Raw genomic sequence first — 115,343 nt, forward strand, 5'->3', positions numbered from 1 at the left:
ATACGGGCTTCTGGAATGAGTTTTTGTAAGTCTTCTGCCGTTTTTTCGATGGTTTCGACCTGATTGTGCAGGAAGTAAACCTGACCACCACGCATGATTTCACGCAGTACGGCTTCTCGCACCACGGACTCTTCACGTTCACGAACAAATGTCTTAATAGCTAAACGGCGTGCTGGTGGTGTGGCGATGATCGACAAATCACGCATACCACTCATTGCCATGTTCAGCGTACGGGGGATCGGCGTTGCCGTTAGGGTGAGAATGTCCACGTCAGCGCGCATCGCTTTGACTTTCTCTTTTTGACGAACACCGAAGCGATGCTCTTCGTCGACGATCAACAAACCCAAATCTTTGAATTTGATGTCGCTGGAGAGCAATTTGTGCGTACCGACGACGATATCAACTTTGCCATCCGCCACATCTTGCAAAATCACTTTTTGCTCTTTGGCTGATTTAAAGCGAGAAAGCACCTCGACTCGGATTGGCAAGTTCGCGAAGCGGTCACGGAAGTTTTCAAAATGCTGCTGAGCAAGCAGGGTTGTTGGCACGAGTACGGCAACTTGTTTGCTGTTGTCCGTAGCAACAAAGGCCGCACGCATGGCAACTTCTGTTTTACCAAAACCAACGTCACCACACACCAAGCGATCCATGGCTTTTGCTTGGCACATATCGGAAAGTACCGCGTTGATTGCCATGGCTTGATCATCGGTTTCTTCAAACGGGAATGTTGCTTTGAAGGTCGCGTATTGGCCACGATCTAAGGCAAATTTAAAGCCCGGTTTTAGCTCACGCTTCGCGTATACATCAAGTAGCTCTGCTGCAACATCGCGTACTTTCTCAGCTGCTTTTCGACGTGCTTTCGACCACGCTTCACCGCCAAGTTTGTGCAGAGGAGCCGTTTCTTCAGCGCCGCCAGAGTAACGGCTGATCAAGTTTAGCGAGGAAACGGGAACATAAAGTTTGGCGTCGTTTTGATATTCAAGCGTCACATACTCGGTTTTCATTCCCCCCGCTTCAAGGGTTTGCAGACCAATGTAGCGACCGATACCGTGGTCTATATGAACAACAGGTTGACCTGGTTTCAGCTCGGCAAGGTGGCGAATAACAGTGTCACTGTTGACGGCTTTTTTGTCTTTGCGACGGCGTTGAATTACGCGATCGCCAAGCAAGTCACTTTCGCATATCAGCGCGAAATTCAGCTCGTCATGAATAAAGCCGTGTTCTGCTGAACCAAGAATCAACGTGAAACGGTGGTCTGACTCCAAAGCGTGATACAGCGATTCTTGCACCACTGGGCGAACTTTGATGCCTTGCAAAAGTTCAGTCAGGGCTTCGCGTCGACCTTCTGATTCCACGGAAAAGATGATTTTGCCCGTAAATTGTTCGCTGAATTGGCGAAGACGAGACAATGGCTCTTTGTTTTGCTGTTGAACGCCAAGTTCTGCCAGTGTTTGTACCGCTAAGTTTTGGCGGCCAGCACGTTTCACTACTTTCTCTGGGCTGAGCTGTGCCTGAGGAAGTTGTTTGAAGTGTGCAAACAATTCGTCTTTCTTGAGCCACAAATCGTGTGGGGCAAGAAGTGGACGCAGAGGATCAATTTTCTTTTGATCGTAGCGATACTCGACGTCATTTAAGAATGTGTCGACGGCTGCTTCAATGTCGCCGTATGTGATCAGCTGCGAATCTTCAGGTAAGTAGTCGAACAGGGTTTCGGTATGGTCGAAGAACAGCGGTTGCCAGTATTCAATGCCTGCCGGCCACGTTCCTTTGGTGACTTGCATGTAGATGGATTCTGGCTCGCGTCTCGCCTCAAACTGGGTGCGCCAACGAGTACGGAAATCTTCAATCGCTTCTTTCGTCGTTGGGAATTCATGCGCAGGCAGTAATTGGATTTGCTGAATGTCTTCAATAGAACGCTGGTTTTCTGGATCGAAAGTGCGAATGGTGTCGATCTCATCATCGAAAAAGTCAATACGGTAAGGATCAGCACTGCCCATCGGGAATAAGTCGAGAATCGAACCTCGGCTCGCGTATTCACCCGGCCCAAATACTTGGTCTACGTGACGGTAACCCGAGTTCTCTAGTTGCACTCTCAGGTTTTCTAGCGAGAAATTATCGCCTGTTTTGACCATTAGTGTGTGCTGTAACAAAAAATCTCGCGGAGATTGGCGCTGAAGAACAGTGCTGACTGGCACGATAGTGACACCGCCACGTTGATTCGGCAGTTGGTATAGGCGAGCAATACGGTCAGAAATGATCTCTTGGTGTGGAGAAAAATTGTCGTATGGCAACGTTTCCCAATCTGGGAAAAGGCTTACCGGTTGGTCGGTAAACTGTTCGATTTCTGCTTGCAGTTTCAACGCGATCTGCGGATCTGGCACAACCAGTAGTGAGTGACTTGAATGCTGCTTGGCCAGTTCGGCAATGGCGAGTGGCAGCGCTGCACCGGGTAAGTTGCCAAGTTGTTTTTTGTCGCCACGCTCAGTTGGATTGGTGACGGAAAGTATCGTTGCTTTGGTCATAGGAGTTATTTTTTATCTCGCTCCAGTGAGCGCTGACGTAAAAGTTTTTGTTGTTGATATAAAGCGGCTTTAATGAGCAAATCTTGGTCTGCTTCTCTGAGCATTTTATATCTAAGAGTGACGACGAACCCTTGCTCAGAGGCGACACACTCTACGACTTGAGCGTAGCAGTAAATTGCCGCAGCAGGATGGTCAAGAAAGAGTTTTACTCGGACAAATTGGCCCGTTTCTACTGGGCTTGATGAGCGGTAACTCAACTGACTTGCACCAAATTGAGTGGTCTGGAAGCGAACCGAAATATCATCTTGTTGAGATAACATAAAGCTCAGCAGTAAGTTGAGCTTTGAGTTTTGCGTATCGAGCAAACTAATAACGTGTTTAAGCTCTTTATTTTGCAGCTCTAGGCGTGCGTTATCTGCCAATGTATCTAAGTGGCTGAACTCGCTTGCGACAATAAAAGGCGCAGGAATTTCTGACACAAACGTTTCTTCGTCTGGCAAAGCAAAATCGGTCCCCAAGGCTTCCACGTTAATGGTGAGGTTATGGTGAACGGTGAAGTATTCTTGCTCTGTCATAAATCGGTCCTTTGTTGCCAGCGAGCACTCTTATTTCACGAATAATAAGAGGGATAGGGCACTGATTATCGCTAACTGAATGAAGTTATCAAGTTTACCACTACTGCGTTTGAACTTTTTGCCCTAAATGCAGACTTATTGCATGTCGTTGACAAATTTAGCGATTATCTTGTCTTCTTCATGAGAAGAGTAAGGTAAGATAACTCTTATTATTTAGAACTAGGGTCAATCGCCCTTATTAGAAAACCAGTTGGTTTGTCCTGTATGTATCATCCTATCTCTTTGTTTATTGGCTTGAGATATCTTCGGGGACGCTCCGGAGATAGGTTTAGCCGATTTGTTTCTTATATGTCGACGGCGGGCATCACGATCGGTGTGATGGCGTTGGTCACTGTGCTTTCGGTTATGAACGGATTCGAAGCACAACTGAAAGAGCGCATTCTTGGTGTTCTTCCTCACGCGGTGATTTCTCAACATGATGGTCGCACTCCACTGACGGAGTCTGCGCCGCAATTCATTCAAGCGATGTCGGATGTTGCTGAGCCAGAACCTGTTGTTCGCGGAGAGGCGGTAATTCAAAGTTCGGCACAACTGACGGCAGGTTATTTGATTGGGATTGAGCCTAAGAAAGGCGACCCGATTGCCAACCATTTGATTGCGGGTCGTTTGTCTTCTCTTCAAGCGGGAGAGTACAAAGTGTTTCTTGGCCACAGTTTAGCGCGCTCTCTTAAGGTTTCTATTGGCGACAAAGTTCGTTTAATGGTGACAAACGCCACGCAGTTTACCCCTCTTGGTCGAATCCCTAGTCAGCGCAACTTCACAGTGGCTGGTATTTTTAATACCGGTTCGGATGTCGATGGTCAGCTTATGATCGTCAATATGGCGGATGCAGCTAAGTTAATGCGCCTGCCCAAAGATACCGTATCTGGCTGGCGAGTGTTTTTCTCTGACCCATTTATGGTGACGGATTTCGCTGATAAACCGATGCCTGAAGGGTGGCAGTGGAGTGATTGGCGTGTACAACGTGGTGAGCTTTTCCAAGCTGTGAAAATGGAAAAGAACATGATGGGCTTAATGCTGGGGCTCATTGTCGGCGTTGCAGCGTTTAACATCATTTCTGCTTTGATCATGGTGGTGATGGAAAAACAATCTGAAGTCGCGATTTTGAAAACGCAGGGTATGACGCAATCGCAAGTCATGACGATTTTCATGGTGCAAGGCGCAAGTAGTGGTGTGATTGGGGCTATTGTCGGCGGAGCGGTTGGCGTGGCGTTGTCACTCAACCTCAACGCCATTTTGGAATCGGCTGGCGTGGCTCTGTTCAGCTTTGGCGGGCATTTGCCAATTGTGATTGATTCTTTCCAAATTCTATTAGTGGTAGTGCTAGCGATTGCTCTGAGTCTGGCTGCTACTGTTTATCCTTCTTACCGAGCATCTTCTGTTAAACCTGCTGAGGCACTTCGCTATGAATAAGCTATTAGAATGTCGTGATATTCGTAAAGTATACCGAGAAGGTTCCTTGGATACGGAAGTGTTGAAAGGCGTGAGCTTTGATATCGATAAAGGTGAGCTCGTTTCTATTGTTGGCTCATCGGGCTCTGGTAAGAGTACGCTGCTTCATATCCTTGGCGCATTGGACGACGCTACGCAAGGTGAAGTGGATTTTTTAGGGCAGAACCTATCAGCGTTAAGCTCCAATAAACAGGCTGCTCTTCGCAACAAACATCTTGGTTTTGTGTATCAATTTCACCACTTACTTGCTGATTTTACGGCGCTCGAAAATGTCGCAATGCCACTGCTGATTGGCGGTATTAAAGTGACAGAAGCTAAACAGGCGGCAAAAGCGCTGCTTGAGAAAGTGGGCTTGAGCCATCGTATGGATCACCGCCCATCAGAGCTGTCTGGTGGTGAGCGCCAGCGCGTGGCCATTGCTCGTGCTCTTGTGAACAAGCCTGACTTAGTTTTGGCTGACGAACCAACTGGTAATCTGGATCATAATACGGCTTTGGCGATTTACGATTTGATGCGTGAACTAAACAAAGAGTCGAACATCGCCTTTTTGGTGGTGACGCATGACAACGAACTCGCAGCAAAAATGGACCGTCAGATGCACATGCAAGATGGCCTTCTGGTGGATCGTTTGATGACCAAATCTGCATCGGTGGAGGGCTAGTTTTGTTCTCTTCTTTAGCATTGATGATTGGTGGACGCTTTAGCCGTGCGAAAAAGCGCAACAAAATGGTGTCGTTCATTTCTCTTTCTTCAACCATTGGTATTGCAGTAGGCGTGGCGGTGATCATCATTGGCCTTTCGGCGATGAATGGTTTTGAGCGTGAGCTTCAGTCGCGTGTGTTGTCCGTGATTCCTCATGGTGAGTTAGAAGGGGTTAACGGGCCACTGCAGAACTACACCAAGACGATGAACCAAGCGCTGCAACATGAGCATGTCGTTGCTGCCGCACCGTACGTCCGCTTTACAGGTTTAGCCGAAAAAGGCAGTAAACTAAAGGCGATTGAAGTGCGTGGTGTGGATCCTGCGTATGAGCAAGCGGTGTCGAGCATGTCTGACTTTATTGATCCAGAGGCGTGGCAAAACTTTTACTCAGGCCAACAACAAGTGATTTTAGGTCGAGGAGTTGCAAATGAGTTGAAGGTGCAAGTCGGTGACTACGTCACGTTGATGATTCCTCAAACGGGTGGCACAAATAAAGTTCAAGCGCCGAAACGTGTGCGCGTCAAAGTGGCGGGCTTTTTGACGTTGAACGGCCAAATTGATCATTCATTGGCTTTAGTTCCGCTGGCGGATGCGCAGCAATACGCTCGTTTAGGAGACGGCGTAACTGGAATTTCTCTAAAAACCGATGATGTTCTTGATGCGCCTTCGATCGTTCGAGAAGTCGGCAACCTAGTGAATGTGTACGTATATTTGAAGAGTTGGCAGCAGCAGTTTGGCTTTCTCTACCGTGACATTCAGTTGGTACGCACGATCATGTATTTAGTCATGGTATTAGTGATTGGTGTGGCGTGTTTCAATATCGTCTCGACATTGATGATGGCGGTGAAGGACCGCGCAGCAGAGATCGCGATTTTGCGTACGATGGGGGCAAAAGATGGTCTGATTAAACGTATTTTCGTTTGGCAGGGCGTCTTCTCTGGAGTGTTTGGTAGCCTTGTCGGTAGCCTTGTTGGTGTGTTGGTTGCGTTGAATTTAACTCCAATCATTAAGGGGCTTGAAGGCTTAATAGGACACCAGTTTTTATCGGGTGACATCTACTTTGTGGACTTTCTTCCATCGCAGTTGCATTGGCCTGACGTCGCATTGGTGTCGACCACCGCTATAGTATTAAGCCTATTGGCCACTTGGTACCCAGCTTCTCGTGCAGCGAAACTGAACCCTGCCGCAGTTTTGAGTGCTAAGTAGCGAAGGAAGGAAAGCTAGCCTCGTAGACATCGTTGCTAGCGATGACTTATTTTGCTAAGTACTCTAGATACAGAAAAGGACCTTTCATGGTCCTTTTTTGTATTCATTAGCATCTTTTCATTCTTTGCTTACATTTCGTTTCAGCTTTATTGTCGTTTGAACCTCAAGCCATGTCGCAACGAATGATTTTAGCGTCTTATCCGCTTATCTTACTTTTCGTTTTTGCCAACTGCGAACGACAGAGTAGCGCCACAATCCGCGAATACCGAAATAACCAATGATCGCAGAACCCACACCGCAAATTGCGCACCCCAATAGGAATGGAGGCCCAATCGTGCTCATCTGTTGCATGATAAAGTCCCAAGATAGCTCAAAATGGAATGGCTGAGGTGGAACATGCATGACCCATGCACCGAGCTTGTAAGCAAAGTAAAACAAGACTGGCATGGTAATAGGGTTGCTGACCCAAACGAGAGCGACTGACAGAGGTAAATTTACGCCCATTAAAATGGCTAAACCTGCAGACATAATCATCTGGCTCGGAAGCGGGACAAACGCCATAAATAGGCCAACGGCAAAAGCACCTGACGCAGAGCGACGGTTTAAGCACCAAAGGTTCGGGTTGTATAACACATTGCCGAAGACCTTCAATGCTTTTTGGCGTTTGATCACTTCGTGATCAGGCATGAAGCGTTTTATCAGCTTTCTAGGCATAGGACGACATGACTCTCTTAGAAAAAAGTTGGACCTTGGCGTTATTTGTCGCGAGCGTAATTTCGTCTGCATGGTGGCCGACGATGCCGGATTGGCGTTGGTTGCTGCTGGGAATAATTACCACTGGCTCAATAATTAAATTACGTCGAGGCTTAATTAGCATAGGCGTAATTGTGGGCTTTATGGTTGTCATCGTCCACGGCAATATTATGGAGTATCAGAGACAAGCCCTTTTTCAAGCAGGTGAGAATAGTACCATAATTGGTAGAGTTGACAGCTCTTTTACGCAAATAAGTCACGGATATGAAGGTGTCGTAGCGATAAAACAAGTGAATACTCACACTCTGTTACCTTTTCTTAAACCTAAAGTCCGCCTTATAACGCCATTCCCACTAGCTGTTAACAGTGAGTTTACGACTAACGTTTTGATTAAGCCCATTATCGGCCTCAGAAATGAAGCGGGTTTCGACGCAGAAAAGCAGTCAATGGGAAATGGTGTTGTTGCAAGAGCGGTCGTAACTAAAGATTCATACTGGGTCATTCGTACTTCTTCGTCTTGGCGCGAAGCTATTATTCAAACTGTTGAGCGTGATATTTCTCGCCTTGAGCATTTTGCTCTAATTAAAGCACTGGTTTTTGCTGATCGCACTGGGCTTACCAAAGAGGATTGGCAGTCTCTGCGTGACAGCGGATTACTGCATCTTGTATCAATTTCTGGTCTACACATTGGGATGGCATTGACGTTTGGGCTCGCCCTTGGTGGGCTTATTCGGCTTGCTATGCCGCGATATTGGTTTCTGCCATCAGTGAGTGGGTTGGCGTTTGCCATTGTTTACGCTTGGCTTGCTGATTTTTCTTTGCCGACGACCCGAGCCGTTTCTGTTTGTATCATCTATCTTGCTTTGAAGTATTGGCTTGTTCATTGGAGTCCATGGCGCGTACTGTTATTGGCTGTGGCGTTGCAACTTTTCTTCCAACCTTTTGCTTCTTTTAGTTTGAGTTTTTGGCTGTCTTATTTATCCGTTGGTGCCGTTTTGTTTGCGGTTAACACAGTGCAAGACTCGAAGGAAGGTCGTTTGGGAAAGTTGCGGATACTTCTGTTGACTCAACTGATACTGAGCTTATTGATTGTCCCGATCAGTGGCTATTTTTTCTCTGGATTTAGCTGGTCTTCTTTAGTCTACAATTTGGTTTTCATTCCTTGGTTTGGCTTTGTTGTCGTTCCAATCATGTTTGCTGCTTTAATCGCGTCATTGCTCTTTCCTATGTTGGCGACGGTTCTATGGTATTTGCTTGACGTATTCCTTGTGCCACTAAGTTGGTCGGTTCGATATGCCATAGGAACTTGGCAACCCATTAGTGCCGAGTGGACATTTGTTATTGCTGTAGTGAGTGTCGTGCTCGTTTTAAGACATGTTATGCCTCGTTACGTTTGGATGTTTGTCTGTGTAATTGTTGTGATGACCGGGTTGTTTCCTAAGCAATATAACCAAACTTGGCGTATTGATGTACTTGATGTCGGGCATGGGTTGGCGGTACTGGTTGAAAAAGAAGGGAGAGTTTTACTCTATGATACGGGCAAGGCTTGGCAAAACGGCAGTATAGCTGAGCAAGTGATTACGCCAGTACTGCACCGCAGAGGCTACTCAAGTGTCGATACGATGATTTTAAGTCATGCCGATAATGACCATGCTGGCGGCCGAAAAGTGATAGAACAGTACTTTTCACCTAAAAACAAACTAAGTAGCCAGAGCTTTTTACATTATCAGCCTTGTATTGCTGCTGAGAAGTGGAAGTGGCAAGGGTTGAACATTGAGGTACTTTGGCCTCCTAAACCTGTTGTACGTGCATACAACCCCCACTCTTGTGTCATCAGTCTGGAAGACCCTAGTACAGGTTTTAAAATGTTGTTTACTGGTGATATCGAAGCCATCAGCGAATGGATACTGCTTCGAGAGCCAGAAAAGCTGCGCAGTGATGTAATGCTAGTGCCGCATCATGGAAGCAAAACCTCTTCTAACCCTAAGTTTATCAAAGTTGTTGAGCCTAGTTTGGCTATTGCTTCAACGGCAAAACTAAACCAGTGGGGAATGCCCGCACCTGAAGTCGTTCAGGCCTATACCGACAGTGGTGTTAGTTGGTTAGACACTGGAAGTGATGGCCAAATAACAATCTTACTTGATGGCAATAACTGGCGTTTTGAAAGTAAACGTCGTGAGACAATTGAGCCTTGGTATAGGCAGATGCTGCGTAACCGAGTAGAATAAGAGTCTTACTGTAAGAAAATAAAGCACTTCTATGTCGATAAATACTGATGAAACGACTTGGCAGACGTTTAAACGTCTTTGGCAATTTATCCGCCTTTACAAGTCTGGCCTTATCGTTGCCGTCATTGCATTAGTGATTAATGCTATCTCTGATACTTATATGATTTCTCTACTAAAACCGCTTCTCGATGAAGGTTTTGGTAATGCGGATTCTGATTTTCTACGTACACTTCCTTTAATTATATTTGTCATGATGTTCATTCGTGGCACGAGTGGTTTTGTCTCCACGTATTGTTTGAGTTGGGTCTCTGGCAATGTGGTGATGCTAGTACGACGCATGGTGTTTAATCACTTTATGCACATGCCTGTATCGTACTTTGACAAAGAAAAAACGGGTAACTTGCTTTCTCGAATCACTTACGATTCAGAGCAAGTCTCTGCGGCGACGAGCCAAGCGTTAGTGAGCATCGTACGTGAAGGCGCAAGCATTATTGGTTTGCTTGTTCTGATGTTTTACAACAGCTGGCAGTTGTCATTAGTGCTGTTTGCTGTAGCGCCTGTGGTTGCTTGGGGTATTGGTGTCGTTTCTAAGCGATTCAGAAAAATCTCTAAGAACATGCAAACGATGATGGGTAATGTGACCGCATCGGCTGAGCAAATGTTAAAAGGGCACAAAGTCGTATTGAGCTACGGTGGTCAAGACATTGAACGTCAACGTTTTGATAAAGTCAGCAACCAAATGCGTCAACAAAGCATGAAGTTGGTAACGGCTCAGGCTGCGGCAAACCCAATCATTCAAATGATTGCATCATTTGCGATTGTTGCTGTTCTTTATCTGGCAAGCATTGATTCAATCAAAGAGCAGCTGACTCCGGGTACTTTTACCGTGGTCTTTTCTGCGATGTTTGGTTTGATGCGCCCACTTAAAGCACTGACAAACGTAACTTCTCAGTTCCAACGTGGTATGGCAGCAAGCCAAACTTTGTTTGCTCTGATCGATTTAGAACCAGAGAAAAACGAAGGTAAATACACGGTTGAGCGTGCGAAGGGTGATGTATCTGTGAAAGATGTCAGCTTCACGTATGTAGGTTCAGAAAAGCCGGCTCTAGAGCATGTCAGTTTTGATATTCCTCGAGGTAAAACGGTCGCTCTAGTGGGGCGTTCAGGTTCAGGTAAAAGTACCATTGCGAACTTGTTTAACCGTTTTTATGACGTGGACAGTGGTTCGATTACATTAGATGGCCGTGATATTCGTGACTACGAATTGAAGAACTTGCGCGAGCAGTTTGCGTTGGTTTCGCAAAACGTACATCTTTTCAATGACACCATAGCAAATAACATTGCTTACGCGACGGAAGATAAGTACCAGCGCAGTGATATTGAGCATGCAGCGAAGCTGGCTCACGCAATGGAATTCATCAATAAGATGGAAAATGGTTTAGATACCATGATCGGCGAAAACGGCGCGAGCTTATCTGGTGGTCAGCGCCAACGTGTAGCTATTGCTCGGGCGTTGCTGCGTGATGCGCCTGTATTGATTCTTGACGAAGCAACCTCTGCTCTGGATACGGAATCTGAGCGTGCCATCCAAGCTGCATTAGATGAGCTGCAGAAAGATAAAACCGTGTTGGTGATTGCTCACCGCTTGTCAACGATCGAAAAAGCCGATGAGATTCTAGTCGTAGACGACGGTGCCATTATTGAACGAGGTAATCACGCAGACTTGATTGCTAAGAATGGCGCTTACGCTCAACTTCATCGCATCCAGTTTGGCGAATAGTTACTGTGGTTGAAAAAATCTGGTTTGAAAATCATCCACTAAAATATCTGTTGTGGCCATTATTATGGCCACTCAGTGTGTTGTTTGGTGCAATCAGTAGAGCGAAGCGTCAACAGTTCCAAACTGGTCGCAAGCAAGCTTATCAAGCACCCGTGCCCGTAGTAGTGGTCGGTAATATCACCGCTGGTGGCAATGGTAAGACGCCTGTTGTGGTTTGGTTGGTCGAGCAATTACAACATCTGGGGTACAAACCGGGAGTGGTGTCTCGAGGATACGGTGCGAAGGCTCCGCAGTATCCGCTGGTGTTAAATGATGATACTCCTACTCAACATTGTGGTGATGAACCTAAACTCATCCACCGGCGCACCGGAGCTCCTGTCGCAGTAGACCCTGTACGTGCAAACGCCGTGAAAGCGCTAGTAGAGTTAGACGTGGATATCATCATTACCGATGATGGTTTGCAGCATTATGCTCTAGAGCGTGATGTTGAACTTGTGATTGTTGATGGAAATCGTCGTTTTGGTAATGAGTGTTTGATTCCGCTTGGTCCATTGCGCGAAGGTGTTGAGCGACTTCAGGAAGTCGACTTTATCATCACCAATGGCGGTTTGGCCCATCAGGGGGAGATCTCGATGTCTCTAGCGCCATCAAAAGCGATCAACCTAAAGACCAAGCAGCAAGTTGATGTGAGTGAGTTAAAGGCGCTGGTGGCATTTGCCGGTATCGGGCATCCACCTCGGTTTTTTAATACACTAGAATCAATGAATGCGGATGTTAAAGTCACGAAAGGTTTTGCTGACCATCAAGACTTTGACCAAAAAGAACTTGAAGCATTGGCTCTGCAAGGGGCGAATGTGATTATGACAGAGAAAGATGCTGTCAAATGTAGCGACTACGCACAAGACAATTGGTGGTATCTGCCTGTATCTGCTCAATTTGAGCCTAAAGATGCAGAGCGAATTTTAAATCGAATAAAAGAGGTTAAAGCGACTTATGGATCACCGTCTGCTTGAGATTGTGGCTTGCCCAGTGTGTAAAGGTAAGCTGACTTACGATAAAGATAATCAAGAGTTGATCTGCAAATTGGATCGCCTTGCTTACCCTATCAAAGAGGGTATTCCTGTTCTGCTTGAGCCAGAAGCTCGCACCATGAGTATGGATGAGGGACGTTAATGTCTTTTACGGTTGTGATACCGGCTCGTTACTCTTCGAGCCGTTTACCAGGTAAACCACTGGCTGATATCGGTGGTAAACCAATGGTGCAATGGGTTTACGAACAAGCAATGCAAGCTGGCGCTGATGACGTGATCATTGCTACTGACGATGAGCGAGTTTCTGCGGCGGTTGAGCAATTCGGTGGCAAAGTTTGTATGACTTCGCCAAACCACGAATCTGGTACAGAGCGTTTAGCGGAAGTGGTAGAGAAAATGGCCATTCCTGCTGACCACATTATTGTGAACGTTCAAGGTGATGAGCCTTTGGTACCACCAGTTATCATCCGCCAAGTTGCAGATAACTTAGCCGCTAGTGATGCACCTATGGCTACGTTGGCGGTTGAAATCGAATCTGAAGATGAAGTCTTTAACCCAAATGCCGTAAAAGTCGTTGCTGATGAGCGTGGTTATGCCATGTACTTTAGCCGAGCAACAATTCCTTGGGATCGTGATAACTTCGCAAAGCAAGACAAAGCTATCGTGAATCCATTGATGCGTCACATCGGTATCTATGCATACCGCGCAGGTTTCATTAATACTTACGTAAACTGGGCGCCAAGTGCCCTAGAGCAAATTGAATGCCTAGAGCAGTTACGAGTGCTTTGGTACGGCGAGAAAATCCACGTTGCAGTCGCTAAAGAAGCGCCAGCAGCAGGCGTTGATACGCCAGAAGATCTTGAAGCCGTTAGAGCTATTGTGGCGAAAAAAGCGTAACGATTCTACTTCTTGCAATTAATAAAAAGGCTCCTTTCATGGAGCCTTTGGCTTTAAGGGGATGAGTATATTTTTTACTAAATGTTTGAATCGTACTGATTGCGTTTTGGACAAGTAGCTAATGTTTCTCTGTGTCCCGTGTCTTTAACTTCTTCTAAGATTACGTCAAAGCCCCATAGGCGATAGACGTGTTTCAATACCTCATCATAACTTTCATCGAGTGGAATGCGGTTATGAGGAACGTACTGCAACGTGAGTGAACGGTCACCACGAACATCCACGTTAAACACCTGAATGTTAGGCTCTAAGTTTGATAGGTTGTACTGCGCCGCCAGAGTTTCTCGAATGCGCTTGTAGCCCATTTCATCATGTATGGCGGAAACTTCAATAAAGTTCTTCCTGTCATCATCGTTGATGGCGAACAGTTTGAAATCACGCATCAATTTCGGAGACAAATATTGGCTGATAAAGCTTTCATCTTTGAAATTATGCATAGCAAAATGCAAGGCATCTAACCAATCTGTTCCTGCTAGGTCCGGGAACCACTCTTTATCCTCGTCAGTTGGCTCTTCACAAATACGCTTTATATCGCGGAACATCGCAAAGCCGAGAGCATAAGGGTTGATACCGCTAAAGTAAGGACTGTTGTAAGGTGGTTGAGCAACCACACTTGTATGGCTATGTAAAAATTCAAGAATGAATTTTTCGGACACAATACCTTCATCATACAAGTGGTTTAAAATCGTATAGTGCCAGAACGTTGCCCATCCCTCATTCATAACCTGAGTTTGCTTTTGTGGATAAAAGTACTGGCTGATTTTTCGGACGATTCGAACAACCTCGCGTTGCCATGGTTCCAAGAGCGGCGCATGTTTCTCAAAGAAGTAGAGTAGGTTTTCTTGAGGTTCACTAGGGAAGCGCTCTTTAATGTCTTCTTCTTTAGTTTTGGCTCTTGGTACGGTTCGCCACAGTTCATTGACTTGAGATTGCAGATAAGCCTCGCGCTCCTCTTGGCGGGCCTTCTCTTCGGTAATCGAGATTTTCTCTGGTCGTTTGTAGCGGTCGACACCAAAGTTCATTAACGCATGGCAGGAGTCGAGAAGCTTTTCAACCTCTTGAACGCCATAGCGCTCCTCACATTCGGTAAGGTACTTTTTAGCGAAGAGTAAGTAGTCGATGATAGAACTGGCGTCCGTCCACGTTTGGAACAGATAATTCCCCTTGAAGAAAGAGTTGTGGCCGTAGCACGCGTGTGCAATGACAAGCGCTTGCATGGTGACTGTGTTTTCTTCCATCAAATACGCAATACAAGGGTCGGAGTTAATCACAATCTCGTACGCTAGGCCCATCTGACCATGTTTGTAGTTCTGTTCTGTTTGAATGAACTTCTTACCAAATGACCAATGGTTGTAGTTGATAGGCATACCGATACTTGAGTACGCATCCATCATCTGCTCAGACGTGATCACTTCGATCTGATTTGGATAGGTGTCCAAACGATAGTGCTCCGCGACACGTTTTATTTCCTTGTGATAGCGTTCAAGTAGTTCGAATGTCCAATCTGGTCCATCAGGTAGCAACTTGCTGTTGCGCTTTTTAGGCGCCTCTCCAGAGAGGTTTTTTGTTGCGGTAGTCATCGCTAGCCTCCTTACGCCGTTTCTTTTTGGAATAGTTCTCGGAAGACTGGGAAGATATCCTCCACAGAGCGAATATTCTTCATAGCGAAGTTTGGAAACTCGTCGGTGAGCTTCTCATACTCGTGCCATAAGGTTTGATGTGAGCGACGCGTGATTTCTATATAAGAATAGTACTGACAATTTGGCAGCAACTTATTAACGAGTAAATCTCGGCATCGTGGTGAGTCATCCGCCCAGTTATCCCCATCGGACGCTTGGGCTGCGTAGATGTTCCACTGACCAACCGGGTAACGCTCTTTGACGATTTCATCCATTAATTTCAAAGCGCTAGATACGATGGTGCCACCGGTTTCTTGCGAGTAGAAAAATTCGTGTTCATCGACTTCTTTGGCTTGCGTGTGGTGGCGAATAAACACAACGTCTACGTTTTCATAGGTGCGAGTTAAGAACAGATACAACAGCACATAGAAGCGTTTCGCGATGTCTTTGGTCGCTTGATCCATAGAACCAGATACGTCCATCAAACAAAACATCACGGCTTGGCTAGAAGGGACTGGTCGTTTTTCGTAGTTTTTAAAACGTAAATCGAAAGTATCGATGAACGGCACATTTTCAATTTTCTTGCGCAGTTCTTCGATTTCTTTTTTCAGACGATTTTCTTCAAGTTGTTGTGCTGGCTCAATATTTTTGATGCGAGTCAACTCGTCTTCGAGTTCTTTAAGAAGTCGCTTTTTGCCTGCAGTCATGGCGGTTCGACGAGCTAATGACTGCTGCAATGAACGAATAACGGAAATGTTGGAAGGGATCCCCGCGGTTTGGAAACCTGCTCGGTGAGTTTTCCATTCCGTAATTTTAGCGATTTGATTTTTTTCTAGATTCGGTAGCTCTAAGTCTTCAAACAGAATATCCAGGTATTCGTCTTTTGAAATTTGGAACACAAATTCATCTTGGCCTTCGCCATCTGGACTCGCATTACCTTCACCAGAGCCACTGCCTTGACCTCCACCTTTTGGACGCTCGATTTTATCACCCGTAATAAACTGATCGTTACCAGGGTGCACGCGTTCACGCACGCCACCTTTCCCTTGATGGAAAATTGGCTCGTTAATGTCTTTGTGCGGTATTGAGACGTCTTCGCCAGTTTCTGTATTCGTGATCGAGCGTCGATTCACTGCGTCAGCTACCGACTCTTTGATCTGCTCTTTATGGCGCTTCAAGAAGCGCTGTCTGTTAACAGCGCTCTTGTTCTTGCCATTGAGCCTGCGGTCTATAAATTGCGCCATGAAATAGCCCTCTTCATGTTTCACAAGCGACCTAACTCAACACTGGGTTAGGATGACTTACGTACTCGTAGGTACCACTCAGAAAGTAGGCGAACCTGTTTCTCGGTATAGCCTTTTTCCATCATGCGAGCGACAAAGTCGTCGTGTTTCTTCTGATCTTCAGAAGAGGTTTTCGCATTGAACGAGATAACCGGAAGAAGCTCTTCGGTATTGGAGAACATTTTCTTCTCGATTACCGTGCGCAGTTTTTCGTAGCTGGTCCAAACTGGGTTTTGACCATTGTTATTGGCTTTCGCACGAAGCACAAAGTTGACGATTTCGTTTCGGAAATCTTTCGGGTTGGAGATACCAGCGGTTTTCTCAATTTTCTCTAGTTCCGCATTGAGAGATGCGCGGTCAAATAGCTGTCCCGTTTCTGGATCTCGGTATTCTTGGTCCTGAATCCAGAAGTCAGCGTAGGTAACATAACGGTCGAAGATGTTTTGGCCGTACTCAGAGTAAGATTCTAGGTATGCGGTTTGAATCTCTTTACCGATAAACTCAACGTAACGAGGAACGAGGTACCCTTTCAAAAACTCAAGATATTTTTCTGCGGTTTCTGATGGGAATTGTTCGCGTTCTACTTGTTGTTCAATCACATAGAACAAGTGAACTGGGTTTGCTGCCACTTCGGTTTGGTCAAAGTTGAACACGCGAGACAAAATCTTAAACGCAAAACGTGTAGATAGGCCGTTCATACCTTCATCGACGCCTGCGTAATCTCGATATTCTTGGTAGCTTTTCGCTTTAGGATCGGTGTCTTTTAGCGTCTCGCCGTCGTACACGCGCATTTTCGAGAAGATAGACGAGTTTTCAGGCTCTTTCAGACGAGAAAGAATGCTGAACTGCGCCAATGTTTCTAATGTGCTTGGTGAGCAAGGGGCTTGAGACAATTCACTGTTTTCAAGCAGTTTTTGATAGATTTTAACTTCTTCCGATACGCGTAAACAGTAGGGTACTTTAACGATGTATACACGGTCTAGGAAGGCTTCGTTGTTTTTGTTGTTGCGGAAGGTTTGCCACTCAGATTCGTTGGAGTGAGCCAAAATCATGCCGTCGAATGGAATTGCAGAAAGGCCTTCCGTCCCGTTAAAGTTGCCTTCCTGTGTTGCGGTTAGTAATGGGTGCAATACTTTAATTGGCGCTTTGAACATCTCGACGAATTCCATCAAGCCTTGGTTTGCTTTACACAGCGCGCCAGAGTAGCTGTACGCATCTGGGTCGTCTTGAGAGTAGTGTTCGAGTTTACGGATATCCACTTTACCGACGAGTGATGAAATATCTTGGTTGTTCTCATCACCAGGTTCGGTTTTCGCAATACCGATTTGGTCAAGGATAGATGGACGAACTTTCATCACTTTAAACTTGGTGATGTCGCCGCCAAATTCGTGAAGGCGTTTTGCTGCCCAAGGCGACATGATTGAGCGAAGATAGCGCTGCTCAATACCGTAGTCCGTTTTCAGAATCTCGCCATCTTCGGTCGCTTTGAATAAACAGAATGGGTGGTCGTTCACTGGGCTGCGTTCGCCATTAGCGCTCAATACGTAAATAGGCATCGCTTCCATAAGCGATTTTAATTTTTCAGCAAGTGAGGACTTACCGCCACCAACAGGGCCTAATAGATAGAGGATCTGTTTGCGTTCTTCTAATCCTTGTGCCGCATGTTTGAGGTAAGAAACAATTTGTTCAATCGCATCTTCCATACCATAAAAGTCTTTGAAAGTTTCATAGCGAGAGATAACGCGGTTGGAGAAGATGCGGCTCAAACGTGGGTCTTTAGCTGTATCTATTATCTCTGGCTCGCCGATTGCCATCAGTAGGCGTTCTGCTGCATTAGCATAAGCACTTTTGTCATCTTTACACAGGGCTAGAAACTCCTGTAACGACATCTCTTCATCTTTTGCAGCTTCATATCTGGATTGATAGTGGTCGAAAATACTCATGTCGCTTTCCCCTTTAATAGTCAGTCTACCGACGAACGTTGGTGCAGGCTGTTCCACGTTTTGCTGTGCTCTTAGTTGCCTGAATGTCGACGTCCTGTTATCTCATTTGGTTTGTACGAAATGTATGACCAGTAACACCAAAGACTTTGCTTTATGGACAGTTTTTTCATCACAACGGTGAGCAGTGGATGTGTACTTTTCAGTCACAGCCTTTCTCTACTTAAGCCTAGTCGGGGATTTGCAATTTTGCTTAACAATTATGAATTTATTGTAAAAGTGACATTTGAATCACTCTTTAGATGAGTATGAATTTATGTTGCGAATAGGGCGGAGATAAATCAAATATTTGGTGAAAAATGCAGAATTTCAGTGATTCGTTATTCCACATTACACAAGATAAGCAGAAGGATACGGTAGCGAAGAATGGAAGTTGTGACAGGAAAATAAAAAAGGAGAGCGAATGCTCTCCTAATCAAAGACTTGCTATCTTACGCACTAAAAATTTGTGCAAGCTCGTTTTCACACAAGTGATATTGACGAGGGCAGTTACGCCAAGTTTGCAGCATGCGACGGTATTTATCTAGCATTGGCATTTGGCTGTTAAAGTGGTGATCTGCCTTGTCGAATTGTGGGTAAAGACCTTCAGAATCAACAAGGAAGCGGACGTAATGCACTTGCTGCGCTTCTGTTGCGATATCGAAACCTAAGAACTGTAAGCGACGTTGGTCTACTTTGCTACGCTCTTCCGCATCTAACATATTGTTAGATTCTTGCATCGCGTGATACATCTCCATAATGTCGATGATTTCACGGCATTCTGCTTCTGAAAGGCAACCGAAATCTTTGTTCAGTTCGCGCATTTGTAGCTCATAGCCGCGTTCAACGATCGTCTGTAGGCGTTTGTATTTAGCCGCATTATTCGGATCAAGCTGAGACATTAGGTTGTATTGGTTTGATAGGATCAAACGTTGAGCGTTTGACATTTCCATGATGACCTCACTAAATAATCTAATACATTTTTAATGTGCTTAGGTTAACGCTTCAGACAAGGGTGAAACATGATCTCAACACATATTTAATATGAAAAAATGGCAAGAATTGCCGAATTCAGCCACCGCGAGATACACGATATAAGAAGAATATCTACTTTTTGTGATAGTGGTTGTATATGTAATCTCGGTCCGAAAACACTCTTAACCACTCTGGCTTGAAGACGGTTAATACTGCCAGTGACATCCCGTTAAGTAACCCTTCGGGGAACGCAAGCAATGGGACAAAAATAAAGTAGTTGTGTTGAATGGTTTCCCAATCGTAGTGGCCAACCAACAAGTGATAAAACGAGTTAAATACTAAGTGTAAACTGCCTGTGAGTGCGCCATTAAAAAAGCCAGCGACAAAAATAAACACAAAGATGTTGCGGGGTAAATAATGGTAACTAAGCAAAAAGACTAAGTAGCTGATTAATATTGGAACGAGCGCCGATAGCACAAGAGAGCTCGGGAGCAAGATAAACGAAATATCGTGTATCCAGTGGTAGGCGATCATAGCAGGAATGCTGAGCAAAAAAGCCATTCGCCAACCGTACATCATGGTTAGTGTCGTTAACGCGAGAAAGTGTATTTGTAACCCTTCTTTTACTCCTGCTTGAGCAGACCAAAGAACCGTAATGAGGAAGAAAGAGGCAAGCACGATATGTTGAAATGCTTTCTCTTGTTCAAGTTTAGGCCAAACTACTTTTCTCCAATCGGGTATGCAAAAAGCAACGACAACCCAAGTGACGATGATGAGTGAGCCTACGTTAAACCAGTCCATGAACTCTTTTCCTAAAATGCGTTTGTTACTTTTATGTTGATCCTTTTGTTGGGGTGCTATTTTACACGCCTTGGTGATTTATATAAGGAATTTGCCAGTGTTACATACAAAAATGCCAGCTAAATGCTGGCATTTCTAGAACGTTAAGTTTCTTATTTGCTTAGTATTTCACGTTAGAGTGGTACTGAGACAAGATGGATTGAATTTCATCCATTGTCTCTTTTGAAGGAGGATTCACGCCTTCAAGAGGGTACTCTAAACCAAGAGCTTCCCATTTATGTGCACCGAGTTTGTGATATGGGAGCAGTTCAACTTTCTCGATGTTGTCCATATCTTTAATGAATTCACCCAGCATGTGCGCCGCCTCTGGATCATCGGTGTAACCCGGCACAACTACGTAGCGGATCCATGTTTTTTGACCAATTTTGTGCAAGTAACGAGCAAAGTCTAACGTACGTCGATTCGACACACCGATAAAGTCTTGGTGAATTTCATCTTTCATATGTTTGATATCTAGCATCACCAAATCAGTCGCGTCCAATACTTCGTCGATCACTTCTGTGTGTTTACGAATGTAGCCATTGGTATCTAGACATGTGTGGATGCCTTCTGCGTGAGCCGCACGGAAAAAGTCGCGAACAAATTCTGGTTGAAGCATGGCTTCGCCACCAGAACAAGTGATACCACCACCTGATGCATTCATGAAATGACGGTAGCTTTTCGCTTCGGCAATGATTTCTTCAACAGTAACTTCTTTACCATCATGCGTGTCCCAAGTATCGCGGTTATGGCAATACTTACAGCGCATTAAACAACCTTGCAAGAAGACGATAAAACGAATACCAGGTCCGTCTACGGTACCGCATGATTCAAATGAGTGAATACGACCAGTTGTTGACATCTTTTGCTCTCATTACTAATAAATTCTTGCTGTTATTTTATTACAAAAAGCAGGGTTAAAACAGCCTTGTGGGTGGCTAAGGCAGCGTAATGTGACCAAAGAAAACGGCCAATGACGCGTTCATTGGCCGGAGAGATAAATACTATTTAAAAGAAAGCAAAGACTGAGAAAGAACCAGTACCATAAACGTCAGTTTGTGATTCTTCGTAATCAGGTGTTTTCACCGTAAAGGTTAGGCTTGCGCCGTAATTCTGGTTATACCAAGTTGCACCTGCAACGGCACTTGCTTGCCAGTTTTCTAGAGTCACATCATAAGGTTCTGATGAGCCTGGAATACCTGAGCGATCGCCTTCAATGGTGATATCGTTGAAACGGTATCGACCTTCAAATCCTGTAAAGACAAACCAACTGGAGGTATTTTTCGCAAGCATACTGGCAGAGAAAGGGCTTTCTACACTGATGTTTGCCGCGCCAATACTATTGGCTAGATTCGTGCCCCAGCGGAACATGACACCTTGTGATACATCGCTGCGGAAGTTACCTGCGTTAATGTCATTCACATTAGTGATTTCCCATTGCGTCTTCTGGCCCTCACTGCGCATGAGTTTATTGAAAGCTCGGTAACCAACGCTAAAGGCAATTTCATCGTCAATTTGGTAATCCCAGCCTTGAGGATCGGTTGAACCAGTGATGCCGTGAACAATTTCCTGCGCTTTTTCTGATAGAGAACTTTCACCTGTGGCACCAATGGTGAAGTTATAGCGAACGGCTTGATCGGCGGTTAGAGATAGGTAGTTGATTTCAGTGTGTAGGTAACCAGCGTATGGACGGTCATTGGCAAGAGGGTAGTCTGCTTCAATATCACTTGGAGTCCACATTTTGTGGCCAAGTACTACCTCGATTTTATCGACATTGGATTGGTCTGCATTTTCTAAGCTGAACCATTTCCATTCGCTTTCTTTTTTTAGTTTCTCGGTTGCGTAAGAGAAGAATATACCGTTGGTGTAATCTTGGTCGACACCAAAAATGCCATCGTTATCAAGGGTAAAGGATACTGTGGATTTGGTGGATGCCAGAGCAACTGGCGATAAAAGGGTAAGGAAAATTAATTTACTGAGTTTCATATACTGCATTTACTAACTTTTTTTGCATCATACGTAAGAATTCAATCAAAATCTTCCGCAATGTCACAACTTTAGTTCAAGAAACAAAAAAAGGCTGATGCTTTGCAGCATCAGCCTTTGTTGTATCACTAAAACGTTATTTCGATATAGTCTTATAGAGACTCAGTGAATGTACGTGCGATTACGTCAGCTTGTTGCTCTGCAGTTAGAGAGTTGAAGCGAACAGCGTAACCAGATACACGAATTGTTAGCTGAGGGTATTTCTCTGGGTGCTTAACTGCGTCTTCTAGAGTTTCGCGGTTAAGAACGTTCACGTTTAGGTGTTGACCACCTTCGATACCAGCTTCGTGGTGGAAGTAACCATCCATCAGACCAGCAAGGTTAGCGCGTTGTGAACCCTCATCTTTACCTAGTGCGTTAGGTACGATAGAGAATGTGTAAGAGATACCATCTTGTGCGTCAGCAAACGGCAGTTTAGCAACTGAAGTTAGTGATGCTACAGCACCTTTCTCATCGCGACCGTGCATTGGGTTTGCACCTGGAGCAAATGGAGCACCAGCACGACGACCGTCAGGTGTGTTACCAGTTTTCTTACCGTATACCACGTTTGAAGTGATAGTAAGAATTGACTGAGTAGGGATTGCATCACGGTAAGTCTTAAGCTTACGAATTTTGCCCATAAATACAGAAACAAGTTCACATGCGATGTCATCAACGCGTGGGTCGTTGTTACCAAATTTAGGGTAATCGCCTTCGATTTCGAAGTCGATTGCTAGACCGTCTTCATCACGGATAGGTTTAACAGTTGCGTATTTAATTGCAGACAGAGAGTCAGCAGCAACAGATAGACCAGCAATACCACAAGCCATAGTACGTTTAACGTCACGGTCGTGCAGAGCCATTAGTGCAGCTTCGTAGCTGTACTTGTCGTGCATGAAGTGGATTGCGTTTAGTGCAGTCACGTACTGCTTCGCTAGCCAATCCATGAAGTGGTCCATTTTTTCCCACAACTCGTCATAGCTTAGTACGTCGCCTTCGATCTTAGGCATTTTCGGACCAACTTGGATTTTTAGCTTCTCATCCACACCACCGTTGATGGTGTAAAGCATAGTTTTCGCAAGGTTAGCACGAGCGCCGAAGAACTGCATTTGTTTACCAACAACCATTGGAGATACACAACATGCGATTGCGTAGTCGTCAGAGTTCATGTCTGGACGCATTAGGTCGTCGTTTTCGTACTGGATTGAAGAAGTATCGATAGATACTTTCGCACAGAACTTCTTGAAGCCTTCAGGTAGTTGCTCAGACCAAAGTACAGTGATGTTTGGCTCTGGAGAAGGACCCATTGTGTATAGTGAGTTTAGGAAACGGAAGTTAGTACGAGTAACTAGCGTACGACCGTCAAGACCCATACCACCCATAGACTCAGTTGCCCAGATTGGGTCGCCAGAGAATAGATCATCGTACTCAGGAGTACGTAGGAAACGAACCATACGTAGTTTCATTACGAAGTGGTCGATCATTTCCTGAGCTTGTTCTTCAGTAAGCTTACCAGCAGCGATATCACGCTCGATGAACACGTCTAGGAACGTAGAAGTACGACCTAGAGACATTGCAGCACCGTTTTGAGACTTAACAGCCGCTAGGTAGCCGAAGTAAGTCCATTGGATAGCTTCTTGTGCAGTTTCAGCAGGGCGAGAGATATCACAACCGTATTTCGCTGCCATAACTTTCATTTGGCCAAGTGCACGGTGTTGCTCAGCGATCTCTTCGCGAAGCTGCATAGTCATTTGAAGATCTTCACCGTTCTCAAAACGCTCTTGTAGAGATTTGAATTGAGCCAGTTTGTCCTTCATTAGGAAGTCGATACCGTATAGAGCAACACGGCGGTAGTCACCGATGATACGGCCACGACCGTAAGCATCTGGAAGACCAGTTAGAACACCAGATTTACGACAAGCTAGGATTTCTGGAGTGTAGATGTCGAAAACACCAGCGTTGTGAGTTTTACGGTATTCTGTAAAGATTTTTTTAACTTGTGGGTCTAGTTCGCGATCGTATGCTTTGCACGAACCTTCAACCATGCGGATACCACCGTTAGGGATGATAGCGCGTTTTAGAGGAGCGTCAGTTTGAAGACCAACGATAGTCTCAAGATCTTTCTCGATGTAGCCTGCATCGTGAGCAGTGATGGTAGAGATGATAGAAGTATCGAAATCAACAGGAGCGTGAGTTGAGTTCTCTTGCTTGATACCTTCCATTACCTTAGCCCAAAGCTTGTTAGTTGCTTCAGTACCTTCAGAAACTAGGAAAGATTCGTCGCCTTCGTACGGAGTGTAGTTCTTTTGAATGAAATCACGAACGTTTACTTCGTTTTGCCAGTCACCTGCAACAAAACCTTCCCAAGCTTTAGCAAATTGCTCTGCCATGACATACCTACCTTTTTAGTAGAAAAAAATTACGTACTGCTTCGCCGTTGAGCCAGCTATCCCCAAAATCTGAGGGGGAACAGTACACTCTTTTGAATAACAATATTTATAGTCTTAAATTTAAAAAATTGGGTCACAAAACTATAAATATTGTCACTATCTTTAATGACACTCTTTTTAAGAGACAACTAGAGGTTAAACTAAAATTTTTTTGCAAACCTTAAACTAAATCAATAAATCCTCAAAAATCTCGATAAAAATGGGGTAGCGACAAGCGCTACCCACACGTTTTTTGAACAATCAGCCTTACAGCCAAGCTTTGATGCCATACTGGCCTTCTAGCATACCAACTGCAAGCATAGCGACCAAACAGATAACAAGTACACCTACTGGGATCACAATCTTGTCTACGAATGACAGGCGAGCTGCACGCTCTTTGTCACCAATTAGACCGTTGTTATCAAGTAGCATTGTTAATGCCCATGCTAGGACAGGGTTAACGACGGCAGAACCGAAAATACAGATACCCGCTGCTTGAGAGTCTTTAGAGTCTTTCACCATTTGCATACCTGCTTCAAGTAGAGGTAGAGATACACCTACAAGAAGAGCGACACGCATTACTGGTGGCCATACTGCGATGTCCATTGGGAAGCCAAGGATCGCGATGATCATCACTAGAAGACCAAGAAGGATAGCACCGCCAGGAATTGGACGTTTTGCAATCGCTGCTGGGATCATGTAAGTACCCCAAGATGAAGTGATGTTACCACCACCTACCGCTGTACCTACCATCTGACGGATAGAACACATAGTCATTGTGTCATCAACGTCCATTAGTACTTTTTCAGTCTTTTTAGGGTAGTTAAGTTCTTGGAAAATACGATGACCTAAGAAGTCAGGAGACCACATTGCTACTGCTAGGATTGCAAAAGGCAGTGACGCGATGAAGTGTTCCATATTAGGAAGACCGAGCATCCAACCTTCTTCAGTGCTGCCCCACCAGTAAACAGGGTTTAGATTCGGTAGACCAGTTTCAGTGACGAATTTGATGTCAAAACCAGCACCTAGCACTAGAGCGATAATAAGGCCTGTGAAAGCACACACTGGAATCGCAAGCCAACGTTTGTTCACTTTTGCAAGGAAAGCGTATAGTGCGATAGTCACTGCAAGCACGATCAGACCCACGTAACCCATGCTGCCAGCTTCAACAGTTGAAGATTGAAGGCCAACTGCCCATTCTTGAATCGAGTTGATTTGGCTCATGGTCCCCGTCAAGCCCAAGAAAATGAGCAAGCCACCAGCTGTACCCTCTGAGGTGAGGTTCACTAGTTTGGAACCGCCTTTCAAGAAGCTAAGTAGAAGACCGAATACACCAATAAGAATTGCCAATGCAAGAGGGTGAGCACCAGCGAGAGCGATGGTACCAATAAGAGGGATCATTGGACCGTGGTTACCTGCTAAGTTGGCTTTCGGGTTGATAAAGCCAGAAGCAAGCACACAGAAAAGTAGTGCAGGGATTAGCATTTCTACACGCGCAACTTCAATGGCAAAATCTTTGCCTAAGTTAACGTGGTCCCATGCTGCAGTAAGGCCTTCAGCCCAAGACATCATTACCGCAGAGTACATTGCGATAATGCCGATAGTACCAGCAAGTGCTGGAACAAGGTCTTCAAGCTCAAAGCGGAAGTCACGACCTGGCAAGTTTAAGCCGAAACGACGCGGCTTCATGATTTGTAGTTCGTGGTCTAGGTAGTCTGAACGGCTCGCGAACTCAGATGATGGACGATGAAGCTCACGGTAGCTTTTGGTCTCGATATCTGAATCAGAGTGCGCTTTGTTAACTGCGTCTGACATAGATTCCTCATATATTTAAAAGTTATGAATTATTCATTCAAGTGTGTTATTCCGCATCCTGCGGCACGTCCTATGCTAGCTATTATTAGATTTGTTACACGTCGACGTCGTGCCTAAGCATAGCTAATAACTTGTTGTGTTGAGGCACAAAAAATTCCTCATCTTTTGGCTGGAGTCTAGCAAGATAGCCATTTAGGGTGATTGATTTAGATCACTTTAAGAATAGATGTGAAATAAAACTACAGAAAGTGTCTGGTATGCGAATGAGATGGTTATTTAGTGTGTAATTTCATTACACAAGTTGCATAAAATTAGAGTTTATTGCCCTGCATCGCATGGGGCACCCTTAAATGATCAATATTCACGATGTTTATATAAAGCTGGCTTTATTCTTGCTTTGTACCGAGCAACGACGATTTTTTGGCTAATCATTGCCGCTCAGTTTAGGAAGAAGACATGAAACAGCTTAAAGTACTGCCACTTGTGGCAATTATCTCAGGTTTAATGGTCGGTTGTGGCGGCGGTGGCGGCGGTGGCGGTGGCGGCGGTACACCTCAAACTGCATTTAACTTCACTTTTGTTGCGCCAAAGACACAAGCGCTTTCAAGTAACGGTACTTGTACGATTTACGATCGCTTTGAGTCAAACAACATTGAGCAAGTATTGAATTACCATAAGTTGGGTGGTGTTTTAGACACTCAGTTAACAGCTTATTACTCTGATGCATCGGGTAACCGCGTTGGTGATTTGGTAACAGCAAGCAATGACAAATTGACGATTATTCTGCAAACGATTCCAGATGGCGGTAGTGTTACTGTTCAAGAGGTGAATGGCACTATTATTAACGCGATTACCTTTTCAAAAGATCTTTTGGAATCTGAGTCCTCTTTGAGAAACGTATACCTATCTGCAGATGCGAACGTAAGTAATACGAGCTGTCTGACGGGAAATAACGATTCAAAAGTCAATAAGACGAACTTGGACTACAAGACTGCGGAAGATGCTTCAGGCAATCCATATTCGACGTTCTACTTTGATTCCCAGCTAGAAACTGTAACGGCGAACGAATCGCGCTTTACCAAGGGTGAAAGTTTACCAGCGGTTAGTACCGAAAAAACGATGGTAGCTCAATACCGCACTGCTTCACGCTCTTCCTTGTACCAATATGGTTTTGAAGACTGGACGGATGGACGCATGGTCTTTGCAGGAACGCCTTCGATGCCTATGGTCAGTACGTCGGGTATCAATTTTTCTAAGATAGATATTGATACAATCTACAAAAACTTTTCTTACCGTTTAGCTGAAGTGCCAAAGACAAGTGCGTTTTATCACCCTGATGCATTGAAAGGCGATGTTTGGACATTCAGTGTAGAAGGCACGATTGCAACGCCTGGATGGACAGCTGCATACACAGACAAAGTTTCTGAAAACTGGAGCATTGTTGTTGATGACCGCTCTCTATTTTCAGTAACGGATACCCAGAACACGAAGCCAGGTGTATCAAACAGTGTTGTTGATCTAACTGACAGTATTGGTTTAGGCCAAGAAAACGGGTTACAACGCGTGAGCTATCAGCAAGGTACGATGGTTGGTGCAACGCCATACGTTGTTCGCCATTCTGTTTACTCGTTGATCGAAGGAAGTATCGTCGTTCCTGACTTAGATTACTCTAGTGTTCCTTCTGGTGCTCGAAGTGATTTAGTTATCTCCAATAACTCGTTAATTACTCAGAGCTATGTGTTTACCGATGAAAAAGCAGACGTTAAAGCTGCTGATTTTCTCACTGCTTTTGCCAATGGTGATGGCGCTGATACGACAAAAGATGTACTCGGTATCGTAATGAATGAGAAACAAGTTAGAGATACGATGAATCGCATTGCTCAAACTAAGACGCTGATGTTAGAGAGAAGCAATTAACACTTTTGTAAATTTATTTAGCCCCTCACTTGAGGGGCTTTTTTGTGGTCTATATTCACGAATAAAAGAATATGTTGCTATATATTGCATATTCATTTGTCTATCGTATCTATCTATTCGATTTATTTAGGTTAATAATTTGTTGCAACTTTCTGGGGGTGGTGCTAATTTGTTCCGAAATAGAGAGGGCGGAGTCCCTTAATTGCAGTGACAAAAACACAGGGAGTAGAGCGCATGAATGATGTACCAGCGCTAGATATAAAAGACCTGCACAAAACATTTGGACAGAATGAAGTCCTGAAAGGCATTTCACTTGCCGCTCACAAAGGGGATGTTATCTCCATCATTGGCTCTTCCGGTTCTGGCAAGAGTACTTTTCTTAGATGTATTAACTTACTAGAAACACCGACCGCTGGTGAAATTTGGGTAAACGGCGAGCTTATTCAAATGAAAAACAACCGCGCGGGTGAATCCGTACCTGCCAACGAAAAACAAGTTCAGCGTATTCGTTCGCGTTTAGCTATGGTTTTTCAGGGGTTTAACCTTTGGTCTCATCTTACCGTTCTTGAAAACGTCATCGAAGCACCTGTTCACGTTCTTGGTGTGCCGAAAGCTCAAGCGATTGAAAATGCAGAGTTGTTACTGAAAAAAGTCGGCCTTTACGAACGTAAAGATTATTACCCAGGTCATTTATCTGGTGGTCAGCAACAGCGTGCTGCGATTGCTCGTGCCCTTGCCGTAGATCCAGAAGTTATGCTGTTTGACGAGCCTACCTCTGCGCTTGACCCTGAGCTTGTTGGGGAAGTGCTAGGGGTAATGAGAGATTTGGCAGATGAAGGGCGAACCATGTTGGTGGTGACGCACGAAATGGCGTTTGCTCGTGACGTCTCAAATCATGTGATGTTCTTGCATCAAGGCTTAGTGGAAGAACAGGGAGATCCAGCTAAGCTATTTACTAACCCCGATTCTCAGCGATTACAGCAGTTTATCTCATCTATCTACTAATATTCATTAGGCGGCAGAGTTTTGCCTCCTAAGTAAGCACAACGAACAAAACCAAATAAAATAGCAATCACAGGAGTATGGAAATGAAAAAGTGGTTATTGGCAGCAACTCTTGCTGCAACGGCAGTGTCTGGTGTTGCTCAAGCGAAAGAATGGAAAACAGTTCGCTTTGGCATTGAAGGCGCATACCCTCCATTTAGCTGGACAGAAACCGATGGTTCTCTAAAAGGCTTTGATGTTGATATGGCCAATGCGCTGTGTGAAGAAATGCAAGTGAAGTGTCAGATCGTTGCACAAGATTGGGATGGCATTATTCCTTCTCTATTGGCTCGTAAATACGATGCGATCATCGCGGCAATGTCGATTACCGAAGAACGTAAGAAGAAAGTGGATTTCACGGGCAAATACGCATTGATCCCAAATAAGTTCATCGCTAAGAAAGGTGCAAACCTAGATTTTGCTAATCTAGATGGCCAAAAAATCGCAGTTCAACGCGCGACCACTCACGATAAATACCTGACTGATAACTACGGTGACAAAGTTGAAATTGTACGTTACGGCTCTTTTGACGAAGCGTACCTAGACCTTGCGAACGGCCGTGTTGCTGCAGTTTTGGGCGATGCATCTGCTCTAGAGGAAGGTGTATTGAACAAAGCTGGTGGTGATGCGTACGAATTTGTTGGCCCATCTCTGACTGATGCGAAATGGTTCGGTGAAGGTTTCGGTATCGCTGTACGTAAACAAGATAAAGATCTAACGAAGAAACTTGATGCGGCAATCTTGTCACTGCGTGATAAAGGTATTTACCAAGAAATTGCTGGCAAGTACTTTAACTACGATGTTTACGGCGAATAAGCGGTAATTAAGCGACCGTTGGCTTGTTCCTAGAAGTAGTCAACGGTCGATTTTTTGAGTTTAGGGATTAGGAACTCACCTATGCTGGATTTACAAGGATATGAAGCCTCCATTTTTAAAGGGGCTTTGGTAACCATCGAAGTAGCAGTTCTGTCACTACTGCTTGCGGTGATATTGGGAATGCTTGGCGCGCTTGCTAAGCTCGCACCCTACAAATGGGCAAGAGCAATTGCCACACTTTACACCACCATTATTCGCGGCATTCCAGACTTAGTTCTGATGATGTTGATTTTCTTTGGTGGGCAAATACTTTTAAACAATAGCCTCTATTCCATCAACGAAACGCTCAATGAATGGTTTGCATCTAGCGACCCAAATCATGAGTGGACTTCTTACTTACCTGACTACATTGATGTGAGCCCGTTTATTGCCGGTGTGCTGACAATTGGTTTTATCTTTGGAGCTTACATGGCGGAAACTTTCCGTGGTGCGATCATGGCCGTCGATAAAGGTGAGTTGGAAGCAGCAAAAGCTTATGGCATGAGCCCAGTGTTGTCGTTCAGAAGAATCCTTCTTCCTCAGATGATTCGCCATGCACTACCGGGATTTGGTAACAACTGGCTGGTATTGTTAAAAACCACCGCGCTTGTCTCCATCATCGGGCTTGAAGATATGGTGAGAATGAGCTCTCTGGCGGCTGGTACAACAAAAATGCCGTTCACGTTCTACATGGCCGTTGCACTGATTTTCCTTTTCTTCACCAGTATTTCGACGGGGTTGTTAAAACTCGTTGAACGCAAATTCAGTATTCATGCGAGGTAAGTAATGGATTTTTCGTTGATTATTGAAAGCTTCCCTGTTTACTTTCAAGGGCTTTGGACGTCCGTTTGGCTGGTGGGCATTTCATTGGTGATTGGCTTGTGCGTCTCAGTTCCACTCGCCATTGCGAGAAACAGTACCAACTACGCTTTGAGCCTTCCTTCTTGGGGATTCATTTACTTTTTCCGAGGAACGCCACTGCTTGTTCAGTTGTATCTGATTTACTATGGCATGGATCAGTTTTTCCCAGTGAAAGATACCTTATGGGAACACGCGTGGTTTTGTGCTCTGGTTGCGTTTGTACTAAACACATCAGCGTATACGGCAGAGATCATTCGTGGTGCGATTAACGGTTTGCCGAAAGGCGAAGTGGAAGCCGCAAAAGCGTATGGCATGAGTAAATTTATGACTTACAAACGCATCATCTTGCCAAGTGCGTTACGCCGAGCACTACCTGCTTATTCTAATGAAGTGATCTTCATGCTTCACGGCAGTGCGGTTGCAGGGATCGTAACCATCGTGGACTTAACTGGTGCAGCGCGCTTAGTTAACTCTCGTTATTACGCACCATTTGAGTCGTTCTTGACGGCTGGACTTTTCTATATGTCGCTTACGTTTATCATTCTTTGGTGCTTTAAACGCGCGGAAAAACGTTTCTTAGCGTACCTGCGTCCTCTGAGCTAAATCATGTACTTAAGTAATGGTACCTACGGGTACCATTCTATTTTTGATACCTTCATTCATACTTTTCTTATTTATCAACAAGACTATTTCGTTCCCTCGTTCGCTTACATTACACTTCGGCAAAACCCTTGTTTAATAAGTGAAATATGAAAAAAACAATTATATCGTTGGGTCTTGCCGCTGTTGCCACCGGATGCGGTGGTGGAGAGAGCAAGTCACAATCAAACAGTCAAGTCACACCAACTCCAGTTCCTGTTCAACAAGCGCTAGAAACGGGCAATGCCCTGTTGGTTTCTGACCCAAATGACTTCATTCGTGAAAGCCGTCAAGTTGTTGAGGCGCACAAGAAACAGTCGAATGCGATCAAATCTGCGATAGCAAAAAATCTTTCGGGTCTTTACTGGGATCCGACGCATGATGCCGCGATTTTTGCTCCTACCTATGGATTCAACGACACCATATTGATGACCAATAAAGCGATGGCGAGTGGCTACAAAGACCAAGCGTTGTCGATTGGTATTGCTGGTGAGCAAACTAATGGCCAGCGTTATGCTGTTTTAGGCAGTAACCCATTTCGAACCGCACAACGTTTTCCTGATTCTTCTAATGCGGCAATGACTCAATGGTTAAAAAACCTCGTTACTTGGTTGTCAGGTGGAGCTACTTCAAACGTCGTCATCGCGCAAATGGATCAGTCTTATTACTTTCCTGATGAGCAAGCGACGCGCAGTTGGTTAAATAACAATATTTCACCAGACCTGATATTTAATGAAGCTAACCTGTGCGACGGTTCAAAATTACTTAGCTGCTTGAAAGCCGATAAGCCAAACCTGTTGATTCTGTCACAACATTTGCTGTCAGGAGATACCGACCAACAGGTAATAGATGCGCTGGCTTATGCCGAGCAAGCTAAAATTCCGGTTCTATATCTGCATTGGGACGGTGGGCTGACCGATCTTGGCCGAGACATTTTGGCAAAATTCCATGTTGACTACGTGGGGGACAACTATTGGCGTAAGTTAGGTTTGGTCGATTGGGCACCTTCATCACTGATGAACTTTGTGCCAGATTCTGTCATCACGCAACAAGCGTTGTTATCCCGTTTCGAAACTCAAAACTTCAATGTTGATTTGTCCCAATGTGATGATAAATCATGCCCAGAAGTAGCGAACATGGACAGTCAGTTTTACGACGCTGCCAACAGCATTCGCCAATGGCTGAAATCACTTGATGAGCAAAAAATCTCGTTGTTTGAACAAGATGGTTATCAATACGAAAAGCTGATGGTGTTATTGGCGGATCATTATCGTCAAACGGCCTCCTTTCCAATGGATAAGCAGTCTACGGGGACGACTGAATTTTTGAAATCGTATTTCGCGGACTACGTTCAATACAACAGTCGTCGCATCAACCCAAAACAACCAAACATGGGAAACTTCAGCCGCAGTGAATTTGGGGCCGATGTAAAGAGAATTGATACTACGGTGAATATGGAGTCTAAACGCAACTTCCGTTCGGCAGGAGTGTATGCGCTGCCAGGTGAGACTTTCACGGTAACGCGTAAAGACAACAATGATGTGACCACAAAAATTGTCATCAATAGCTTAAGAAGTGGAGCGACTCATGAGTTCAGTAAAGACGGTTATACTCGACCTAAACTGCTGACTTCATTTGCTTACGAAGTCAAAGCGGGTGAAACCATCACGCTGACTTCTCCTTATGGCGGCCCAGTACAGGTTCACTTTGACAAAAATGATATTCCGGTTGAACTGAGATTTAACCATGTGGCACAGCATCCTGTATGGAGAAGTGAGAAGGACAACGACACCTTTATTCAGCAGCTAGAAGCCAATTTGTTTGATTGGGCCGAGCTGATCACCCCTGGGTTTGAAGTGCACTCAAAGCGTGACAAGATGTTAGAGTCGGTCAACGATGAAATGTGGTCTACTCCTGCGGAAATGGCGCTTGCAACAGAAGAATATGTTCATAACTACCCGCATGTTCTGGCTGGTTTCCAAGGGCCGGGTATAGACGAAGTACCTGAAATTATTCAATACGCTCAAAACCAAGGCTGGGAAATTGCCAATATTGATATGGTTAAGCACATGAATGCTGACCAAGCCACTTGTGGTTATGGCTGCTCTGGTAACCCGTACGATGCTTATTGGGCCTTCAGTCCTTTAGGTCACGGTGATTTGCATGAGCTAGGCCACGGTTTAGAGAAAGGACGATTCCGATTCGCTGGTTGGGAAGGGCATTCGACGACCAACTACTACTCCTACTACAGCAAGTCTCGTTTCTTCCAAAATACGGGTAAGGAATCAACCTGCCAAAGCTTGGATTTCAAAGGTCAGTTTGAACTGTTGCAAACCAGTCGAGCACAAAGCGATCCAAATGCTTATATGGCGAAGCAAAACCAAACGGGTTGGAGCTGGGGTGCTCGCGTTTACATTCAAATGATGATGGCAACTCAGCACGAAGGTGTGCTTAAAAATGGTTGGCATTTACTGGCGCGACTTCATCTTATTGAGCGTGAGTTTAATCGTTTGAAAGCAGATGAGGCACTTTGGAATGCGAAACAATCAAGCATTGGTTTCTCGATGTATACCAAAGATGAAGCGAACAGTATCTCAAACAACGACTGGCTGCTCATTGCCCTAAGTTACGTGGCTCAGCGAGATATGATTAACTATCTCGACATGTGGGGATTTTCGTTCTCAGAAAAAGCGAAGCAACAAGTTGTTGCGTTGAATCTGACGCCGATGCCTCTCACTTACTTTGCAAGCAGCAATACCGGTTACTGTCTGAACGAATTCGCTCAAACGCCAGTAAGTATTGATGGTCAAACGGTTTGGCCGCTGAACTAGCTGAGTAGAAAACAACGTGCATGAAAAAGGGAGACTGAGTCTCCCTTTTTACTAGATTTACCTTAGCGTTGAGTCACGGTTATTGCTTTGTAAAGTATTACTTGAATGTCGACCAGATTGGCGCATGGTCTGAAGGCTTCTCAATACCGCGTAATTCATAATCGATACCCGACTCAATACATTTTTGCGCGAGAGAAGGAGTCGCCAAAATCACATCAATTCGTAGACCTCGGTTGTCATCAAAGCCGCGAGATCGGTAGTCAAACCACGAGAAGCGATCGTTCACTTCTGGGCAAAGCTTACGGAAAGTATCTTCAAAGCCCCAATCTAACAACGTTTTCAGCCATTCACGTTCTTCTGGTTGGAAAGAGCATTTACCCGTTTTCAACCAACGCTTACGGTTTGGTTCTCCGATACCGATATCTGAATCGATAGGGCTGATGTTGATATCACCCATAACAATCAACTGTTCATCGTTGCTGTGATGATCGTTTAGATACGTCATTAGATCTTTGTAGAACTGGCGCTTGTATGGGAATTTCGTTTCGTGGCTAATGTTGTCCCCTTGAGGGAAGTAGCCATTAAGCACCGTTACTTTTTCACCATTTTCGTCTTCAAACGTCGCCATGATCATGCGCTTTTGGTGCTCTTCGTTATCCGTTGGAAAACCTTTTTGTACGCGGATTGGCTCTTGCTTACAAAGCATCGCTACGCCGTAATGCGCCTTCTGGCCATGAAAATACACTTTGTAACCCATGGCTTCGACATCTTCAATCGGGAACGCTTCATCATGCACTTTAATCTCTTGAAGACCAATAACGTCAGGCTGGTGTTTATCGATTAGCGCTTGGAGTTGGTGCAGTCGAGCACGTAGTCCATTGATGTTAAAGCTGATTACTTTCATTATTTATCCTTTTGAGGGCGTATTTTTCTAGAATGGTATCATTCTGAAAGCGTAGTGAAAATGAATCTCAACAAAAGAAAAAAGCGCTTTTTACCGCGCTTTCAATTTGTTTTCTAAATCTGTTTGTACGATCTTCAATGCTTTAATCGCAACTTCTGGATCAATCTCGTTGGTTTCAAGCAAGTAGATCAAATCAACGGCCAGCTTGATCTCTTCTGGTGCATCATCAAGAGGAGAGGTTGGTTGGTCTGCCATTATTGGTGCTTTTCCCTATGTGTAATTTGATTTTCTAGTTTAAGAAGCGCTGCCTCACACCGAGCTAAACGTTGCTCTGTCGTCAGTAATACTTTCTGAGCTTCAGCTCGCATAAAACTAGGTGCAGTTTCCACTGCGCGTTCCTTTTCTAACACCATTTCTCGCAAGCGTCTTGCCCATTCTTGGTGCTGCGCGAGCTCTTGATAAAGCACGTTAATTGGTTTGCGAAAGTGGCTGCTATGCTTGATTTCATTCTTACGAATTTTAGTGGTAGAAATCTCTCGCTGAATTGCGCCAATTTGCGCTACGAGTCGTTCGGTGAGGTACTCCGCTCGCAAAGCGGTGAGCTTATTTTCGTTTTGCTCTCGGATAATCGCGTCCAGTGTCGATTTCGCTTCTTTTACGCAAGGGGTCAGTAAGCGAGAACGGCAGCTAAATAAACGTTCATCAAACAACGGAACGTGATGCTCTCCTCGTTGGCGATCCAATGTCGCGGCTTGATTCGCCATGTGTTCTAAACTTTGCGAAAGTTGTTCGATGTTCATGATAAACCTACAAACCAAGCGTCATAAGCCAGCTTAATCGCCAATACGCTCACGACCGTGACAAAAACGGGACGAATGAACTTAGAGCCGAATCGAATTGCAGAATGCGCACCAACAAATGCACCAGCCATTAAACACACACCCATTGTTAAGCCTAGCACCCAGTTAATGTGACCTAAAATGGCGAAAGTAATAAGTGAGGTAAAATTACTGGTGAAGTTCATCGCTTTGGCTAAACCAGAGGCGAGCAATATATTGAGACGGTACAGCGCCATAGAACTTACAGTCCAAAACGCGCCAGTTCCTGGACCGGCTAATCCATCGTAAAAACCAATCGACAAACCTTGCAGGTACTGTTTTTTATGCAGCTTTGGGCAAGGCTCTGGTATTGGGCTTTGATGAGGGGAATGTGGCGTTTTGTGGAATACAGTATACAGCGCAGCGGCTAATATAATAAGAGGCAAGACTTTTTCTAGCCAATCCGTACTGATGGCATCGACAAAGAGCGTGCCCAATGTTGCGCCGACAAGCGTTGCTGCAAACGCGCGCCCCCAACACTGAGGTTTGAACAAGCGTTTTTTGTAGTAAGTGAATGCGGCAGTTGACGATGCAAAGGTAGCAGCCAACTTGTTCGTCCCCAAAGCAATGTGAGGAGGAAGCCCCAAAGACAGCAAAGCAGGGACGGTTAGCATCCCTCCACCACCTGCGACTGCGTCAATAAATCCAGCAACAAAAGCGACTAGCGCCAACACCAACAGCATTGTCGGCTCTATCATTTCCATAAATTCTTATTCTTCTAATATTCTATTTTTCGTTTAAATGGCGGCAGTGAGTCGATAAGTGCTTGCCCGTAGCGTTTGGTTACGAGGCGTCGATCCAGAATGGTCACTCTACCAGAATCTCGTTCTTTACGCAGTAGGCGGCCCACGCTCTGGATCAGCTTTTTGCTCGCATCAGGTACAGTGATTTGCATAAATGGGTTGCCGCCTTTCTTTTCTATGTATTCTGAATGCGCTTGTTCTACTGGAGAGGTAGGAACACCAAATGGAATTTTGGTGATCACTAAGTTTTCCAGTAACTCTCCTGGCAAATCGAGTCCTTCCGAAAAGCTTCCTGTACCAAAGAGAACGCTGGTTTTGTTTGTTTCTACAAGCTTTTTATGTTTTTTTAGAATTTCTTGACGAGAACTTTCGCCTTGTACTTGCAAAGCCCAGCCTCGTTTTATGAACTCTGAAGACAGCGCTTCTGCGACTTGGTTCATCTGCCAGTATGAGGAGAATAATACCAAGTTGGCCTTTTTGTCTTCTAAGTACTTAGGCAAGATCTCAATAAGATATTCAGTAAATTGAGGTGCCGATGGTTCGTACTTCATTGCCGGTATGAGTAACTCAGCTTGGTTTTGATAATCAAAAGGCGAAGCGAGTGCCAAAAACTGAGTCCCAGATTCTGGCTTTCCATCAATGCCTACTTGATGGCAAAAATAGTGGAAAGAGTTCAACGCTCGCATTGTTGCTGAAACTAATACGGCACCAATACAACGACTCCAAATCTGTTGGTCTAGCTGCCATCCAATCTCAAGAGGGGAGACACTCACAATAAAATCGCCTTCACGATCTGGGTGAGTTTCTAGCCATCTCGCTAAAGGTGCTCCTTTTTCTCGTGTTGGCTCTGCCATCAAATGCCAAACTTGAGCAAGGTTCTCTAGTCGTTGAATATAGAAACCTAGTTCAGCGAGCGCAGGCTCGGCCAATCTTGCCGCGAGTTCGCCATCTTTGACTCTTTCTGCGATAAGATCGGCGATTTTCGCGACGCTTTGGTTTGCTTTCTTGCTGAACTGCTTTAGCTCTTTAGATTGGTTTTCTAGCCAAGTTGGCAGTTCGCCATGTTCAAAGCGGTAGATGCCTTCTTCAAACTGAGATGGGTCGAACTGTTTAGTCAGTTGAGTGAGCGCAGGTATTAAGTTTTGCACCGAGTCTTGCAAGTCATTGCGGAATCGAGCGACACGTTTCTCATCAGCCAGTGATGAAAATTTACTGATTGACTGATTCAGCTTCTCTAGCCACGCTGCTGCGCCTTTTAAACTCGCGGATGCTGAAGCGTGATCACGGGCGACGTGAGGCAGGTGGTGAGCTTCGTCAAAGACATAAATCGTATTTTCTGGCTCTGGTAAGATTACGCCACCACCTAAGTCAGCATCAGCCATAACGAGAGAGTGATTCGCGATGATCACATCATTTTTGTCCAGTTCAGAACGCGCCTTTTGAAACGGGCACCCTCTGTGACCTGGCAAACTGTTATTGCAGCTGTGTTTGTCGCTGACAATCAATTGCCAGATGCGGTCGTCTATGGGTTTAGGCCAAGCGTCGCGGTCACCATCCCATTTCCCTTGAGCGAGTGAGCGATACATGGTTTCCAGTAATTCAATGTCTTTTTTCTTTGGCTTGGTCTCAAACATCGCTAGTTGACCGCCATCCACACCACTGGCTGTTGCGAGCTTTTCTGCGCAGCAGTAGCGCTGCCTACCTTTGGCAAGAATGAAAGAGAATTCTCGGTCTGTAATACGACGAAATAGAGGAAGGTCTTTATTCACTAACTGTTCTTGAAGCGCGACGGTTGCCGTTGAGATAACGACTTTGCGGTTGTTATGCACGGCAACTGGTATAGCGGCCATCAAATAAGAAAGTGACTTACCGATCCCTGTGCCTGCTTCTGCTACCAGTATTCGATTGGACTTATGATATTGACCACAAAGCGTCTTTGCGATTTCAGCGACAAGATAATTTTGAGCTCGTCTTGGTACAAAGTTATCGAGTTGAGCTTGTAGGTTTTGATAGCTATTGCGAATCGATTTTTGAATGTTACTGGTCAGCATACGGGCCTCAAATGCGTTGGAGCCGAATAGTAGCACACATCACTAGTTGTACAGTAGTTCACAAAACGGAATGCTTTTGTAAGGAATCTAGATCTTCTTCACAAAAAAATATTGAACTCCATATCAATGCAAATAATTTCATTATATGAAAAATATAAAACTTCAAAAATGTAGATTTGTTAGATTTTAATACTGTTTTGATTGCTTTAAAGTTTGTTTTTAGATTTAAATTTTGATTATTAATAGGATGATAAATTGAGGAAAATCAAGCCGATAGTTTAGATGTTCATCGAATAAATTAAATAAAGTAAATCAAGTTATTGTTTTTATTGATTATTTTTATTTTTTGATATTTATATTTAGAAAATTTGACAGGCAGAATAATCTTTTGCAATCTAGTGCCCAGATTTTGTAGGTCATGCATTGTTACGAATCGATAACAAGTGGCCTCAAAAATATAAAAAAGGGAATTCGGAAAGGATATCCCAAACTAAGAAAAGGCAGTGGATTAATTATGAAAAAGACTCTAGTAGCTCTTGCAGTAGCAGGCATCTCTACGTCTGCACTAGCAGCAGGCAACATCTACGACAACGGTACGACTTCTTTCAACCTTAAGGGTGAGATCGACACTTACGTAAGTACTATCGAACGTAAAGAAAACGGTAAGACTTCTACTAAGCGTGATGTAGACGTTGACCTATGGGCTAAAATCCAAATCGATGCAGAGCACAAACTAAACGAAGACATCAAAGTATTCGGCTCATTTGAACTAGAAAACGGTGAATTCTTCGATAACGACAACAAACTTACTGGTGAAATCGACGGCGACCACGCTCGCGTACGTACAGATGACCTATACTTCGGTGCTTACTTCGGTGACAACTGGGGTGTAGCTTTCGGTGAAGTTGGTGATTTCGGTGACTCTCTAGACGCAATCACTATCGACAACACTAACGAAGGTCTTGGTTACGTTGATGATTTCGTAAAATCAAAAGAAAGTGCAGGTCACGCTGTTTCAGTTAAAGGTAGCTTCGACAAGCTAACAGTTATCGCTGATGCATACCTAGATCAAGACGAGAAAATCGATACTGCATTCGGTCTATCTGCGCAATACGCAATCAACGATATGTTCACAGTTGGTGCTTCTTACCAAGATCAAGAAAACCGTAACCTTGCTGGTGATGACTACCAAGTAATGGGTGCTGCTGTTCGTTTCAACATGGACAACTTCTCTGCTGCAGTTAACTACGTTGCTGAAGAGCTAAACAAAGCTGACCAAGATACATGGTCTGCAGTAGCTGCTTACAAAATGAACGAAGCTCGCGTTTACACTTCATTCGGTTTCACTGAGTACGAAGGCGACCACGACCAATCTTACTACACGTTCGGTGCTGACTACGCTGTAACTGGTAACGTTCTAACGTTCATCGAATACACTGCAAGCGAAAACGATAACAAAGATACTTCTATGAAAACTGAAGGCGATATCGTAGTTGCTGGTGTTTACTACACGTTCTAATAACAGAACTTAAGTAGATATAGTAAAGGTCGCATTTATTGCGGCCTTTTTTATATTAAAGCGTCTAGACCACTCAGTAACTATTATACATAGGTCAAGCGGGTTTAGAGTTTCGAGGCAAGAGTGCGCTTACCAATTATCTACAGCGAGTTGTAGTGAAATGATTGGCTTTTCATTAATGATTTCCTCAAACTGTGATTAGTGGTAAGCGAGATTTAACTTTTTGATGTAATTAATCGATTTTTAAGGTTATTAGGATATGAGACTAAAAACTTGGATTGTAGCGTTTTTTCTTGGTCTGTTTGGTACAACAGCGAACGCAGACACAACACATAAAACTGATGTATCAGTAACTTTAAGTACCGCACAAGGTGTTCAAGTTCTGTTTGTAAATGGCGTTAGTACGGATGAATTGAGTACTCCGTATACTCTCATCGATGGCTCAAACCAAGTGGTTATTAAGGTAAACAAAGCTATCGGGCGTGGTGACAAGCGCACTCAAGTTTACTCTGCACCATACATTCTTGGTTTTAGTTCTGGCGCGGGTGAGCTTTATATTGATGCGCCATCTTTTAGAGATAAGCGTCAGGCAGACAAGCTGTTTGAACAAGATACAATGGACTGGAAAGTAAGCATCAATGATAAGTCTATTGATTACTCGCAATATAAGATGCCAGGTAAAAAAGGTGCTTTCCCATATTCAAACCTTGATGAGCAATTGGCAGAGTACAACGAACTTAACGGCGTCTATTTTTCTAATGGCAAGCGAGTCGAGTTATCTGAGCTTCAGGCAACGGGTACAGCTAAAGAGACTCACAGAGTGAATTCGCCACTGACAAAAGCAAAAATTGCTTATCTAGAAATGACTGACGAAGAACGTCAGGTATTCATGAAGTGGGTTTCTCAACAATAATTGTTATTGGTGACGATAAAAATATAAAAAGCAGGCGATGGCCTGCTTTTATGTTTTTTGATGTTGACTACTTTAAGGAATGTGCTGTTTTAAGATGGCTAGAGCTGAATCTCTTTCCATTGGCCAGGCTGCAAGTCTCCAAGGGTAATGTCGCCCATTGAATAGCGTACTAAGCGTAAAGTTGGGAAGCCGATATGAGCGGTCATGCGTCTTACTTGGCGGTTTCTACCTTCAATGATAGTGATTGCTAGCCATGTCGTTGGAATATTTGCACGAAAACGAACTGGTGGGTTTCTCTCCCAAATCGTCGGAGCTTCAATGACTTCTACTTTTGCGGGTAAGGTCATACCATCTTTTAATTCAACGCCTTTACGCAACTTCTCTAAATCTTGCTCTTGTGGGGCTCCATCCACCTGTACCCAATACGTTTTCGGCGACTTCGATTTCGGCTGAGTCAGCTTCGCTTGTAGGATACCATCATTGGTTAACACCATTAGGCCTTCACTGTCTCTATCTAGTCGACCTGCTGCGTATACGTCTTTTACTGGAATGTAGTCAGCCAATGTTTTACGGCCGTCACCATCGGTAAATTGGCTCAGCGTATCGTAAGGCTTATTGAAAATAATGACTTTTCGATTTTGCAGGTCGACTCGAGGTTTATTGGCTTTGGCTGTGCGAGTAGGGTGGCGTCTTGTGGTTTGATCCTCTACACGGTTTGGTTTACCGGAACGTTTAAAATGGCCTGTTTTAGATTGGCTGGTACGACGCCCTTTTTCATGACCTGTGCGAGATGACATGTTAACTACCCTGCAAAAATGTAAATGAACTGTGTTTGAAAGTTTTAAGTTTTCTTAAGATCGGCTATCATTTGCGCGCCTAAAACTAACAAATGCGCACAGAATAATAGACTATTTCGTGTTATTTGTTTAATTATATCAGTGCACTCATGGATTCAGAGCCAAGAGCTTCAAACTACAAGAAAGAGTGCAAACCGCATGTGGCGTTAGCGAGGAGATACACACTACTAACGTGTAGCAATGCGTCAATTACACCAACTCAGACGCTGAGTTGATCAGCCAACAAGTTGATTCAAAAATAGGGAAATTTCATGCCTACAGAAAAACCTACCATTATCTACACCATCACTGATGAAGCACCGGCGCTAGCAACTTATTCATTACTACCAATCATTCAATCGTTTACTGCATCGTCTGGCATCAACGTAGATACTCGTGATATTTCACTAGCGGGTCGAATTATCGCTAACTTCCCAGAGCACTTAAAAGAAGAGCAACGCATTGGCGACGCGTTAACTGAGCTGGGCGAACTCGCACAAACACCAGAAGCAAATATCATCAAGTTGCCAAACATTTCGGCTTCTATTCCTCAGCTAAAAGCCGCAATCAAAGAGCTTCAAGCTAAAGGTTACGACCTACCAAACTACCCAGAAGAGCCAAGTACTTACGAAGAAAAAGCGATTAAATCGGCTTACGATAAGATTAAGGGCAGTGCGGTAAACCCAGTACTTCGTGAAGGCAACTCTGACCGTCGTGCGCCACTTTCTGTTAAGAACTATGCAAAGAAAAACCCACACTCAATGGGCGCATGGTCATCAGACTCTAAATCCCATGTATCAAGCATGGCGGGTGACGATTTCTTTGGTAGCGAGAAATCAACAACCATTTCTGGCGCAACAGAAGTAAAAATCGAGTTTGTTGGCGCAGATGGCTCTGTAAAAGAGCTAAAATCTGCTTTCCCACTGTTAGACAAAGAAGTTATTGATAGCTCTGTACTGAAGAAAAAAGCATTGGTTGAGTTCTTCGAAAAAGAAATCGCAGATGCGAAAGAGCAAGACGTACTGCTTTCTCTACACATGAAAGCGACGATGATGAAGGTTTCTGACCCGGTTATCTTCGGTCACGCTGTAAAAGTGTACTACAAAGACGTTTTTGCTAAATACGGTAAGTTATTCGAAGAGCTTGGCGTTGATGTAAATAATGGTCTTGGTGATGTTTACTCGAAAATCGAGTCACTACCAGCAGCACAAAAAGAAGAGATTGAAGCGGCAATTCAGGCGGTTTACCAAACTCAGCCTGAACTTGCGATGGTTGATTCGGATCGTGGCATCACGAACCTGCATGTCCCAAGCGACATCATTGTCGATGCATCTATGCCAGCAATGTTGCGTTCTTCTGGCCAAATGTGGGGTCCTGACGGCAAGCAAAAAGATACTAAAGCGATGATTCCAGATCGCTGCTATGCAGGTATCTACCAAGCAGTTATCGATTTCTGTAAAGAGCACGGCGCATTTGACCCGACAACAATGGGCAGCGTACCAAACGTGGGTTTGATGGCTCAAAAAGCAGAAGAGTACGGTTCTCATGATAAGACCTTTATCCTAGATGCAGCAGGTACAGTACGTGTTGTTGATGCTTCTGGCGCAGCGCTGCTTGAACAGGCGGTAGAAGAGGGTGACATCTTCCGTATGTGTCAGGTAAAAGACGCGCCAATTCAAGATTGGGTGAAACTTGCAGTAACTCGCGCACGTGCGACAGGCGTTCCAGCTGTATTTTGGCTAGATGAAAACCGCGCACACGATGCAGAGCTTATTAAAAAGGTCAATGCATACCTGCCAGATCACGATACGACAGGCCTAGAAATTAAGATTCTTGCTCCAGTAGAAGCATGTAAATACTCATTAGAGCGAATGAAAGCTGGTCTAGATACTATTTCTGTAACGGGTAACGTACTTCGTGACTACCTAACAGACTTGTTCCCAATTTTGGAACTGGGTACATCCGCTAAAATGCTCTCAATCGTTCCGTTGATGAACGGCGGTGGCCTGTTTGAAACCGGTGCTGGTGGCTCTGCTCCAAAACACGTTCAACAAGTCGAGAAAGAAAACCACCTGCGTTGGGATTCTCTAGGCGAGTTCTTAGCATTAGCTGCTTCTCTAGAGCATTTAAGCTCAGCAACTGGCAATGCTAAAGCGCAAGTTCTAGCCGATACACTAGACAAAGCAACGGGTGAATTCCTAGACAAAAATAAATCGCCATCACGTAAAGTAGGTGAGTTGGATAACCGTGGTAGCCACTTCTACTTAGCACTGTACTGGGCGAAAGCATTGGCAGAGCAAACTGTGGATGCAGACTTAGCCACTGAATTTGCACCTATTGCAAAATCTCTTGCTGAGCAAGAAGAGAAGATTGTTGCAGAACTTAATAGTGCTCAAGGCGTGAAAGGTGAGCTAGGTGGTTACTACTTACTAGACGATGCTTTGGTTTCTAAATTGATGCGTCCAAGCGAAACGTTTAACGCAATCATCGACAAGTAATCTGCGGATGACACGTCGTGACCGGCGTGTTTTTCAGATAATAAGAAACCCGCTTAATTGGCGGGTTTATTTTTCTCTTCACAAAGGTTTAAGCTATGTGAGAGCAATGGTTTCTACGACAGCACTCAATTTACTTGGCTTGGGCTTCAATTGGCACAACGCTACTTGCGTGGCAACCCTTTGGACCTTTTTCAATCTCGTAAGAGACTTGTTGGCCTGCTTTCAGTGTACGATAACCGTCCATTTGGATAGTTGAGTAGTGGGCAAAGATGTCTCCTTCCTCTTCGTCTGAACAGATAAACCCAAATCCTTTGGCATTGTTAAACCACTTTACTGTACCTGTAGCCATGCTTATACATCCCTCATGCATTTTTTACTGATGTTGTTACAACAACCAAGTTATACCTTTAACTTGGTACTACTGTTAGCGACCGCTAACAAACGTCTCATTGATACAGAATCACATTCACCAAGTTGCTTAAATTCAAACTGATCCAGAATGAGGATTTATGCATCAATACTTTCCACTGTAGTCAATGAATCCATACAGTCAATAGTGTCGAGCAACAAACGGAAACATAATTGAAAACAAATCACTTTTGAGATTAACAATTTTGCAAACTGTTTTTTGGACGTACGCCGAAGTTTAGATATTTAGACCAAAAAGCGACGGGTTACGAAAAATCCATACTGTTGGTGTTGCTTATGATAGTGAAATCATCGGATTGAATAAAAAATGAAGTTTTCGTGATAAATAACCTTTTCTCAGTGAGGAAGTGTGATCTAACACAGAAATTAGCGTTGGTCAGATTCTGTTCGTTAGTGAGAAAAGAGAGTGATTTTTGAGTAAAAGTTCAGGGCTTATCGATAACCATCTTTTATTTGCGCGCCCGCGAGACGTGGATTAGTCTCTATATTAGGTAGCAACTTTTATCTATCAAAGTTCTAAATCGGTGCCACATCTCACTACACCGCACAGCATGCTTGTGGTAGATTGTTTTTATAGGTCGAAAACATCAACCCTTTGATACGATATCTTTAAATTGCCATGAGTAAAAATTTTGAATGGGTCACTCCGGACTCTGATCTTCTGGAGCGAGAAAGTACAAAAGTTCAGCCACCTAAGCTGTATAACGTTGTACTCAATAATGATGACTATACACCTATGGATTTCGTCATAGAGGTACTTGAGCGATTCTTTTCACATGATATTGATAAAGCAACACAAATCATGCTCAAAGTGCACTATGAAGGAAAGGCAGTCTGTGGAACTTACAGCGCAGAAATTGCCGAAACAAAAGTAGCGCAAGTTACGATGTACGCAAGGGAAAATGAACATCCGCTACTTTGTACTATGGAGCAAGCGTAGAAGAAGACTTGCTCGAACAACCCAAGTTGTTTTTTCGGGAGGTACTTATGCTAAATAAAGAACTAGAGTCAAGCCTTAACGGTGCATTTGCTCGTGCAAGAGACAAACGTCACGAGTTTATGACTGTCGAACACCTCCTACTTGCATTGTTGGAAAACGATGCAGCTAAGGAAGCCCTTTTAGCCTGCAAAGCAGACCTCGATGCTTTGCGCAATGAGCTCGATATATTCATCGATCAAACTACGCCGCTTATCCCTGAAAGTGATGAGACGCGCGAAACCCAGCCGACTTTGAGTTTTCAACGTGTATTGCAACGCGCGGTTTTCCATGTTCAGTCGTCTGGTCGCAACGAAGTAACGGGTGCTAATGTATTGGTCGCAATCTTTAGCGAACAAGAGTCGCACGCCGCTTATTTATTGAAGAAAAACGACATTTCTCGCTTAGATATTGTCAACTTTATCTCCCACGGTATTACGAAAGCTTCTGGCGCCGGAGAAGATCCATCTTCTTCAGATTCGTTTAGCTCGGATAGTGTCGAAGAAACAGGTTCCGATGAGCGTTTAGAAAGCTTTGCAACAAACCTCAACCAAGTGGCGAAGGCGGGTAATATTGATCCATTAATTGGCCGTGATAAAGAGCTAGAACGTACGATCCAAGTCCTATGTCGTCGTCGTAAGAACAATCCATTGCTCGTTGGTGAAGCTGGTGTGGGTAAAACGGCAATTGCAGAAGGCCTAGCTTGGAGAATTGTTGAAGGCCAAGTGCCTGAGGTGATTCAAAATAGCGTTATCTACTCACTTGATATCGGTTCGCTGCTAGCAGGCACTAAGTATCGTGGTGATTTCGAGAAACGTTTCAAATCGATTTTGAAGCAGCTTGAAAAAGAAGAAGATGCCATCCTGTTCATTGATGAGATCCATACTATTATCGGTGCTGGTGCAGCGTCTGGTGGCCAAGTCGATGCGGCAAACTTGATTAAACCTCTACTAAGTAGCGGTAAGTTGCGCTGTATTGGTTCAACTACCTATCAAGAGTACAGCAATATTTTCGAAAAAGAGCGTGCGCTATCTCGTCGCTTCCAAAAAATCGACGTTGTAGAACCTTCTCTGGACGATACAACCAAGATCCTGATGGGCTTGAAACCAAAGTACGAAGCTCACCACGAAGTGCGTTACACCAACAAAGCACTGCGTGCAGCCGTAGAGCTGTCTGCAAAGTACATCAACGAGCGTCATCTACCTGACAAAGCGATTGACGTTATTGATGAAGCCGGTGCTCGTAGTCGATTAGCTCCAGCAAGTCGTCGTAAGAAGACGGTTGGCGTGGCTGATATTGAAGCCATGGTTGCAAAAATGGCTCGAATTCCAGAGAAGTCGGTGTCTTCATCTGACAAAGACATCTTGAAGAATCTTGATGGCAAAATGAAGATGCTAGTCTTTGGTCAAGACAACGCTATTGATGCGCTTTCGGAGGCTATCAAACTGTCTCGTGCTGGTTTGGGTGTAGATAACAAGCCTGTGGGTTCGTTCTTGTTTGCAGGGCCTACTGGTGTGGGTAAAACCGAGGTAACTGTTCAGCTATCGAAACTGCTTGGTATTGAACTGCTTCGTTTTGATATGTCTGAGTATGGTGAGCGTCACTCGGTGAGCCGCTTAATTGGTGCTCCTCCAGGTTATGTTGGTTATGATCAAGGTGGCTTGTTAACCGATGCCGTTATTAAGCATCCTCATTCCGTTGTTTTGTTGGATGAGATTGAGAAAGCGCACCCAGATATCTTTAACTTGTTACTGCAAGTGATGGATAACGGTACGCTGACGGACAACAATGGTCGCAAGGCCGACTTCCGTAACGTGATCCTTGTGATGACCACTAACGCGGGTGTGGCAGAAACTGAGAAGAAATCGATCGGTTTAATCCAACAAGATCATAGTCACGATGCCATGGCAGAAATTAAGAAGGTGTTCACTCCGGAGTTCCGTAACCGTCTTGATAATATCATCTGGTTTAATAGCCTAGATGAAAGTGTTATCCATCAAGTGGTTGATAAGTTTATTGTCGAGCTTCAAGTCCAGTTGGATGCTCGCGGAGTATCCATGGAAGTATCGCAAGATGCTCGCCATTGGTTAGCACATAAAGGTTATGACAAAGCGATGGGGGCACGTCCAATGGGCCGTGTAATCCAAGAGCAATTGAAGAAACCATTGGCAAATGAACTGTTGTTCGGATCACTTGTTGATGGTGGTACGGTGAAAGTGTCGTTAGTAAATGATGCGCTTGAATTTGAATATTTGAGTGAGAAAGAAGCAGCAATGCACTAACGTTTGTCGTTAATTTCAAATCAAAAGCGTGCGATTGGTCGCACGCTTTTTTTATATCTGTCTAGCACGAAGACTCATCTCTTTATTTCTGTTTTATTCATGGTTGTGCATATTGAGAAATAAAGAGGAAAGCATGAAAACTTTCATCATAGCGTGGTTTCTTATTCTACTCGTAGGGTGTGATAAACACGCATTAGTTGTTGAGGCGAGTAAGCCAGAGTTTGATCCTATCATTCAGCGAGTAGAACAAGGACAAGCAGCAAACCTGCATAGCTTACTAGTGTGGCAAGATAGCCAGTTGACGTTGGAACTGTATCGTCAAGGTGGTGGGCTTGATGGTAATCGTCAAACACCAAATGTGCCTGTCGGGCAAGAGGTTGTGCATAACGTGCATTCTGTCACGAAATCCTTTGTCGCTACGCTGATTTTCATCGCTATTGATGAAGGCAAAATCGAAGGGTTAGATACGTCAATATTTGATTTCTTTCCTGAGTATACCGAGCCAGATAGAAAGGCGAAGCTAGCGATAACATTACGAGATGTTCTAAATATGTCCACAGGCTACGCATTGGATGAATTGTCCGTACCATATGGACAAGGCAACATTTTTTCTCGTCATTACAATGCGAAGGACTTAAAACAGCAGTTTCTTTTCACTCAATTAGCTTTTGATCCAGGAACAAAGTTCGCGTACAGCGGTCTTTCTACAGTTGGTCTTTCTAAAGTGATTGAAAAAGTATATGGGCAATCATTTACGAAAGTAATGAAAGAGAAGATTTTTTTCCCTTTAGATATTGAAGAGTATCAGTGGCTGCCAAACATCGGTAGTGGCGAAGCAGGAGCAGACTGGGGCTTACGTCTAACATCTCGAGATATGGGTAAGTTTGGCTTGATGTGGCTGAACAAAGGACAATACAACGGAACGAAAATTGTTGGTGAAGAATGGTTGAATGAACTCAGAAAGAGTAAGTTCTATTCGTATGAGATGGGGTATGGGTTACATTTTTGGCAGGTTTCTAACGTTGAGAATGGCGTTGCGGCTGTAGGGATAGGAGAGCAGTACATTGTTGCCATTCCGAACAAAAATGCAGTGATTGTCACGACCGCGGGAACTACGAAACAAGATCTCGACCAGTGTTAACTCTGATCCAGCAATTGGCCGAGTTACTTTAATTCAATGTTTACAAATAAAAAACGGAGCAAAAATGCTCCGTTTTTTATTTGCATCCGAAAATCAAAGATTAACGAGCGCGGAAGACGATGCGGCCTTTTGATAGGTCGTATGGAGTCATCTCTACAGTTACTTTGTCACCCGTTAGGATACGGATGTAGTTCTTGCGCATCTTGCCAGAGATGTGAGCAGTCACAACGTGACCGTTTTCAAGTTCAACACGGAACATAGTGTTTGGTAGAGTGTCAAGGACAGTACCTTGCATCTCGATTACGTCTTCTTTAGCCATTTAATCCTCTTTAGAAATTAGGCAATATTAGCGAGCGTTATTGTGCCGCTAAATAGGAATTATGTAAAGTTGGGGCGTATTCTACCCTTGCCAACGCTGATTTACTAGCCTTTGGTGGCGTTGAAAACGCGTTTTGTAGTTCATTGCTGGACATTCATCAATCTGATAACCCAAATATAGCCACTGCTCGTTATTTTGTTGGCAGTAGTTCACTTGGTACAGCACCGCTAGTGTACCGAGTGAAAGTGGGTAGTCTGGATCAAAAAACGTATAAAACGCGCTAGAACATTGTGTCATCACATCAGTCACCGCTACACCAAGTAGTTGATTTGATTCATCATAGATGTGCAAGAACAACGTTGTCAGCCAAGTCGTTTGTGCAAAACGTGAGAACTCATCTCGCTTGGGAGGGTACATGGTACCGTTTTTGTGTCGCTTGCAAATGTAACGGCTGTAGAGCTCAAACCACTCGGCGTCCATCTCCGTTTTCATCTCCCAACGCAGGTTTTTGGCTTTACTGAGCAGTCGTTTTTGACTTCTAGATAGTACGAAATCAGGTATCGATATGCGAATAGGCTGGCAAGCATGGCAACGCTCGCAATGTGGTTTGTATATTGTATCTCCGCTGCGACGAAAGCCATTAGCCATCAATAGTTGATAGTTTTGTTCAGTATGTAATTCAGCGTCCAATGCCACCGCAACACGCTCTTGTCGCTCCGGTAAATAGCTACAAGGATGGTTGTTGGTTAACCCAATTCGAATGTGTTGTAGATCTGTGCTCATGATTCTGAATCCTGCAAAACTTGGGGCGTAAAGGTGTCAGAAGCCGTTTGCTTTTCTCTTAAAGATAGTAGCTTTTGTATGAACTCGTCTCGGTCAAGTTCAAATGCGCCGAGGGATGCCAAGTGCGGGTTCATCACCTGACAATCTATTAATTGACCATGCTTTGACGCCAAATGCGTGCACAAATACCACAATGCGATTTTTGATGCGTTGTCTTTCAAACTGAACATGGACTCGCCACAAAAAAGTTGACCCACGCTAATGCCGTATAAACCGCCAACAAGCGTGTTGTCATGCCATACTTCTACTGAGTGGCAATTCCCTAGGTTGGATAGCTGAATATAAGCGGCTTGCATCTCTTCATTCAGCCATGTTTCATCTGCTGGCCGGGTCGACGAGCAAAGTTGAATGACGCGCTCAGTCGCTTGATTTATAGTGACTTTATATTGATGCTTGCGCTGAAACTTTTTAAGACTTTTTGATGGCTTAAACGTTAAAGGATCAAACACAGCACGTGGCGAAGGACTCCACCATAAAATGGGTTCTCCTGGACCATACCAAGGGAAAATACCTTGGTAGTAGCCACTCAAAATTCTATGTGGATCTAAGTCTCCGCCAAAAGCCAACAGACCATTGGGATCTGACAGAGCTTCGTAAGGGGATGGGAAGTTGAACGTTGAATCGAGTTCAGTTAAATAGATTGCCATAGAAAAGTACTGACCAATATCGAACCAAAGGAACTTGTGATGACTCGAGTTAGAAAATTTTTGAAAGTATGTCCTTGGATCATACTGTTTTTACCCCTTTTCGCCAATGCAGCGTACCAAAGGAATGTCGCAAAACCAGTGAATGAAGTGGTGTACGGGAAGATAGATTCAGTGCGTTACATCACTCAACAAGAAGTTGTGCAATCGAAAAGCAACGGTTGGAAAACTCTATTAGGGGCAACCATTGGTGGTTTAGTTGGCAACCAGTTTGGTGGTGGCTCGGGTAAAGAGGTAGCAACGGCGGTTGGCGCACTGGCTGGCGCTGCGGTTGCGCAAAACCAAAGTAATTATCAATACACAGTTGAATATAAGTTGGTTGAACTGCTAATTAAAGTTAAAGGCGATAAACTGATCAACGTTATTCAGGATGTTGATAAAAATATGCTGTTTAGCCGAGGGGATGAAGTTCGTATCTTATATTTCGATGATGGAGTGCGCGTAGATTTAGCGTACTGAGTGGGTGTTTTAGCGTCAATTTTATCGTTGACTAATTATTCAGAAATTAGCGCAGATTTGCTCTGGTTTTGTGCTGGTTTTTTCGTTAGTCTGAATCCACGAAGAATTGTTTAGCTCTCACAACAGCGTGAATTGAGAGCACAAAGGATTATCAACTTTTAATGGAAAGCCTAACGTTACAACCGATCAATAAAATTCAAGGGGAAGTGAACCTTCCTGGTTCCAAAAGTGTTTCTAATCGAGCACTTTTACTCGCTGCATTAGCAAAGGGGACGACTCGTCTCACCAACCTTCTCGATAGTGACGACATTCGTCACATGCTAAACGCACTCACTAAACTAGGCGTGAAGTACACATTATCTGCAGATAAAACAGAATGTGTGGTTGAAGGCCTTGGTCGTCCGTTCTCAGTATCAGAACCTGTCAAGCTCTTTCTGGGCAATGCGGGCACAGCCATGCGACCTTTAGCAGCCGCACTTTGTGTTAGCCAAGGTGAATATGTGCTTACTGGCGAGCCTCGTATGAAAGAACGACCAATTGGTCATCTTGTGACTGCATTGCAAGAGGCGGGAGCAGATATTGAATATCTGGAAAACACAAACTACCCACCACTAAAGATTGTCGGTACTGGTCTGAAAGCAGGCACAGTGTCGATTGATGGTTCTATTTCTAGTCAGTTTCTCACGGCTTTTTTGATGTCTGCACCACTTGCCGAAGGCGAAGTGCGTATTAAGATTGAAGGTGATTTGGTATCAAAGCCTTACATTGATATTACGCTGCATATCATGAAGCAGTTCGGTGTCGAAGTGATCAACAACGACTATCAAGAGTTTGTGATTCCAGCTGGTCAACACTATGTTGCGCCTGGTGATTTTCTTGTGGAAGGGGATGCTTCGTCGGCCTCTTACTTTTTAGCTGCGGCAGCAATCAAAGGCGGTGAAGTCAAAGTAACTGGCATCGGTAAAAATAGCATCCAAGGTGATATTCAATTTGCTGATGCGCTAGAAAAAATGGGCGCAGAGATTGAATGGGGCGATGATTACGTTATTTCCCGCGTCGGGAAGCTTAAGGGCATCGATATGGATTACAACCATATTCCAGATGCAGCAATGACCATCGCGACGACGGCTTTGTTTGCTGAAGGTACCACGGCAATTCGCAATGTTTATAACTGGCGTGTAAAAGAAACCGATCGTTTGTCTGCAATGGCAACAGAGCTTCGTAAAGTTGGTGCGGAAGTGGAAGAAGGTGAGGATTACATCATCGTTAAACCAGTACCTCACCTTAAACATGCGGCGATTGATACCTACGATGATCATCGTATGGCGATGTGCTTTTCTCTGGTGGCGTTAAGCGATACACCAGTGACGATTAATGACCCGAAATGTACGTCCAAAACATTCCCGGATTATTTCGACAAGCTTAAAGCGTTGAGCTGCTAGATCTCTAACTGAAAAGCCAGAGCGATGATGCTCTGGCTTTTTTGTCTTAATTTGCTGTTATTTAATCAGCGTAAATTCTTTAGAAAGGTGATGGGCTAAGTATTTGAACATATTGAATACTGCCGTAGTATTTGCGGTTGGTAAGCCTTTGTCATCAAGGAAGTACTCACCTTTAAATACCAAAACCCCGTCTTTTTCTTCTACGCTTGTCGCTCGCATTCCGTTGATGTAATCATCGTGCTCTTGGATGATTTGGTTTGCGATTAAAAGAAGGTCGAATTCTTCAATAAACTTTCTATCAGACATAACGTTCTCATCATTCATTACAAATTAAAAAGTGTGGCGAAGTATACCCATATTCTTTAAGGGTTTGCATGATTAATTCCATCGCCACGTTGGTTGATTTGAGGCGAGGGTTAACTCAGTACTGAGGTTACGCGGATACAAAGTGGCTTTCAGCGCAACAACCTAAGGTTGCGCCATATTGACAGAAAATATTTTGTGATGAGTAACAAAATTTATTGCATTGGATTAGCAGTAGCAAAGTTTGCCTGCTTAGATATGCCGCTCAATACCTTTCAGACCCCTGTCTCTTTGAAGTATAAAGACGATGAATTGTCAACCAATCGGATCTGAATTTCAAAAAAGCAGTTGATCTTCTTTTCATCTCGCACAATAGTAAAAAAAGAAGCAATGAAATAGAACACTATGCGGGTGACCTTAAAACGAGGTTTCTACCCGCATTATTATGAAGGACGTTAGAGTCAGTTATGGGTAAATCACTCGTTATAGTGGAGTCTCCAGCCAAGGCAAAGACGATAAATAAGTACCTTGGTAAGGACTTTATTGTTAAGTCTAGTGTTGGTCATGTGCGTGATCTGCCTACGGCCGGTCAAAGCACTGGTGAGAAGAAAGCTGCAGCTATCTCAACAAAAGGGATGAGCGCAGAAGAGAAAGCGCGCGTTAAAAAAGAAAAAGATCGCAAAGCGCTGATCAAAAAAATGGGGATTAACCCATATCATGACTGGGAAGCGAACTATCAGATTCTTCCGGGTAAAGAAAAAGTCGTAAGCGAACTACAAAAATTAGCCAAAGATGCTGATTGCGTTTATCTCGCAACCGATTTGGACCGCGAGGGGGAAGCAATCGCATGGCACCTTCGTGAGATCATCGGTGGCGATGAAGAGCGATACAAACGAGTAGTCTTTAACGAAATTACTAAAAATGCTATCCAACAAGCTTTCCAGACTCCTGGCGAGTTAAATATGGATGGCGTTAATGCGCAGCAAGCACGTCGATTCATGGACCGCGTTGTAGGTTTCATGGTTTCTCCATTGCTATGGAAGAAAGTGGCACGTGGCCTGTCTGCTGGTCGTGTTCAATCCGTAGCGGTGAAGCTATTGGTAGAACGTGAGCGTGAAATCAACGCATTTGTGCCTGAAGAATTCTGGGATATTCACGCAAATACCAAAACTAAAGATAAGTCAGATTTCAAACTGCTGGTTGCGCAGAAAGATGGCGTTGCGTTTAAACCTGTTAACGAAACAGAAACTAAGGCAGCCATTTCTGTCCTTGAAAACGCAAGCTACGAAGTGTGTAAGCGCGAAGACCGCCCGACTAAGAGCAAGCCTTCTGCGCCATATATCACATCAACATTGCAGCAAGCGGCAAGTACCCGTTTAGGTTACGGCGTTAAGAAAACCATGATGTTAGCTCAGCGTCTGTATGAAGCGGGTTACATCACATATATGCGTACCGACTCGACTAACTTGAGTGCGGAAGCAGTTGATGCTGTTCGTGACTTCATTGGTTCAGAATTTGGTGACAAGTATCTTCCAGCTAAGCCACTAACGTACGGCAGCAAAGAAGGTGCTCAAGAAGCGCACGAAGCGATTCGTCCATCTGATGTGTCAGTGAAAGCAGAAGACTTGCAAGGTGTAGATGCGGATGCTCACAAGCTTTACTCACTGATCTGGAATCAGTTCGTTGCGTGTCAAATGACACCTGCAGAATATGATTCAACCACAATCAGCGTAAAAGCGGCGGAATACACGCTAAAAGCGAAAGGTCGTATCCTTAAGTTTGATGGTTGGACTCGCGTACAGCGTCCAATGGGCAAAAACGAGGACACAATCCTTCCTGCGGTACAACTTGGCGATAAGCTAAGCCTAGAGTCACTTGACCCTAAACAGCACTTTACAAAGCCACCTGCGCGCTTTACGGAAGCGGCATTGGTTAAAGAGTTAGAAAAACGAGGCATTGGTCGTCCTTCGACTTACGCATCGATCATTTCTACTATTCAAGACCGTGGCTACGTAAAAGTAGATCAGCGCCGATTCTACGCTGAAAAAATGGGTGAAATTGTTACTGACCGTCTTGATGACAGTTTCAACGATTTAATGAACTACGACTTTACTGCGCGTATGGAACAGAAACTGGACCAAATCGCAGAAGGTGAAGTGAACTGGAAAGCAGTACTAGACAACTTCTTTGCGGATTTCACTGGTGACCTAGAAAAAGCCGAGTTAGACGAATCTGAAGGTGGTATGAAGCTAAACCACATTGTGATGACGGATATCGAGTGTCCGACATGTGGTCGCCCTATGGGTATTCGTACCGCTTCTACAGGCGTATTCTTAGGCTGTTCTGGTTACGCATTGCCACCTAAAGAACGTTGTAAGACAACCATTAACTTGGGTGACGAAGAAGGTATTATCAACGTTTTAGAAGAAGACGTTGAAACGGCTGCTCTTCGTGCGAAAAAACGTTGTCCGATCTGTGAAACTGCGATGGACGCGTACTTGATTGATGACAAGCGCAAGATGCACGTTTGTGGTAACAACCCGAACTGTGAAGGCTATGTTGTTGAGTATGGCGAATTCAAAGTGAAAGGCTACGATGGCCCTGTTGTTGAGTGTGACAAGTGTGGCTCAGACATGGTGCTTAAGAACGGCCGCTTTGGTAAATACATGGATTGTACGAGTGAAACTTGTAAGAACACCCGTAAAATCCTGAAGAATGGTGAAGTAGCGCCACCTAAAGAAGATCCTGTGCACTTCCCTGAACTGCCATGTGAAAACTCAGATGCGTACTTCGTGCTTCGTGATGGTGCTTCTGGCCTATTTATGGCGGCAAGCAACTTCCCTAAATCGCGTGAAACAAGAGCACCTCTAGTCTCTGAACTGGCGCGTTTTGAAGAGCGTCTACCAGAGAAGTTTAAGTACCTAACAACGGCTCCTCAAGAGGATCCAGATGGTCGCCCAGCCGTGGTTCGCTTTAGCCGTAAGACGAAAGAGAACTATGTTCGTTCAGAAGACGACGGTAAACCAAGTGGTTGGACTGCACTTTACGTTGATGGTAAGTGGGAAATCACTGATAAACGTAAAAAAGCGAAAGCTTAAACTCAACTTGTAAAATAAAGGCAGCAAATACGCTGCCTTTATTTTTATATCCACCTGTCTAAGCGGGTTTCCATCTGCTCCTTTCCCTACCGTTTTTAAGCTCTGTTTTCCCACTTTTAGCGATTTGTTTTGTCTGAATCTACAAGTGTCTTTTCTGTAAACAACATTCAGTTGAACTATTCATTTTATATTCACACATTTGTTATATCTTGGTATTTCAAACATGAACTGTAGTTAACGCGTTCGTAAATTGTTTTCACAATGTAATCGCTTACTTGGCCTTGTGTGATCTGGATATCGTCTTGAGCAAGTAACCTTTGTATGCAACACAGAACGGCATATTAAAAATTGTAATTTAGATTCTGGTTGGATAATTTATTACAAAATTAGTGCAATTGTATGCATTTATTTAGCGTCAAAAAATAAGAACAATTTGAATATTTGCATACTGGAAAATGCAATAGCTTTTTTATCTACACTGCAAGGGTTCAATAGAGGCTCAGGTGTAGGTGCAACAATGTATTCGCTTGACTCCCCGAGTTTTACTCATTCAAGTGAGTACTAAATCCAAGCTATAACGATATGGAGAACAACGAATGGCTGGTGTTTTGGGAATGATTCTTGCTGGCGGTGAAGGCTCTCGTTTGAGGCCTTTAACTGAATCCCGTAGTAAACCTTCGGTACCTTTTGGTGGAAGTTATCGGCTGATTGATTTCGCTCTAAACAATTTTGTAAATGCGGATCTGATGCGCATTTATGTCCTTACTCAATTTAAATCTCAGTCTCTTTTCCATCACTTGAAAAAAGGGTGGAACATTAATGGTATTACTGATCGCTTTATTGACCCAATTCCTGCACAAATGCGTACGGGTAAGCGTTGGTATGAAGGCACTGCAGATGCTATCTATCAGAACCTACGTTTTATGGAGCTTGAAGAACCGGATCAGGTTTGTATCTTTGGCTCTGACCACATTTACAAGATGGACATCAAGCAGATGCTGAACTTCCATACGGAGAAGAAGGCGTCATTGACGGTGTCTGCACTGCGCATGCCACTAAAAGAAGCTTCTCAATTTGGTGTAATAGAGGTTGATGCTGAAGGCAGAATGATTGGCTTTGAGGAAAAACCCGCTAATCCAAAATCGATTCCTGGAGAACCAGATTTCGCGTTAGTCTCGATGGGGAACTACGTATTCGAAGCACAAGTTCTATTTTCTGAACTCGTGGAAGATGCAGACAATGAAGCTTCTTCTCATGATTTTGGTAAAGATATCATCCCGAAAATGTTCCCTCGTGGTGACGTTTTTGTCTATGACTTCAGCACCAACAGAATCAGTGGTGAGAAAGAAGAGGTTTACTGGCGTGATGTAGGTACGATTGATGCTTATTGGCAAGCGCACATGGATCTATTAGAAAAAGACGCGCCATTCTCTTTGTACAACCGTAAGTGGCCTCTTCATACCTATTACCCACCATTGCCACCTGCAACGTTTACTGATTCAGACAATGGTCGAGTGCAGATCATCGATAGCTTGGTATGTAATGGCAGTTATGTTCGTGGTTCTCGTATCGAGAAGTCAGTACTTGGATTTCGCAGCAATATTGCATCCGCGTGTGATATTAGCGAATGTATCCTATTAGGTGACGTAAAAATTGGCGAAGGCTGTGTGTTACGTCGTGTTATTGTCGACAAGGATGCCGATATTGCACCTGGCACTCAAATTGGTGTGAATCTTCAAGAAGATAAAAAGCATTTCCATGTGTCGGAAGAGGGCATTGTTGTTATTCCGAAAGGAGCTCGAGTTGGCTACTAACAACTTATCCATTCTGTTTGTAGCTTCTGAGGTTGAAGGTCTTATTAAAAGTGGTGGCTTGGCAGATGTTGCCAAGGCACTGCCGGAAGCCCTTCAAAACCTACAGCAAGATGTAAGAATTACGATTCCTGCGTACACCAGTATCGAAAGATTAGCGGACGCAGAAGTTGTGCTAGAAACAAATCTAACGTCATGGCCGCATACAAAGTATCGAGTTCTATTGCTTACGTTAGGAAACAATCCTGTCTATCTGATTGATTGTGAGCCGTACTTCAATCGGCCATCAATGTATGCAGAGAACAACCAAGCGTATACCGATAATGGTGAGCGTTTTGCGTTTTTCAGCGCTGCATGCCTCGACATGTTGCCGAAGCTGGCGTTTCAACCTGATATCATCCATGCAAATGATTGGCACACAGGGCTGGTTCCGTTTTTGCTTAAGCACAGGTATGGCAATGATCCCTTTTTTGCTCATACAAAAAGCGTCATTTCAATTCATAATGCGGTCTTTAAAGGCGTATTTAGTTACGACGACGTACAGTGTTTGCCTGAGTTTCACTGCCGAAACGTTCCCGGTGCTGCGGTGAGTGCAACGCATATTACTATGCTCAAAGCTGGCGTAATGAATGCCGATAAGATAAATGCAGTCAGCCCAACGTACGCTGAAGAGCTAAAGACAGAACTTGGCAGTCATGGAATGGCATGGGAGTTTCAGCAACGAGCAGGGGATCTAGTCGGAATTTTAAATGGTTGCGATTACAGTGCTTGGAATCCGGAAACTGATGTTTATTTGCCAATGAACTATAGTGCCGACAAACAAAGTATGGTTCTAGGTAAAAACACTTGTAAGCGCGCATTACAGCAGAGGCTAAACCTTGCTGAAAAAGACGTAGCCATGTTTGGTATGGTTTGTCGTTTGACTCAGCAAAAAGGCGTGCATTACTTGCTGCCGGCTTTGGCGGATTTTTTGAAGCATGATGTTCAAGTCGTTGTTGTTGGGACGGGTGATCCCGTTTTGGCTGCACAATTGGAAGAGGTTGCGGCGCAATTCTCTGACAAGTTTGTATTTGTTGAGGCGTATGACAATGAACTCGCGCATTTAGTTGAAGCTGGTTCGGATTTCTTCTTAATGCCTTCTGAATTCGAACCATGTGGCTTAAATCAGATCTACAGCATGGCTTATGGCACCTTACCTATCGTGAGAGGGGTAGGTGGCTTAAAAGACAGTGTGAATGATTACGACGTAGACCCTTGCGACGCTACTGGATTTGTATTTTATGAACCGACGTCTCAAGCGCTGCTACTTACTATGCTGCGCGCGTTGCTGTTGTATGCGCAAAACCTGACGGAAGTGCAAAGAGTACAACTGCATGCAATGCAAAAAGATTTCTGCTGGCGGAAGGCCGCAGAATCGTATTTGCAACTCTATCGTTCAGCGTTAAATTGACGCAAGTTTGATAAAAAGTGTAACCAAAGGCACCTATTGAGGTGCCTTTATTACCTTGGTTTTACGGAGTGTGATAGGATTCTGTCACTCTCTATCACAAAGAATCTTACTTATACTGACTCATGACTCAGCCACTGCTTTTTCACAAAACCTATCTGCATCCTACTAGTAATGAGTGGGTTGTTTTCGTGCATGGTGCTGGTGGCAGTTCTTCGATATGGTTTAAACAAATTAAAGCATATAAGCAGCACTTTAATTTGTTGCTGATCGACTTACGAGGACATGGAAAATCCAATCAGCTTTTGAAAGAGTTGATAACTAGTCGTTACACCTTCACGGAAGTGACGCAAGATATATTAAAAGTGCTGGATCACCTAAAAATCCAGTCGGCGCACTTTGTTGGCATGTCGTTGGGTACGATCATTGTTCGAAATTTAGCGGAGTTGTCTTCTGAAAGAGTTCGTTCGATGGTTTTAGGCGGTGCGGTGACACGCTTGAATACGCGTTCGCAGATTTTGGTTAAGTTGGGTAACTTCTGTAAACATATCTTGCCTTATATGTGGTTGTATAAGCTGTTTGCCTACATTGTGATGCCGCAACGAAGTCAGCGTGAATCAAGGCATTTGTTTATTCGAGAAGCAAAGAAGCTGTGCCAAAAAGAGTTTAAACGCTGGTTTATTCTTGCCGCGGATGTAAACCCATTGATGAAGTACTTCAAAGACAGAGAGTTACCCATACCGACATTGTATTTGATGGGTGATAGAGACTATATGTTCATCCAACCGGTGAAAGAGATGGTTGCAGCGCATAAGCTCAGTATCTTGCGTGAAATTCCAAACTGCGGTCATGTCTGCAATGTAGAGCGTCCTGAAGATTTTAACCAACACTCTATCGAATTTATAAAGCAACAAAGTATCGTCGCCTAGCCATCAATATAGACACCTGAAATGCGAGAATAGGGGAACGATCATGGCTCCCCAATTTGATATCCACATTGCCAACACGCACCAAACTGTCCTTCGTTGTGTTCAAGACAATGAGGACATTGCCAGTCTTCATATATGTTGCTTTGTGACTGCTGCCTAAATGCTTCAATAATTGAGTGAGCTTTCAATTGTTGTTCTGGATCTAATAGCCAAACATAAGGATCAGTATCATCGCCAAAAGGAAGCTCACCTTTCAGACCAAAAAGTCCTTCTCCACGCACCTCACAGCATATATCTTCAGTTTTTAATAGTTCACATACGATGTGCGCTTCTGCTGGATTTTTCGCGATAAAGATTTTCATCAAATACTGCCATTTGGCTGAGTAGGGGTTGGCCTGACCTTATTCATAACCCATTTTACGAGTATTGGAAACAGCCCCAGCAAAGCAAAAGATGCTAATACAGTCGGGGATACGATACCAGAAAGGCTATCAATGGTTGCTAACTGAGTACCAGCGTTAAGGTAAACGGCAGTACCAGGGAGCATGCCTATTTGACTGGTTAAATAAAAGCGCGCAATGCTCATAGGTGTTAATCCCATCAGTAGGTTGATGAGGAAAAATGGGAACACTGGAATCAAGCGCAAAGAAAACAGATAAAACGCGCCATCCTTTTTTACTCCTTGGTTAATCGCAACAAGCTTTTCCCCAAATCTCGATTGAACCCAATCCCTAAGCAAATATCGGCTACTCAAAAAAGCTAAGGTCGCACCGATCGTACTGGCAAAAGAAACCAAAAGTAAGCTAAACCAAAACCCAAACAAAGCTGCGCCTAGCAAAGTAACCACTGCTGCTCCGGGAATAGAAAATGCGGTAATCGCAACATACGCTAAAAAATACACCGTGGCGGCATAGACGATGTTGGCTTCGATGAATGAATTGAGTGCTTCTTGCTGCGCTTTTGCGTTGTCAAGCGTTAGATATTGACCAAAATTAGCGCCTAACAAAAGAATGGTGGCAACAAGTATCAGTCCAAAGATAAGTTTTTTATTCATGTGTGCTCCGTTTCTATATCTAGGCTACCGCTTAAAGTATTCATACTGAATGTTGTTTTAACAATCTCGTTATCGAAACTAAGTCGTGGCGCTGAAGATACGGGGGTTTTGGGATTTACAAAGGAGTAGACACGAGGGGAGCTATAAAAATTTCATAAAAAAACCGCAGTTCACACTGCGGCTTTAGTCGATAGATTAGAGCAGACTTCTGTTACGAAAGGCCATTCATTAATTCTTCACGACGAGACTGGGGAACCACACTCCAGTGTGTGCCGTTAATAGCACCTTCTAAGGCCCAAAGTAGCTCAAGGCTAACTGTGGTGGAGTGCGTGTCTCTGATCGCTTTATAAGCACTTAGTGCGCCTTCTTCTTCAAGTTGAGCAACAGAATCAATACCCGCTTTCTTAAGCATTCTTTCTGTAGCCAATCTCAGATTTGGCAGATCTTTCAAGCGATTAGGCTTAGTGCTCGCTTGTTGTTCTTTCTCAAGTTTGGCGTTTTCTAAGGATTTTTTCGCTACTTCAATTAAGCGATCGCTAGATTCCCATAGTTCGCTGGAAATAGCGTAGTACTTAGTAACGACTGGGAAGCCACGTTTTTTATAAACGTAAGGCTTTAGACCCTGTGTCTCGAAGTCAGATGAAGTTTGTTGGTCTGCTCGTATATGAAGCTGGTTGTTTACCACTAGTGCAAACATCGTTTCATCAGCGAAAAGTCCGAAGCCACCAAACATTGAGCGCGACTTGATAGTACCAAGTGCCTCAAATAGCTTCATAGAGTCTTTGAGTATCGGTTTATCCATGTTTTGTTATCTCGGTGTAATTAATATTACGCCACCAAAAGTCAGGTCCGAGAGAGTAGCAAACGTGCGCAAAGGCAATGTCATTAAAGGGTAAAGACATTGGTTGCACACTTGCCATCGGTAACCCCGCTACCTTCCATATACTACTATGGTTCAGGCCGGAGGCTTTGCGTCCCACCCTTTCGGATGGTTTGCCCTGTGCGTGACCAGATGAGGATACTTCGTATATTGAATTAACATCACACTTTAGATTTTAAAACGTGATCTTGATTCAATAAATAATGCCATTTTGTGCATGGGTACTCATAATTGAGAATTGTATTTAATGTTTGAAAAGAAGCGGGAATTAATAATTCACATGTAAAGAAAACAGTAACTTATGGAAGTTATTGTTTTTAAGAATGAGGCAAAGTGTGCGGGAAGTGTTATTTTTTTAATAAAAAAAAGCGCCCCTAAGGGCGCTTGTGTTCATTTAATTAAGTTTCTTAACGGTGTTGCGGATAACAATCTCTGGTTGCATCTCGAACACACGCTTTTCGTGTTCTTTATCTTTAATGCGTTCAAGTAGGATCTCAAACGCATTTTTACCCACACGACGTTTAGGTTGGTGAATCGTTGTTAGCGGTGGTGAGAAGTACTCTGCAAGTTCAATGTTGTCGTAACCGATAACAGAAACGTCATCTGGAACCTTGATGCCGTTTTGTTGCAGACGGCTCATTAAGCCAAGTGCCATGGTATCGTTAAAACAGAATACTGCAGTAGGGCGTTTTTCCATCGCGGTGATCTTGTCTGCAACCAGTACCGCAGTATCGCATTCAAAGTTACCTTCAAGAATCCAATCTTCATTGATTGGCAGTTTTGCTTCAGCCATGGCACGACGGAAACCAGCGATACGCTCTTGGCAAGCAAGTTTCTCAAAGTGACCACTCAGGCAGGCGATGTCAGTGTGGCCGTTATCGATAAGATATTTAGTTGCTAGGTAGCCACCTTCTTCAGAGTTATCGATGATCTTGTCCGCACGAGAACTCTCTGGGCCCCAATCCATCACAACTTTCGGGATGTCTGAATGACGATCTAACATCTCTTTTAGTTCTTCGGTTAGATCTGAACACATCACCAAAATGCCATCTACACGTTTCTCAGCAAGCATGCGGATGTAGTCGCGCTGTTTCTCGTAGATGCCGCCAGTATTACACAAGATCAATGTGTAACCTTGACGGTAGCAGTAACTTTCTACACCGTCGATCACTTCAGAGAAGAATAGGTTAGTTGACTGTGTTACCAACATACCAATAGTACGAGTTGAGTTGCATTTTAAACTACGAGCAACTGCGCTTGGTGCGTAGTTAAGCTCATCAACCGCTTTCATTACTTTTTCTTGGGTTGCTTCTGCAACAAAACGTGTCTTATTAATAACGTGCGAAACTGTGGTAGTAGAAACGCCGGCTAAGCGAGCAACGTCTTTTATAGTGGCCATAAATGATGTCCTGTATCGAGCTACTTAATACCGTAGTGAATACAACCATACGCTTAGTTTTTTGCGCAAACTAAACACCACAACAACAGTAGTGTCTATTCTAGTAGGCAGCGGTTGTACCGAAATCGGTATAAAAAGATTTGTAGCAACTTGGTTGAAGGTACTCGGCTTCCTATTAAATATGAGGAAGTGGTCATCAACCTATTAATAAAAAACAAAAACCGCTATATTTCAGCGGTTTACATATAAATCATATTTAATCGTTTGCGTTCACATTTTAGCCCTATGTGGGCTGACTGGCAATATTTTCAGCAAGAGTTTTGTGTATTTGAAGTCACATTTTGACTGCTAAATGAACGAACGTCTTTGAGCCAGATTAAAAGCAAGCGAATAAAATAGGGAGCCCGACAGGCAGGCTCCCTAAAAATAGGCGGTGATTATTCACCAAGAAGGTAAGCGCTGTCCAGTTTACAAAATGCAATTAATAGTTGCGCAACGCTTAAGTAGAAGCCAAATTCATCAAATTGCTTACATTTTTCAGCAAATTTTGGCAACCAAGACATGAGTTGATTTTGGATGAAATCGTTTTGTTTAACGAAAGCCTCTTCCATATGTTTTTCTTGCTCTAACTCATTTGAGCGAATGATCATGTTGCCCAAAAAGTCCAATTCAACAGCAAGATGGTCTGCTGGTTCTTTGAGGTTTTCGTCTACCTGAACCCCAAAATCTGCCATCAGTTTTTCCATCTCTTCTGCAGGTTTGTCATTGAGCAAGCCTGATTCACCAATGTACATAGAAGCGTACGGTAGTGACCCATACTTATCTGTTTTTAAGAACAGCTCGCAAAAATCTGCTGCAAGTTCTAGTTGAGCATCATTGCGGTCTTGGAGTCGGTTTAGGGCATCAACTAGGCTATCAACGGCTGGCTTGAGTGATTCGTTCTCACCTAAGCCCGCTAAAAAACTGCGAATTTCAACACTGTGGTAGGTTTCTAGTTCTTTTTCGCTGAGTTCTTTAGCGAATAAGCTCGAAAACCACCAGTAAATTTCAGCACGCTTTTCATTAAAAGCTTTCACTTCTTGCATTTTTGGCTCCTGAAGGATGCTTCGAGTATTGCATCATAAAGTCAATTAGGGATATCCCCTAAGTGTAATCAAATAAGATGAATAGCAGTAACTATAATTATTGTTGATTATGTTGAATTGTGTGCACTTATTAACAGTGATGGGCAAGCTTGTTTTGAATCAATAAAAACGCTAAATCTTGCTTTTTAATGTATCTATGACTAGAAATGTTACTAGTTATGAATAGAATACGTCTTGGATAATAAGAAGACAGAAAGTGGTGTAAATGAGCTATCACGTATTAGTCGTAGAAGATGATGTTGTAACTCGTAGTAAGCTTGCGGGATATTTCCAAAATGAAGGTTACAAAGTTAGCGAAGCAGAAAGTGGCGCGGAGATGCGCGAAGTTCTGCAAGGCGGTGATGTCGACCTTATTATGTTGGATATTAACTTGCCGGGCGAAGACGGCCTAATGCTTACGCGTGAGCTACGCAGTCAATCAGACATCGGCATCATATTGGTAACAGGACGCACGGATAGCATCGACAAAATCGTAGGCCTAGAGATGGGTGCAGACGATTATGTGACAAAGCCTTTTGAACTAAGGGAATTACTAGTTCGAGTTAAAAATCTACTGTGGCGCATTTCTGCGGCACGAAGTGGAGCAAGTAAAGCGGCAAGCGAAACAAACGATGAACACATTGTTCGCTTTGGTGAGTGGACATTCGATATTCAGCGTCGAGCACTTAGCCGTAATGGTGAGCCAGTAAAACTAACCAAAGCAGAATATGAGCTTTTGGTGGCGTTATCGTCTTACCCGAATCAAGTGCTGAGTCGTGAACGTATTTTGAATATGATCAGTCATCGAGTTGATGCTCCAAATGATCGTACGATCGATGTTCTTATCCGACGCATGCGCGCTAAGATGGAGTTTGATCCTAAGAACCCACAAATTTTTGTGACCGTTCACGGTGAAGGCTATATGTTCGCAGGTGATTAATCACCATCAGACAAGCAGTAAAGAAAAAGGAGAGCCAATGCTCTCCTTTTTTGTGTTTATAAATCGGGTTTATTCCGCTTCCACCATCGGCGTTTGCCCTACGGTGTCACGCAGTCTTTGCCAAACGCTACCAAGGTATTCATGCCAAAACAGTTCAGTTTGCTCAAGGTAGCGAGCTTTAGGTGAATACTTGTCCCACGGTTGGCTAACTTCGTCTATCGCTAAGAAATTCGTTGGAGCAGGGATGGGTTTAATTCCAGCTGCGTTAAACTCGTACAGCGCACGGCTCATGTGGCTCGCTGACGTGACTAGCACAATCTCTTTTTGTTGAACAAAAGCGGCGGCTTGTCTTGCTTCTTCCCACGTGTCTTTTGCGTCTTCTAACAAAATAATGTCGGATTTTGCAACACCTAATGCCAAAGCAACGTTTGCCATCATACGAGCATGGCTGATCTCAGAGCCACCATCATAACCAGATAAAATTAGCTTTGCGCCTGGGTACATACGCAAAATACGAATGCCTTCCGTTAATCGCATCAACGCCGCGCGGCTTAATTGCGATGTTGGTGGAATTTCGTCATCGACCACGTGACCATTACCCAGCACCATAACGTAGTCAATGGTACCTGACACAGGTAAAAAGGCCTTATGCTCGCGCTCAAGTGGCATGAGAAGCTTGGTTGAAACAGGTTGGAAGGCAACTAGAAAAAGGCCAACAAAAGAGAACAGAACAACGAAGCAGCCAGTTTTACGTTTTGTGGTAAAACTAATGAGAGCAAGACCTAACAAGCCTATCAGTAGCAATGCCGGAAGCGGCATAAGCAAGGCTGACATTACTTTTTTCAGCTCAAACATACATAAATAGTCCGAAAAAACATCAATTGATAATAAAAATGAGGGTGACCCTCTTTATTCCTGCTTTCCTTGTGCCAGAATAGCGGCACAATCCGATATGATAACTCAGCAGAAGTGACAGAAGACCGCAATTTCGACGATATCGCCCACAAATTTGCAAAAAATATTTACGGCTCCGATAAAGGGGAGATCCGCCAAATCATTGTGTGGGAAGATTTTCTACAGATTCTAAGTGAATTGGATGCGAGCCAGCAACCCCTAGAAGTACTTGATGCAGGTGGTGGTTTAGCACAAATGTCGCAAAAGCTTGCTAAGCTCGGACATCGTGTTGCGTTATGTGATCTATCTTCGGAAATGCTGCAACTAGCCAAACAGGATATTGAAAAAAACGGTTTGCTTGAGCAGTATCGCCTGATTCATTCGCCTGTTCAGTCCATTGCGGAGCACATGGAAGAACAGGTGGATCTCGTTATGTTCCACGCTGTCATGGAGTGGCTCGTTGATCCTAAAACGGCGCTAGAGACAGTATTGGAACAAGTAAAGCCGGGGGGCATCGCATCAGTGATGTTCTATAACCACCATGGTTTAGTCTACAAAAACGTGGTTTGTGGCAACATTCCTCATATTTTAGACGGCATGCCCCACCGAAAAAGATTTAAACTACAGCCGCAAAAAGGCTTGAAACCGGAAGATGTCTATCACTGGATAGAAGAGGCTGGTTTTAGCATTTGTGGCAAATCTGGTATTCGTTCCTTTAGTGATTACATAGGTAATATGCAATACATGGGCGATTACGAGTTTGAAGATGTGTTGGCGCTAGAAAAACAACTATGTCGACAAGAGCCATACCTCTCATTAGGCCGCTATATTCACGTGTGGGCCAAAAAGAACGATAAACAGGAATAACAATGAGTGAGATGACTCTCAATGCTGCAGAGCAACCAATCGATGAGTTGGTTGGCTGGGTTAAGCAGCACGATTTCTCGTTGAACCTGACCACAGAGCGATTGGCATTTTTGATTGCCATCGCCGTACTGAGTAATGAAAGGTTCGACGAAGAACTGGGTGAAGGTGAACTGCACGATGCATTTGCCATCGTCACTCGACTATTTGATGAGACTGGCGAAGCCTCCGCTTTTCGTGCGAACAACGCCATCAACGAGATGGTCAAGCAGCGTCTTATTAGCCGTTTTGTCAGTGAAGTTACTGACGGAGCGAGCATTTACCGCTTGTCGCCTTTAGCGATAGGAATTACCGATTACTACGTGCGTCATCGCGAGTTTTCAAGACTGCGTCTGTCTATCCAGCTATCGATGGTAGCGGATGAAATGGCGAAAGCGATTGAAGCGGCACAAAAAGGTGGCACACCGGGCCACTGGAAGAAAAACGTGTACGGAGTTTTAAAATATTCTGTAGGCGAAATCTTCGATCAAATCGACCTCAACCAACGTGTCATGGATGAGCAGCAGCAATCTGTGAAACAACAAATTGCCGACCTGCTAAACAAAGACTGGCGTGAAGCAATCAACAACTGTGAAGCGTTATTGTCCGAAACCTCTAGCACGCTGCGTGAGCTTCAAGATACGCTGCAAGCCGCGAGTGATGAACTACAAACTCAAATCCTAGACATCCAAGAGATTGTTTACGGTGATCCTGAGCTTGAGTTCATCGAAGAAGCCTTGTTTGGTCTGCAAATGAAGCTAGACCGAATCACAAGCTGGGGCCAGCAAGCGATTGACCTCTGGATTGGCTACGACCGACACGTGCACAAGTTCATCCGTACCGCTATCGATATGGATAAGAACCGTGCATTTAGCTCGCGTCTGCGTCAATCGATAAAAGACTATTTTGATATGCCTTGGTATCTGACTTTTGCAGATGCAGAAAGGCTTTCCGACCTTCGTGATGAAGCTTTGGTACTGCGTGATGACGAGGTAACCGGCCAAGTTCCGATGGAAGTGGAATACGAAGAATTTCAACAAGTCAATGATGAGCTATCAGAACGCATTGGTGACATGCTAAAAGCGCATAAAGAGCAAGGCACGCCAATCGATTTGAGTGTGGTGCTGCGAGATTACCTTGCACAACATCCATACACTCATCACTTTGATTTAGCTCGAATTATCGTTGATCAAGCCGTACGTCTTGGTTATTCGGAATCGGATTATCAAGCGATTCAGCCTGACTGGAAAGCAATCAACGAATTTGGGGCAAAGGTACAAGCGAATGTCATCGACCGATACTAATGAATACATGTCAGATAATCTGGCAAAAGCAATTTCTAACCCTCTGTTCCCAGCGCTAGACAGCATGTTACGAGCAGGGCGTCATATTTCAACTGAAGATCTCGACAATCACGCGTTGTTGTCTGATTTCGAGCTTGAGCTTTCTTCTTTCTACCAGCGTTACAACACCGAGTTGGTAAAAGCGCCAGAAGGCTTTTTCTACCTACGTCCACGTTCAACATCATTGATTGGCCGCAGTGTTTTATCTGAGCTGGATATGCTGGTGGGTAAGGTACTGTGTTTCCTATACCTAAGCCCAGAGCGCTTAGCGCACGAAGGCATTTTCACCAATCAAGAGCTTTACGACGAGTTGCTTGCATTAGCAGACGAGAAAAAGCTGATGAAACTCGTGACGAACCGTGCAACGGGTTCGGATCTAGACAAAGAAAAACTGTTTGAAAAAGTACGCACGTCACTTCGTCGCCTACGTCGTTTAGGGATGATCATCAACATCGGTGAAACCGGTAAATTCAGCATTAGCGAAGCGGTATTCCGTTTTGGTGCTGATGTTCGTGTGGGCGATGACATCCGTGAAGCGCAGCTGCGTCTAATCCGTGATGGTGAAGCCGTAGTCCATACTAAAGAGCCGAGCCAAGGCAGCTTGCTGTCTGAAGAAGATCAAGAAGAACAAGCCCAAGAAGAAATGACAGAAGAGGGTGAAGCATGAGCATGATTGAACGCGGTAAATATCAATCGCTGACCATGGTCAACTGGAACGGCTTCTTTGCCCGTACGTTTGACATCGATGGTCTGGTTACGACGTTGTCGGGCGGTAACGGTGCCGGTAAATCAACAACGATGGCAGCGTTCATCACAGCGTTGATTCCTGACCAAACTCTACTGCACTTCCGTAACACAACCGAAGCGGGCAGCAGCCAATCGTCTCGCGATAAAGGTCTATACGGTAAACTACAGCCGGGTGCGTGTTACGCAGCGCTAGACGTAGTGAACTCACGTAACCAACGTCTATTGTTTGCAGTAAAACTGCAGCAAGTCGCAGGTCGTGACAAAAAAGTAGACATCAAACCGTTTGTTATCCAAGGTCTTCCAAGCCATGTGAAACCAACGGATATTCTGGTTGAAAGCGTATCGGCGACTCAAGCGCGCGTACGTCAAATCAATGAAGTCAAAGATGCGATTGCGGAATTTGAAGGCGTTCAATTCAAAGCCTTCTCTTCAATCGTGGATTACCACGCGCAAATGTTCGAGTTCGGTGTGATTCCGAAGAAATTGCGCAACTCAAGTGACCGCTCTAAATTCTACCGTTTGATCGAAGCCTCGCTTTACGGTGGTATCTCAAGTGCGATTACACGCTCACTGCGCGATTACCTTCTGCCACAAAACGGTGGTGTGAAGAAAGCATTCCAAGACATGGAATCGGCGTTGCGTGAAAACCGCATGACGCTAGAAGCGATCAAAACCACTCAGGCTGACCGTGACTTGTTCAAACACTTGATCACTGAGTCGACAAACTACGTGGCTGCTGACTACATGCGCCATGCTAACGATCGTCGCAACAAGCTTGAACAAACTCTATCTTTGCGCTCTGAGCTCTTTGGCTCACGCGAGACATTGATTGAGCAAAACAATCTGCTTAATCGCGTTCAAGAAGAACTTGAGCTTCTAATCGAATCGGAATCGGCACTAGAGCAAGACTATCAAGCGGCTTCTGACCACTTGCAATTGGTGCAAAACGCACTGCGCCAGCAAGAGAAAATCGAACGTTACCAAGAGGATCTTGAAGAGCTTAGTGAGCGTCTTGAAGAGCAGATGATGGTCGTTGAAGAAGCGCAAGAACGCGTGATGATGGTGGAAGAGCAAGCAACCGTTGCAGAAGAAGAGGTGGACAGCCTCAAGACGCAACTGGCTGACTACCAACAAGCACTAGACGTTCAGCAAACTCGTGCTCTTCAATACCAACAAGCGGTTCAAGCACTTGAGAAAGCGAAACAACTACTTGGTGATGACTGCCTGACGGCAGAATCCGCGCAAGCACTTGTTTCTGAGCTTAAGAACAAAGAATCAGAAAGCACTAACGCGCTGCTATCGGTTAAGCACAAGTTGGATATGTCTTCTGCAGCAGCAGAGCAATTTGAAACTGCGCTGAAGCTCGTACAAAGTATCGTTGGGCAAGTCGAACGTAAAGATGCAGCTGAACAAGCGAAAATCGTCATTACGAAAGCGCGTGAATCTCAGCAAATCGCACAAAACGAACAGCAATGGCGTGCTCAACATCGCGACCTCGAACGTAGCTTAAACCAACAGCGTCAAGCTCGTGAATTGGTCAAGGAATATCAAAAGCAGTTCCATGTTGAACTGACGGACGAAATCACGTTTGAACAAGAACGCGAACGTCATGCGATGCAAATCGAAACGCTAGAAATGACGCAAGAAGAGCTGCGCGAACAACGCAGCGAACAGCGTCGCCTAGAGCAAGATGCTGCGTCAGAAATTAACAAGTTAGAAGCTATTGCACCAACTTGGATTGCGGCGAACGATGCGCTAGAAAAATTGCGTGAGCAAAGCGGTGTAGACTTAGAAGATCGCCATGCGGTGATGAGCCACATGCAGGTTGTTCTGGAACAAGAGAAAGAACTGTCTCTTGCGAAAGACAAACTGGCAGAGCGTCGCTCGCAACTAGAAAGCGAAATCGAACGATTGGCATCACCTGGTGGTTCAAACGATCCTCGTCTGAAAGGCTTGGCAGATACGCTCGGCGGTGTGCTTCTATCTGAGATTTACGACGACATTACAATCGACGACGCACCGTACTTCAGCGCGATGTATGGTCCGGCACGTCACGCGATTGTGGTTTCTGACCTGTCGGGTATCGAAGAGAAACTGGTAGAGCTAGACGACTGTCCGGAAGATTTGTACATCATTGAAGGTGACATAGATGCCTTTGATGACAGCTCGTTTGACGCAGAAGAACTTGAAGGTGCGGTATGCGTTCGTATGAACGACCGCCAAATGCGTTACTCTCGTTTCCCTGAAATTCCATTGTTTGGACGCGCGGCGCGTGAACAGCGTTTAGAGCTACTGCGCAATGAACGTGAGGAAGTGGTTGAGAAGCATGCAAAAGCGGCTTTCGATTCACAAAAGATGCAGCGTCTATACCAAGCATTCAACCAGTTTGTGGCTAACCACATTCAAGTCGCGTTTGAAGCTGACCCAGAACAAGCATTGGCAAATGTTCGCGAAAAACGCGGTCAAATCGCCCGTGTATTGGCTGATTTGGAAGCGAAAGAACAACAACATCGTTCTCAGCTTCAGACTAGCAAGCAAGCTCTGTCTTCGTTAGACAAGCTCTCACCAAACATGGCTCTGATTGAAGACGATACGCTGCAAGCGCGTTTCGACGAGCTGGAAGAGAAAATTGCGCAACTGTCGGAAGCGAAAGCGTTCTTGAACAACCACGCGAAAGCCGTGGCTGAGCTTGAAAAAATTGCTTCTGCACTTGATGCAGACCCTGAACAGTTCGATGCGTTAGAAGCAGAATACAAAGCTGCGGACGAGCAACTTCAAGAATTGAAGAAGCAGATCTTTGCCTTGTCTGATCTCGTTGAGCGTCGTCACTACTTTGCGTATTCAGACTCCGTTGATTTGCTTAACCAAAGCAGTGAACTTAGTGAGCAGTTAAAAGCGAAGCTGGTTCAGGCTGAGCAAATGCGTACACGCTCTCGTGAAGAGTTGAAACAAGCGCAAGGTCAAATGAACCAATACAACCAAGTATTGGCATCATTGAAAAGCTCGCACCAAGCGAAATTGGAAACCGTTCAAGAGTTCAAACAAGAACTGCAAGAGTTTGGTGTTAACGCCGATGAAGGCGCAGAAGAGCGTGCGATCCGTCGCCGTGATGAGCTGCACGAGCGTCTACACACATCTCGTAGTCGTAAGAGTGAATACGAGCGTACCATCACCTCTACTGAGCTAGAGATGAAAGGTCTGGCGAAACGTCTGAAGAAAGTTCAGAAGGAATACGCAGAGCTGCGTACCTTCGTGGTTGCTGCGAAAGCGGGCTGGTGTTCAGTACTTCGCTTGGCACGTGAAAACGATGTTGAACGTCGTCTTCACAAGCGCGAGTTGGCGTACATGTCTGCCGATGAGCTGCGTTCAATGTCGGATAAATCGTTGGGTGCGCTGCGTCTTGCTGTTGCAAACAATGATGACCTACGTGATGCGTTACGTTTGTCTGAAGATAATGCACGTCCAGAGCGTAAAGTTCTGTTCTACATTGCGGTTTACCAGCACCTTCGTGAGCGTATTCGTCAGGACATCATCCGCACTGATGACCCAGTAGAGGCCATCGAAGAAATGGAAGTAGAGCTAGCGCGTCTGACTGAAGAGCTAACTCAACGCGAAAACCGTCTGGCAATCAGCTCTGAGTCTGTGGCAAGCATCATCAAGAAGACGATTCAGCGTGAGCAAAACCGTATTCGCATGCTAAACCAAGGCTTGTCGAACATCTCGTTCGGTCAGGTGAAAGGTGTGCGTCTAAACGTGAAGATCCGTGAAAGCCATGAAGTACTATTGCATGGTCTGTCTTCGCAGCAAGAACAGCATAAAGATTTGTTTGAATCTCCACGTTTCACTTTCTCAGAAGCGATGGCAAAACTGTTCCAACGCGTGAACCCTCACATCGATATGGGTCAACGTTCTCCTCAGGTTCTGGGTGAAGAGCTACTGGATTATCGTAACTATCTAGAGCTAAGTGTGGAAGTTAACCGTGGCTCTGATGGTTGGCTGCAAGCGGAATCTGGGGCGCTATCAACGGGTGAGGCAATCGGTACTGGTCAGTCAATCCTATTGATGGTTGTTCAGAGCTGGGAAGAAGAATCCCGTCGTCTACGCAGCAAGGACATCATCCCATGTCGTTTGTTGTTCCTCGATGAGGCGGCACGTCTGGATGCGAAGTCGATTTCAACGCTATTCGAACTGTGTGACCGTCTGGATATGCAGCTGTTGATTGCTGCACCAGAGAACATCAGCCCAGAGAAAGGTACAACCTACAAGTTGGTACGCAAGGTGTTTAAAGATCACGAACACGTACACGTTGTTGGTCTACGTGGCTTTGGTCAAACAGATAAACCGAAGAGTGAAGTTCAAGAAATGATTGAAGAGTTTGAATCATAAGCTTGGAAGCATAAAAAACGCCCGCAATTAAAGCGGGCGTTTTTGTATCTGATTAACAGGGAGATGCAGGTAACGGGCATAAAATAAGCCGAGGCTGTAGGACGACAGTCTCGGCTTTTTCGTGAGCACTTAGACCAATAGCAGGGAGTATTGGAAATAATCTAAGCGCTATTCCTCTGAAATATCGGTTCCAGCTTCGATAATTTCAGCAAGCTCTTCAAGTGCTTGAACCGAAAGCTCAGACAAACGCTGTAAGTGTTGGTCAAAAGTTTCCTGGTCTACAAGCTGTGGTTCATTATTATTTGTTTCTTTTGTTAGCATCGCCCAACCTCTTTAAGTTGAGTAAGGGGAGTAAACATCATACTCAATGGGCTCAGTGGAAAAGAAACGATCTATGTTGATTCTGTTAGCTCGATCATTGATTCAAATGATGAAACCGGCGAAATGAGATAGGAAGGGGATTGAAAACGATGGCAGAAAGAAAAAAGCTAGCAACCATGTGCTGATTGCTAGCTTGTAAGATTTAGAACTTTGGTTTTACACCAAACTGCTCAACCGCGTAGGCTACGCGCTCTATAGGCTTAGGGTACTCCGCTGGAGTGCCGAGGCTTTCAATATGCTTCAAGCGAGGAAGCAATCCTGCTCCGTTCGCGATTTGAATAGCCAAACCAGGACGAGCATTCAGCTCAAGTACCATCGGACCTTCTTCTTTGTCGAGAACCATGTCGGTGCCCATGTAACCAAGCCCCGTCATTTCCCAAGCACTTGACGCAAGTTCTAGCAAACGCTCCCAATGAGGAACTTGCAGAGTCGATAAATCTTTACCCGTATCCGGGTGGTGCGTTACTGGTTGGTCGAATTGCACCGCACGAATGGCCTTGCCTGTTGCGATATCAATGCCGACACCGACCGCGCCTTGGTGAAGGTTAGCTTTACCATCAGACGCTGATGTTGAGCAGCGCATCATCGCCATGACAGGATAGCCTTTAAATACTATGATGCGTACGTCTGGCACACCTTCGTAGCTGAAACCATCGAAGCAGTCATCAAACTTAATCAAGTTCTCAACCACGGCAACATCGTTCTTACCGCCGAGCGAGAACAGCCCCGCCAGTGCGTTACTGATGTGGCGTTCCACTTCTTCTTTGTTGATTGTCGCACCAGAAGGTTTGGTGTACACACCGTCTTTATGCGATGTCACCACCAAAATACCTTTACCACCGCTGCCTTGAGCTGGCTTAATCACAAAACCCGGCCAGTCTTTCACCATGTTGTGGATGGTTTTTACTTCTGCTTGGTTGTGGATCACGCCGATAAGGGCAGGGACGGTTGCCCCTGCAGCTTGAGCGATGATCTTGGTTTTTAGCTTGTCATCCACCAATGGGTATTTAGAGCGATCGTTATAGCGACCAATGTAGCTATGGTTACGCTTGTTCATGCCCATAATGCCTTTGTGGCGAAGTTTTGATGGCGTAGTGTAACGTTCAAACATCGTTTAATCCTCCGCTAGCGGTTTGAAACGACGTAGTTCTGTTAGACGGTAACCAGTGTAAGTACCTAGTAATAGAATACCCGCCAAAACAATTAGCTGTAGGCCGATAAAGTTAAACGTTAAGTGCTGGATATATGAGTTGGTCATCGCCAAGTAAACCAGTACTGCAGTCAGTAGTGAACCACCACCTTGCATTGCTACTTCTTTCGCGCCTTCTTCCTCCCACAGAATCGACATACGTTCGATCGTCCATGACAAGATGATCATTGGGAAGAAGGTGATTGTTAGACCTTCTGTCAAACCAATCTTGAATGCTACGACGGTAAACACCGAGATGATCATAATAACCGTGATAATAACCGCGGATATCCTTGCTACCAGAAGTAAGTTGAGCCGCGATAAATAACTTCGGATGATCAAGCCTGTACCAACAATTAATAGGAAGCCAACAATACCAGTCACAAGCTGCGTTTGAACGAACGCAACCGCAATCAGTACTGGCATGAACGTACCAGAGGTTTTAAGACCAATAATCACGCGCAGGAACACAACGATCAATGCGCCTATTGGGATCAGCATGATGGTCTTGAACATTGCTTGCTCTTCTAGAGGCAAGCTGTGGATTGATAAGTTAAGCAGGCCATCGGCCTCAACCTTGTTGTTTGTCGCTTGTTGAGGCGTCACTTCTTGTTTGATCATGGAGAAATGAACTTGGCTGTTCTTGCCTCCCACAAGGTCAAGTAACGAAACGTTCGATTCATCCCAAACAAGAAGGTTAGGTTTTACGGCTTTCTGCTCTGAATTTGGCGAGAACAGTACCCAATCTTTTCCAGACCAAACTTGCACCATCGGTTGGATGGTTTGACGACGACGGCCATCTTCAAGCTCGATAACGCCAACAATTTTACTTTGAACGCCTGCTGACAGAAGAATCTTGTGCAGTGCATCGGTGCGGTCAAAATCGTTCAATAATAGAGCGGAGTTTTGGCTGTCTGGATCGTTAAGCGCTTTGATTAACTCGCGTGCAAACGTCACGTTATCCGCAGAACGGCTCATGGCTTGATCGATGAGGGCGCTTGCTGCCGCTTGTTGCGGAGCGGATAACGTCGGTGGCGTGATATCGCCAGCAGGAGGCAGTGGTTCCACTTTAGCTTGTGGATCAACTAAGAACTGCGCTTTGTAGTAAATAGTTTGAGGGCCTTTCGCTTGGCGAATCGACCATTCGGCACGGCGACCTGAATCAGAGTTAATGTAAGAAACGCCATAACCAGAAGAAGAAGCAGACTCGCCAATCAGTGTATAACCACTTTGTGTATGAGGAGCGGCAAGAGAAGCTTTCACTTCATTCCCGTTTGCATTGAACTCGATACGAGCCTCTACATCCCACACTTGACGTGTTTCGCCTGGCGTCCAAGGCACGCCGTAATTTTGGTGTCTGAAAACACTCAAAGCAATGCCCGCAACCACCAACAAGATGATTGAAAGGTAAAACGGTATTTTTGACGTCATAATCTACCTTATTATTTTTTATCTTCGTCCGTTTGAATGTATGTACGGCTCACATCAACCAATGCGATGTCGCGCATAAATTCTCTACCTAGTAAAACAGGATGGTTCATGTGGGAGCGATCCGCCAACGTAAATTGCGCTTTTTCATGAATTTTTCCAACTCGCACCCAAAGTTCGACCACAGCGCGACGCTCCAGTTCTTCACTTGTTACTTGACGAATTTTCACATAACGAAGAACAGGCGCTTCGATCCATGTATTTTTCTCTTCTTCTGATTTTGTTGCATCAGCAAGATGGAAACGAACCCAGTTTTTGCCGTTTCTTTCGAATTCTTCAATATCAACTGCATTCAAAGATGATGTAGCCGCACCTGTATCGACGCGCGCATCAAACGTTTGTTTGATGGAGTCGATGGTCACTTTTTCGATCGAACCTAAAACGATGTCATGAGTCGGCGTTGGTTCAATAGGGGCAGGCGCTTGGACAATAATAGGCTCTTTCGGTTTTTTAACCTCTGCCATTGCCTCTTCGCGGAAGGTGCTTAGATCACCTTGTAACTTATCGACTTGGTCTTCAAGGCTGTCGATGTAATCTGATTGGTTACTGATCTGCAGCTCTAAGTTAGTTATGCGATTATTGAAATTCGCTTCTGAAGCTTGAATAGCGGCTAACGTTTCTTGGTGGTACTGTTCGCCTTTGGTAAGTGTGCATCCAGATAATAAGGCGATGGCAACAACCGGAGTCAATCGTATTAACATTGAAAACCTTGGGATTGGATTAAGTTGTTTGTTTTTTAAGAGTTTAGCTTATATCGATAAAGGCTCACAAGTAAGAATCTTTCTCTATCTCTTATTGAGTGAGGAATAGTGATGAAAAGCTAATAATCAAGGGTGCAAAGCACACCCTTGATGAGAATAGAAGAGAGGGTAATGTCTTAATGGCAGGAAAGAGTTAAGACAATGTCAGAAATCTCAGTTAATTATGGCTTACGTGCTACCAGCACTGCGCGGCGTGGTGCCGGGTAGCCTTCCACTGTTTTGCTTGGATCGTTTGGATCTAAGTAATCTGGTAGAGAGTTGTGTGTCATCCAATCTGTTGTGCGTTGCTCATCAACTGAAGTCACGTTCTCATCAACAATATGAACATCTTCAAAACCAACCAGTTCTAGCCACACTTTTAGTGCTTTCGCAGACGGGAAGAAGTACACATTGCGCATTTGAGCGTAGCGTGAGGTCGGCACAAGTACTGCGTTTTCATCGCCTTCGATTACCAAGGTTTCCAATACTAACTCACCACCAGAAACCAACTGATCTTTTAGTTGAATCAAATGGTCAAGTGGAGAACGACGGTGGTAGAGAACACCCATGCTGAACACGGTATCAAACGCTTCCAGTTTAGGCAGTTGCTCAATACCCAGCGGCAATAGGTGTGCTCGTTGGTCGCCGCCCATGAGTTTGCGAATCGCTTCAAACTGAATCAGGAACAGGTGAGACGGGTCGATACCTACGCAAAGACGAGCTCCTTCGCCTAACATGCGCCACATGTGGTAACCATTGCCACAACCCACATCGAGCACGCTGCGATTTTTCAGTGGAGAAATGTGTGGAAGTACGCGATCCCATTTCCAGTCGCTACGCCACTCGGTATCGATATGAATGCCGTGCACCGTGTATGGACCTTTGCGCCAAGGGTGGAAAGTACGCAGTAAGTTTTCTAGCTTTTTCAGTTCGCCTTCATGAAAAGGCGTATCGTTGCTGATGGTTACAGAGTTCTTGATATCAACTTGATCTGGTGAGCCTTCTGGAATTTTGTTCAGTGCTTTCAACCAGCGACCAAAGTCACCGTGCTCTGCATTTTGCCAGTCCGTTAACTGTTGTGGTAACACATTCAGCCAAGGTTGAAGACGCGTGTCTTGGGCAATCAATTGGTAGAAATTTGCAAAGTTAAACATAGTTAGTTAATCGCTGAGTTGATGATGTAATTAAATGAGTGAAAGCGCCGCCAAAGGCAGCATCAGTACTTGCCTGCTTGAGTACAAACTGAACTGGGTTCGACCGCGAACCTTACTTAATCGCGAACATAGAACCGAAGTTAAAGCATTGGAACCAAACGTCGTAGCTAGAGAAGCCAATTTTTGCGAAACGTTCTTTGTGGTCTTTTTTAGAGTCCGGACGCATTACGTTTTCGATTGCGCTACGTTTTTGGCTGATTTCCAATTCGCTGTAACCGTTGGCACGTTTGAAGTCGTGGTGAAGGTCAATGAGTAACTCATTAGACACTTCATCTTCGAAAACGAATTTCTCTGACAGAATCAAAATGCCACCAGGACGCAGGCCCGCGTAGATTTTTTCAAGCAGCGCGTAACGGTCTTCTGGTGATAAAAACTGGAGCGTGAAGTTCAATACCACGACAGATGCGTTTTCAATTTCGATATTACGAATATCGGCTTCGACCACAGTCACTGGCGTGTCGCTGCGGTAAGCGTTGACGTGTAACTTACAACGCTCAACCATGGCTGGAGAGTTGTCTACAGCAATGATTTTACAGCCTTCTTGTTTGATATGACGACGCATAGACAGCGTAGCGGCACCCAAAGAACAACCTAAGTCGTAGATGTTTGAGTGAGGCTTCACAAAGCGTTCTGCCAACATACCGATTGCAGAAATGATGTTGCTGTAACCCGGCACCGATCGCTGAATCATGTCAGGAAAAACTTCCGCTACGCGTTCATCGAACGTGAAATCCCCAATTTTATCGATTGGAGCCGAAAAAATAGTATCTGGATTGCTCTTAGGGTTCATAACCAAATCTCTGCATACAAGCTGACGGGGCGATTCGTCTTCAAAAAACTAGTTAGTCTAGTCTTCAAAAACGTCAGGCATCAAAAAAGGCGCGTATTTTATGAGAAATTCGCGCCTCTGTCATGCGTTGAGCAAATTATTGTTAGAACATCTGTAACTGCGAGTTGCCATCATTGGCAGGGAAGGGGGCTAAATCTGGCAGGGCGACATGCTTTTGTAGATTCTTGTAAATGTTCGCTGCCAGCTCAGGCGCAATAATATTGTCTGCTGTGTGAATCATTACATATGGCTGTTTACCTTCCGCAATCCATTGTGGCAATTTACTTAGCCAAGGCACAAAGAAGTCGTAATTTTGTTGTTCTTCCGGATGGCCAATAAAACGAATCATCGGGTGTGAAGCGGTTGCAATCGCATGAACGGGAACTTTGGGCTTCTTCATTTGAGCATCAATGATGGCTTCATTGTTAGGCTTTGCCGCAAACACAGGGCGGCTATCCATGATTATTCGGTCAATACCGTTTTCCACCAACCACTGATTAAGCGCTCGCTCTTCCTCGCCTTTAGAGAAAAAGGCCATATGACGTACTTCTACGCCCAGTGGAAAGTTAGGCGGGAAACTGGCGCAAAACTTTTTCAAACGTTCAAGATACTCTGGGCCAAAAGCTGCTGGGAGTTGGATCGTCCATTGACCGACGCGCTCATGCAGGGGCTCCATGATTTTCATAAAATCACGAAGTTGCTCGTTGCAACCTCTTAGCATTTGTTCATGAGTGATAGCCTTAGGGAGCTTAAACGTAAACTTAAAATCGTCGTGCGTTGCCGCTTTCCAATTTTGCACCGTGTTGTGTGTCGGCGTGGCGTAAAAGGTGGTATTTCCTTCCACAGTATGAAATACCTGAGCGTATTTTTCTAAACGCTCAGCAGGTTTAGTTCCACTACCGTAAAAGCTTTGTTGCCATTGGTTGTGAGACCACATGGTTAAACCAAGTCGAAGGGGTAAATTATCCATCATTCTTTATTGTTTGTATCTCCTGTACGCACTTTACGAGAGTTTTGCTGAAATAGGTAATTTCACGCTATAATCCCCACCAATTTTTTCGCTTTGGTGGGCTTTTGAACATTTGTTGTACTAAAAACCACCAGGGAATGATAAAACACACTTAATTGTATGTTGAGTAGTCGATTTTCATAGACTTTCAGCGTATAACGGAATCTTTACTCTGCTCGGCAATGAGGCTGACAGAGCGTAGTTAACAATATTTGAGAGATTGGGAATTTCATTATGCGTACCCATTACTGTGGTCACCTGAACAAGTCCCTTGCAGGACAAACTGTAGAACTTTGCGGCTGGGTTAACCGTCGTCGTGATTTAGGCGGTCTTATTTTCATTGATATGCGAGATCGTGAAGGCATCGTTCAGGTAGTTGTAGATCCAGATATGGCGGATGCGTATGAAGTGGCTAACACACTTCGTAATGAATTCTGTATCAAATTGACGGGTGAAGTTCGCGTTCGTCCTGAAAGCCAAGTAAACAAAGACATGGCAACAGGTGAAGTTGAGATCCTGGCGAAAGGTCTTGAAATCATCAACCGCAGTGACGTTCTGCCTCTAGACTTCAACCAAAAGAACTCAGAAGAACAACGTCTGAAGTACCGTTACCTAGATCTACGTCGTCCAGAAATGAGCGACCGTATCAAGCTACGTGCTAAAGCGTCTAGCTTTGTTCGTCGTTTCCTAGATGACAACGGCTTCCTAGACATCGAAACACCAGTACTAACCAAAGCGACACCAGAAGGCGCGCGTGACTACCTAGTACCAAGCCGTGTTCACAAAGGCAGCTTCTACGCGCTTCCTCAGTCTCCACAGCTATTCAAACAGCTGCTAATGATGTCTGGTTTTGACCGTTACTACCAAATCGTTAAGTGTTTCCGTGACGAAGACTTGCGTGCAGACCGTCAACCAGAATTTACTCAGATCGATATCGAAACGTCATTCATGACGGCTGATCAAGTTCGTGAAGTAACTGAAAAAATGGTTCGTGAAATGTGGCAAGAGCTACTGAACGTTGACCTAGGTGAATTCCCAGTAATGCCATTTAGCGAAGCGATTCGTCGTTTCGGTTCTGATAAGCCAGACCTACGTAACCCACTAGAGCTAGTAGACGTTGCAGACCTAGTAAAAGACGTTGAGTTCAAAGTATTCTCAGGTCCAGCGAACGACGAAAAAGGCCGCGTTGCAGTTATCCGTGTACCAGGCGGTGCAGAGTTAACTCGTAAGCAAATCGACGGTTATGCAGAGTTCGTAGGTATCTACGGTGCAAAAGGTCTAGCATGGATGAAGGTGAACGACCGTGCGGCAGGTGTGGAAGGTATCCAATCTCCTGTAGCTAAATTCCTAAGCGAAGACGTGATCAACGGTATCCTAGATCGCACTCAAGCGGAATCTGGCGACATCATTCTATTTGGTGCAGATAAAGCTAACATCGTTGCTGAAGCACTAGGCGCACTTCGTCTTAAACTAGGTAAAGACCTAGGTCTGACTAAAGAAGGCACTTGGGCTCCTCTATGGGTTGTTGACTTCCCAATGTTTGAAGAAGACGACGAAGGTAACCTACACGCAATGCACCACCCATTCACATCACCTCTAGGTGTGACAGCGGAAGAGCTAAAAGCGAACCCAGCAGTAGCGAACTCAAACGCATACGATATGGTTCTTAACGGCTACGAAGTGGGCGGTGGTTCTGTACGTATCCACAACGCAGAAATGCAAGCTGCGGTATTCGATATCCTAGGTATCGATGCAGAAGAGCAACAATTGAAATTCGGCTTCCTATTGGACGCTCTAAAATTCGGTACGCCTCCACACGCTGGCCTTGCATTCGGTCTAGACCGTCTAGTCATGCTGCTATGTGGTACTGAGAACATCCGTGATGTTATCGCGTTCCCGAAAACAACAGCAGCGGCGTGTTTGCTAACAGATGCTCCAAGCATTGCAAACCCAGCGGCTCTAGAAGAACTAGCGATTGCGGTAACTGCAGCGAAAGCAAAAGACGCAGAATAAGCGCACAACAATTAAAGAAAAAACTCCCGCACCTGCGGGAGTTTTTGTTTTAATGGGATATATCCAAACGACTTAAGAATGCTTGGGTTTAGATTCTAATAAAAATAGCGAGTTATTTAGGACGCTTCATGTCAATTATTTTGGGTATTGACCCAGGTTCTCGTATTACCGGTTACGGCGTTATTCGCCAGCAAGGCCGTCATCTGCAATATCTTGGCAGTGGGTGTATTCGTACCTCAGAAAAAGAATTGCCAGGTCGGCTTAAGCAAATCTATGCCGGCGTTACGGAAATCATCACCCAGTTTCAACCAGACGTATTTGCAATTGAGCAAGTGTTCATGGCGAAAAATGCCGATTCTGCTCTAAAGCTAGGGCAGGCTCGCGGTAGTGCGATCGTTGCGGCGGTGAATGCGGATCTTCCTGTGTATGAGTATGCTGCCCGTCTTATTAAGCAAGCTGTAGTGGGGACTGGTGGTGCAGACAAAGTGCAAGTTCAGCACATGGTGCAGCACATGTTAAAATTACCTGCAAAGCCTCAAGCCGATGCCGCGGATGCACTCGGTGTGGCAATTTGTCATGCCAATACGAACAAGACCTTGGTTGCGCTCGCAGGTAAAGCAAGCAGTGCGAGAAAAGGGCGTTATCGCTAGACTCTCACCGTACTAAAAATGAGACACCTCAGACAGATTTAAGGAATAAATTTGTTGTAAAAATGTTGCAAAACTATAGTGGTCGGATGTCTAATAAGAAATCAATCAAGGAAGATTGAACATGAATCCAGCCACGCTGTGGCGCAGTGTATTTATGCCGCGCCAACCTCAATGGACGAGAACGCAACAACGTCAAGCTGACATCCTCTCTTTATTTACCTTCATCGCTTTTCTGGTCGGAATTTATAGCTTAATTAAGTGGTTCAAGCATGGACACGAAAGCTTGATCTTAACTTCTGTCATTCTGATTACTCTTGAGCTTATTTCCGCTTCTAGTCTCAAATGGTTTAAGCAACCTGCGTTATCACTTAACCTTGGTTTTGTCGGGATGTCGGTGCATGCACTCAATATCATTTATCAAAGTGGTGGTGTGGTTGATTCAACTCAAACTTATTGGGTGCCTTTGTTGGTTGTCGCTTTCTTCTTATCTGGCACTCGTCTTATCGCTATTGCTTGGAGTGGCGTGGTGATTGCCATTTCCGCCTTAATGACACATCAGCATGTTTCAGGTTTTGAGTTTCCTCAACTGGTATTATCGGAAGCTTCTCAGCGATTAGAAATTTGGTCTGGTACCGTATTGCCGCTGGTGGTGATTTGTATCGCTCAGGCATTTACTGCTAAGCAACGTGATGATGCGATTGAAAATGCCGAAGCAGCAAAAGTCGAAAGTGAACAAGTCGCCAAAAAAGCAACAGAAGGTGAACTGCATCTGGCTGAAGTATTGGAACAAGCTAATTTAAATTCGATAGAGCTGAAATCTGTTTCGCAAGCGCTTGATGAGCAATCGTCGCAGTTGGATGAGCAAGTCAATGCACTCAACGTGAATAGTGAATCTCAAGCAAGTGCGGCAGAGCAAATGAGCCAACAAGTACATCACATGGCCACAGGGATTGAAGAGTCGAGCAAGTTTGTGGAAGAGCTGCGAGAGAAGAGTGAAGACGTTCATCAACAAGCAGAGAAAAGCTCGGAATTGCTGGAGGATTCTACCCAAGCGATCGGCCAGATCATTACTAGCCATGAAGAAATCATGAAAGTGGCAGACTTGATTACCTCTGTCGCAGAGCAAACCAACTTGCTGGCTTTAAATGCGGCAATCGAAGCAGCGCGAGCTGGAGATCAGGGCAGAGGTTTTGCTGTGGTTGCCGAGCAAGTACGAGAGCTATCAGCGAAGAGTAGCCAGTCCGCTATTGAGATTCGACACTTACTTGATCGTAGTGAGCAAGAAGTGAAGCATGGTCAAGACGTGGTGACGTCAAGCACCGAGAGGATGAACAATATTATTCAGCAAGTGACGACGATATCTCATGACGTACAAAGTTTATCAAGCATTATGGCAACGCAAATGACAGCGCTAAAAGAACTTGATGAAGCGAGTAGCGAAGTGGCGAATGGTGTAGTGAATACAAAATCCATTGCCGAGATTGTGGCTCAATATGGCAAAGAGCTCAGCGGTCAAGTTGTTGCTGTCCGGACGCTCACACAACAACTTGATCAAGTTGTCTCAAAAATCTAACCCCACAGCATAAAGGACTGGATGTCTATCCAGTTCTTTATTATCCTGTCGCAAATTCATTTCCAAAGAGTATTTATAGTGATTGGACGTCTTCGCGGCATTTTGCTTGAAAAGCAACCACCTGAAGTTTTAATTGAAGTTAACGGCATTGGCTATGAAGTTCAGATGCCAATGAGCTGTTTCTACGAACTGCCAAATATCGGCGAAGAAGCGATTATTTATACTCATTTTGTTGTGCGTGAAGACGCGCAATTGCTTTACGGTTTTAATACAGTAAAAGAGCGTGCGCTATTCCGTGAAGTGATCAAAGCAAACGGCGTTGGCCCTAAACTTGGCTTAGGTATTCTTTCAGGCATGACAGCGAGCCAGTTCGTGTCTTGTGTAGAGCGTGAAGATGTTTCTACGCTTGTGAAGTTACCAGGTGTTGGTAAGAAAACCGCCGAGCGTTTGGTCGTTGAAATGAAAGACCGCTTAAAAGGTTGGGGAGCTGGCGACTTATTCACGCCGTTTACTGATGCCGCTCCTACTGACTCGGCTGCCGCTTCGTCAAATAGTGCAGAAGAAGAGGCGGTCAGCGCACTTCTTGCTCTAGGCTACAAGCCAACTCAAGCGTCGAAAGTAGTTTCTCAAATTGCTAAACCGGACATGAGCAGCGAGCAGCTGATCCGTGAAGCACTAAAATCAATGGTGTAACGGAAAGTTCAAGGTAACAGTATGATTGAAGCCGATCGTTTAATCGCTCCTGAAAATCCAGCGTTTCGTGATGAAGATGTTATTGACCGTGCTATTCGCCCTAAAAAGTTGGCGGATTACCAAGGTCAGGATCATGTCCGTGATCAGATGGAGATTTTCATCAAAGCGGCACAATTGCGTAGTGAGGCGTTAGACCACCTACTTATTTTTGGCCCTCCAGGTTTGGGTAAAACGACGTTGGCAAACATTGTTGCTAACGAGATGGAAGTGAACATCCGTACTACTTCTGGACCTGTTCTCGAAAAAGCAGGCGATTTGGCCGCGTTGTTGACCAACCTTGAGGAAAACGACGTGCTTTTCATTGATGAGATCCATCGTCTTAGCCCTATGGTCGAAGAGGTGCTGTATCCGGCAATGGAAGATTACCAATTGGACATCATGATTGGTGAAGGCCCGGCCGCACGTTCTATCAAAATTGATTTGCCACCATTCACATTGATTGGTGCAACGACGCGTGCGGGGTCTTTGACTTCTCCGCTGCGTGACCGTTTTGGTATTACTCAGCGTCTTGAGTACTACAAAGTGCAAGATCTACAGAACATTGTTCAACGCAGTGCAGATTGCCTAGGGTTGTCGATGGAGCCAGAAGGCGCGTTAGAAGTTGCTCGACGAGCTCGTGGTACGCCTCGTATTGCAAACCGTCTATTGCGCCGTGTCCGTGATTATGCAGAAGTGAAGGGCAACGGACATATTTGTGCCGATGTTGCTGACAAAGCGCTTAATATGTTGGATGTGGATGCTCAGGGCTTCGATTACATGGACCGCAAGCTTCTTCTCGCTATCATGGAGAAATTTGGTGGTGGTCCAGTTGGACTCGACAATATGGCTGCCGCTATTGGTGAAGAAAAAGACACCATTGAAGATGTGCTAGAACCATATTTGATTCAGCAAGGCTATTTACAACGCACTCCCCGAGGAAGAATCGCCACAGATCGTGCATATCTTCATTTCGGAATTGAAAAATAAGATTCTAAGGCTGAGCAAAAATGCTCAGCCTTTCACCATAAGTGACCAACCTCTCATTTATTGAATTTCTTCTAATACTAATTAGGTAAGAAAAAAGCACTGATTGTTAACTCGATGTTTGCATGCAACTGGTTAATTTCTCTCCTGATTACTCTCTCTTAACATACGCTTCTAATACGGGTTGATCTGGATCAATGTGATGGATTTTTGTGCAAATTCAGCGCATAAACATTGATGTATATCAAAGCGCATTCCGGCTATAAACCTTTTGAAACAATCTGTTTTTACAAGTAATATTAGCCCCAGCTATATTAGCTGATGCTTAACAATTAACTAACCAATGAAGCACATTTTTGCAACAAAGAGTTGTGATAATTCAACAATTTTCAAGTGTGAATAACACCTGGATATGGATTGCAATATGTAGAGAGTGTCATTCAGCCGACACATAGGAGTTACCATGATTGACGTAGTTGATCTATCGCGGTTGCAGTTTGCACTAACAGCGATGTATCACTTCCTATTCGTACCATTGACCCTTGGTATGGCCTTCCTTTTGGCCATTATGGAATCGATGTACGTAATGACGAACAAGCAAATCTACAAGGACATGACCAAGTTCTGGGGTAAGCTGTTCGGTATTAACTTTGCACTTGGTGTGGCTACCGGCCTTACCATGGAATTCCAGTTTGGTACTAACTGGTCGTACTACTCCCACTATGTAGGTGACATCTTTGGTGCGCCGCTGGCGATCGAAGCACTTGTCGCTTTCTTCCTGGAGTCAACTTTTGTTGGTCTATTCTTCTTCGGGTGGGATCGTCTATCTAAACGCCAACACTTAGCTGTTACTTGGCTTGTGGCGCTGGGCTCTAACTTCTCTGCTCTTTGGATTCTTATCGCAAACGGCTGGATGCAAAACCCAGTAGGCGCGGACTTCAACTTCGAAACCATGCGTATGGAAATGGTAAGCTTCTCTGAAGTTGTACTAAACCCAGTTGCTCAGGTTAAGTTCGTGCATACGGTTGCTTCTGGTTACACTTGTGGCGCAATGTTTATTCTAGGCATCAGTTCATACTACCTATTAAAAGGTCGTGATATTGCGTTTGCTCGTCGTTCATTTGCTATCGCTGCATCTTTCGGTATTGCTGCGATCCTATCAACCATCGTTCTTGGTGACGAATCTGGTTACGAGCTTGGTGAAGTTCAAAAAGTGAAGCTTGCTGCAATTGAAGCAGAATGGCACACAGAACCAGCTCCAGCAGCGTTTACGTTGTTTGGTGTTCCTAACCAAGAAACCATGCACACCGATTACGCAATCAAGATCCCTTACGTAATGGGTATCATCGCGACACGTTCTTTTGATGAGCAAGTGACAGGTCTTCGCGACCTTCGTGATGAGCACGTTGAGCGTATTCGTGGCGGTATGTACGCTTACGAACTTCTCGAGAAACTTCGTGCTGGTGACAAGTCAGAAGAAAACATGACTGCGTTTGATGAAGTGAAAGGTGACCTAGGTTACGGTCTACTTCTAAAACGCTACACAGACAATGTTGTTGATGCGACAGAAGAGCAAATTCAAGCTGCTGCGGATGATTCAATCCCAACAGTATGGCCACTATTCTGGTCATTCCGTATCATGGTTGCTTGTGGCTTCATCATGTTGTTCGTATTCGGTGCGGCATTTATCCAAACATGTCGTCAAAAAATCGAACAAAAACAATGGATTCTTAAAGCTGCACTATTGAGTATTCCACTTCCGTGGATTGCGATTGAAGCGGGTTGGTTCGTCGCTGAGTACGGTCGTCAACCATGGGCTGTTGGTGAAATTCTTCCTGTGCACGTTGCGGCTTCAGCATTGACTGCAGGTGAAATCTGGACGTCACTATTCGCAATCTTGGCGCTATACACGGTATTCCTGATTGCAGAAGTTTACCTAATGTTGAAATTCGCTCGTAAAGGTCCAAGCAGTCTGAAAACTGGCCGCTACCACTTTGAGCAAAACGCTGACTCTGTTGAAGACAAAGTTAGTCGCCAAGTAGAAGCGTAAGGTAAGGAGATAACAAGATGTTTGATTACGAAATCTTGCGACTCATCTGGTGGGTACTAATCGGTGTTCTACTAGTTGGTTTTGCAGTAACAGACGGTTTCGATATGGGTGTAGGCGCGCTTGTACCTATTATCGGTAAAAACGACACACAACGTCGTGTCATGATTAACTCAATTGCCCCTCACTGGGATGGTAACCAAGTTTGGCTTATCACTGCTGGTGGTGCATTGTTCGCCGCTTGGCCTTTGGTTTACGCAACGTCATTCTCAGGCTTCTACTTAGCAATGATCCTGACGCTAGCTGCACTTTGGCTTCGTCCTCTGGGCCTAGATTACCGCTCTAAGATCGAAGAGCCAAAATGGCGTAATACTTGGGATATCTGTATCTCAATCAGTGGTTTTGTTCCGCCAATCATCTTTGGTGTGGCGTTTGGTAACCTTCTACAAGGTGTTCCATTCCAATTGAGCGAGTTTTTGATGCCAACATACCATGGCTCATTCTTTGGTCTGCTAAACCCATTTGCTCTGCTTTGTGGTCTGGTTAGCTTGTCCATGATTTTGATGCAAGGTTCTACTTGGCTACAAATGAAAACAACGGGTGAAGTTCACACACGTGCTCGCAACGTTGCTCAAATCACGGGTCTACTAACAGTGGTTGCGTTTGTTGCTGCAGGTTTCTGGGTTCAAAACATTGACGGTTACGTGATTGTTGGTGGCATCGACACAAACGCAGCTTCTAACCCTCTAAACAAAGAGGTAATCCGTGAAGCTGGTGCGTGGATGATGAACTTTGAAAACTACCCACTACTATGGGCTGCTCCTGTACTAGGTGTTGCAATGCCGCTGCTTGCTGTATTGTCATCTCGTCTTGAAAAGTGTGCGATTTCGTTCATCACTTCAAGCCTAGGTGTTGCTGGCGTTATCTTTACTGCAGGTTTTGCGATGTTCCCATTCATCATGCCTTCAGATCTAATGCCAAGCCACAGTCTAACAATGTGGGATGCAACATCATCTGAGTTGACTCTGAACCTGATGACAGGCGTAGCGTTTGTTATGGTTCCAATCATCCTTGGTTACACGTCTTGGACTTACTACAAGATGTTTGGTCGCCTTGATGATCAGTACATTGAAGACAACAAAAACTCACTATACTAAGGAGCAATTACTATGTGGTATTTCGCATGGATTCTAGGTGTACTACTTGCTTGTGCATTCGGTATCATCAACGCTCTTTGGTTAGAGCACTCAGAAATGATGGACAAAGACAGTGAGTAATTTCGCTGACAAGGTAGCGAAGTTTCACGAACCAATGGATAAGACTCTGTTAAGAGTCTTATCCCTCATCCTTGGCTTTATGCACGTAGGATTGGTGATGTGGGATCCAGAAGCGTACCATCAAGCGATTGGTGGCTTTAACGCAGTGATCGCCCCGGCACTGATTTGGGCATTGTGCTCAAGTATGGTGTTCGGCGTAGGCTTCAAACCGAGAAATTGGTACTGGCAATTGTTGTTTAGCCCTTACTTCTCGTTAGCTATCTTAATTTATCTAACTGCGCTTTATTTCATGTAAATTGAATTACATTGCAATAAAGTTGGTTATTAAATCATCGAGTAAAAGCCGGGCAGTTTGTCTGGCTTTTATTTTTTCTACAAAAATCAAAAATATTCCTTCCGTTCAGTACCAATTGCTGTTGCTTCAGTTATAGTAACCACTTTAAAGAATTGAATATATTGGTACTCCCTTGCAAGGCACATCAAATCCCTTCCGCTGGCCGATCACCGTGTACTATGAAGACACCGATGCGGGCGGCGTTGTATATCATTCAAACTATTTAAAATTCTTTGAGCGCGCGCGTACTGAGATGTTGCGTGCAAAAGGCATTTCTCAACATGTGTTACTGGAACAAAATATTGGCTTTGTTGTCCGACACATGGATATCGATTTTAAACAAGGGGCGAGACTGGACGAACAGTTGACAGTATTAACCCGAGTGTCAGAAATAAAACGTGCGTCTTTGCAATTCTGTCAAGAGTTGGTCAATGATCAAGGCAAGATATTGTGCAAGGCCTTTGTTAAGGTAGCATGTATCGATAATAAGAAAATGAAACCAATAGCTATTCCAACATTTATCAATTCGGAGCTAATAAATAGTGACTGCTGATATTTCCATTTTAGATCTCTTTCTTCAGGCCAGTCTGTTGGTAAAACTTGTGATGCTGACATTGCTAGGCATGTCAATCGCGTCATGGGCAATGATCATCAAGCGTAGCAAAGTGCTTTCCCAAGCATCAAAAAATGCAGAGCAATTTGAAGACAAATTCTGGTCAGGTACAGACCTTTCCCAACTTTACCAAAAAGTGAAAGGGCGCAAAGACGAGATCGCAGGTACAGAAGAAATCTTCTACGCAGGTTTCACAGAATTTGCTCGTTTACGTAAGAGCAATGCGAACTCACCAGCATACATTATGGAAGGCACAGGTCGCGCGATGCGTGTTGCTGTTGCGCGTGAAGTTGATGAGCTTGAAACAAGCCTACCTTTCTTAGCAACTGTCGGTTCAATCAGCCCATACATTGGTTTGTTTGGTACTGTTTGGGGCATCATGCATGCGTTTATCGCACTGGGTGAAGTGAAACAAGCAACGCTTTCTATGGTTGCCCCAGGTATCGCAGAAGCGTTGATCGCGACTGCTATGGGTCTATTCGCAGCAATTCCTGCGGTAATGGCTTATAACCGACTAAGCAACAAAGTAAGTAAGCTGGAACATACTTACGCAACATTTTCAGAAGAATTCCACAGCATCCTTCATCGTCAAGCGATGGCTGGCCGAGACAGCGCGGATAAGGAATAAAGCATGGCGGGTTATCAACCTAAAAAGCGAAAAATGACGGCAGAGATTAACGTCGTTCCTTATATTGACGTAATGCTTGTGCTGTTAATTATTTTTATGGCGACCGCTCCGTTTGTAACTCAAGGCGTAGATGTCGATCTACCAAAGACATCAAATGCAACTCCTGCTCAAGAACTTGCAGGGGATACCGATAGCAGCTTCATCATCATTGAAATCGATCGTGACGGCAATTTAGGCCTAAGCGTGAACGATGAAGAAGTGCAACGTGGTCTTTCACTGCAAGATGTCATTGTTCGAGTTAAAGCAGAGCGTTCCATCAAACCTGATTCACCAGTCGCAGTAGGCGGCGATGCAGCGACGCCATACGCTGATGTTGTCCTTTTACTTGATGAATTGAGTCGTGCTGGAATCCCTAAAGTAGGGCTCCTGACCGATATTAGGGAATAAACGTCAATATTCATGAAAGACAAAAAGAAACAATCGAAAGAGTACACTAAACCGATAGTCATATCGGTAGGTCTGCATGCTCTCTTGGTAGCAGCATTGCTCTGGGGTACTGATTTTGCCATGACCAAACCTGAGCCAACTGGACAGATGGTTCAGGCTGTCGTGATAGACCCTAAACTGGTGCAACAACAAGCGAAAGAAATTCGTCAGCAGCGTGAAAGAGCGGCCAAAAAAGAGCAAGATCGTCTTGATAAATTAAGACGCGAGGCGGAGCAGCTTGAGAAAAACCGTAAGGCTGAAGAAGAACAAATTCGTAAGTTGAAAGAACAGCAAGCGAAAGATGCAAAAGCGGCCAGAGAAGCTGAAGCGGCTCGCAAGCAAAAAGAGCAGGAACGCAAAGCAGAAGAAGAACGAGTTCGCCAAGAAAAAGAGCGTGCAGCTAAACTTGAGAAAGAGCGTAAAGCGAAAGAAGAAGCTGTACGTAAAGCAGAGCAGGAACGTTTAGCCAAAGAAGCGGCGATTGCCAAAGCGGAACAAGAGCGAGTAGCTCGCGAGAAGGCGGCAAAAGAAGCGGAAGAAAAGGCAAAACGTGAACGCGAGGCGGCTCAAAAAGCGGAACAAGAACGCATTGCGAAAGAAAAAGCGGCAAAAGAAGCTGCGGAAAAAGCACGTAAAGAAAAAGAGCGCCTTGAGCGTTTAGAACGTGAGCGTAAAGAGCAAGAAGCTGCACTGGATGATATTTTTGCAGGCCTAGAAAGTGAAGCGAGTGCAAACCAACAGGCTCAGGGGAAATTTGTGGCTGATGAGGTTTCCCGCTACAGTTCAATTTATATTCAGCTTATTCAAAGCCGATTGCTAAAGGATGACTACCTATTGGGAAAGGAGTGTAGAGTTAACATTAAGCTGATTCCTACGGGAACTGACATGATTGTTTCGTCAGTTAACGTGCTTTCTGGTGACTCTAGAGTATGTGCTGCTGCAAAGAGTGCAATTGCACAAGTACCAAGTTTCCCGATGTCAACCGATTCAACAGTTAACCAAAGGCTGAAGGATATTAACCTTACGGTCGCACTACAACAATAAGGGATAAGCCGTGATTAAACGTCTTTTACTAGGAATGTTTGTACTGCTAGGCAGTCTAACGAATGTAGCGCACGCTGCATTGGAGCTGGTCATTACTGATGGTATTGATTCGGCACGACCAATTGCTGTTGTTCCCTTTAAATGGGAGGGTAGTCAACCACTTCCTACCGACATTTCTGCTGTCATTGCGTCTGATCTACAGCGCAGTGGTAAGTTCAGCCCAGTACCAACTAATAAAATGCCACAAACGCCATTCAATGAATCAGAAGTTAACTTTGATTCGTGGACAAGCCTTGGTGTAGATGCGCTGTTAACTGGCTCTATCAAGCAAAATGAGCAAGGCGATTACGTTGTAAATTACCAGCTTGTTGATGTGGTACGCGGTCAGTTAACTGGTGGGCAGAGCAAAGCTCTAGGGAGTGACGGCGAGCTTGTTTTATCTAAAGACCATGTGTTGTTCAACAAAGTGGCTACGGTAAAAGGCCCTCGTATGCGTGAGTACGCTCATCGTATTTCCGACCTTGTGTATGAACAACTGACTGGTGAACGTGGCGCATTTATGACTCGTATTGCCTACGTGGTTGTAAACGACAAAGACCGTTTCCCGTACCAGCTTCGTGTCGCTGATTACGATGGTTACAACGAGCGATTAGTATTGCGTTCTAAGCAGCCTCTGATGTCTCCTGCATGGTCTCCAGATGGGCAGAAACTTGCGTATGTAAGCTTCCAAAATGGCCAAGCAGAAATTTTCATCATGAACATCTATACCGGTGAACGTGAAAAAATTACGTCATACCCTCGCCATAATGGTGCGCCAAGATTCTCTCCTGATGGTAACAAGTTAGCGCTTGTACTGTCTAAGACGGGCACTCTACAGGTGTACACTTTTGACCTGAAAACTCGCAAACTCACCCAAATTACGCGTAGCAGATCAAATAATACTGAACCGTTCTGGCACCCTGATGGCAAATCGCTGATTTTCACATCGGATAGGGGTGGTAAACCACAGATTTATCAAGTAAATTTGGGCAGCGGTTCTATCGATCGCTTGACTTGGCAAGGTAGCCAAAACTTGGGTGGTCAAATCACACCTGATGGCCGATTCCTAGTAATGGTGAATCGCAGTGATTCAGGTTTTAATTTGGCGAAACAAGATTTGGAAACTGGTGCTCTTCAAGTCTTAACTAAGACTCTATTAGACGAGTCTCCGAGTATTGCCCCTAACGGTGGCATGGTTGTGTATAGCTCGATTTACAACAAGAAAAACGTACTATCGATGGTGTCAATTGATGGTCGATTTAAAGCTAGATTACCGGCAACAAATGGGCGTGTGAGAGCGCCTGCGTGGTCACCGTTTTTGTAGTAATAAGTTTGATTAATAAAGGAAAATAAGATGCAACTGAACAAGGTTCTAAAAGGGCTACTAATCGCGCTTCCTGTAATGGCTATGACTGCGTGTAGTTCAAGCGACGACGCAGCTTCTAACACTGGCGCAGCAACGAACAACAATGCTGCAGCAGAAACAACAGTAGCGACGCCGATCGATCAAAGCGGTCAGCTAACTGAACAAGAGCTAAAAGAGCAAGCACTTCGCGAAACTCAAACAATTTACTTCGCGTTTGACAACTCTACAATTGCAGGTGATTACGAAGAGATGCTAGCAGCTCACGCTTCTTACCTAAGCAAGAACCCTGCTCTAAAAGTAACGATTGAAGGCCACGCTGATGAGCGCGGTACTCCTGAGTACAACATCGCTCTAGGCGAGCGTCGTGCTCAAGCAGTTGCTAACTACCTACAAGCGCTAGGTGTACAAGCAGATCAAATCTCAATCGTTAGCTACGGTGAAGAGAAGCCACTTCTTCTAGGTCAATCAGATGAAGTGTACGCTAAAAACCGTCGCGCGGTTCTAGTATACTAATTCGAGGAAATCCTCATGTTCAGTAACACTAAGCGCGCTGTTGCGCTTACGTTACTGGCAAGTGCAGCGAACTTCGCGTTCGCTGCACCAGCTCCAGTATCCGATCTCAACAGCACATCCTCAGCCTCTAAGAGCCGTTCATCTGAAACGGAAGTCGAGCGATTAGAGCGTCTACTACAAAATCGCAACCGTGTTCAGCTCCAAATGCAAGAGCAGATCGACCAAATGTCACAAGAGATCAGTGATTTGCGTGGTCAATTAGAGCGAAATAGCTATGAAATGCAGCAAATGTTGCAGCGTCAACGTGAGTTGTTTGTCGAGCTTGACCGTATTCGCGGTGAGATGAAGTCGGCACCGGTAAAAGAAACCAAACCAACAGAAACTAGTGGTAAATACACGCCAAATGTTGATGAGCAAACGGCATACCAAAATGCGGTTGACTTAATCCTTAAAAAGCGTGACTACACCGGTGCAATTGCTGCGTTCCAGCAGTTCCAGAAAGACTATCCTGATTCCACATACTCAGCGAATTCACACTATTGGTTAGGCCAATTGTACTTCGCCAAGAAACAGGATAAAGACGCGGTTAAAAGCTTTGCTGCGGTAGTGTCTTATAAAGACTCTAACAAACGAGCTGACGCCTTGCTTAAGTTAGGCGAAATCGCAGAGCGTAATAACAATGCCGCTCAAGCGAAAAAATACTACCAACAAGTTGTCGATGAATACCCAGGTAGTGCGTCGGCTAAACTGGCTGGCTCAAAGCTGAAATAAACACCATTCTAAAAAGGAAGCTTTAGCTTCCTTTTTCTTTTTAGATGCCTTCTGTTTTTTAAATTTTTTACAAAATTGCCGCGCATAAGAAAATGCCACATGTAACAAAGATATACGTCTAGACCTCTAGAAATTCTAGTTACAGGTTGGTTTTTGAAAATTAACGAGGTTACAATACGCGGATTAAAGGAAGTTGCGTAGAGCAAGAGCAATGAGCCACATATTAGATAAAATCGACACTGTTTACCCATTCCCACCAAAACCAATTCCGTTAAGCGAAGAAGAAAAATCGTCTTATATCGCGAGCATCAAAGAGCTGCTAAAACAAAAAGATGCAGTACTGATCGCGCATTACTACACCGATCCTGAAATTCAAGCACTAGCGGAAGAAACAGGTGGTTTTGTTGGTGATTCACTAGAAATGGCTAAGTTTGGTAACCGCCACCCAGCAAGCACACTGATTATTGCAGGCGTACGTTTTATGGGGGAGTCGGCTAAAATTCTGACACCAGAAAAACGAATTCTAATGCCAACGCTGGAAGCGGAATGTTCACTTGATCTAGGTTGTCCGGCGGACAAATTCAGTGAATTCTGTGATGCACACCCAGATCATACGGTTGTTGTCTACGCAAACACTTCTGCGGCAGTGAAAGCTCGTGCTGACTGGGTGGTCACATCAAGTATCGCGCTTGAAATCGTGGAACATTTAGACGCTGAAGATAAGCCAATTATTTGGGGACCAGACCGTCATTTGGGCTCATACATTGCCAATAAAACGGGCGCAGATATGTTGCTTTGGCAAGGTGAGTGTGTAGTCCATGATGAATTTTCTGCTGATGCACTTCGTAAGATGAAGAGTGTTTACCCAGATGCTGCGATTCTTGTTCATCCAGAGTCACCAGCAAGTGTGGTGGAATTGGCTGATGCTGTCGGCTCTACAAGTCAGCTTATCAAGGCTGCGAAAGAACTCCCTCACCAACAAATGATCGTGGCAACGGATAAAGGCATCTTCTTTAAGATGCAACAATTGGTGCCAGAAAAAGAATTGATCGAAGCGCCTACGGCTGGTGCTGGCGCGGCTTGTCGCAGCTGCGCACACTGTCCTTGGATGGCAATGAACGGCTTGAAAGCGATTGAAAAAGCGCTTAGTGAAGGTGGAGAAGAGCACGAAATCTTCGTAGATGAAGCGCTACGAGTGAAGTCTCTTATTCCACTGAACCGCATGCTAGACTTTGCTGAGCAGCTAAATATGCAAGTGAAAGGTAACGCGTAATCACTTCTATTTATTAAGATAAATCCCAAAAAACCAGCCGAATATGGCTGGTTTTTTTGTTTTTGATTATCAATGGTTTAATATTGATTGATTTTGTAAATGCAGGGATCGGATATTTATGGCTGTGTGGCTAGTAGTTAAAAAGTGGCTTAGTTCGCACCTATTTAAATTGAGCAACCGAAACCTTCTTGTTATTAGCATTTTGTACATCAGTTTATCGTGGGGGTTTTTGGCTCTTGCGGGTGAAAAAGCGCTAACGGACAACTTCTCCAACTTCATTTATTACCTCATGGTCACCGCTAGTACGGTGGGCTATGGAGATCACTCTCCGGTCACAGACTTAGGGAAGTGGGTTGTTGTGTTGTTTGTTATTCCCGGTGGCTTGAGTTTGTTTGCTGCGTTACTGGGGCGTGTAGCTGGTTCTGCAATCGATTATTGGCGAGCGGGTATTTTGGGTAAACGGAGGGTGAGAGTGGAAAATCATATCGTATTGCTTGGGTGGAACGGGTCGAGAACAATGCACCTGATTCGTATGTTGCAACATGAAGAAGAAGGCAAGCGCCCTATCGTGTTGTGTAGTCGCTCTGATATTGAAAACCCATTGCCGGGTGAGATTCATTTTATCAAAGTGACCAGTTATACCGACGCACAGGAAATGAAGAACGCCAACATTACTGGTGCGAGTTGTATCATTGTTGATAATCTTTCGGATGACATTACGCTCTCCGCTGCGCTTTATTGTGCCTCTGTGAATCCTGACGCACACTTGCTGGCTTATTTTAAAGACGACGCCTTAGGTCGATTGCTCAGTCAGCATTGCCCTAAAGCAGAGTGCATTCCTGCCGTTGGAGCAGAAATGTTGGCGAAAGCGGCAGTAGACCCTGGCTCTAGTGCCTTGCACCAAGAATTACTGGCATCCACCCGTGGGATGACACAGTACTCAGTCATTTATCCTGAGAATCAACCTATCACCACCATTGAGAGCATCTTTGGCTTTATCAAAAAGCGTCACCACGCGACATTGATTGCGTTTGATATCGGCAACGGTATCCAACTCAACCCAGATTTAGATGCGGAAGTGCCACCGGGTACCAAGCTGTTTTACATTGCAGATGAACGTATTGATGATTTTGCATGGAAAGAAATGAACAAGGAACAATAATGCACATGATTGCCGGCCTGTTAGCAGGTTTTCCAAACTTTTTACTCTACTTCTCAGTATCCATTATTTTTGTTTTGGCGTTTAAGTTCATCTACGTCAAGCTTACGCCTTATGATGAATGGCATCTGATCAAGGAAAAGCAAAATACCGCAGCCGCAGTGGCGTTGAGTGGCGCTTTTCTGGGTTATTGTATTGCGATTTCGGGTGCGGCAAAAAACTCAGTCAACATTGTCGACTTTATGGTTTGGGGCGTTGTTGCCATGCTTGCGCAAATCATCGCATTTGCCATCGTGCGTTTCATTTTGCTGCCAAGAGTTACTGAGCGCATCGAAAAAGATGAGCTGCCTGCAGGCATTGTACTTGCAGCGGTTTCTATATCGGTCGGCATGTTGAATGCTGCTTGTATGACGTACTAGGAGGAACGATGAAGCGCAGTTCCAACGTTAAACGTTCTTCCATGGATAAAAGCTTAAAGCTTGGAAAAATCATACCGTTCGCGGCATTTGGCGGAATTTTCTTCCTTGCGACCCAAGAATCAAAGACTGAAGGTTACATTTTTTCTGACGCTGATGAATGTAAATCCAACTCACCAGAGTTTAGTGAGCAGTGTGATATTGCTTACCAAGAGGCATTGGCTCGCGCTGAACGAAATGCTCCTCGTTATAACAACGAATTCGAATGTGAAAACGACTTTTACGAAGACGATTGTTACTACAGCTCAAGTTCTCGTGCTTATGTCCCTCATTTTGGCGGCTTTTTCTATAGTCGTTCAGTTAATGATTTGAAAGGTTACAACAAGAGTTATTATTCGGAACCGATGTACCGCTATAAGTCCAAGTTTTATAACGGTGCAGGCCAGTTTTTTGGCTCCTATCGTAACCAGTCGACCAAAGTCGCGACCAGTAGTTTAAACAAACGTGGGGGCGGAACTATTGGTAGAGCCATGTCTCGAGGTGGATTCGGGAAAGCGGTTTCGGTCAGTCGTGGCGGTTGATTATGTTTCGACGAGAGATACAAGAGCGAGAAAACTGGCGTGAATTAGCACGCCAGTTTGGTTTTGGTTTTCATTCTATGTATGGGCAACCGTATTGGGATGAGAGTGCTTACTACCAATTTACGCTGGAGCAAATCGAGCACGACCTAGAATCTCCCACTGAAGAACTGCATCAGATGTGCTTGTCTATTGTGGATGAGGTGGTTCGCTGTGAGCAACTACTGACGAAATGTGCGATTCCTGAGTTGATGTGGGAACAGGTAGCGTCTTCGTGGCAACGAAAAGAGCCTTCACTCTATTCTCGTTTGGATTTTGCGTATAACGGAACATCACCAGCAAAGCTACTCGAAAACAATGCCGATACACCGACAAGTTTGTTTGAAACGGGTTTTTGGCAATGGGTGTGGCTGGAAGATGTAGTTAACAAAGGTCGAATTCATCAAGCTGCGGATCAATTCAATATTCTTCAAGACTTTCTAATTGAGCGTTTTGCGGAGATAGCCAAATATCAACCGGGACAAACTCTCCACTTTAGCTGTTGCAAGTACACAGAAGAAGATAAAGCGACTGTCCAGTATTTAGAAGATTGCGCGCGCGAGGCGGGGCTAGCGACAGCTTTTGTGCACGTCGAAGATATTGGTGTAACGGAAGACGGAAAATTTGTGGATGTGGACGAACGAGCCATTCGTTGGATGTTCAAACTTTATCCTTGGGAATTCATGTTTGAAGAGGAATACGCGAAATACTTAGCGACTGCAAATGTCAACTGGCTAGAACCCATGTGGAAATCGATTTTATCCAATAAAGCACTTTTGCCATTGTTGTGGGAACGCTTTCCAAATCATCCCAATCTTTTGCCTGCCTATTTTGCTAATGACCCAAAAGCGAGTTGTTTGAACGATTATGTCATCAAACCGTTATTCTCACGGGAGGGGGCGAATATTGAGATCGTCAAAGATGGAAAGCGCTTGGTGAAAACGCCGGGGCCTTATGAATCGAAGTTCAATATCGTTCAGAAATATCATCCGTTGCCTAAGTTTGGGCAGAACCATACGTTAATCGGTAGTTGGCTCGTCAATGATAGAGCGGCGGGTATTTCGATTCGTGAAGACAGTAGCCTAGTGACACAAGATATGGCGCGCTACATTCCACATGTGATTTTGACGTAATGAAAAAGCTCTCCATTCAGAGAGCTTTTTCATATCAGATGTTCAATTTCAATGATCAACGATTACGTTATTTTATTGCACTTCAGCCAACGCAACACCGCGTTGAGTAAGACCACATAGCATCACAGGTATAGCATTGAAGATCTCTTCAAATTGCTCTAAGCCTTCCATGCCTTGCTCTGCAAGCGTTGCAATGGTGGTTTCTGGATCGTACAACATGGTAAGAGAGAGCAGCACTCCACCCAATAGGGCACTGTCTTCGCTGTCTTCTGGCATTAACGTTTCCCAATCATCACGTGTCAGTTGCCAACCTTGAAGTACACCTTCACAGAAATCACGAGTACTTGCTGAGACAATGTCTTGCTCATCGAGAGTACAACCTTCAGGCCATTGCCAAGAACCTTCTAGCAAAGCTGGTCGAGTTTGGTTCCACATTTGTACAATTTCATCAATGTACAGTTCTAGTTGTTCACCATCTGAGAAAGGTGCAGTCTCTTCGCCGCCCCATAAGAATGGCAGCCACTCTTGAGGGTTCAACACGTTTGGCGCTGATGCCATCGCGGTTACAAAGCCTTGAGTTTTCGCTAGGTTTAGTAGTTTTCCATCAAGTTCTGGAAGAGAAAGCATGTCTTGTAGTTTCAAAATAGAATACCATTTGTTAATGGGCTGATTGGTTGCGCTCATCTTACCAATCAATCAGTGATAAATCGATATTAGGGAATGATTCGTCTACAGATATGGAAATTCGTTCGTCACTTAGAAAAAAAAGCATTCTCGCTCTCACACTGTACCTGTGTTTTTTTATCGCTACGATAGGGTCGGTGGTGTACTTGGTGGTTGAGCCACCTGTCCGTGACAAACTAGAAAGAAATCTCGATTTACGTACCCAACTGCTTGCATCCCAGATAAAAGAGCCGCTCATCAAATCCACAGGCGTGCTGAATAGCTTAGTTGGGCTTGCGCAAAGCTCAAACCAAAGCGATTCCCTTAAATCGACCATCCCTCAGATTTTAAGATTAAGCGATGAGATCATCGTCAGTGGTGGATTGTGGCCCAAACCAGAACTCAAAGAAGAACGATGGCGGTTTACCAGTTTGTTCTTTAACAAGAACAGTGAGGGGAACATCGATCAGATTCATTCATACAACAATCCAGAATCTGGCGGTTATGACAATGAGCCGTGGTATCGCGCAGCCGCTGAACGACCGTCAGGCTCGGTGAGTTGGTCTGCGGTGTATATTGATACTTTCACTCAAGTTCAAATGATTACCGCCTCTGCGCCGTATTATAGAAATGGAGAGTTTGCAGGCGTTGCGACGGTCGACCTTTCTTTGGAGGCCTTGTTCCAGTTCATTCGTGAGCACACCAACCAATACTCTTTGGGTGTGGTCATTCGAGATGCTAACTCGAATGTCATCATCGAACACAACTTTCAAATCACCAAACAAATGTACATTAGTAAACTCGATTTTGGTGAATTTCATTGGAAGCTAGAAGTTGTCAATGCTAAGGCGAAAGTGGCAGATCAAGTGTTCGAGCAAGTCATGAGTGTTGAAGGCGGCATCATCCCATTCTTATTGCTATGCGTTCTCGTTGGGTACTATTTACTTAACCGGTACATTGTCGAACCTATCGTACGAATCGCTACAAAAATTGATGATTCCAAAACTGGCGGGATCATTGATATCGATTACGGAAGTGAGGACGAAATCGGCCATCTCATTACCAAATTCAACGAGAAGACCATTTACCTCGAACAAGAGAGAGTAAAAGCCCAAGCGTCGACAAATGCCAAAACTGCTTTTCTTGCCACTTTGTCGCATGAAATCCGTACGCCGATGAATGGGGTACTCGGCACCGCCCAAATCCTGCTCAAAACGCCGTTAACGGACGAACAAAGAAAACACCTTAGTACACTATACGATTCTGGTGATCACATGATGACGCTCCTGAACGAGATTCTTGATTACTCCAAGATAGAGCAGGGACATGTAGAGTTTTCGAACTCGCCATTTCCCATAGAATCGATCATCGGCAGTATAAAAAGCGTTTATCATACCTTGTGTGCAGAGAAAGGATTGCAGTTTAAGGTGACGTCGTTAGTCCCTGCGGGACGCTGGTATGACAACGACAAAGCGCGCCTTCGTCAAGTGTTGTTTAATTTACTCAATAACGCCGTGAAGTTTACTGACAGAGGCATTGTTGAAGTGACGCTGAGTGAGCAAACTCACTATGACAAAACTGTGTTGGTTATCGCGATAAAAGACACGGGAATAGGGATATCTAAAGAGGCGCAAAAACGTATATTTCGCCCATTTGAGCAAGCAGAATCATCAACCACAAGGCGCTTCGGCGGGACTGGCCTTGGCCTTGCAATTGTTAAAGAGATCGCCGAGCACATGGGCGGTCATGTGACTGTGCAAAGCCAAGAAAATATCGGCACCACATTCACGGTTGAAGTTGAGATCTCTCCTTGCGAACCGGGGAAAGTGGAATCAGGACATAGGCACAAGCTCAATTGCAATGGTTTGAAGGCCTTGATAGTAGAGGACAATCGAACCAACGCCATCATTATGGAAACCTTCTTAAGAGCAAAGGGCTTTGAATGCTCAAGTGTTGAAAATGGACAGCTAGCGGTAAATAAAATAGCTGTAGAGCCGTTCGATTTAATATTAATGGACAACCATATGCCTGTCCTTGACGGAGTTGGGGCAATCTCAGCAATTCGCTCCATGAGCAGCGCTGCGAAGTCGGTACTGATATTTGGTTGTACTGCGGATGTGTTCAAAGAGACCCAAGAGCGCATGTTAGGCGTAGGCGCTGACCATATCATTGCTAAACCAATAGTGGAGTCCGAACTGGATGATGCTTTGTACCGACATGCCGATTTGCTGTATCAATATCAAACCAAGCAAAATCAACAAGCATTAGAAGTGTTGGGAACCGATTCTTTGCTGATTAGCTTTTATGTCGCTCTAGATAATGGCAATCTCGGAGACGCGCTTGATGCGCTGCTTGCTATAATGGATAGCCTTCAACCTAATACAGATGAGGTATTGTCGGAGGTAATCACTAGGATTAAACGCGATCTACTGCGTCAATCTCTACCCGATCAGGAAGATATAGACACATTAACTATGTTACTTGCTACGCCGTAATTTACAGATAAAAAAGCAGTCCATTTGTTTTCTTCGCCGCTCTTTTGGCTCTTCCTGAACTTCAGCGTATTTTTACCATATCGGTAGTGCTTTGTGCCGTCATTTATACTCTGAGTTTTTACATCTAGGTAGCATAAGCGTTTGCAATTGGTGTAATAAAACCAAATTTTGTTCCAATTCTATACCATCTACTCATTTTCAACCCTCTTAAAAGTAAGTCATTTCCATATTTTTGTGCCTTTTTTACCCGTAAAATCCTGTTTTTTCGCTAAAACGGTGAAAAAAACTACTTTTGTTTCTAAAGTTGGTTATTAATTTACAACTTCATTTTAAATATGGAGCCATAATCTACAAATGTTGTGATTTAATAGTGTCATTAACTGGTAATTAAGTTGTGTGGCAGTTAATCATATTTAGTTCTTTATTAATTGCAGTGTTTGATTTTAGGGGTTGTAAATGAAGTCTCGTGGACCATTTTGTATTCGTCATGCCGCAGCGGATACTTTTGCTATGGTTGTTTTTTGCTTTATTACAGGGATGATTATCGAGATTTTGATTTCAGGAATGACGTTTGAGCAGTCTCTGGCATCACGCACGTTGTCTATACCAGTAAATATCGCGATTGCTTGGCCTTATGGCATGTTCCGTGATTGGGTTTTGCGCCAAGGTAACAAACTTTCACCTTCTTCTTTCATGAAAAATGTGTCTGATCTTGTATCGTATGTGCTTTTCCAATCACCTGTGTACGCCGGCATTCTTTTAGCCGTTGGTGCATCGTATGATCAAATTGTTACGGCAGTTGCGAGCAACGCTGTGGTTTCTTGTGGAATGGGCGTGTTATATGGCTACTTTTTGGATATGTGCCGTCGTTGGTTTCGAGTTCCGGGTTATCATCAAGGCGTTTGATTGACACTGTTTTGTTCAATTTAGTTACTTAGTGAGCAAACGAGTGTAAAAGAAGGCTTTTTTTACGGTTTAGCCTTGACCATGAGGCTCATAATCATTAAATTAGCGCCTCGTTAGCCAAGAATGCTAACCACAATTTGATTCGGTGAGTTGTCCGAGTGGCTGAAGGAGCACGCCTGGAAAGTGTGTATACGGCAACGTATCGAGAGTTCGAATCTCTCACTCACCGCCACATTCGAAGCCCTAGCAGAAATGCTGGGGCTTTTTCGTTTTATCAATTCGTATTTTTCTCCTTCCTTTCCTTATTCTTCTCGAAAAGCCTATTTATATCCATCTATCTCAATTTATTTGTTGCTATAAGCTTTAAACATAAATAGATCATCTGCCTAACGTCATTTACTGTTTGAGGCGATTCTAAGGACAACATGAATAAAATCAGGCTACGTTGAAATCAACTTAAGTACTATTTTGTTACATTTTTCACGTCGTGAATCATTTATTTTTCATCATTCTTGTGATTTGCCTCGATTAAAGAAAATTTCCTATAAATCAAATAATTGTTGAAAACAGAACCGTTATCAAAAAGACAAAAAATATTAGATAAAGTTGATCTAGTTACTCAGTTGAATAGTCCATTTGTTTGATATGATAGTGAACGAATTGTACATATATATTAAGGGAATCTATTCATGTTCCAAAACTTTACAATCAAACAAAAGATAGTGATTCCTCTATCTTTGATAATTGGATTGTTCACCGTGAGCTCAGTATTAAATGTTATGACAACGAGCAAGCAATCTGAATTAAGCGACACCTTAAATGAACAGATCGTACCCAACCTGTTCACGATTGAAGATGCGTACCGCGATCTTTACCAAGCGACTTCTGCTGTTCAAGGCATTGCCTTAGCAGAAACACAAGCAGATATTGATCATCACATTCACGAGTACAAAGACAATGCTTACAAAGCGTTGCCGCGTATGGAAAAAGTGATTGAGCTATCGCGTGCGGGAGTGATGCCTGCATCACACGGTGCTGATGTGCAAAAACTGGTGAGTTTAGGTCAAAAGTGGCTACAAAGTTACGAAGTGATGTTGAGCAAGCCTCAATCTCAATGGCTAAGCTACTACAACGAGCACAAGAACACGTTTGAGGAGCAATTTGTTGATGTTCGCGCCCAGCTCAATGTCGTGAAAAGTGCTATCGAAGATAAGCAAGGTGAGTTGAAGTCAGACATTTCTGCGGCGACTGCACGAGCAGAATCGATTTTAGAAATGGGTATCATCGTTGTGATCTTAGCGGCGCTTGGCATGGTGTTCCTGCTGCTACGCACAGTGCTTAAACCATTAAACGACATCAAAGACGCTATGGCGCAAATCGCTTCGGGTGATGGTGATCTTAGCCAACGAATCCAAATTAATACGCAAGATGAAATTGGCCAGCTGGCCAAGGCATTTAACGAGTTTGTTTCTAAAATCCAAGCGACCGTGTCACAGGTGATTGATAGCTCAAACACGCTTCGTCAAGAGATGGCAAACTTAAGCTCGCTCACCGCGACGATTGCAGATTCGACAGTATCTCAACAGCGCGATAGCGAAGCAGTTGCTGCAGCAGTGCATGAAATGCAAGTGACTAGCCGCAATGTGAGCGAGAGTGCAAATGAAGCAGCAGTTGCAAGCCAAACTGCGAATGATGAGCTTTCTAATACCAATGTGATTTTGGAGCAAACGGTCGGCTCGATTCGTGACTTGGCTGGAGAGATCGAAAGCGCAAGCCATGTGATCAATACGCTAGATAATGATGTGAGCGATATTGCCTCTGTACTAGATGTAATTCGCGGCATTGCAGAACAGACTAATTTACTTGCACTGAATGCGGCGATTGAAGCGGCGCGAGCGGGTGAGCAAGGTCGTGGTTTTGCTGTGGTTGCTGACGAGGTACGCTCTCTTGCAAGTCGTACGCAGCAAAGTACGGGTGAAATCCAAGCTATGATTGAAAAGCTTCAGTCTGGTGCAGGGCAAGCTGTAGAAGTGATGCGTGGCAGCCAAAATAGCAGTGAAGAGACCATTCAATCCGCTGGGCGAGCAAGCGAATCTCTGGCTGAAATTCTCAATGCAATTTCACGCATGAATGAGATGAACACGCACATTGCAACTGCAGCGAGTCAACAAAGCACAGTGAGCGATGAAGTGAATACCAACGTTCAGGGTATTGCAGACAGCAGTACATCGATTGTTGATATTGTCACGCAGGCTCAGCAATCACTTGCGATGCTGTCACAACAAACTCAGAGATTGGATCAGCAAGTCAGCCAGTTCCGAGTTTAAGTTCTGATATTTGAAATTGATGCGAAACAGCCCGCTGATGTGCGGGCTCTTTTTTAGCTGATGTTTAACGTAGCTTTTCGCCAATTGGATTTAATCAATTAAATCTGGACTTGACCTCAAAACTCTGTACAAACACTCGCCTTTTTTATCATCAATTTACACACTTTTTGACCCGTCCACTTGTACACAGAAAAGTGTGATTTCCAACACAATATCTTCAAATCTGAGAGTTCTGTTGCACCTTTACAACAAACGTATTCGACAAGCGTATAGAAACGTAAATTTTGTTGTATGTACAACACTGGGTAATTATCATTCTAACTAATTTGTTTGGGATAGATGCATATCCACTAATCATAATCGAGCCATTCAGAACGCATTGAATTGGATATTTGTAGGGCTTGCAAAATAAGAGAGATGTTTCATGAGACGTAGAACCACGCTATCGCTGCTGATTGCATCGAGCCTGTTTATGGCGGGATGTCAACCAAGCCAAGAAGGAACTGAGCAAGGTGGTGGCGCCGCTCCCGCAACCGAAGTGAATGTTTTGACGGTTGAACCTGTTCGACAAGCTTTGACGGTTGAGTTGCCGGGCCGCAGCCGTGCATTTAAAGAGGCGGAAGTCCGCCCACAGGTAACGGGTATTATTTCAGAACGTAACTTTGTTGAAGGTGGCGTTGTGGAAAAAGGTCAGTCGTTGTACCAAATTGATGACTCTTCATTTCAAGCGGATTTGCTTAGTGCAGAAGCGGAGCTGATTCGTGCGCAAGCTTCTGAAGAATCGACGTTTGCAACCGTTAAACGTTACCGCGCATTGATTACCAAGAAATCGATCAGTCAACAAGATCTGGATGAAGCAGAAGCGGCTTACAAAGAAGCGAAAGCGCAAGTGCTCGTAGCCAAAGCGAAGATCAATACTGCAAAGATCAATTTGACTTATACCCGTGTGAAAGCGCCAATCAGTGGCGTGATCAGCAAGTCAAATGTGACTGCGGGAGCGTTGGTTACGGCAAACCAAGCCGACAAGCTAACGACGATTCAACAACTTGATCCGATCAACGTGGATATCGTTCAGTCTTCTGCTCAATTGCTGCGACTAAAAGCGGCGCTTTCTCAAGGTCACATGCAAGAAGATCAATCTGCGCAAGTCGCATTGACGCTTGAAGATGGCTCGACCTACGAGCACAAAGGCACAATGAAGTTCACGGAAGTTAACGTGGATGAAAGTACGGGAAGCGTGACTTTGCGAGCGGAATTCCCAAATCCTGATGGTTTACTTCTTCCGGGTATGTTCGTGCGTGCGACCGTGATTACTGGTGTTGACCCTAGCGCGATTTTGATCCCGCAAAACACCGTGACTCGCGATGCAACAGGCAAAGCTTCGGTGATGACAGTGAGTGCTGATAATATCGTTGCGATTACGCCAGTCATCACGGCGGAAGTTATAGACAACCAATGGCGAATCATTGATGGATTAAAAGCCGGTGATCAAGTCATTACAGCGGGTTTGCAAAAGGTGCGTCCGGGTAGCCCAGTCACCATCCAAACGGGAGAGCAGGGATAATCATGGCTCGATTTTTTATTGATCGTCCGGTTTTTGCCTGGGTACTGGCGATTCTGACCATGCTTGCAGGGATCATGTCCTTGTTCAACTTGCCAGTGTCGCAATATCCAACTATTTCGCCGACCACGATCACCATCAGCGCGCGCTATCCTGGTGCTTCTGCTAAAACGGTAGAGGACTCTGTCACGCAGGTTATCGAGCAAAACATGACAGGCCTGGATTACCTACGTTACTTGTCTTCGAGCAGTGACGCTTTCGGTAATGCGACTATTACACTGACTTTTGATAGCGAAGCCGATCCTGATATCGCGCAGGTTCAAGTGCAGAACAAACTGCAATTGGCGTTGACTTCGCTTCCTATGGAAGTGCAAAGCCAAGGTATTGTGGTGAACAAATCTAACACCTCATTTTTGATGGTGGTGGCGGTTTATTCTGACGATCCAGATTTTACACAAAACGACATTGCCGACTTTGTTGTAACCAACATTCAAGACCCAATCAGCCGTGTGACGGGTGTGGGTCAAGTGCAGGCTTTTGGTTCTCAATATGCGATGCGTGTGTGGCTTGACCCGTTTAAGCTGACTCAGTTCAACCTGACGGCAATTGACGTTGCAAATGCGATCAGTGAGCAGAATGCGCAAGTGTCATCTGGTCAATTGGGTGCAGCACCTGCGCAGAAAGGTCAACTGCTTAACGCGACGATTTCTTCTGCGAGTCGTTTAAGCAGTGTGGCTGAGTTCCAAAACATCATCTTGAAATCAGATGCGAGCGGTGCAAACGTTTATCTAAGAGACGTTGCTCGTATTGAGCGTGGAGCAGAAAGTTACGATATTCAAGGTCAGTACAACGGTTTGCCGGCGTCTGGTTTAGGTATTTCACTTGGTACAGGTGCGAACGCGCTGGAAACGGCGGCTGCAGTCAAAGAGCGTTTAGCAGAGTTAAGTGAAAACTTCCCAGATGGTCTGAAAGTCGCTTATCCATTTGAGACAACACCGTTTGTAGAAGCATCGATTCAAGAAGTAGTGAAAACGCTACTGGAAGCGATTGTGTTGGTGTTCTTGATTATGTACCTGTTCTTACAGAACTTCCGTGCAACGATCATCCCGACGATTGCGGTTCCGGTTGTACTCTTGGGTACGTTTGCCATTCTTTACGCGACAGGTTTCAGCGTGAATACCCTGACGATGTTTGCGATGGTTCTGGCGATTGGTTTGCTGGTGGATGACGCCATCGTTGTGGTAGAAAACGTTGAGCGTGTGATGCACGAAGACGGGCTCGATCCAAAAGAGGCTACTAAGAAATCGATGGGGCAGATCACTGGCGCGTTGATTGGTGTTGGTTTGACCTTATCGGCAGTATTCGTCCCTATGGCATTTATGTCAGGTTCGACCGGGGTGATTTACCGTCAGTTCTCGATCACCATCGTTGCTGCGATGACGTTGTCAGTGATGGTTGCGATCATCCTGACACCAGCGCTGTGTGCTACGTTACTGAAAAAAGGTGACGCTGAATTTACGGATAAAAAAGGCTTCTTCGGTTGGTTTAACCGTAAATTTGATTCGATGACCGCAGGTTATGAGGCTGGTGTAGCCAAGTTGCTAAAACGCACTGGGCGCATGTTGTTGGTGTTTGTGGCAATGAGCGCTGGTGCGGGTTGGTTATTTATGAATCTGCCGACGTCTTTCCTACCAGATGAAGACCAAGGTACGGTGTTCTCGATGGCAATCTTGCCGCCGAACTCGACTCAAGAGCAGACAGAAAAAACACTCGATAAAGTGCGTAGCTATTTCTTGGAAGAAGAAAAAGACAACGTGAGATCCGTGTTTACCGTGGCTGGTTTTAGCTTTGCTGGTCAAGGTCAAAACATGGGTATGGCGTTTATTGGCTTGAAAGATTGGTCTGAGCGCGAAGCGCCGGGTTCGGATGCTGCATCTTTGACAGGCCGTGCTATGGGTTACTTCTCAACCATCAAAGAAGCCATGGTATTTGCGTTTGCACCTCCTGCCATCCAAGAGTTGGGTAACGCAACGGGTTTTGATTTCTATCTACAAGACTCCCTGAGCCTTGGTCACGAAGCATTAGTTGCCGCACAAGGGCAGTTACTGGGAATGGCAGCGCAGAATCCAAAACTAGTTGGTGTTCGTCCGAATGGCCAATCTGATGCGCCAATGTACCAAGTGCATGTAGATCACGTTAAATTGCGCGCGCTGGATGTCAGCATCAACGACGTGAACCAAATCCTATCCGCCGCTTGGGGTGGAGCGTATATCAACGACTACATTGACCGTGGTCGCGTTAAAAAAGTGATGGTGCAAAGTGACGCAGAGTTCCGTATGCAGCCAGAAGATTTTAACTCATGGTATGTACGTAATGCGCAAGGTGAAATGGTGCCGTTTTCGGCGTTTGCAAGTGGTGAATGGACGTATGGTTCACCACAGCTTCAACGTTTTAATGGCCTAGCCGCGATGAACATTCAAGGTGGTGCAGCTCCAGGTGTCAGTACGGGTGAAGCAATGGCTGAGATTGAAGCGATGGTTGAGCAGTTACCAGAGGGCTTTACGGTGAACTGGAACGGCATCTCTTATGAAGAGCGTTTGTCCGGCAACCAAGCTCCAATGTTGTACGCGTTGTCCATTTTGGTCGTGTTCCTAGTACTTGCTGCGTTGTATGAAAGCTGGTCTGTACCGCTTGCGGTCGTGTTGGTTGTACCTTTGGGCGTATTAGGCGCTGTGCTCGCAGTACTGGGTCGTGGAATGGACAACGACGTGTTCTTCCAAGTGAGTTTGTTAACCACAGTGGGTTTGGCAACGAAAAACGCGATTTTGATCGTTGAGTTCGCGAAAGAATATTACGAGAAAGGTGCAGGTCTGATTGAAGCTACACTGCACGCGGTGCGTGTGCGTCTTCGTCCAATCATCATGACGTCCTTGGCGTTTGGCTTGGGTGTGGTTCCGTTGGCAATCAGTGCTGGTGTGGGCTCTGCTGGTCAAAACGCGGTAGGTACTGGTGTGCTTGGCGGCATGATCAGTGCAACCTTGCTTGGTATCTTCTTTGTTCCGGTGTTCTTTGTTGTGGTAGAGCGTTTGTTTGATCGCCGTGCCCAAAAAGAAGCGCAGAAAGAGCGATCTCAAGAACTCGCTCCAGCAACGGAAAAGTCGGAGTAAGACTTCGTAAGCTTAACTGAGTTATACTAATAACAATAAACATAATAAAAGGGCGCGTAAGCGCTCTTTGTTTATGCTTTCAACTCGATGGTTTAATACGCCACCGATTTTGAATCAAGCCTAGGAAGAGCGATCACGTTTCGAATTCCTCATAAAAAGGTCAGAAAGCATAACATGAAGCCATAAGTTAAATAGGCGGCTATGAAAGAGCAAAAAATTTCACCAATCTCCGTTTTGGATCAAAGCCCAATGTTTGTCTCTGGGGTAATGCAACGGATGTATCGCAACCGAGCACAGGCAGAGTTATGTCGTCAAAATCAGATGACCTTAGAGATGGCCAGTGCGTTGGCAGCGTTAGAAGAGTTTCAGCCCATGAGTCAACAAGCGTTAGCCGATGCCGTTCTGACCGAACGAAGCGTTGCAAAGCGCATGGTCGATAACTTGGAAAAACGTGGTTTTGTGTGCGTTTCGAAGAGTGAGGCGAACCAACGACTGAAAATGCTCAGTTTGACGAAAGAAGGTGAAGTAACGATTAAGAAAGTTCATCAAATAATGAAGAACTTGCAGCGCGAATTCTTCTCTTGTTTATCAGAAGATGAGTCGGCAGAGTTTTTTCGTTTGGTAAGGAAAATGACATTAGCCAATCATTCGTAAGCGTCTTCTCTGCGTTAAATCTAAGCCTTTTTGTAAAGCCTCAGCTATGTTCTGAGGCTTTTTTATATCATTTTTCAGATTAAACCGTACGATTTTAGAACCACAATACCGAATGTGCAGGTGACGGTTGAAAGCACTGTTGTCAAAGCAATAATGTTGGCTGCCAGTACCGCATTTCCTCCCATTGAACGGGCCATGACGTAACTCGCTGCCGCAACGGGCGAGGCATTCATGAAGAATAAAATCCCCAACTCAATACCTCGAAAACCAACAAAATACGCGCCTAACGTGATAAACACTGGGGCAACAATCAACTTGTAACTGCTTGCAAACCAAGACGGGCCTTTTTCCTTTCTCATCAAACTAAAATCCAACGAGCCACCTGTACATAACAATGCGAGCGGCAACGTCATTTTCGACAGATAGTTACCCGCATCAATGACTACGTTTGGAACCGGAATCGACAACAAGTAGAAAAGCATACCTAAAACGATGGAGATGATAAGCGGGTTCTTCGTCAGTGTTCTTCCCATCATTTTTGCTGCTTGAGAGGCAGACGTAGCGCCTTTGGGTGACAGGCAGATCACCGCTTGAACGTTGTAGATAAACGTGGTGATGGCGACATAAAGAGCAGCTAATGCGACACCCAGTGAACCATAAGCATTCGCAACGTATGCAATGCCGATAATGCCAGTGTTGGCGCGAAACCCACCTTGAATCAACACGCCCTGATCGGGAGAAGACTTAAACAGAATAGAAACGGATATGTAGGTGAAAATAAAAAACAGAATACTCGCGACTACGCCGTAGTTGATGAAACCACTGGCGGCAGAAAAATCATGCTCAGAAGCCACAATACTGACAAACAACATGGCTGGCAGCGTGACCTTAAAAACCAGCTTAGAGCCTATTTCAATAAAGTTATCGTTGATGAGACCAAACCGTCTAAAGATAACGCCAAGCACCAACATTAAGCAGATGGGGCCGGTGATCGACAAAGAGAATTGCAACTGATGTAAAACAGAATCCATGTAAGTATCCGCAGCAAAAAAGAAAAAAGTCATTATTGTTTCGCTATTAAGCCACAAACTAGGGGGCGGGGAATAGGGAAGCGATGAAATTTTATTCTTATGTTGATTAGGATGTACGTTGCATTCCGATATGAGCCTAATATCTCAGTTTGACCAAGCTCGACTGGTCGAAGGTTGCATATATTGGTTTACTACTCCGACTTATCGCACTGGAGATAAAACAGAACTCCAGCGCCGACAAGTGAAATGAAGTTGAGCCGTGCTCATTCCTTGTGCGGCTCTGGTGGTGATAAATAGGAGTCCATCGATGAAAAGTAAACACAACAAAACCGTTCTATGTGCATTTGTTTCTGGTTCGGTATTTGGTGCTGTTCTCGTTATCGCAATGTCCTTGCCGATGTAATCGGGAAAATTTTCACACACTGCATTTTCTTCACATTGGGATTGAGCATTGTCTTAGTCCCTGTTAGCTTAAGACGCATGAACTTATTCTTCACACCTTCATCATCATACTTTTTCTGGTGGCGCTCTATGTAGAGCGGCGCGGAATTCTTACATTCTTACGCTGCTGGAAGGTAGCGAAGAGTGTCTTGTCTTTTTATCTCCAGTAGCGCTCTATTTTGACTAGGAGATAACCATGAACATCAAAGAAACGCATCAACAACGCGAAATCATTCTCACGGGCGACCGAGCTACAGGGCCTTTACACCTTGGTCATTACGTCGGTTCGTTACAACAGCGTGTGGCATTACAATCGGAGCATGACCAAACCATTCTGGTCGCCGATATGCAAGGCCTGACCGATAACGCGCACAATCCTTCAAAGGTATCTTCGAACATTCTAAACGTAGTCGCAGATTACCTTGCAGTTGGCATCGACCCCATTCAAACCACTATCTGTTTGCAATCTCAGCTGCCAGCCCTCGCAGAATTGACGATGTATTACAGCAACTTAGTTTCCATTGCTCGCTTAGAGCGTAACCCAACCGTAAAAAATGAAATTCAAAGCAAAGGTTTTGAGCGTTCAATTCCTGCAGGGTTCCTGACTTACCCAATTTCTCAAGCCGCTGATATAACGGGTTTTCGCGCTACACTTGTTCCGGTTGGGGATGATCAATTACCAATGCTTGAGCAAACGAATGAAATCGTGAGAAAGATTAACCACCTTGGCGGACAAGAGATCCTAAAAGAGTGCCGTCCGTTGCTTAGTGATGCGCCACGTTTACCGAGTACTGATGGCAAAAATAAAATGTCAAAAAGCATGGGTAATGCCATTAACTTAGGGGCGACTGAAAAGGAAATCTCAGCTGCAGTAAAATCCATGTACACCGACCCAAGCCATTTGCGCATCGAAGACCCTGGTCAAGTAGAAGGCAACATTGTGTTCACTTATCTCGATGCTTTTCACTCTGACAAAGAGCATGTCGAGCAACTCAAAGCGCACTATCGCCG

Annotated in this window: 96 protein-coding genes, 1 tRNA gene, 1 pseudogene and 1 riboswitch (2 of these 99 running past the window's edge); of the genes and pseudogenes, 60 read left to right on the forward strand and 38 right to left on the reverse strand. The window is 44.6% G+C overall.

The genetic code is table 11. From position 1 onward, the window contains the following. A protein-coding gene (gene mfd, locus DYB02_RS06225) for a transcription-repair coupling factor (protein WP_029804272.1) crosses the window boundary here: on the reverse strand, positions 1 to 2,522 show its 5' portion. It extends 940 nt beyond the left edge of the window; the window shows 2,522 of its 3,462 coding nt (coding positions 1–2,522); the start codon lies at positions 2,520 to 2,522; its stop codon lies beyond the left edge, outside the window. A 5-nt stretch (positions 2,523 to 2,527) separates the two neighbouring features. Further along, the gene (locus DYB02_RS06230) at positions 2,528 to 3,097 is read right to left on the reverse strand and encodes a PilZ domain-containing protein (RefSeq protein ID WP_029804270.1); all 570 of its coding nucleotides are present in this window, start codon (positions 3,095 to 3,097) and stop codon (positions 2,528 to 2,530) included. Between the two features lie 264 nt (positions 3,098 to 3,361). Here DYB02_RS06230 and lolC point away from each other — a divergent pair, with 264 nt between their 5' ends. From lolC to lolE, 3 genes are read left to right on the forward strand one after another with little or no spacing between them, the layout of a single operon-like run. After that, a complete protein-coding gene (gene lolC, locus DYB02_RS06235) occupies positions 3,362 to 4,570 on the forward strand; it encodes a lipoprotein-releasing ABC transporter permease subunit LolC (RefSeq protein ID WP_029785234.1) in 1,209 nt (402 codons plus the stop codon). After that, positions 4,563 to 5,270, forward strand: coding sequence for a lipoprotein-releasing ABC transporter ATP-binding protein LolD (gene lolD / locus DYB02_RS06240; protein WP_023585383.1), 708 nt, complete (start codon positions 4,563 to 4,565; stop codon positions 5,268 to 5,270). The genes lolC and lolD overlap by 8 nt, the downstream gene beginning before the upstream one ends. A gap of 2 nt (positions 5,271 to 5,272) precedes the next feature. Then, on the forward strand, positions 5,273 to 6,517 hold the full coding sequence (gene lolE / locus DYB02_RS06245) for a lipoprotein-releasing ABC transporter permease subunit LolE (protein WP_015296461.1): 1,245 nt from the start codon (positions 5,273 to 5,275) through the stop codon (positions 6,515 to 6,517). A gap of 204 nt (positions 6,518 to 6,721) precedes the next feature. Here lolE and DYB02_RS06250 read toward each other — a convergent pair whose 3' ends face one another. Next, entirely contained in the window at positions 6,722 to 7,231 is a 510-nt protein-coding gene (locus tag DYB02_RS06250) for a DUF2062 domain-containing protein (protein WP_005456245.1), read from the reverse strand. Positions 7,232 to 7,239: 8 nt separating this feature from the next. Between DYB02_RS06250 and DYB02_RS06255 the strand changes: the two genes are divergently transcribed. The 5 genes from DYB02_RS06255 to kdsB are packed head-to-tail and all read left to right on the forward strand — an operon-like array spanning position 7,240 to position 13,206. After that, on the forward strand, positions 7,240 to 9,498 hold the full coding sequence (locus DYB02_RS06255; protein ID WP_029804268.1) for a DNA internalization-related competence protein ComEC/Rec2: 2,259 nt from the start codon (positions 7,240 to 7,242) through the stop codon (positions 9,496 to 9,498). A 31-nt stretch (positions 9,499 to 9,529) separates the two neighbouring features. Then, the gene (msbA, locus tag DYB02_RS06260; protein WP_015296464.1) at positions 9,530 to 11,278 is read left to right on the forward strand and encodes a lipid A ABC transporter ATP-binding protein/permease MsbA; all 1,749 of its coding nucleotides are present in this window, start codon (positions 9,530 to 9,532) and stop codon (positions 11,276 to 11,278) included. A 5-nt stretch (positions 11,279 to 11,283) separates the two neighbouring features. Beyond that, a complete protein-coding gene (gene lpxK, locus DYB02_RS06265) occupies positions 11,284 to 12,291 on the forward strand; it encodes a tetraacyldisaccharide 4'-kinase (RefSeq protein ID WP_021822159.1) in 1,008 nt (335 codons plus the stop codon). Next, positions 12,272 to 12,451: a Trm112 family protein gene (locus DYB02_RS06270; protein WP_005378451.1), complete on the forward strand. Its 180-nt coding sequence runs from the start codon at positions 12,272 to 12,274 to the stop codon at positions 12,449 to 12,451. The genes lpxK and DYB02_RS06270 overlap by 20 nt, the downstream gene beginning before the upstream one ends. Next, positions 12,451 to 13,206 carry a 3-deoxy-manno-octulosonate cytidylyltransferase gene (kdsB, locus tag DYB02_RS06275; RefSeq protein ID WP_005456221.1) on the forward strand — a complete coding sequence of 252 codons (756 nt, stop codon included), beginning with the start codon at positions 12,451 to 12,453 and terminating at the stop codon, positions 13,204 to 13,206. The genes DYB02_RS06270 and kdsB overlap by 1 nt, the downstream gene beginning before the upstream one ends. A gap of 77 nt (positions 13,207 to 13,283) precedes the next feature. Here the strand turns inward: kdsB and DYB02_RS06280 are convergent, their stop codons facing one another. From DYB02_RS06280 to DYB02_RS06325, 9 genes are all read right to left on the reverse strand, one after another. Continuing rightward, entirely contained in the window at positions 13,284 to 14,843 is a 1,560-nt protein-coding gene (locus DYB02_RS06280) for a SpoVR family protein (RefSeq protein ID WP_029804267.1), read from the reverse strand. 11 nt (positions 14,844 to 14,854) lie between these two features. After that, positions 14,855 to 16,126 carry a YeaH/YhbH family protein gene (locus DYB02_RS06285; protein ID WP_005481863.1) on the reverse strand — a complete coding sequence of 424 codons (1,272 nt, stop codon included), beginning with the start codon at positions 16,124 to 16,126 and terminating at the stop codon, positions 14,855 to 14,857. Between the two features lie 47 nt (positions 16,127 to 16,173). Further along, positions 16,174 to 18,108, reverse strand: a complete 1,935-nt coding sequence (locus DYB02_RS06290; RefSeq protein WP_005456210.1) for a PrkA family serine protein kinase — start codon at positions 18,106 to 18,108, stop codon at positions 16,174 to 16,176. A 488-nt stretch (positions 18,109 to 18,596) separates the two neighbouring features. Then, positions 18,597 to 19,097: a YfbU family protein gene (locus DYB02_RS06300; RefSeq protein WP_005456271.1), complete on the reverse strand. Its 501-nt coding sequence runs from the start codon at positions 19,095 to 19,097 to the stop codon at positions 18,597 to 18,599. 154 nt (positions 19,098 to 19,251) lie between these two features. Further along, positions 19,252 to 19,920, reverse strand: a complete 669-nt coding sequence (locus DYB02_RS06305) for an energy-coupling factor ABC transporter permease (protein WP_005495910.1) — start codon at positions 19,918 to 19,920, stop codon at positions 19,252 to 19,254. 160 nt (positions 19,921 to 20,080) lie between these two features. Next, the gene (gene pflA, locus DYB02_RS06310; RefSeq protein WP_005456250.1) at positions 20,081 to 20,821 is read right to left on the reverse strand and encodes a pyruvate formate lyase 1-activating protein; all 741 of its coding nucleotides are present in this window, start codon (positions 20,819 to 20,821) and stop codon (positions 20,081 to 20,083) included. Positions 20,822 to 20,967: 146 nt separating this feature from the next. Next, positions 20,968 to 21,945: a lipid A deacylase LpxR family protein gene (locus DYB02_RS06315; RefSeq protein ID WP_005481800.1), complete on the reverse strand. Its 978-nt coding sequence runs from the start codon at positions 21,943 to 21,945 to the stop codon at positions 20,968 to 20,970. Positions 21,946 to 22,097: 152 nt separating this feature from the next. After that, positions 22,098 to 24,374, reverse strand: a complete 2,277-nt coding sequence (gene pflB, locus DYB02_RS06320) for a formate C-acetyltransferase (protein ID WP_005456189.1) — start codon at positions 24,372 to 24,374, stop codon at positions 22,098 to 22,100. A 306-nt stretch (positions 24,375 to 24,680) separates the two neighbouring features. After that, positions 24,681 to 26,228 (reverse strand): DUF3360 family protein, encoded by a 1,548-nt coding sequence (locus tag DYB02_RS06325; protein WP_005456280.1) that lies wholly within the window; start codon positions 26,226 to 26,228, stop codon positions 24,681 to 24,683. A gap of 456 nt (positions 26,229 to 26,684) precedes the next feature. Here DYB02_RS06325 and DYB02_RS06330 point away from each other — a divergent pair, with 456 nt between their 5' ends. The 6 genes from DYB02_RS06330 to DYB02_RS06360 all read left to right on the forward strand — a co-directional run bounded on the left by DYB02_RS06330 (position 26,685) and on the right by DYB02_RS06360 (position 34,374). Further along, complete coding sequence (locus DYB02_RS06330; RefSeq protein WP_005481901.1) at positions 26,685 to 28,145, forward strand: flagellar sheath protein A; 1,461 nt, start codon at positions 26,685 to 26,687, stop codon at positions 28,143 to 28,145. Between the two features lie 234 nt (positions 28,146 to 28,379). After that, complete coding sequence (locus DYB02_RS06340) at positions 28,380 to 29,150, forward strand: ABC transporter ATP-binding protein (RefSeq protein WP_005456207.1); 771 nt, start codon at positions 28,380 to 28,382, stop codon at positions 29,148 to 29,150. 83 nt (positions 29,151 to 29,233) lie between these two features. Next, positions 29,234 to 30,004 carry an ABC transporter substrate-binding protein gene (locus tag DYB02_RS06345; RefSeq protein ID WP_005456273.1) on the forward strand — a complete coding sequence of 257 codons (771 nt, stop codon included), beginning with the start codon at positions 29,234 to 29,236 and terminating at the stop codon, positions 30,002 to 30,004. Positions 30,005 to 30,085: 81 nt separating this feature from the next. Continuing rightward, a complete protein-coding gene (locus DYB02_RS06350) occupies positions 30,086 to 30,826 on the forward strand; it encodes an ABC transporter permease (protein ID WP_005456256.1) in 741 nt (246 codons plus the stop codon). 3 nt (positions 30,827 to 30,829) lie between these two features. Continuing rightward, positions 30,830 to 31,507 (forward strand): ABC transporter permease, encoded by a 678-nt coding sequence (locus DYB02_RS06355; RefSeq protein WP_029803722.1) that lies wholly within the window; start codon positions 30,830 to 30,832, stop codon positions 31,505 to 31,507. Positions 31,508 to 31,653: 146 nt separating this feature from the next. Beyond that, complete coding sequence (locus DYB02_RS06360; protein WP_029803724.1) at positions 31,654 to 34,374, forward strand: ImpA family metalloprotease; 2,721 nt, start codon at positions 31,654 to 31,656, stop codon at positions 34,372 to 34,374. 97 nt (positions 34,375 to 34,471) lie between these two features. Here the strand turns inward: DYB02_RS06360 and xthA are convergent, their stop codons facing one another. From xthA to dinG, 5 genes are all read right to left on the reverse strand, one after another. Further along, complete coding sequence (gene xthA / locus DYB02_RS06365; protein WP_029803726.1) at positions 34,472 to 35,278, reverse strand: exodeoxyribonuclease III; 807 nt, start codon at positions 35,276 to 35,278, stop codon at positions 34,472 to 34,474. A gap of 90 nt (positions 35,279 to 35,368) precedes the next feature. After that, on the reverse strand, positions 35,369 to 35,533 hold the full coding sequence (gene rsmS, locus DYB02_RS06370; RefSeq protein WP_029803728.1) for a pleiotropic regulatory protein RsmS: 165 nt from the start codon (positions 35,531 to 35,533) through the stop codon (positions 35,369 to 35,371). Further along, the gene (locus tag DYB02_RS06375; protein ID WP_029803730.1) at positions 35,533 to 36,078 is read right to left on the reverse strand and encodes a primosomal replication protein; all 546 of its coding nucleotides are present in this window, start codon (positions 36,076 to 36,078) and stop codon (positions 35,533 to 35,535) included. Before DYB02_RS06375 ends, rsmS begins: the two co-directional genes overlap by 1 nt. After that, entirely contained in the window at positions 36,075 to 36,860 is a 786-nt protein-coding gene (locus DYB02_RS06380) for a sulfite exporter TauE/SafE family protein (protein WP_005456200.1), read from the reverse strand. The genes DYB02_RS06375 and DYB02_RS06380 overlap by 4 nt, the downstream gene beginning before the upstream one ends. A 14-nt stretch (positions 36,861 to 36,874) precedes the next feature. Continuing rightward, on the reverse strand, positions 36,875 to 38,950 hold the full coding sequence (dinG, locus tag DYB02_RS06385; protein WP_005456236.1) for an ATP-dependent DNA helicase DinG: 2,076 nt from the start codon (positions 38,948 to 38,950) through the stop codon (positions 36,875 to 36,877). Between the two features lie 514 nt (positions 38,951 to 39,464). On the opposite strand from dinG, the gene DYB02_RS06390 reads away from it, so the two are divergent. Together DYB02_RS06390 and DYB02_RS06395 are read left to right on the forward strand one after the other, a co-directional pair. Beyond that, positions 39,465 to 40,469, forward strand: a complete 1,005-nt coding sequence (locus DYB02_RS06390; protein WP_005456255.1) for a porin — start codon at positions 39,465 to 39,467, stop codon at positions 40,467 to 40,469. A gap of 259 nt (positions 40,470 to 40,728) precedes the next feature. Beyond that, positions 40,729 to 41,382 carry a DUF2057 domain-containing protein gene (locus DYB02_RS06395; RefSeq protein ID WP_005456209.1) on the forward strand — a complete coding sequence of 218 codons (654 nt, stop codon included), beginning with the start codon at positions 40,729 to 40,731 and terminating at the stop codon, positions 41,380 to 41,382. A 98-nt stretch (positions 41,383 to 41,480) separates the two neighbouring features. On the opposite strand, the gene DYB02_RS06400 is transcribed toward DYB02_RS06395, so the two are convergent. After that, positions 41,481 to 42,179 carry a pseudouridine synthase gene (locus DYB02_RS06400; RefSeq protein ID WP_025503107.1) on the reverse strand — a complete coding sequence of 233 codons (699 nt, stop codon included), beginning with the start codon at positions 42,177 to 42,179 and terminating at the stop codon, positions 41,481 to 41,483. Positions 42,180 to 42,490: 311 nt separating this feature from the next. On the opposite strand from DYB02_RS06400, the gene DYB02_RS06405 reads away from it, so the two are divergent. Then, a complete protein-coding gene (locus DYB02_RS06405; RefSeq protein ID WP_025503108.1) occupies positions 42,491 to 44,716 on the forward strand; it encodes an NADP-dependent isocitrate dehydrogenase in 2,226 nt (741 codons plus the stop codon). A 130-nt stretch (positions 44,717 to 44,846) separates the two neighbouring features. On the opposite strand, the gene cspD is transcribed toward DYB02_RS06405, so the two are convergent. Further along, entirely contained in the window at positions 44,847 to 45,065 is a 219-nt protein-coding gene (gene cspD, locus DYB02_RS06410) for a cold shock domain-containing protein CspD (RefSeq protein ID WP_005456215.1), read from the reverse strand. A gap of 699 nt (positions 45,066 to 45,764) precedes the next feature. Between cspD and clpS the strand changes: the two genes are divergently transcribed. The 3 genes and pseudogenes from clpS to DYB02_RS06425 all read left to right on the forward strand — a co-directional run bounded on the left by clpS (position 45,765) and on the right by DYB02_RS06425 (position 49,576). Continuing rightward, positions 45,765 to 46,085: an ATP-dependent Clp protease adapter ClpS gene (gene clpS / locus DYB02_RS06415; RefSeq protein ID WP_005456259.1), complete on the forward strand. Its 321-nt coding sequence runs from the start codon at positions 45,765 to 45,767 to the stop codon at positions 46,083 to 46,085. A gap of 47 nt (positions 46,086 to 46,132) precedes the next feature. Beyond that, a complete protein-coding gene (clpA, locus tag DYB02_RS06420) occupies positions 46,133 to 48,403 on the forward strand; it encodes an ATP-dependent Clp protease ATP-binding subunit ClpA (RefSeq protein WP_005495889.1) in 2,271 nt (756 codons plus the stop codon). A gap of 133 nt (positions 48,404 to 48,536) precedes the next feature. Further along, a pseudogene (locus DYB02_RS06425) lies at positions 48,537 to 49,576 on the forward strand (serine hydrolase domain-containing protein). Between the two features lie 68 nt (positions 49,577 to 49,644). On the opposite strand, the gene infA reads toward DYB02_RS06425, so the two are convergent. From infA to aat, 3 genes are all read right to left on the reverse strand, one after another. Next, positions 49,645 to 49,863: a translation initiation factor IF-1 gene (gene infA / locus DYB02_RS06430; protein WP_001040192.1), complete on the reverse strand. Its 219-nt coding sequence runs from the start codon at positions 49,861 to 49,863 to the stop codon at positions 49,645 to 49,647. Positions 49,864 to 49,944: 81 nt separating this feature from the next. After that, positions 49,945 to 50,646 carry an arginyltransferase gene (locus DYB02_RS06435; RefSeq protein ID WP_024699955.1) on the reverse strand — a complete coding sequence of 234 codons (702 nt, stop codon included), beginning with the start codon at positions 50,644 to 50,646 and terminating at the stop codon, positions 49,945 to 49,947. After that, positions 50,643 to 51,353: a leucyl/phenylalanyl-tRNA--protein transferase gene (aat, locus tag DYB02_RS06440; protein ID WP_029803731.1), complete on the reverse strand. Its 711-nt coding sequence runs from the start codon at positions 51,351 to 51,353 to the stop codon at positions 50,643 to 50,645. The genes DYB02_RS06435 and aat overlap by 4 nt, the downstream gene beginning before the upstream one ends. A 39-nt stretch (positions 51,354 to 51,392) precedes the next feature. Between aat and DYB02_RS06445 the strand changes: the two genes are divergently transcribed. Next, positions 51,393 to 51,869, forward strand: coding sequence for an outer membrane lipoprotein (locus DYB02_RS06445; protein WP_029803733.1), 477 nt, complete (start codon positions 51,393 to 51,395; stop codon positions 51,867 to 51,869). Positions 51,870 to 52,030: 161 nt separating this feature from the next. Next, positions 52,031 to 53,311: a 3-phosphoshikimate 1-carboxyvinyltransferase gene (aroA, locus tag DYB02_RS06450; RefSeq protein WP_029803735.1), complete on the forward strand. Its 1,281-nt coding sequence runs from the start codon at positions 52,031 to 52,033 to the stop codon at positions 53,309 to 53,311. A 57-nt stretch (positions 53,312 to 53,368) separates the two neighbouring features. Here the strand turns inward: aroA and DYB02_RS06455 are convergent, their stop codons facing one another. After that, a complete protein-coding gene (locus DYB02_RS06455; RefSeq protein WP_005478953.1) occupies positions 53,369 to 53,617 on the reverse strand; it encodes a YciN family protein in 249 nt (82 codons plus the stop codon). A gap of 464 nt (positions 53,618 to 54,081) precedes the next feature. Between DYB02_RS06455 and topA the strand changes: the two genes are divergently transcribed. The 4 genes from topA (at position 54,082) to DYB02_RS06475 (ending at position 60,899) form a co-directional block, all read left to right on the forward strand. Beyond that, positions 54,082 to 56,712: a type I DNA topoisomerase gene (topA, locus tag DYB02_RS06460; RefSeq protein WP_005457230.1), complete on the forward strand. Its 2,631-nt coding sequence runs from the start codon at positions 54,082 to 54,084 to the stop codon at positions 56,710 to 56,712. Between the two features lie 596 nt (positions 56,713 to 57,308). Beyond that, complete coding sequence (glgC, locus tag DYB02_RS06465; RefSeq protein WP_005457246.1) at positions 57,309 to 58,526, forward strand: glucose-1-phosphate adenylyltransferase; 1,218 nt, start codon at positions 57,309 to 57,311, stop codon at positions 58,524 to 58,526. Beyond that, positions 58,516 to 59,973, forward strand: coding sequence for a glycogen synthase GlgA (gene glgA, locus DYB02_RS06470; RefSeq protein ID WP_021822304.1), 1,458 nt, complete (start codon positions 58,516 to 58,518; stop codon positions 59,971 to 59,973). The genes glgC and glgA overlap by 11 nt, the downstream gene beginning before the upstream one ends. Before the next feature lie 122 nt (positions 59,974 to 60,095). Beyond that, positions 60,096 to 60,899 (forward strand): alpha/beta fold hydrolase, encoded by an 804-nt coding sequence (locus DYB02_RS06475; RefSeq protein WP_005495870.1) that lies wholly within the window; start codon positions 60,096 to 60,098, stop codon positions 60,897 to 60,899. A gap of 41 nt (positions 60,900 to 60,940) precedes the next feature. Here DYB02_RS06475 and DYB02_RS06480 read toward each other — a convergent pair whose 3' ends face one another. From DYB02_RS06480 to torD, 5 genes are all read right to left on the reverse strand, one after another. Continuing rightward, positions 60,941 to 61,261: a putative signal transducing protein gene (locus tag DYB02_RS06480; protein ID WP_005483105.1), complete on the reverse strand. Its 321-nt coding sequence runs from the start codon at positions 61,259 to 61,261 to the stop codon at positions 60,941 to 60,943. Beyond that, positions 61,261 to 61,953, reverse strand: coding sequence for a TVP38/TMEM64 family protein (locus tag DYB02_RS06485; protein WP_021823258.1), 693 nt, complete (start codon positions 61,951 to 61,953; stop codon positions 61,261 to 61,263). Before DYB02_RS06485 ends, DYB02_RS06480 begins: the two co-directional genes overlap by 1 nt. Before the next feature lie 211 nt (positions 61,954 to 62,164). Beyond that, positions 62,165 to 62,755 (reverse strand): TfoX/Sxy family DNA transformation protein, encoded by a 591-nt coding sequence (locus DYB02_RS06490; RefSeq protein ID WP_005457243.1) that lies wholly within the window; start codon positions 62,753 to 62,755, stop codon positions 62,165 to 62,167. A 116-nt stretch (positions 62,756 to 62,871) separates the two neighbouring features. Continuing rightward, positions 62,872 to 62,961, reverse strand: a riboswitch (cyclic di-GMP riboswitch). Positions 62,962 to 63,227: 266 nt separating this feature from the next. Continuing rightward, positions 63,228 to 64,232 (reverse strand): HTH-type transcriptional repressor PurR, encoded by a 1,005-nt coding sequence (gene purR, locus DYB02_RS06495; protein ID WP_005457245.1) that lies wholly within the window; start codon positions 64,230 to 64,232, stop codon positions 63,228 to 63,230. A gap of 437 nt (positions 64,233 to 64,669) precedes the next feature. Continuing rightward, complete coding sequence (torD, locus tag DYB02_RS06500) at positions 64,670 to 65,317, reverse strand: molecular chaperone TorD (RefSeq protein ID WP_029805481.1); 648 nt, start codon at positions 65,315 to 65,317, stop codon at positions 64,670 to 64,672. A gap of 265 nt (positions 65,318 to 65,582) precedes the next feature. Between torD and torR the strand changes: the two genes are divergently transcribed. Next, the gene (gene torR / locus DYB02_RS06505; RefSeq protein WP_005457237.1) at positions 65,583 to 66,296 is read left to right on the forward strand and encodes a two-component system response regulator TorR; all 714 of its coding nucleotides are present in this window, start codon (positions 65,583 to 65,585) and stop codon (positions 66,294 to 66,296) included. A 69-nt stretch (positions 66,297 to 66,365) separates the two neighbouring features. Here the strand turns inward: torR and elyC are convergent, their stop codons facing one another. After that, positions 66,366 to 67,151, reverse strand: coding sequence for an envelope biogenesis factor ElyC (gene elyC / locus DYB02_RS06510; protein ID WP_005457224.1), 786 nt, complete (start codon positions 67,149 to 67,151; stop codon positions 66,366 to 66,368). Between the two features lie 114 nt (positions 67,152 to 67,265). Between elyC and cmoM the strand changes: the two genes are divergently transcribed. Genes cmoM through mukB form a run of 4 tightly spaced genes read left to right on the forward strand, consistent with a single transcriptional unit; the run spans position 67,266 to position 74,569 of the window. Beyond that, positions 67,266 to 68,057 carry a tRNA uridine 5-oxyacetic acid(34) methyltransferase CmoM gene (gene cmoM, locus DYB02_RS06515; RefSeq protein WP_005495865.1) on the forward strand — a complete coding sequence of 264 codons (792 nt, stop codon included), beginning with the start codon at positions 67,266 to 67,268 and terminating at the stop codon, positions 68,055 to 68,057. 2 nt (positions 68,058 to 68,059) lie between these two features. Next, positions 68,060 to 69,397, forward strand: a complete 1,338-nt coding sequence (gene mukF / locus DYB02_RS06520) for a chromosome partition protein MukF (protein ID WP_029805478.1) — start codon at positions 68,060 to 68,062, stop codon at positions 69,395 to 69,397. Continuing rightward, a complete protein-coding gene (gene mukE / locus DYB02_RS06525; protein ID WP_005483111.1) occupies positions 69,378 to 70,103 on the forward strand; it encodes a chromosome partition protein MukE in 726 nt (241 codons plus the stop codon). The genes mukF and mukE overlap by 20 nt, the downstream gene beginning before the upstream one ends. Positions 70,104 to 70,105: 2 nt before the next feature. Beyond that, positions 70,106 to 74,569, forward strand: a complete 4,464-nt coding sequence (mukB, locus tag DYB02_RS06530; RefSeq protein ID WP_031822867.1) for a chromosome partition protein MukB — start codon at positions 70,106 to 70,108, stop codon at positions 74,567 to 74,569. Positions 74,570 to 74,737: 168 nt separating this feature from the next. On the opposite strand, the gene DYB02_RS06535 is transcribed toward mukB, so the two are convergent. The 7 genes from DYB02_RS06535 to DYB02_RS06570 form a co-directional block, all read right to left on the reverse strand. Beyond that, positions 74,738 to 74,890 (reverse strand): hypothetical protein, encoded by a 153-nt coding sequence (locus tag DYB02_RS06535; protein WP_005457235.1) that lies wholly within the window; start codon positions 74,888 to 74,890, stop codon positions 74,738 to 74,740. Positions 74,891 to 75,092: 202 nt separating this feature from the next. After that, entirely contained in the window at positions 75,093 to 76,061 is a 969-nt protein-coding gene (locus DYB02_RS06540; protein ID WP_005457241.1) for an alpha-L-glutamate ligase-like protein, read from the reverse strand. Between the two features lie 3 nt (positions 76,062 to 76,064). Continuing rightward, positions 76,065 to 77,570, reverse strand: coding sequence for an inactive transglutaminase family protein (locus DYB02_RS06545; protein ID WP_005495851.1), 1,506 nt, complete (start codon positions 77,568 to 77,570; stop codon positions 76,065 to 76,067). An 11-nt stretch (positions 77,571 to 77,581) separates the two neighbouring features. After that, on the reverse strand, positions 77,582 to 78,328 hold the full coding sequence (locus DYB02_RS06550) for an ATP-dependent zinc protease family protein (RefSeq protein ID WP_005457212.1): 747 nt from the start codon (positions 78,326 to 78,328) through the stop codon (positions 77,582 to 77,584). 221 nt (positions 78,329 to 78,549) lie between these two features. Further along, complete coding sequence (gene cmoB, locus DYB02_RS06560) at positions 78,550 to 79,521, reverse strand: tRNA 5-methoxyuridine(34)/uridine 5-oxyacetic acid(34) synthase CmoB (RefSeq protein ID WP_005483112.1); 972 nt, start codon at positions 79,519 to 79,521, stop codon at positions 78,550 to 78,552. 112 nt (positions 79,522 to 79,633) lie between these two features. Next, complete coding sequence (gene cmoA / locus DYB02_RS06565; protein WP_005457217.1) at positions 79,634 to 80,371, reverse strand: carboxy-S-adenosyl-L-methionine synthase CmoA; 738 nt, start codon at positions 80,369 to 80,371, stop codon at positions 79,634 to 79,636. Positions 80,372 to 80,513: 142 nt separating this feature from the next. Then, positions 80,514 to 81,380 (reverse strand): DUF72 domain-containing protein, encoded by an 867-nt coding sequence (locus DYB02_RS06570; protein ID WP_025611221.1) that lies wholly within the window; start codon positions 81,378 to 81,380, stop codon positions 80,514 to 80,516. 273 nt (positions 81,381 to 81,653) lie between these two features. Between DYB02_RS06570 and aspS the strand changes: the two genes are divergently transcribed. The 21 genes from aspS to DYB02_RS06675 all read left to right on the forward strand — a co-directional run bounded on the left by aspS (position 81,654) and on the right by DYB02_RS06675 (position 101,087). Further along, positions 81,654 to 83,432: an aspartate--tRNA ligase gene (gene aspS / locus DYB02_RS06575; protein ID WP_005483110.1), complete on the forward strand. Its 1,779-nt coding sequence runs from the start codon at positions 81,654 to 81,656 to the stop codon at positions 83,430 to 83,432. A 128-nt stretch (positions 83,433 to 83,560) separates the two neighbouring features. Next, a complete protein-coding gene (gene ruvC, locus DYB02_RS06580; protein WP_005457261.1) occupies positions 83,561 to 84,082 on the forward strand; it encodes a crossover junction endodeoxyribonuclease RuvC in 522 nt (173 codons plus the stop codon). Positions 84,083 to 84,203: 121 nt separating this feature from the next. Further along, positions 84,204 to 85,655 (forward strand): methyl-accepting chemotaxis protein, encoded by a 1,452-nt coding sequence (locus tag DYB02_RS06585; protein ID WP_029805311.1) that lies wholly within the window; start codon positions 84,204 to 84,206, stop codon positions 85,653 to 85,655. A 78-nt stretch (positions 85,656 to 85,733) separates the two neighbouring features. Next, complete coding sequence (gene ruvA / locus DYB02_RS06590; protein WP_005486097.1) at positions 85,734 to 86,348, forward strand: Holliday junction branch migration protein RuvA; 615 nt, start codon at positions 85,734 to 85,736, stop codon at positions 86,346 to 86,348. Between the two features lie 21 nt (positions 86,349 to 86,369). Further along, positions 86,370 to 87,374 (forward strand): Holliday junction branch migration DNA helicase RuvB, encoded by a 1,005-nt coding sequence (ruvB, locus tag DYB02_RS06595; protein ID WP_005457270.1) that lies wholly within the window; start codon positions 86,370 to 86,372, stop codon positions 87,372 to 87,374. A 460-nt stretch (positions 87,375 to 87,834) separates the two neighbouring features. After that, positions 87,835 to 89,421 carry a cytochrome ubiquinol oxidase subunit I gene (cydA, locus tag DYB02_RS06600; RefSeq protein WP_005457265.1) on the forward strand — a complete coding sequence of 529 codons (1,587 nt, stop codon included), beginning with the start codon at positions 87,835 to 87,837 and terminating at the stop codon, positions 89,419 to 89,421. A 17-nt stretch (positions 89,422 to 89,438) separates the two neighbouring features. After that, positions 89,439 to 90,575: a cytochrome d ubiquinol oxidase subunit II gene (gene cydB, locus DYB02_RS06605; RefSeq protein ID WP_021822988.1), complete on the forward strand. Its 1,137-nt coding sequence runs from the start codon at positions 89,439 to 89,441 to the stop codon at positions 90,573 to 90,575. Positions 90,576 to 90,587: 12 nt separating this feature from the next. Beyond that, complete coding sequence (gene cydX, locus DYB02_RS06610; protein ID WP_000270284.1) at positions 90,588 to 90,695, forward strand: cytochrome bd-I oxidase subunit CydX; 108 nt, start codon at positions 90,588 to 90,590, stop codon at positions 90,693 to 90,695. Beyond that, positions 90,688 to 90,990 (forward strand): cyd operon protein YbgE, encoded by a 303-nt coding sequence (gene ybgE / locus DYB02_RS06615; RefSeq protein ID WP_025501902.1) that lies wholly within the window; start codon positions 90,688 to 90,690, stop codon positions 90,988 to 90,990. The genes cydX and ybgE overlap by 8 nt, the downstream gene beginning before the upstream one ends. 172 nt (positions 90,991 to 91,162) lie before the next feature. Beyond that, positions 91,163 to 91,582: a tol-pal system-associated acyl-CoA thioesterase gene (gene ybgC, locus DYB02_RS06620; protein WP_025501903.1), complete on the forward strand. Its 420-nt coding sequence runs from the start codon at positions 91,163 to 91,165 to the stop codon at positions 91,580 to 91,582. Further along, the gene (gene tolQ, locus DYB02_RS06625) at positions 91,572 to 92,270 is read left to right on the forward strand and encodes a protein TolQ (RefSeq protein ID WP_005485405.1); all 699 of its coding nucleotides are present in this window, start codon (positions 91,572 to 91,574) and stop codon (positions 92,268 to 92,270) included. Before ybgC ends, tolQ begins: the two co-directional genes overlap by 11 nt. Before the next feature lie 3 nt (positions 92,271 to 92,273). Continuing rightward, the gene (locus DYB02_RS06630; protein WP_005485411.1) at positions 92,274 to 92,717 is read left to right on the forward strand and encodes an ExbD/TolR family protein; all 444 of its coding nucleotides are present in this window, start codon (positions 92,274 to 92,276) and stop codon (positions 92,715 to 92,717) included. A gap of 12 nt (positions 92,718 to 92,729) precedes the next feature. Then, entirely contained in the window at positions 92,730 to 93,800 is a 1,071-nt protein-coding gene (gene tolA, locus DYB02_RS06635; protein ID WP_029853259.1) for a cell envelope integrity protein TolA, read from the forward strand. A gap of 10 nt (positions 93,801 to 93,810) precedes the next feature. Beyond that, positions 93,811 to 95,163, forward strand: coding sequence for a Tol-Pal system beta propeller repeat protein TolB (gene tolB / locus DYB02_RS06640; RefSeq protein WP_005459807.1), 1,353 nt, complete (start codon positions 93,811 to 93,813; stop codon positions 95,161 to 95,163). Between the two features lie 30 nt (positions 95,164 to 95,193). Beyond that, positions 95,194 to 95,718, forward strand: a complete 525-nt coding sequence (pal, locus tag DYB02_RS06645; protein ID WP_005459802.1) for a peptidoglycan-associated lipoprotein Pal — start codon at positions 95,194 to 95,196, stop codon at positions 95,716 to 95,718. Between the two features lie 15 nt (positions 95,719 to 95,733). Beyond that, positions 95,734 to 96,489 carry a tol-pal system protein YbgF gene (gene ybgF / locus DYB02_RS06650; protein WP_005495819.1) on the forward strand — a complete coding sequence of 252 codons (756 nt, stop codon included), beginning with the start codon at positions 95,734 to 95,736 and terminating at the stop codon, positions 96,487 to 96,489. A gap of 211 nt (positions 96,490 to 96,700) precedes the next feature. Beyond that, complete coding sequence (gene nadA / locus DYB02_RS06655) at positions 96,701 to 97,762, forward strand: quinolinate synthase NadA (RefSeq protein ID WP_029806975.1); 1,062 nt, start codon at positions 96,701 to 96,703, stop codon at positions 97,760 to 97,762. A gap of 118 nt (positions 97,763 to 97,880) precedes the next feature. Next, a complete protein-coding gene (locus tag DYB02_RS06660; protein ID WP_029806622.1) occupies positions 97,881 to 98,924 on the forward strand; it encodes a potassium channel family protein in 1,044 nt (347 codons plus the stop codon). Further along, entirely contained in the window at positions 98,924 to 99,340 is a 417-nt protein-coding gene (locus DYB02_RS06665) for a DUF350 domain-containing protein (protein WP_005459831.1), read from the forward strand. The genes DYB02_RS06660 and DYB02_RS06665 overlap by 1 nt, the downstream gene beginning before the upstream one ends. An 8-nt stretch (positions 99,341 to 99,348) precedes the next feature. Beyond that, complete coding sequence (locus tag DYB02_RS06670; RefSeq protein ID WP_017448282.1) at positions 99,349 to 99,918, forward strand: DUF1190 domain-containing protein; 570 nt, start codon at positions 99,349 to 99,351, stop codon at positions 99,916 to 99,918. Positions 99,919 to 99,920: 2 nt separating this feature from the next. After that, positions 99,921 to 101,087, forward strand: coding sequence for a glutathionylspermidine synthase family protein (locus tag DYB02_RS06675; RefSeq protein ID WP_017448283.1), 1,167 nt, complete (start codon positions 99,921 to 99,923; stop codon positions 101,085 to 101,087). Positions 101,088 to 101,159: 72 nt separating this feature from the next. On the opposite strand, the gene DYB02_RS06680 is transcribed toward DYB02_RS06675, so the two are convergent. Continuing rightward, complete coding sequence (locus tag DYB02_RS06680; RefSeq protein WP_029846453.1) at positions 101,160 to 101,771, reverse strand: YecA/YgfB family protein; 612 nt, start codon at positions 101,769 to 101,771, stop codon at positions 101,160 to 101,162. 53 nt (positions 101,772 to 101,824) lie between these two features. Between DYB02_RS06680 and DYB02_RS06685 the strand changes: the two genes are divergently transcribed. From DYB02_RS06685 to DYB02_RS06725, 7 genes are all read left to right on the forward strand, one after another. Beyond that, a complete protein-coding gene (locus tag DYB02_RS06685; protein ID WP_025626745.1) occupies positions 101,825 to 104,245 on the forward strand; it encodes a hybrid sensor histidine kinase/response regulator in 2,421 nt (806 codons plus the stop codon). Positions 104,246 to 104,701: 456 nt separating this feature from the next. Then, a complete protein-coding gene (locus DYB02_RS06690) occupies positions 104,702 to 105,151 on the forward strand; it encodes an L-alanine exporter AlaE (RefSeq protein WP_005459815.1) in 450 nt (149 codons plus the stop codon). Between the two features lie 144 nt (positions 105,152 to 105,295). Then, positions 105,296 to 105,383: transfer RNA gene (locus tag DYB02_RS06695), tRNA-Ser, on the forward strand. Between the two features lie 457 nt (positions 105,384 to 105,840). Continuing rightward, a complete protein-coding gene (locus tag DYB02_RS06700; RefSeq protein WP_021453313.1) occupies positions 105,841 to 107,478 on the forward strand; it encodes a methyl-accepting chemotaxis protein in 1,638 nt (545 codons plus the stop codon). Positions 107,479 to 107,902: 424 nt separating this feature from the next. Continuing rightward, positions 107,903 to 109,042 (forward strand): multidrug efflux RND transporter periplasmic adaptor subunit VmeA, encoded by a 1,140-nt coding sequence (gene vmeA, locus DYB02_RS06715; protein WP_029805455.1) that lies wholly within the window; start codon positions 107,903 to 107,905, stop codon positions 109,040 to 109,042. A gap of 2 nt (positions 109,043 to 109,044) precedes the next feature. Then, a complete protein-coding gene (vmeB, locus tag DYB02_RS06720) occupies positions 109,045 to 112,206 on the forward strand; it encodes a multidrug efflux RND transporter permease subunit VmeB (RefSeq protein WP_005477950.1) in 3,162 nt (1,053 codons plus the stop codon). A 201-nt stretch (positions 112,207 to 112,407) separates the two neighbouring features. After that, entirely contained in the window at positions 112,408 to 112,860 is a 453-nt protein-coding gene (locus DYB02_RS06725) for a MarR family winged helix-turn-helix transcriptional regulator (protein ID WP_020903997.1), read from the forward strand. A gap of 74 nt (positions 112,861 to 112,934) precedes the next feature. Here DYB02_RS06725 and DYB02_RS06730 read toward each other — a convergent pair whose 3' ends face one another. Continuing rightward, entirely contained in the window at positions 112,935 to 113,891 is a 957-nt protein-coding gene (locus DYB02_RS06730) for an AEC family transporter (protein ID WP_031822881.1), read from the reverse strand. A gap of 637 nt (positions 113,892 to 114,528) precedes the next feature. Here DYB02_RS06730 and trpS point away from each other — a divergent pair. Beyond that, positions 114,529 to 115,343: the 5' portion of a tryptophan--tRNA ligase gene (trpS, locus tag DYB02_RS06740; protein WP_005459886.1), read on the forward strand. It continues 208 nt past the right edge of the window; the window shows 815 of its 1,023 coding nt (coding positions 1–815); its start codon is at positions 114,529 to 114,531; its stop codon lies beyond the right edge, outside the window.

Source organism: Vibrio parahaemolyticus (genome assembly GCF_900460535.1).
GTDB lineage: Bacteria > Pseudomonadota > Gammaproteobacteria > Enterobacterales > Vibrionaceae > Vibrio > Vibrio parahaemolyticus.

Coding starts and splice junctions, on each gene's coding strand:
- DYB02_RS06305 (WP_005495910.1), bottom strand. CDS start 19,920: ATGGACTGGTTTAACGTAGGCTCACTCATCATCGTCACTTGGGTTGTC.
- DYB02_RS06345 (WP_005456273.1), top strand. CDS start 29,234: ATGAAAAAGTGGTTATTGGCAGCAACTCTTGCTGCAACGGCAGTGTCT.
- ybgF (WP_005495819.1), top strand. CDS start 95,734: ATGTTCAGTAACACTAAGCGCGCTGTTGCGCTTACGTTACTGGCAAGT.
- tolA (WP_029853259.1), top strand. CDS start 92,730: ATGAAAGACAAAAAGAAACAATCGAAAGAGTACACTAAACCGATAGTC.
- DYB02_RS06375 (WP_029803730.1), bottom strand. CDS start 36,078: ATGAACATCGAACAACTTTCGCAAAGTTTAGAACACATGGCGAATCAA.
- DYB02_RS06475 (WP_005495870.1), top strand. CDS start 60,096: ATGACTCAGCCACTGCTTTTTCACAAAACCTATCTGCATCCTACTAGT.
- pflB (WP_005456189.1), bottom strand. CDS start 24,374: ATGGCAGAGCAATTTGCTAAAGCTTGGGAAGGTTTTGTTGCAGGTGAC.
- DYB02_RS06395 (WP_005456209.1), top strand. CDS start 40,729: ATGAGACTAAAAACTTGGATTGTAGCGTTTTTTCTTGGTCTGTTTGGT.
- DYB02_RS06570 (WP_025611221.1), bottom strand. CDS start 81,380: ATGGATAATTTACCCCTTCGACTTGGTTTAACCATGTGGTCTCACAAC.
- torD (WP_029805481.1), bottom strand. CDS start 65,317: ATGCAAGAAGTGAAAGCTTTTAATGAAAAGCGTGCTGAAATTTACTGG.
- DYB02_RS06285 (WP_005481863.1), bottom strand. CDS start 16,126: ATGGCGCAATTTATAGACCGCAGGCTCAATGGCAAGAACAAGAGCGCT.
- elyC (WP_005457224.1), bottom strand. CDS start 67,151: ATGTTTGAGCTGAAAAAAGTAATGTCAGCCTTGCTTATGCCGCTTCCG.
- cydA (WP_005457265.1), top strand. CDS start 87,835: ATGATTGACGTAGTTGATCTATCGCGGTTGCAGTTTGCACTAACAGCG.
- cspD (WP_005456215.1), bottom strand. CDS start 45,065: ATGGCTACAGGTACAGTAAAGTGGTTTAACAATGCCAAAGGATTTGGG.
- DYB02_RS06230 (WP_029804270.1), bottom strand. CDS start 3,097: ATGACAGAGCAAGAATACTTCACCGTTCACCATAACCTCACCATTAAC.
- DYB02_RS06480 (WP_005483105.1), bottom strand. CDS start 61,261: ATGAAAATCTTTATCGCGAAAAATCCAGCAGAAGCGCACATCGTATGT.
- DYB02_RS06445 (WP_029803733.1), top strand. CDS start 51,393: ATGACTCGAGTTAGAAAATTTTTGAAAGTATGTCCTTGGATCATACTG.
- DYB02_RS06490 (WP_005457243.1), bottom strand. CDS start 62,755: ATGGATAAACCGATACTCAAAGACTCTATGAAGCTATTTGAGGCACTT.
- DYB02_RS06730 (WP_031822881.1), bottom strand. CDS start 113,891: ATGGATTCTGTTTTACATCAGTTGCAATTCTCTTTGTCGATCACCGGC.
- rsmS (WP_029803728.1), bottom strand. CDS start 35,533: ATGGCAGACCAACCAACCTCTCCTCTTGATGATGCACCAGAAGAGATC.
- cydB (WP_021822988.1), top strand. CDS start 89,439: ATGTTTGATTACGAAATCTTGCGACTCATCTGGTGGGTACTAATCGGT.
- DYB02_RS06665 (WP_005459831.1), top strand. CDS start 98,924: ATGCACATGATTGCCGGCCTGTTAGCAGGTTTTCCAAACTTTTTACTC.
- DYB02_RS06535 (WP_005457235.1), bottom strand. CDS start 74,890: ATGCTAACAAAAGAAACAAATAATAATGAACCACAGCTTGTAGACCAG.
- DYB02_RS06350 (WP_005456256.1), top strand. CDS start 30,086: ATGCTGGATTTACAAGGATATGAAGCCTCCATTTTTAAAGGGGCTTTG.
- DYB02_RS06670 (WP_017448282.1), top strand. CDS start 99,349: ATGAAGCGCAGTTCCAACGTTAAACGTTCTTCCATGGATAAAAGCTTA.
- dinG (WP_005456236.1), bottom strand. CDS start 38,950: ATGCTGACCAGTAACATTCAAAAATCGATTCGCAATAGCTATCAAAAC.
- vmeB (WP_005477950.1), top strand. CDS start 109,045: ATGGCTCGATTTTTTATTGATCGTCCGGTTTTTGCCTGGGTACTGGCG.
- topA (WP_005457230.1), top strand. CDS start 54,082: ATGGGTAAATCACTCGTTATAGTGGAGTCTCCAGCCAAGGCAAAGACG.
- pflA (WP_005456250.1), bottom strand. CDS start 20,821: ATGTCAACAACTGGTCGTATTCACTCATTTGAATCATGCGGTACCGTA.
- DYB02_RS06315 (WP_005481800.1), bottom strand. CDS start 21,945: ATGAAACTCAGTAAATTAATTTTCCTTACCCTTTTATCGCCAGTTGCT.
- DYB02_RS06290 (WP_005456210.1), bottom strand. CDS start 18,108: ATGAGTATTTTCGACCACTATCAATCCAGATATGAAGCTGCAAAAGAT.
- DYB02_RS06680 (WP_029846453.1), bottom strand. CDS start 101,771: ATGAGCGCAACCAATCAGCCCATTAACAAATGGTATTCTATTTTGAAA.
- glgC (WP_005457246.1), top strand. CDS start 57,309: ATGGCTGGTGTTTTGGGAATGATTCTTGCTGGCGGTGAAGGCTCTCGT.
- cydX (WP_000270284.1), top strand. CDS start 90,588: ATGTGGTATTTCGCATGGATTCTAGGTGTACTACTTGCTTGTGCATTC.
- DYB02_RS06325 (WP_005456280.1), bottom strand. CDS start 26,228: ATGTCAGACGCAGTTAACAAAGCGCACTCTGATTCAGATATCGAGACC.
- DYB02_RS06355 (WP_029803722.1), top strand. CDS start 30,830: ATGGATTTTTCGTTGATTATTGAAAGCTTCCCTGTTTACTTTCAAGGG.
- DYB02_RS06255 (WP_029804268.1), top strand. CDS start 7,240: ATGACTCTCTTAGAAAAAAGTTGGACCTTGGCGTTATTTGTCGCGAGC.
- DYB02_RS06485 (WP_021823258.1), bottom strand. CDS start 61,953: ATGAATAAAAAACTTATCTTTGGACTGATACTTGTTGCCACCATTCTT.
- DYB02_RS06700 (WP_021453313.1), top strand. CDS start 105,841: ATGTTCCAAAACTTTACAATCAAACAAAAGATAGTGATTCCTCTATCT.
- clpA (WP_005495889.1), top strand. CDS start 46,133: ATGCTAAATAAAGAACTAGAGTCAAGCCTTAACGGTGCATTTGCTCGT.
- DYB02_RS06455 (WP_005478953.1), bottom strand. CDS start 53,617: ATGTCTGATAGAAAGTTTATTGAAGAATTCGACCTTCTTTTAATCGCA.
- purR (WP_005457245.1), bottom strand. CDS start 64,232: ATGGCCACTATAAAAGACGTTGCTCGCTTAGCCGGCGTTTCTACTACC.
- pal (WP_005459802.1), top strand. CDS start 95,194: ATGCAACTGAACAAGGTTCTAAAAGGGCTACTAATCGCGCTTCCTGTA.
- DYB02_RS06380 (WP_005456200.1), bottom strand. CDS start 36,860: ATGGAAATGATAGAGCCGACAATGCTGTTGGTGTTGGCGCTAGTCGCT.
- DYB02_RS06270 (WP_005378451.1), top strand. CDS start 12,272: ATGGATCACCGTCTGCTTGAGATTGTGGCTTGCCCAGTGTGTAAAGGT.
- DYB02_RS06405 (WP_025503108.1), top strand. CDS start 42,491: ATGCCTACAGAAAAACCTACCATTATCTACACCATCACTGATGAAGCA.
- mukF (WP_029805478.1), top strand. CDS start 68,060: ATGAGTGAGATGACTCTCAATGCTGCAGAGCAACCAATCGATGAGTTG.
- DYB02_RS06585 (WP_029805311.1), top strand. CDS start 84,204: ATGAATCCAGCCACGCTGTGGCGCAGTGTATTTATGCCGCGCCAACCT.
- DYB02_RS06550 (WP_005457212.1), bottom strand. CDS start 78,328: ATGTTAATACGATTGACTCCGGTTGTTGCCATCGCCTTATTATCTGGA.
- infA (WP_001040192.1), bottom strand. CDS start 49,863: ATGGCTAAAGAAGACGTAATCGAGATGCAAGGTACTGTCCTTGACACT.
- mukB (WP_031822867.1), top strand. CDS start 70,106: ATGATTGAACGCGGTAAATATCAATCGCTGACCATGGTCAACTGGAAC.
- clpS (WP_005456259.1), top strand. CDS start 45,765: ATGAGTAAAAATTTTGAATGGGTCACTCCGGACTCTGATCTTCTGGAG.
- DYB02_RS06300 (WP_005456271.1), bottom strand. CDS start 19,097: ATGGAAATGTCAAACGCTCAACGTTTGATCCTATCAAACCAATACAAC.
- kdsB (WP_005456221.1), top strand. CDS start 12,451: ATGTCTTTTACGGTTGTGATACCGGCTCGTTACTCTTCGAGCCGTTTA.
- DYB02_RS06540 (WP_005457241.1), bottom strand. CDS start 76,061: ATGTTTGAACGTTACACTACGCCATCAAAACTTCGCCACAAAGGCATT.
- aat (WP_029803731.1), bottom strand. CDS start 51,353: ATGGCAATCTATTTAACTGAACTCGATTCAACGTTCAACTTCCCATCC.
- DYB02_RS06360 (WP_029803724.1), top strand. CDS start 31,654: ATGAAAAAAACAATTATATCGTTGGGTCTTGCCGCTGTTGCCACCGGA.
- cmoA (WP_005457217.1), bottom strand. CDS start 80,371: ATGAACCCTAAGAGCAATCCAGATACTATTTTTTCGGCTCCAATCGAT.
- DYB02_RS06660 (WP_029806622.1), top strand. CDS start 97,881: ATGGCTGTGTGGCTAGTAGTTAAAAAGTGGCTTAGTTCGCACCTATTT.
- DYB02_RS06280 (WP_029804267.1), bottom strand. CDS start 14,843: ATGACTACCGCAACAAAAAACCTCTCTGGAGAGGCGCCTAAAAAGCGC.
- DYB02_RS06545 (WP_005495851.1), bottom strand. CDS start 77,570: ATGACGTCAAAAATACCGTTTTACCTTTCAATCATCTTGTTGGTGGTT.
- DYB02_RS06690 (WP_005459815.1), top strand. CDS start 104,702: ATGAAGTCTCGTGGACCATTTTGTATTCGTCATGCCGCAGCGGATACT.
- aroA (WP_029803735.1), top strand. CDS start 52,031: ATGGAAAGCCTAACGTTACAACCGATCAATAAAATTCAAGGGGAAGTG.
- DYB02_RS06340 (WP_005456207.1), top strand. CDS start 28,380: ATGAATGATGTACCAGCGCTAGATATAAAAGACCTGCACAAAACATTT.
- xthA (WP_029803726.1), bottom strand. CDS start 35,278: ATGAAAGTAATCAGCTTTAACATCAATGGACTACGTGCTCGACTGCAC.
- nadA (WP_029806975.1), top strand. CDS start 96,701: ATGAGCCACATATTAGATAAAATCGACACTGTTTACCCATTCCCACCA.
- ruvC (WP_005457261.1), top strand. CDS start 83,561: ATGTCAATTATTTTGGGTATTGACCCAGGTTCTCGTATTACCGGTTAC.
- DYB02_RS06675 (WP_017448283.1), top strand. CDS start 99,921: ATGTTTCGACGAGAGATACAAGAGCGAGAAAACTGGCGTGAATTAGCA.
- torR (WP_005457237.1), top strand. CDS start 65,583: ATGAGCTATCACGTATTAGTCGTAGAAGATGATGTTGTAACTCGTAGT.
- lolC (WP_029785234.1), top strand. CDS start 3,362: ATGTATCATCCTATCTCTTTGTTTATTGGCTTGAGATATCTTCGGGGA.
- ruvB (WP_005457270.1), top strand. CDS start 86,370: ATGATTGAAGCCGATCGTTTAATCGCTCCTGAAAATCCAGCGTTTCGT.
- msbA (WP_015296464.1), top strand. CDS start 9,530: ATGTCGATAAATACTGATGAAACGACTTGGCAGACGTTTAAACGTCTT.
- DYB02_RS06725 (WP_020903997.1), top strand. CDS start 112,408: ATGAAAGAGCAAAAAATTTCACCAATCTCCGTTTTGGATCAAAGCCCA.
- vmeA (WP_029805455.1), top strand. CDS start 107,903: ATGAGACGTAGAACCACGCTATCGCTGCTGATTGCATCGAGCCTGTTT.
- aspS (WP_005483110.1), top strand. CDS start 81,654: ATGCGTACCCATTACTGTGGTCACCTGAACAAGTCCCTTGCAGGACAA.
- lolD (WP_023585383.1), top strand. CDS start 4,563: ATGAATAAGCTATTAGAATGTCGTGATATTCGTAAAGTATACCGAGAA.
- mukE (WP_005483111.1), top strand. CDS start 69,378: ATGTCATCGACCGATACTAATGAATACATGTCAGATAATCTGGCAAAA.
- DYB02_RS06630 (WP_005485411.1), top strand. CDS start 92,274: ATGGCGGGTTATCAACCTAAAAAGCGAAAAATGACGGCAGAGATTAAC.
- DYB02_RS06685 (WP_025626745.1), top strand. CDS start 101,825: ATGGAAATTCGTTCGTCACTTAGAAAAAAAAGCATTCTCGCTCTCACA.
- cmoB (WP_005483112.1), bottom strand. CDS start 79,521: ATGTTTAACTTTGCAAATTTCTACCAATTGATTGCCCAAGACACGCGT.
- DYB02_RS06400 (WP_025503107.1), bottom strand. CDS start 42,179: ATGTCATCTCGCACAGGTCATGAAAAAGGGCGTCGTACCAGCCAATCT.
- DYB02_RS06390 (WP_005456255.1), top strand. CDS start 39,465: ATGAAAAAGACTCTAGTAGCTCTTGCAGTAGCAGGCATCTCTACGTCT.
- DYB02_RS06330 (WP_005481901.1), top strand. CDS start 26,685: ATGAAACAGCTTAAAGTACTGCCACTTGTGGCAATTATCTCAGGTTTA.
- DYB02_RS06250 (WP_005456245.1), bottom strand. CDS start 7,231: ATGCCTAGAAAGCTGATAAAACGCTTCATGCCTGATCACGAAGTGATC.
- DYB02_RS06435 (WP_024699955.1), bottom strand. CDS start 50,646: ATGAGCACAGATCTACAACACATTCGAATTGGGTTAACCAACAACCAT.